Source organism: Kitasatospora sp. NPDC032757 (genome assembly GCF_055579305.1).
On sequence record NZ_JBVINN010000005.1, the window covers coordinates 112,807 to 228,149 of the forward strand.

Genomic DNA, 115,343 nt, shown 5'->3' on the forward strand with positions numbered 1-115,343 from the left:
CACGGCCGAGCCCGAAGCAACCCTTGCCGCGCTTCGGGCTGCCGGCTACGCCCCCGTGCTGGAGGCGGAGACCGGGACGACGGTCATCGAGAAGGCCCGCCAGGAGCGCGGTCCCAATCGCATGCCGTCGCTGTCCGGAGCGCGACCGCGCCGCGGCCAGGGACCGAGCACTGCCCAGGCGCTGGCGGGCGCGTTGCTGGCCGACCGGTGACCAGGGGGATCGCCCCAAGCGGTCGGGCAAAGTGCCGTCCAACACGCAGGGGCAGAACTCGTCCCCTGTGACGTCCAACCGGCCGCGGAGGATGTGCGCCCGCCTGCTCGCGCCGTGCATCGTCCGGTCCGCCGGGTGGGACACCCGGGTATGGAGGATTCGCCCGGCGAAGAGGCCGAGCTCGTACGTCACATGGTGAGTACCCGTTCGGCCACGAGCGTCGCGTACGCGTTCCCGGCTTTCGACTCCAACGACATAAAAATGCCCCCGAAGCGAGCTGCTTCGAGGGCATCATGCCTGGTCAGGCTATGTGGCCAGGGCCGGGGTCGAACCGGCGACCTTCCGCTTTTCAGGCCAAGCCGGGGCGGTGAGATGCCTAAGTTTGGGTGATTCTGCCGTCCGTGGAAGGCTGCCATCGGACGCCATCGCTTGGGGTGGTTGGCGTCACCGTTGGCGTCAACGGACCTGGGTGATCTGGAATGCCGCGGGTGGCTGTCGACGGTGCGGCCGCCCGCAGCCACACCGTTATTTGTCCGACGCAGCTTCGACGGGTGACCAGCGGTAGTCTTCGGCAACGGACGAGTAGGGCTGCAGTAGAAGGCGTAGCTCTTGCTGTAGCAGCTTGGCGTCCTCGGGCGGTAACGTCAGCAGCGGGCGGCGCATGAGGACGCTCCACGTAGCAGGGTCAGGGAAGACCGTGAGCTGAGGGACCAGATCGCGCAGTACGAGCCCGTGACGGAATGGGGCAAGGCTCTGGATATCCAAGCTGCAGCCGTCGACGAATGACCGTTGCCTGACCTGAACGGGTTCATCCATCGTTCGCACCGGGCTCGTTACCACAGCGAAGCCGAATATACGTCCAAGGTCCCGGGTCGGGTTCCTGAAACAGCCGCGGGTTGTGTAAAGCAGAACCTGGTCGCCTTGCTCCAAGGAGCGAGCCATCTTCGCCCTGCCAGCCGGGAATGCCATGTGCTGCTTGGTCACGACCCAGCTCAGCGCCGAGCGGTCGCCGAGGATTACCAGGTGCGTCGATGCCATGTGGATCACGATAGCCTCCCGGGCTCCGTCTGCAGCCAATGCAGCACCCCTGTGCCGGATGCGCACGACGCGAGAAGCCGACGGAGGCCCTTCTGCCGTCCACGGAAGGTCTTTGCCGACTGCCCGTCGTCGGCGTCGGTTGGCGACACTGTTGGCGTCAACCGGGGTGCGACCGGCCAGCGTTCTGGCGAGGCCTGCAGCCCCGCCAGAACGCCGCCTGGAACGAGTGAGAGATCAGCGCCAGCGCTCCGGCTACTCGACGATGTCGAGTGGCGGGAGAGCGTCGACGATCTTCATCGTCTCCAGGCTGACCGTGACGATGCGCTTGAGCAGGTCGATGATGTAGCGGGGGTCACCGGACCAGTCATTGGGGTCGTTAACGATGCCTGATGCCTTGTCGGTCTTGATCTGGTAGCGGTCGATGATCCACTCGATCGCAGAGCGGGCACCGAGCTGATAGCGGTACGCCTCTTCCGGGATGTTGGTGAGGGCGACCCTGGGGTTGTAGACGATCGTTGTGCGGTCGGGCTCACCCTTGACCTTGGGGATCTTCATCTTCGCAACGCGGTACAGCTCGCTTGGAGGCGTGGCCGAGGTTGCACCAGAAACCTTCTCGATGATGCCAGCGTACGGCTCTACGAGCTCGTAGCTGAGATGCAGCTCGGACAACGCACGGCCCGCAGCGGCGAACTCGTGAAAGCCCTGCACCATGGGGATACGGGGTAGAGACTTCTTCAGATCGGCAGCGAACTGCTCTCGGTAGACCGGGGAGTGGAGCAGAGCGTAGATGTAGAAGAAGATGTCGTCCTCGGTGATGGCGAGGTCCTGATATGCCTTCCGGTAGCCGGCGAGGGCGGTCTCGGTGATGTTGTCGACCCGTTCGTACCCGCCTCCGGACTCTTCCTCAGCGGCGGCGAATAGATCATCGCCCTGACCGAGCTCGCGATAGGTATAGCGGGGGAAGAAGTGCCCGTTACTCGACCCCCAATAAGCGAGATCGGGAAGGAAGTTCATAGCATGCACTGAGAATGGCTTGTCCGACCCCACGCCCGTCACGTAGAAGCCGAAGTTCTCATGCTCCGATGTCGGGAACATCTGGCGGAGCTTTCCGGGACGGTGATTGAGATCAGCATCGAAGTAGACGGCCTGACGACTAAACGGCCGGTACACGCCGACGACTGCTCGATCTGCGGAGTAGATCACGGCCTTGCCCTGCGCAAGCTTGGAGATCAAGCTCGATGACCAGCTAATCTTCTGGTCATCCCGGTCGATGAATGATTCGGCATCTGCAGCCTTCGGCTTTGAGATGCCTGCAGCCTGGCAGTGCAGGGTAAAATCGGAGACCTGGCTGTTGTAGAAGTCGATCGTCGACTCGACATTCTCCTTGAGCTTTTGCTCAGAGGAGTTGTAGACCCACGAGTCGCGATTGGTCTGGAGTCCCGGCGAGTAGAGATTGAAGATTGCTTGCCCGCTCTTGTCCTTCTCCCCGATTGGCTGGAACTCCGTGAATTTCTCGTTGCGCTGGTTAATCCAGTCGCCCTCCGCATTCGGGACAAGTTGCTCCCACTCCACCGTATCCAGGCTCTGCGGGCTGATGATGCGCAGCTTGTCCTCGCGACTGAGGTAGTCGCCGATGTCTCGGTAGCGTAGCGTGCAGCCTGCGTCGGACGTTGACGTTGTGCTGCCCTTTACGAGGATGACGATGGCGACAGTGTTACGACTTCCGGAGTCGAAGATCTTGCCGCCTTCCTTGCGCGACAGCTCCCCTGCTGTGCGCTGGTTACCGCGCAGGTTGTAGCAGTAGATGGCGTCGAATTCCGCGATGAGTGACTTGCGCAGGCCGTCGGCCGTGTTGGCGTCGATGTAGCCGCCATTGGAGACGAAGGCTACGACACCCTCGTCCTTAATGCGGTCAGAGGCCCAGCGGAAGGCGCGGATATAGGAGTTGTAGAGCGACATCTTGTTCGTTGCCGTGGACAGAGCCGCGTAGGTCTGCTGGATACGAGTGTCGAGGGTCTCATACTTGACGTTCTGGTTATCGTCATTCTGGCTGTCTTGCCCCACCGAGTACGGTGGGTTGCCGATGACGACTGTGATCGGCTGATCCTTTTGCTTCTTTGCTCGCTCGCTGTTGCCGTCAAGCACGTCCATACCGTCGAGCTTTGCGGATCCACCTTCGGCGAGTTGAAAAGTGTCGGTCAGGACGATGCCCTCGAAGGGCTGATACTCGGTCTGCTCGCCCGCCAGCTCAGCGTAGGCCGCCTCGATGTTGACTGCGGCGATGTAATAGGCGAGAAGCACGATCTCGTTGGCGTGCAATTCACTCGTATACTTGCGCAGCAGGTCTTCGGGCTTGATGAGCCCAGACTGCAGAAGTCGTACCGGGAAAGTGCCGGTCCCCACAAACGGGTCGATAATATGGACCCCTTCGTCCGTAAGGGAGCGACCGAAGTGCTTGGTCAGCGCCTGCTCGGTGGAGCGGATGATGAAGTCGACCACCTCGACCGGGGTGTAAACAATGCCTAGGGCGTCTGCGGTCTTCGGCAGGGCGGTCTTGAAGAACTTGTCGTAGAGCTCAACGATGACCTGCTGTCGGCCGGCATGGTTGTCGATGCCCTCGGCGCGTACCCGCACTGAATCGTAGAAGCCTGCCAGGTCCTTGCTCTCCGCCTCCAGCCCCTGGTCTCCGAGCTGGCCGAGCATCTTCTGCATGGCCTGCGAGACGGGGTTGTGCTCAGTGAACGCGTAACTGCCGAACAATGCGTCGAATACGGGCTTGGTGACGATGTGCTGGGCAAGCATGTCGATCGCATCGGCCTCGGTGACACCGGGGTTTATCGTTGCCCGCAGTTCGTCGAGGAACTCCTCGAACGCCGCCCGCTTGTCGCTGAGCTTCAGCGCGGCCTTGACCCGAGTGACGTGCGCCTGCGCGATCGATGCGACGTCCTTTGCCCACTTCTCCCAGTACGTGCGCTCGCCAACCTTCTCGACAATGCGGGCGTAGATGGCTTGGCGCCAGTCTTCGACCTTGAGCAGGGCCTCCTGGATGTACTGAGCCGCCTGGGCTTCCTGCTGCTGCGCGTTCTGGGCGTCCGCTGGAGTGGTGGATCCATCTTGGTCGCCGATCTGCTCGTCGCCCGGGCCGACGTGGCCGATGCCGATGTTCTGCGGCGCCTCCTGGTTGAGCCTGATCTGGTTGACCGTCGCGTTGAACCGGTCATCGTGGGCGCGCAGAGCCTGGAGCACCTGCCACACGGTACGGAAGCGCTGGTTGTCCGCCAGAGCCTTCTCCGGGGACGTACCGGCAGGGACGGCGACCGGCAGAATGATGTAGCCGTACTTTTTGCCGTTGGCCCGACGCATGACGCGGCCAACCGACTGCACGACATCGACCACCGAGTTGCGCGGGTGCAGGAAGAGCACCGCATCGAGGTCGGGGACGTCGACTCCCTCGGAGAGACACCGCGCGTTGGACAGAATCCGGGCGTTGGCCGGCCCCGGGTCCTGCTTGAGCCAATCCAGCTTCTGGTTGCGGCGCAGCGTGTTGAAGGTGCCGTCGACGTGGTCCACCTCGCAGTGGAGCACCTCGTCGTCCGCATCGTCGTAGGCTTCGACGATCGCGTTGAAGTTCTCGGCGATGAGCTTCGAGTCGGCGATGGAGCGAGCGAACGCGACAGCACGCTTCATCGGGGCTTCATCGGTGCCGAAGCCGGTGCCGTCGGTGAAGGTACCGGTGCGCTTTGCCATGGCGTTCCAGCAGCCGATGATCTTCGCGGCATCGTCCAGGTCCAGCTCGGGGGCGCCACCCGCGAAGCCTTCCTGAAGGGTCTTGGCGACGACACCCTCGTCGACCGTGAGGATCAGGACCTTGTAGTCCGTGAGCAGGTTCTGCTCCACGGCCTTGCCGAAGCCGAGGCGGTGGAACTCTGGACCATAGAGGTCCTCGCGGTCCATGGAGACGACAGCAGCACTTGATTCCTTCGCCTGCTGCTGGGTTTCCTCGCTGTAGATGCGAGGTGTCGCTGTCATGTAGAGGCGGCGGTCGCTGCCCAGATATGTGTCGTCGTGGACGCGTACGAACGCCGACTCATCCGCGCCAGCGAGGGTGACTCCCGTCGTGCGGTGGGCTTCGTCGCAGAGGATCAGGTCGAACCTACCGAGACCGTTCTTCTGCGCTTCTGCGATCGTGTCAATCGACTGGTAGGTCGAGAACACGACGGTGAGCCCTGGACCGGTCGCCACGCTGGCCATCTGCTTGATCAGCTTGCCTGGGTCGGTCGTGGCTGGCAGCGCCAGGTCGTGGGTGGCCATGTCCACGTTGTCGTTGACGACCTGCTGCTTGCCGACCTTCGTGTCCGAGCAGACCGCGAAGGGACGCAGTGTGACCTCGCTCTCCGAGGACCACTCACGGAGGGTCTGCGACAGCAAGGCGATCGACGGAACCAGGAACAGTACCGTGCTGTGCTCGTGACCTGCTGCCGCCCGCTCGCGTTGCAGGCGCTCGGCGATCTTCAGACTGGTGAAGGTCTTCCCCGTGCCGCAGGCCATGATCAGCCTGCCGCGATCGTCGCCAGTGAAGCCGGCGAACACGGCGTCGATTGCCTCCCGCTGATGCGGTCTCGGCGACTTCTTGTCGTGCAGCTTCAGGTCCGCAACGAAGGTCGGCCCGGAAGACGGGAAGAACCAGTCGATCGGGCTCGCTGCAATATCGGACAGGCCGAGGCGAGTGACCGGAGGTTGCTGCCCCTTCATGGTTTCTTCTGCGTTGGGACCCCACTTCTCAGTCGTCGAGATGATCATCCGGCGGCTAAAGTCGCCCTTGCCGGAGGCCGAGAGGAACGAATCGATGTCCGGCTTCTGGACAGTGTGCTTGGGTTCGTAGAACTTGCACTGGATCGCACAGAAACCGCCGGTCTCCCGGTCTTGTGCGACGAGGTCGATGCCGAGGTCTTTCTTGTTCGACGCGGCTCCGGGCCAGTCCGCCCACAGCCAGACCTGGCTGAACTGCTCGTTCCACTGGGGATCGGTACGTAGGAACTTGACCATGAGCTGCTCGAAGCGACTACCGAGCTCGTGGTTGTCCTTCGAGGTCTCGCGGATCGTCTTCAGGACCTCGTGCACCGTCGTTGCCACTGCTCTCCGCTTCCTGCCGCTACCTGGAAGACGACTGTCCGGGCTATCGGCGCAGCCGTCCGTCTACTAGGAGAGGTTAGCCGGAGCGATCAACATGATCTTGGAAAACAGCCAAGGCGGTCTTACGAGGCACGGTCTGGCGCTGAGTACAGACATGAGCCACAAGGGGAAGCAGCGAGTCCAGTCCCGGCGCCCCCGCTCCGGCATAGATCCGGCAGACGCCGGAATCATGTGGGGTGGCCACGACTGGAGTCGCCCTGGAGATGTTTAGGGGTCCCCCAACGCAGACATGGCTGAGAGCGAGGCTGCTCGGTGCAGCCCAGTGGAGGGGGTCCGATGGGGATCAAGATCGTGTCGGTGTCCGCGGCGCAGGAAGAGCTGTTGGCCGCATCGATCGCGCTCGGTGACCGGTACACCAAGACGCTGGGGCTGATGACACCGCCCGCCTACACGAAGATGGCGGACGACGGCGGGCTCCTTGCGGCCATCGAGGGCGACGCGGTCGTCGGATACGCGCTGTTCGGCCTGCCGAAGCGAACGCCGCACGTCCGGCTGGCTCATCTGTGCGTGGCCCAGGAGCATCGCGGCAAGGGCATCGCCCGGCTGCTGGTCGATACCATTCGGGCCCGCCACGGTCAGCGTTTCGGCATCAAGGTGAAGTGCCGTCGCGACTACGGGCTCACCGGGATGTGGACGAAGCTCGGGTTCATTCCGCGCGGCGAGGTGAAGGGCCGCAGCAAACAGGGCCACGTGCTGGATGCCTGGTGGCTGGACTTCCGGCATCCGAGCCTCTTCGCCGAGGTGGACAGCGATGCGCAGTTGACCGTCGCGGTCGACCACGGTGTCTTCGCGGATCTTCGCGGGCAGAAGCCGTCCTCTGATGCGGCCGAGTCCCAGTCGCTCGAGGCCGGTTGGATGACCGATCTGGTCGAGCTGGTCTTCACGCCTCAGCTCTACCAGGACGTTCGGGCGATCGAGGACACCGCCGAGCGTGGTCAACAGCGTGCGGCTCTCGCTGGTCTGCGCGACATCAACCCTGATCCGGAAACCGTGGCATTGCGGGGCGGCCAGTTGCTGGACGCGGCGGCCAAGGCTGCTCCCGACCTTCCCGGACGGACGGAGCTGGAGCAGCGACTGCGGTACGTCGCCGAGGCCTCGGCCGCCGGAGTTCACGTGCTGGCCACCCGTGACCCGCTGCTGACACGGCTGGCGGACGTCGCATGGGATGTCGGCGGAGTCCGCGTAGTGGCTCCGGCGGGCGTGTCACTGCACGTCGATGAACTGCGGCAGGCCCAGGTGTACCGGCCGGCCGACCTCATGGGTACCGAGTTCCGGATCAGCGAGGTCGCACCGGATGGCGAGGCAGAGCTGGTTGCTTTCTTCGACCAGTCGAGCAGCGATACAGGCTCGGACTTCGCTGGCCGTCTCAAGGCCCTGGAACAGGAGCCGATGAGCTGGCGTCGTGAGCTCATCCGTGACGGCAGCGGGCACCCAGTCGCGTTGTACGCCTGGGTGGTCGATGGGCGAGCACTACTCGTCTCGGTTCTTCGTACCGCCACCCATCCGCTGGAGGAGACGCTCGCTCGCCAAGTGCTGTTCACACTGAAGCGGACCGCCCGCTCGTACGGCGCCCATGTCGTGCACATCACCGACCCGTTCCCGTCCGCTGCCGCCCGGGCTGCGGCCCGCGACGACGGGTTCCTCGATCACGAGCATGGGCAGGCAGCGCTCGTGGTGGATGTCTGCGGAACCGCAACGGCCGTCACCGAAGCCGCTGATGCTGCGGCACGCGAGCTGGGCACGGACGCGCTGGCCCTCCCGGCGGGGCTGCCGGCCGAGGTTGCCAGCGTCGTGGAGCGGTCGTGGTGGCCGGCGAAGGTCATGGACTCCGAGCTGCCGTCGTTTATCGTCCCGATCGACCCGGTCTGGTCGACAGAGCTGTTCAACGTGCCGGTGTCACTGCTGCCTCGACGGAACGAGCTGGGGATCAGCAGGGAGCATGCTTACTACCGCTCTCCAGGACACCGCGGCGAGAGCGTCCCGGCCCGCCTCCTCTGGTACGTCAGCCAGGGCCCTGCCAGCCAGGAAGGGCAGATGGTGATCGGCTGCTCTCGCCTCGAGCAGGTGGTCGTGGATACATCCGAGGCCCTGTTCGCTCAATTCGAACACTTGGGCGTATATGGTCTGGAGGAGATCCGCAGAGTCGCCAACCCTGCGTCAGGTACGGCCATGGCTCTGCGCTTCTCGGACACCGAGCTCTTCCCCAAACCAGTGACGTATCGACGCTTGACCTCCTTGGCAAAGGGTCTGGGGCTACCGTTGTCCGTGATGTCGCTGACGAAGATCGACAACAGGCTGTTCGAGGCCGTCTACCAGGAAGGGCACCGGCCGACGTGAACGAGGAACGCGCGCTCCTGCTCTCAGTCCACCCGCGATTTGCGACCGCGATCCTCGCGGGCAGCAAGACCGTCGAGGTGCGCCGGCAGCGAGTTGCCGTTCCCCCTGGAACCCCTGTCCTGATCTATGCCACGGCCCCGACGATGGCCTTGGTCGGCACCGCGCGCGTCGCCTCCGTCTATGTCGGCTCCCCGAGCGAGGTGTGGGCCGCCAGTCGCTCCCGCACCGGGATCACGCGCCGCGAGTACGACGAGTACATGAGCGGTGCCGCCCAGGCCAGTGGCCTCACGCTGGAGGAACCGGTCACCTTCGAGGAGCCTGTCACCCTCAGCGCTTTGAGGTCAGCCGGAACGTTCCACCCGCCGCAGAGCTACCGATATGTACGGGACGGCGCGCTCCGGCAAATGGCTGAGGCCTCCCCGGCAGCCGGGTCTGCTCTCCTCGGCATGCTGGGCGCTCCGGCGCTCGCTTAGCCAGTTCTCTCTGAGACTGAGCTAGCCAGCAGGCGAAGGCTATACATGCCCCACTCAGCCATGGCAGGGAAGACGTCCTACGGGTGAGTTCCGCCATGCTCCAGGTAGACGGTTGCGGACTGCGCTCTGGCGTCGCAGGCTGCGTGGACGCGGCGGGCGAGGCGCGGGATGAGGAGTGCGTCGAGCTGGTCGGTGGTGTGGAAGGCATAGCCGCCGATCTCCACCTGGTCAACAGTGATGCGGTCAAGCTCGTCGGCCGGGAGGACACCGCCGTCGAAGACGAAGAGGAGCTTGTCGCTCTCGGTGGGGTGGGGCGCCCAGTCGGCGACGAGTAGGCGGCCGATCGACGGGGTGATGCCGAGCTCCTCCTTGACCTCCCGGGCCGCACCCTCGCTCGGGGTCTCGCCGACGTGCAGATAGCCGCCGGGGATCTCCCAGCCGGGCTTGTAGGTCGGCTTCACGAGGAGGACGCGGTCGTCCTCGTCGAAGAAGAGCACCCCGGCGGCGGTGCGTGGCTGGGCAACGGCCTCGGGTGCGTCAAGGGTGCACGTGGGTCCGGCGCCACTCACGGATTCGGGTTCCCGCGCGTTGGGGCGCAGCCTTCGACGCGCTGCCGCAGGCTCCGGGCGGCCGGACGGCGTGAGCGGCTTGGAAGACCGGGCGGGCGGGCCCACTGACTCGGGTGGCAGAGGCGACGACAGCTTGGTGGGTCTCACGACGGCGCGAGGAGGGGGTGTCGCCGGATCACCCAGCACGCGGACCACCGGTTTCCGGTAGCGAACGGCTACACCGGACGCGGTGGTGAGTTCCACCAGCTCAAGTGCGAGGTCGCACGTCGTGGGGCCATCGGTCTCGGTCAGGGCACGCTGAAAGTCGGCGACCGTCTTGGCCAGCTCCCAGGAGCTGCTCACGAAGCGGAAGAGCCCGAGTGCCGGCTTCTCGGCGAGCTTGAAGTCGATGGCGATGTTGGGCAGGGGACCTCGACCGGACTTCGCTGCCAGCCTCCGTTCCTCGATGCTTTCCGGACACCCGCACGGCTTGCCGACATCCGCCTCCGGTGCGAGCAGCCGGGTGCCGTCGCAGTCGTGGAGTAACTTGCCCTTGTAGCCGAAGAGCAGCATGCGGGCCTGGACCGCGGATGGTCCTTCAACGATGATCCGCACCGTGTCGTAGTCGGTCAGCACCTCCAAGGAATCCTCGGCCGTGCTCTCCCACTTCATGGGCTCACCGCCAAGCAGGCTCGCGACACCTGCGGCAACGTCTGGGGAAGCCATCGTCACGCGCCAGGCGTCCAGCGACTGCGGGCGGTTGTCCACCAGCCGCCCCGCCCGAAAGCGGCCGACGTAGTCGGACTGACTTTCCGAGTCGCGGTCGGAATCCTGTTGTCTGCCTGCCACAGTCAGCAGCTCCTTCTCGCGTAAGTGACGACCCGTCAGGTTGGGCGCCGAACCTCCCAGCCCGTGATGAGCGTATGCCGGGAAAGGGCAGCCCTGGCGCGGTGCGCTGGCGAGCCTCGGCCGCGTGCCCCTCCTCACATGCATGCTGCTGCCCGTCTCGTAGCGTCAGCCCACGCACCGGCGAGCTGGGCGCGGAGGTGGGTCAGGCGGGCGTGGTGGTGCTGCCGCTCCAGCCGCCAGGCACAGAGGTGACAGGCCGCGAGGGTGACTGTCTCGCCTTCGACGGTGAGTGTGCCCAGCTCGGCGACTTGGGTGACTTCTTCGCACTTGAAGCAGAACCCGGTCGTCCAGGCGAAACGGAGTCGGAACTCGGCGGGCGGGTTCCGGTCACGTCGGGGTCTCACGTTCTGTCGCTCCAGCTCGACCGAGGTAGGGGGAGGGACATGGCGGAGGTGACGTCGCGGCGGTGGATCTCGCGCTCGATGACGAAGGCGACCTCGGGCCACGGCAGGGCCATCGGTGAGGTGAGGCTCCAGAATCCGTGGCTCGCCCGGACCAGGGCGCTGACTCCGAGCGGTGCGGCGTCGGCGGGGACGGCAGAAAGGGTGCGGCGGAGTACACCGCCGGCCCCTCGTGCCGCAGGGGCGATGCCGTTACCGACGAGCAGCGTCGCGGTTCGAACGGCGTCGAGCACGTCGGCGGCCACACCGGCCGTCGCGAAGCTGCCGAAGGCCAGCTCCCACCAGGGGCGACGCGTGCGGGCCCAGGCTAGACGTTCGAGGCCGGAGCCCAGGTCCACCGCCATGCGGCTGGGATCCGCAGCGTTCCAGAGCAGGACGATGTCACCGATGGGAAGGTCCAGGTGCCGGAAGTGCACCGTGAGGCCGCAGACTTCGCGGCGTTGCCAGACGGCGTCGCGGCCGTGGATGGTGAGGTGTCTGGCGTGGAGGCCGATGCCGGACAGCAGTGTGAGCCAGTGGTCGAGGATTCCGGTGAACTCGGTCGGCCGAGTGATGGGTTCGATGCGCGAGATGTTGACGAACGAGGTGAGGAATCCCTCCCTCAGGGTGCCTACGTGGTCCCGCTCGCCGGTCAGTCGGACGACCGGCTGGGGGAGGTAGCCACGGCGGAAGACGTACGGCTTTCCGTCCTTGAGGAGGGGATCGAGCGCCTGAACGGCGGAGATCGTCAACTCGGTGTCCCGGCCCCACCGCATGGGCAGCGGTCTCGCACGGGCTACGCCAGCCGCGCGGAAGCCGCTCTCCAACTGATGCAGCAGACCGGCCCACTGGAGCGGTCGACTGGCGGGCCGGTACGGCGTCCCCCGGTCGCGGTGGCGGATCTCGAAGCGGCCGTTGGCGTCGTGCTCGATCTCCCACTGCGTGCCGAGCCCAATGCGGTCGGTCAGGAGATCGAGCGGCCTCGACGGTGAGTCCGCGGTCAGCACGGCCCGGTCGCCAGAGCGCGGAAGTGCCGCTCAGGGTCGAACCGGCTCAGGCCGATGTCCTGTACGGTCGGCGCGTCCAGTTCCAGGCACCGCTCGATCGCAGTGGCAAGCGCCAGGGCCGCGTCCTCGTCGTCGTGCTCAGGATCGACTCTGGCAACGGCTCCGGTGGTGTCGCACAGAGCCGCCTCCGCGCAGGTGCCGTCTCGCCAGCAGAGCGCGGCGACGGGCGTGCCGGCACGCAGGGACTCCCCGAAAACAGCGGCGCCGGCCTCCACGTAGCTTCGTGAGCAGGTGTAGACGTAGACCGAGGCGTCGGAGAAGGCGGCCGTCTTGGCGGCCCCTCCGACTTCGCCGACCCAGCTGACGTGATCAGCCGCGAACAGTGCCTGGTGACGTCGCACGTAGTCGTCGTCGAAGACCGGTCCGACGATGTGTATCCGCCGGCCGAGCAGTTGGGCCGCGCGCACAGCGAGGTGCGGCGACTTCTCCTCGTCGATCCGGCCGAGCCAGACGAGGTCGCGGCCGGGCCGGGCGGGAGGTTCGGCTTCACCGATCCCGAGGTGGACCGCGTGCTCCAGCACTGGTGCGTGGGCGGCGTACAGCCCCGCCATCTCGGGCGAGTAGCAGTAAAGCCGGGAGCGCTTCGCGTCGAAGGCGTCGGCGGCGTGCCGGAAGACCGGCGAGTGCTGGAAGGTCGCGACGTCGCAGTCGAGATCGGCCCAGACCCGACGCCACCCGGGGAGCGACGGGTACTCGTGTCCGACCACGAGCAGGTCGTAGCCGGTGGAACGCAGGTCACGAGTCTGCCGGGTACCCGGCCGGAGGTCTTCGAGACGGATCGGACGAGTGGTCCAGTCCGATCCGAGGTCGGTCCTCCAGCCGGGGCCGAGGAGGTGTACGTCGGCGCCTGCGGCTCGGGCGCCTTCCGCCACTGCCCAGAGCCAGCGTTCGATCCCGCCGTAGCCGACGGGCGGGAAGGTGTAGCTGCTGGGGAAGTCGCAGATGCCGACTAACACTTATGCCTCCGTTGTTCCGTCCGCCGAGATCCGGCGGAATCCGAGGTAGGGCACCAGGGCCTCGGGCAGGACGATGGAGCCGTCCTGCTGCTGGCACTGTTCGAGAAGGGCGGCCAGGGTGCGGCCGATGGGCAGTCCGGAGCCGTTGAGGGTGGCGACGGGCTTGGTCTTACCGTGCTCGTCACGGGTGCGGATGCCCGCGCGGCGGGCCTGGAAGGAGCCGCAGTCCGAGACGGAGGAGATCTCGCGGTAGGTCTGCTGGCTGGGCAGCCAGACCTCGATGTCGTAGGTGATCTGGGCGGAGAAGCCGAGGTCGCCGGCGGCGAGCTGCACGACCCGGTAGGCCAGTCCCAGCTCCTTGAGGCAGGCTTCGGCGTGGCTGAGCATCTTCTCCAGCTCGGCCTGGGAGTCCTCGGGGTCGCAGATGCGGACCATCTCGACCTTGGAGAACTGGTGCTGGCGCAGGATGCCGCGGGTATCCCGGCCGTAGGAGCCGGCCTCAGAGCGGAAGCACGGGGTGTGCGCGGTGAGGGCCAGGGGGAGTTCGGCGGGCGGGATGATCTCGTCCGCGTAGAGGTTGGTGAGCGGGACCTCGGCGGTCGGGATCAGGAAGAGCTCGCGCTCGCCCATGCCGGTGGCGAAGAGGTCCTCCTCGAACTTCGGGAGCTGGCCGGTGCCGGTCATGGTCTGCCGGGTGACGAGGTACGGGACCGCGTGCTCGACGTAGCCGTGCCGCTTGGTGTGCAGGTCCAGGAAGAGCGTCGCCAGGGCGCGCTCGATGGCGGCGCCGGCACCGCGCGAGACGCTGAACCGGGAGCCGGAGAGCTTGCTGGCACGGGCGAAGTCGAGGATGCCGAGGGCCTCGCCGAGGTCTACATGGTCCTTCGGCTCGAAGGAGAAGGACGGCGGCGCGCCGACGCGACGGATCTCGACGGCGTGCTCGTCCGAGTCGCCCTCGGGGGTGCTGTCGAGCGGCAGGTTGGGAATGGTCAGCAGGAAGTCGCGCAACTCCTGCTGCACTTGCTCCTGCTCCGCCTCGGCCGACCGGATCTCTTCCTTGAGGTCGCGGGCCCGGTCCTTCAGCGTCTCGGTGTCGCCGCCCTGGCGGGCCGCCTGCTGGACCTCCTGGGCGACCCGCTTCGACTCGGCCCGCAGCTCGTCCACGCGAGTGATGAGCTGGGATCGGCTGGACTGAAGAGACTCCAACGCAGAGAGATCCAGGGTGTAGCCGCGGCGGGCGAGGCGGCGGACCGCCTCGGAGCCCATCTCGATGAGGGCGCGGGGATCATGCATGGGAGTTCGTCTCCTCCAGCTGGACAGATGGTCCATCGAAGGTAGCAAGCGTGCGCCGGTCCTCTGGCCGGGATGACCATCCGCCGGCTCCGGAGGTCTCCTGTTCCTCCGCATCCAGGACTTCGAGCAGGGACGCGGTGAGGTCTTCGAGTTCGCGGTCCTCGATCCTGACCAGGTACAGGCAGGGAACCTCGTCGAAGAAGATCGGCATGGCCCGCCCGGGGGCGTCGCGCGAGGTCTGTCTGTGCCACCGCAGCACGGAGACCAGCAGGCCGTGCGCGACGACCGTCCGAGGCGAGGGCAGCTGGAGTGCGCTCCGGAGGCCGGCAAGCATTCTGCGGATGGCCTCGCGCTGGGACTCGGCGGCCCCGGGCGGGTTCTCCCATGGTCCGGCGGCGACGAGCCAGCGCGCGTACTCCGTGAAGGGCCCGCCTTCGAACTGCCCGTAGTCGACTTCATTGAGCGCGGGCTCGACCCTGACGGGCTGATCGGCATCGCCCATCAGCAGGCGTGCCGTCTCACCCGTCCGGGCGAACGCCGAGGTGAGCCAGATCTTCGGTTGAACGGCAGTGATCACGCCGCTACCGGTCCGGCAGGCGACGCGTCCTGCCGGATCCAGCGGAAGATCGACAGTCGGGTCGCCGTTGACCCGGTGAGCCGCGCTGTAGTGGGTACTGGAATGGCGCAGGAGGTAGGTGGTCACGTCTGGCCGTCCTTCTCTGGCACCGCAGTGAGATCCAGGTCGCCGGCCAGCCCTGCGATTACCCGCTCCATCACGGAGGCGCGGTGGTCTCCCGCCTCGCGGTAGTAGAGGAGCCCGTCCACGCAGAGCGCGAGGCTCCAGTGGCGTAGCCGCCGCGGGTCGAGGCCGGCGGTGGTGACGGCGATCTCGAAGCGGTCCCGGGTGTGGGTGCCCAGGTTGTAGTAGACGGTCCAGAACGCCCAGTCGAAGACCTCGTCGCCGACCATCGGCAGGGGGTCCGCCAGGACTGGCTTCCGTCGGTCGTCGAAGAGGACGTTCTCGCGGTAGACGTCCGCGTGAAGAACCGATGCCCGTGCCGCGTCCGGGCGCAGTCCGGTGACCAAGCGCTCGCCGAGTCTCGCCCAGTCGACCTCCAGCTGGGGGCGTTGCGTCGCCAGGCGTCGGTGGACTCGCGGGACCAACTCGCATTCGAGGAAGTCGTGGAGGCTGGGAAGTGCTGCGGCTGTGGTGTTCGCGCCCCGGCCGAGGCGATGCAGTTGCCGCAGGGCGGTAGCCACCGCCTCGTACTCGTGCGTCTCCGGTCTGACGGAACCGCCGGGTACGGCTGCCACCATCTCCAGGGCGGCGACGCCGAGGTCGTCCGCGTTTTCGAGCACCCTGACGGCCGGCCCGGCCGCCCAGATTCCCAGCGCGATCATCTCGTTGCGGTAGCGGCTGTGGTCGGGCCATGCCTTCAACAGGACCTCGCGCCCGCTGGTTCGCTCGCGCGCCACCATCAACAGGGAGGCGTGGCCGGCGTCGTGGTAGCCGTCGGGGGTCAACTGCCAGCGGCGTGCGGCTTCGTTGAGGAGCTCGGGGGCTCGGGCCAGCCACCCGTGCACCTCCGGACCGTAGTGCTCCCGGAGCCGCTGCCAGGCGCTGCGCGGGGGCAGGAGCGTGGGCGATTCGGTGTGCATCAGCTGAGCCGGACGCCGTGGTGGACCAGCTCTGCGGTGAGCTCCGGGAAGCCCCCGAGGGCCAGGGCGACCTGGGCCTGTACCTTCTCGATCTCCGGGTCCTCGGCCGCGAGCCGGACCAGGACCTTCCAGGGCTGGTCGAGCCGGTGGCCGGTCGCGCTGACGAGGTGGACCTCGGCGTAGCTGCCGGTCTCGTCGTACAGGCGCTGGGCGAGGCGGGTGGCTGCGAGGTTGTAGAGCTTCCCGACGTGGTAGACGGGGTTCTTGCCGCTGGCCCCTTCCAGGTTCATCGGGCGGAGCGGGGTGATGAGACCGTTGACCCGGTTGCCGCGGCCGACGACGCCCTCGTCGCCCGACTCGATGGAGCTGCCGGTGTAGGTCAGGTAGAGCTCGTCCTTCTCGGGGACGTCACGAGCGTTGAGGAGGAAGGTGATCTCGATACCGGGGAGGTGCTGGTCGGCGAACCGGGCGCACTCGGCCAGGACCTCCTCCTTGTTGGCGAGGTACGAGGCCCGGTCGGGCACGTGCTCGGACTTCTGCGGGACGCACAGGATGGCCTCGGCCTTGGCACCGTCGAAGTGCCCCATCACCTTCACGTCGGATCCGCACCAGGGGTTCGCCCGGGTGAACTCGCTGACTCCGGACAGGTGGTTGACGAGCGCGTGGGCGAACTGCTCGAACGGGGCCATCGGGGCCCAGCCGGTGCCGAGCGAGGTGTCGTTGGCGATCAGGGTGTGGCGCTCGCGCAGGTCGTCCACCGAGCGGGGCGCGAACCAGCGCGACCGGTCGGTGCCGCTCTCGTCGGTGACCACCGCGCCGGGGCTGGGGTTGCTGGTGATGTTGAAGACCAGGTCGAGGTGACCGGCGAGCTCGGGCAGCCGGTCGTGGAAGAAGGCCAGGACGGCCTGCTCGACCAGCTCCTGCACCGGGATGTCCTCGCCGCCGCAGGCGTACGCGGCCCGGCCGTTGACCAGAACCTTCACCGGGGCCGTCATCCGGCCCGCGCCGTAGCGGACCTCGCAGGAGCCGCCGAGCAGGGCGAGCTTGTCGAAGTTGTGGTGGAGCACGGCGCCGAAGCGGTCGAGCGTGTAGCGGCTGTACGCGCGGGAGAGCTCCTCAGCCAGGTGGTCGGCGAGGGTGTCGGGGTGGCCGAGTCCCTTGCGTTCCAGCAGGACGAGGTCGGTGGGGAGCGGACGCCCGGTCTCGATGGTGATGCTGCTGTGCTCCACGGTCGTGCTGACTCGCTGCATGGCGATCTCCTCTTCCGTCGGTCAGGCTACGGCGGCAGCCCGCGGGGGCGTTCGGCGCGTAGTTGTGCCGAACACCTGCACGTCAGGCTCGTAGCGGTGTGTAATGAGCGCTTAGCGCTCGGAAACATTCAGCCCTGCCGGTGAACCGCTCGACCAGTACCGGCATTCGGACAGCGACCGCTGTCCACAAGAGACGCCCTGGGGGATCAAGTGCCGCGACCACTCAAGCCTCTGGACCCCACCCGATCCGCGGCCCACTGGTTCGGCGCGGAGCTTCAGTACTGGCGGAAGCTCAGGGGGCTGAGCCAGGACAGACTCGGGCAGTTGGTCCACCTGAGTGGGGACCTGATCAGCAAGATCGAGCGGGCGGAACGGCCCTGCAAGCTCCTCCACGCTCAGGCGTTAGACGCGGTCTTGGACACCGGCGGAGTGCTCGCGCGAAGCGTCGTGTTGGCCGCGGCTGAATTGGACAACCGCTCAGAGGTAATGGACAAACGGCGCAACGGGCCCGCCAAGCCTCCCCGAAGGGAGGTGCTCGGGGGCACGCTGGAAATGCCACCGCCAGCCCCCGAGTGGAATGAGTCCGACCCCGTGGAACGACGCAACTTCCTTGCCGTGACGAGTGCAGCTCTCACCGCTGGCCCTCTGGCCCAGCTCCTGACCTCCACCCCAGCCGCCGCCGTACCCGCAGTGGTCCGGCCCGCCGACGTCGAGCAGATCCGCACCGCAGCGACCACACTGCGCAGCTGGGACAACCTCTACGGCGGCGCCGGCGTCGTCCGTGACACGGCACTCGCCCAACTGCGCTGGGCGGCCGGTCTCCTGAAGAGTCGCTGCCCCGCTCCGCTGCGGGCCGAACTGTTCGGAGCCGTCAGCCGCCTGGCGACCGTGGTCGGCGCCTCGGCCTTCGACGCCTTCGCCCACGAAGACGCCCACCGGCTCTTCGCCTTCGCCACATCGTGCGCCGAGGAAGTGGACAACTGGCCTCTTCGCGCCATCTCCTACAACCTCCGCTCCCGCCAGGCCATCTGGTGTGGAGATCCCGATACCGGTCTCACCTTCGCTGAACTCGGCCTGGCCCGCGCCGACCGACTTTCCCCCGCGGAGCAGTCCATGCTCCACAACGCTCGCGCGCGGGCCCTGGCCAAGATGGGGCGTGCCCAGCAGACCCTGGCCGCGATCGGCGCGTCCGACGACTCGTTCACCTCGATCACCCCGGCCGTCGAGGGACCGTGGATGGCGTATTACGACGGCGCCCAGCACCTCGGCGACACCGGCCACGCCCTGTTCGACCTCGCCCTCGCCGGCCATCCGCCGCAGGAAGCCCTCCGGCGACTCCAGGCAGCGGTCGACGGCCACGGCGACGGATTCGCCAGATCCCGCGCGTTCTCCCGCACCAAGCTCGCCACGCTCCGGATGGCTGCCGGTGACGCTGAGCAGGCGTTGGCCGAGGGCCGGAGCGCCCTCGCGGAGGTCAGCGACCTCCGCTCGCTGCGTGCCAACCACGAGCTAGCTGAACTCGGTCGGGTCGCCCATCGCCACCGCAACCTCGGCGACATCCGGGACCTGCGGGAACAGATCGCCGCTACGGTGGCAGCGTGAGCAATATCGAGGACTCCCACTCCCTACTGCTCAAGGCATGCGCGACGGTCGGCCTGTCTGCAGCGGGAGCCGAACCGATCCGGATCGGGGAGAACGCGCTGTGGCGATTGCCGCTGGGGATCGTGGCTCGCATCAGTCGCCCCGGGCAGTCGGCTGCCGCCGGGCGCGAACTGGCGGTCGCACGCTGGCTGCGCGACTGCGGGGTTCCTGCGGTTCGCCCGCTCGAGCACCTGCGTGAGCCAGTGGATGTCGACAACAACCCCGTGACCTTCTGGCACGAGCTGCCCCCGCACCGGCCAGGAACCGCTGCCGACATCGCGCCGCTCCTGCGGCGTGTCCACGAACTTGCCGTTCCTGAATTCCTGTTGGGCCAGCTTGACCCGTTCGTTCGGCTGGCCGTCAGGATCGACGGGGCCGCCACCCTCGACAACACGCAGCGGCAGTGGCTGCGCGACCGCTTGGCAGATCTTCAAGCGGCGTGGCTGAGCCTCCCGCCCGGCCTGCCTGCGAGCGTCATTCACGGTGATGCGTGGGGCGGCAACGCGGCGGTCACACCGACCACCACCTACCTGCTCGACTTCGAACGAACCTCCCTCGGGCCTCCCGAGTGGGACCTGACGGCTACCGCCGTCGGCTACGGCACCTTCGGCACCGTTTCGGACAGCGAGTACACCGCCTTCTGCGAGGCGTACGGTGCCGACGTGATGACCTGGGCTGGCTACCCGGTGCTGCGGAGTATCCGTGAGCTCCGGGTCACCTGCTTCGCTCTCCAGCACGCGGCGGCCGATCCGGCTCGACACCGGGCGGAAGCTCACTACCGTCTCTCGTGCCTGCAAGGGCAGAACGGTCCACGCCCCTGGGGCTGGACAGCTGTCAGCTGAGATGTCGATCAGAGAGACGAGCCCGACCGTGATGACTGCACCCGGGATCCGCAGCGATGTCCCCGGATCCTTCGCTTGGGTGTCTTCCACGACCGTCACCCCAAGCTCATCCAGCATGTCCTCGATGCGCTGCCGCGACTAACGGATCGGCAAGGGCCTGACCACCGCTCAGGCCAAGCTCGTGCTCAAGGAGCTGAGCGGCCACCGCCTGCACCCCTCTATGTCCTCGCGCTGATGCTCGGCATGCGCCGGGGCGAGCTGCTTGGCCTTCGCTGGGGGCTCCGTCGAGCTGGAGCGCGGCACCGTCACGGTGAGCACCAACCTCCAGTGAGTCGACGGCGAGCTGTGGCTCGTCCTGCCCAAGACGCTGTCCTCCGAGCGCACCCTGCCGCTGCCCGCGCCGGTCCGCGCCGCCCTTGCGGACCACCGGGAGCGTCAGGCGTCGAGCGGGCCACCGCCGGCATGGACTGGCAGGAGAACGACCTCGTCTTCCCGTCCCGGATCGGCACCCCGTACGAGCCGGACAACCTGCGCCGCAGCTGGCACGCGGTCCGCGGTCGCCTCGGCCTGGACGACCTCCGCTTCCACGACCTCCGCCACACCTGCATCACCCTGCTGCTCGACCTGGGTGTGCCCCCGCACATCGTCCGGGAGATCGCCGGCCACAGCGACGTCGGCGTGACCATGAAGGTCTACGCGCACGCCTCCCTCGCCGAGCGCCTCAAGGCCCTGAGCCACCTCGGGGAGGCGCTCTCCTAGCCTCGCGCCCTGGCTCATCAGTTCGTCCGGTGCCCGGCAAGACCCAGGTCTTGCCGGGCACCGGTGTCTTACGCGGTTGGTAGTTTGCGGCCTGCCCTCGGAACGGGGGTGCTCATCGCTCTGGAGAGGGGTCGACACGTGGGAGCCAAGACCGGGCTGCTGGTCTACAGGGATACGGCTTCGGCCGACCCGCTGCGGTTGCCGGCGGAAGCGGATCCGGAGCGGACGGCGGAGCTGGTCGGCCGTCTTTACCCCGGGTGGGAGCTCGCGGAGTCGGCCGGGTGCGAGCTCGGCGATGCGACATACCCGCCCGACGGGACTGCGTATCTCGGCAGCTTCCCCGGGGTCGACATCGTCTGCGATCAGCACTGGGTGGGCGACTACCCCTCGCGGCTGCCGCAGCACCTGATCGACGCGAGCGCGGGACGCCGCCTGGTCGTGCACTGGATGCACAGCGTGGTGGACTTCCTGGCCTTCGCGGTCTGGGAGGACGGGCAGCTGGTCCGCTCGCTCAGCGTCTCGCCGGACAGCGGGGTGATGGAGAACATCGGCGAGCCGCTGCCGTTCGAGGCGCCCTTCTGGGCCGGTGAGCACCCGGTGGAGCCGGTTCCCGGCTGGCCGGCCAAGGGGCCGTACCCGCTGCCGTTCCACCCCCTCGACCTGGGAGAGGAGGCCCTGCGGTTCTTCTTCGGCTTCGTGCTGGAGGGCATGCCGGAGCCAGAGGACATGGATCCCTACGAGGTGGTCCTCCAGGGCTTCCGTCTCGCCGATCCCGACGGGCCGACTCCGGAGGAGAAGGAAGCCGCGATGCGGGCCGTCACCAGCCGGATGGGGCCACCCCGGATCTTCACGTACGGCCCTGATGGCACCATGGTCGAAGTCGAGGGACTGTGATGGGCGTCACGCCGCCTCGATCTCCGGGCAGTCCGGTCGGGCTGCCCGGATTCGCCGCGATTCGGAGCCGATTGGCCTCGGTGCCGGCGTCAGCGGGCACGAAAATGCCCCCGAAGCGAGCTGCTTCGGGGGCATCGTGCCTTTTCAGGCGGCTGTGGCCAGGGCCGGGGTCGAACCGGCGACCTTCCGCTTTTCAGGCGGACGCTCGTACCAACTGAGCTACCTGGCCGTACTACACCGTCTCTTGCGAGACGAGCGATCCCGACGGGACTTGAACCCGCGACCTCCACCTTGACAGGGTGGCGAGCTAACCAACTGCTCCACGGGACCTGGTGTGGAATTTCTCCACAGTAGGTCTTGCGGCACTGCACTTTACTACGGGTACTACGGTACTGCGTGCCCCCAACGGGATTCGAACCCGTGCTACCGCCTTGAAAGGGCGGCGTCCTGGGCCACTAGACGATGAGGGCTTGCGGCCTGTCCCGCCGTTTCCGGCGTTCGGGGACGTCGAGAAGCATATGGGATGGCGAGCCGAACGCCAAAACGGGTTTCGGCCGACCGGGCGGGTGCCGGTGGGTGGTGGTCTTCAGGAGGTGTTCAGGACCAGCCGAGCTCGTCGAGTTCGTGGTCGTCGAACCCGAAGTGGTGGGCGACCTCGTGGATGACGGTGGTGCGGACCTCGGCCACCACCTGCTCGCGGGTCTCGCAGTGCCGCAGGGTCGGACCCAGGTAGACGATGATCCGGTCGGGGAGGACGCCGGCGTACCACTCACCGCGTTCCGTGAGGGGGGTGCCCTCGTAGAGCCCGAGGAGTTCGGGGTCGGCGGGGTCGGGTTCGTCCTCGACGAAGACGGCGACGTTGTCCATCATGGCCGCGAGCTGCGGGGGAATCTGGTCGAGGGCGTCGCTGACCAGCGTCTCGAACTCTTCCCGGGTCATCTCCACCGGATCATTGTCGGGTCTGGGGTGACGGTGTGCCAGGCGGTCGGGGCCGGTGTTTCATGGGCCTATGACGACATCGGACGGCGCGGCGAGCGGCGCGGCGGGGAGCGCGGTGGGCGGCACGCTGCGGGTGGAGCCCGCGCCGGCCGTGCCGCGGCGGCCACCGGTGCTGCGGGGGCAGGGCCCGGCCGTGGCGGTGGTGGCGCTGGGCGGGGCGATCGGGGCGTCGGCCCGGTACGGGGCCGGGCTGCTCCGGCCGGACGCGCCGACGGCGTTTCCGTGGACCACGCTGGTGGTGAACGTGGTGGGCTGCGCGGTGATCGGGGTCTTCCTGGTGGCGATCACCGAGGGGCGGCCGGCGCATCCGCTGCTGCGGCCGTTCTTCGGGACGGGCGTGCTGGGCGGGTTCACCACGTTCTCGACGTACGCGGTGGACACCCGGCGGCTGCTGGTGGAGGGCCGGCCCGGGGTCGGGCTGGCCTGTCTGGGGCTGACACCGGTGGCGGCGCTGGCCGCGGTCTGGGCGGCGGCCGGGCTGACGCGGCGTCTGATCCTGCGTGGGGCGAGGGAGAAGCGATGACCAGGCTGACCGGGCCCGCGCTGCGGCTGACCGTGCTGGTCGGCGAGAACGACCGCTGGCGCCACCGCCCGCTGTACAGCGAGATCGTGCACCGAGCCCGGGCCGCAGGGTTGGCGGGGGCGAGCGTTTTCCGGGGGATCGAGGGGTTCGGGGCGTCGTCGCTGGTGCACACGGCGCGGCTGCTGTCGATGAGCGAGGACCTGCCGGTGGCGGTGGTGGTCGTGGACACCGAGGAGCGGGTGCGGGCCTTCCTGCCGGAGCTGGACGAGCTGGTGGCGGAGGGGCTGGTGGTGCTCGATCCGTGCGAGGTGATCCGGTACGTGGGGCGGGGCCGGTCCGACGAGGGCACGGCGTCAGGGGCGGAGGCCGCGGAGTGAACTGGCTGCTGGTGCTGGCCGGGGCGGTGGTCGGCGCGCCGCTGCGCTACCTGACCGACCGGGCGGTGCAGTCCCGGCACGACTCGGTCTTCCCGTGGGGGACCTTCGCCGTGAACGCGGTCGGCTGCGTGGTGCTCGGGCTGGTGACCGGGGCGGTGGCGGCCGGCGCGGCGTCCTCGCAGGTCCAACTGCTGCTCGGGACGGGGTTCTGCGGGGCGCTGACCACGTACTCGACCTTCTCGTACGAGACGTTGCGGCTGGCCGAGAGCGGGGCCGGGCGGTACGCGATGGCCAATGCGGCGGGCAGCGTTGCGGTGGGGCTGGCGGCGGTCTACGCGGGGGCGGGGCTGGCCTCGGCGCTCTGGGGCTGAGTGGCGCCGCCCGGTTCCGGGCCGGGAGGGTGCGGGGGGTCTGCGGGGCGCCCCGCCCGGCGGTTCCGTGCCCGGCGCGGTGCCGGTTCCGGCGGGTCCGGGGGTCTGCGGGTCCGGGCGGCGTGGAGGGCTTCGTGCCGCCGGAATGGCGTCGGCCGGATGGCCCCCGGGTGCTTCCCGGCGGGGTGCCCGTGTCCCGCTGCCTCGGGCGCGCGTTGGGCACCGGAAGTGCCGGGCGCGGTAGGGCGGCCGGCGGGTGGCCCGGGTGGGGCGGCGGGAGAGGGATCGCGGTGGCGGCAATGCGTGCGGTGCGTGCGGTGGCTTCGGTGCGTTCGGTCCGTGCGGTGCGCAAGGTGGGTGCGGTGCGTGCGGTGCGTGCGGTGCGCGAGGTGGGCGCCCGGGAGGACCGTCCCGCGGTGGTGCGGGCGGTCGCGGTCCGGGAGGCCGAGCCGCGGCCGGTGGCCGTGCGCAACGGTGTGGTCCGGGCGGCGGCGGTGCTGGCGGTGGCCGGTCTCGGCCTGACCGGCTGCATGTCGGTGGGGCCTGCGGCGGACGAGAAGCACGGCGCAGTGCCGGTCGGCCAGGCCGGGACGCCGGGCAAGTCCGCGGGCGGCGGGTCGGCCGCGCCGAGCGGCGGCGCCCACCAGGGTGGTGCGTCCGGGCGACCGGAGCGCACGGGGGGCGCGCAGACGGAGAGCGCGCCGGGGACGGGCCTGACCTCCGCGCCGGGTGCGGCGTCCCCCGGCGCGAACGGCGTGAACGGCGCGCCCGACGGCGCGGGGGCACTGCCGGACGCGGCACTCGGTGAGGTCGCCCCCGGCGCGAACGGGGCTGCTGGGGGCGTGAGCGACGGCACCGCACCCCAACCGCGTGGCGGCTCGTCGGGCGGCGGGGCGGCCGGTGGCGCCGGTGCCAGTGGCGGCACCGGCGGCGCCGGCGGGTCCGGGGGGTCCGGCGGGTCCGGCTCGAGTGCCGGCACGGCCGGCGGTGCGGGCGCGGGGCACTCCGGCGGTGGCGCGGCCACCAGCCCGGCGGCGAGCCCGACCGGGCTGCCGTCCGGCACTCCCGATCCCGGTCACACCACGCCCGCCGCGACCGTCCCGCCGACCACGGAACCCTCCCCCACAAGCTCCGGATCTTCGGCCCCGAGCCCGGGCGCGGGCGGGCATTAGCAGCCTGGCCAGCGCATTTGCCTCCGATCCCTAGGCTCGTCTATGGTGGTAGATCGTTCGTTTGATTCATTTGACTGGCGCCCTATTCCCATCTGGCGCCCTTGGCGCGTTCCGGCGATCCGTGGCTGACCGCATAGAGGCGGTTGTGAAACAGAACCCCGGACTTTGGCGCGTGCCACTTCCGGAAGGTTTTGCATGTCTCTCGTTGACGACGCCCGCTTCGCCATGCCCGCGAGCGAGTCCGCCGCCGATGTCACCACCCTCGACGCCGAGCTGATCGAGGTCACCACCGACGCCGCCGAGGCCGTCGCCGAGGCCGCCGACTCCGCCGAGATCGCCGCCGACGACGTCGCGGACGAGGCCGAGCACGTCGAGCCCACCATCACCTTCGGCGACCTGGGCCTGCACGACGACGTCGTGCGCGCCCTCGCCAAGCGTGGCGTCACCACCCCGTTCCCGATCCAGGCCGCGACCATCCCGGACGCCCTGGCCGGCAAGGACGTGCTGGGCCGTGGGCGCACCGGCTCCGGCAAGACCCTCAGCTTCGGCCTGCCGCTGCTGACCCGCCTCGCCGACGGCGAGCGCACCAAGCCCAAGCACCCGCGCGGCCTGATCCTGGTCCCGACCCGCGAGCTGGCCATGCAGGTGGCCGACGCCCTGGAGCCGTTCGGCTCGGTGCTCGGCCTCAAGCTCAAGGTCGTCTGCGGCGGCACCTCGATGTCGAACCAGATCTACGCGCTGGAGCGCGGCGTCGACGTCCTGGTCGCCACCCCCGGCCGTCTGCGTGACCTGCTGAACCGCGGGAGCGCCAAGCTGGCCGACGTCCAGACCGTCGTGCTCGACGAGGCCGACCAGATGGCCGACATGGGCTTCCTGCCCGAGGTCACCGAGATCCTCGACCAGGTGCCGGCCGGCGGCCAGCGCCTGCTGTTCTCCGCCACCCTGGAGAACGAGATCGACACCCTGGTCAAGCGCTACCTGAAGAACCCGGTCACCCACGAGGTCGACCCGTCGGCCGGCGCGGTCACCACCATGACCCACCACATCCTCGTGGTGAAGCCCAAGGACAAGGCGCCGATCACCAACGCGATCGCCGCCCGCAAGGGCCGCACGATCATCTTCGTCCGCACCCAGATGGGCGCCGACCGCGTCGCCGAGCAGCTCATCGAGGCCGGCGTGAAGGCCGACGCGCTGCACGGCGGTATGACCCAGGGCGCCCGCACCCGCGTCCTCGGCGACTTCAAGGACGGCTACGTCAACGTCGTGGTCGCCACCGACGTCGCCGCCCGTGGCATCCACGTCGACGGCATCGACCTGGTCCTGAACGTGGACCCGGCCGGTGACCACAAGGACTACCTGCACCGCTCCGGCCGCACCGCGCGTGCCGGCCGCTCCGGCGCCGTTGTCACCCTGGTGCTGCCGCACCAGCGCCGTGGCGTGTTCCGTCTGATGGAGGACGCGGGCGTGGACGCCTCGCGCCACATCCTCGACCACGCCTTCGACGCCGAGGTCGCCAAGATCACCGGCGCCCGCTCGCTGATCGAGGTCCAGGCCGAGAGCGCGGCCGGCATCGCCGGTGCCGCCGAGCGCGAGCTCGCCGACATGACCCGCCAGCTGGAGCGCGCGCAGCGCCGCGCCACCGAGCTGCGCGAGGAGGCCGACCGCCTGGCCGCCCGGGCCGCTCGCGAGCGGGCCGAGCTGGGCATCGAGGACGAGGCGCCGGCCGCCGAGGCCGACTCCGCCGAGGCTTCGGAGACCGCCGTCGAGACCGCCGCCCCGGTGGCCGAGGAGCGCACCCCGTCGTACCGCGAGGCGCGCACCGAGCGTCCCGAGCGCACCGAGCGCCCGGCGTTCGGCCGTGACCGTGACGACCGCGGTGGCCGTTCGGGTGGCTTCAACCGTGACCGTGACGACCGCGGTGGCCGCTCCGGTGGCTTCAACCGTGACGACCGCGGCGGCCGTTCCGGTGGCTTCGGTGACCGTGACAACCGTGGCGGCGGCTTCAACCGTGACCGTGACGACCGCGGTGGCCGCTCCGGTGGCTTCAACCGTGACGACCGCGGTGGCCGTTCGGGTGGCTTCGGTGACCGTGACAACCGCGGCGGTGGCTTCAACCGTGACCGCGACGACCGTGGCGGCCGTTCCTTCGGTGACCGTGACAACCGCGGCGGTGGCTTCAACCGTGACCGCGACGACCGCGGTGGCCGTTCCTTCGGTGACCGTGACAACCGCGGCGGTGGCTTCAACCGTGACCGCGACGACCGCGGCGGCCGCTCCGGTGGCTTCGGCGACCGTCCGGCCCGCTCCTTCGGTGACCGTCCGGCCTTCGGCCGTGACCGTGACGAGCGCGGCAGCAGCAGCCGTCCGTTCTCGCGCCGCGACGACCACCGCTCCGGTGGCCGCCCGCAGGCCTCCGGTGGCTTCAACCGTGACCGTGACGACCGCGGCGGCCGCTCCGGTGGCTTCAACTCCGGTGGCTTCAACCGCGACGACCGCAAGCCGCGCTGGAAGAACTGACACCGGCTGATGCCGGTTGACGCCGGCTGACGTCACTTCGGGCCCGCTCCACTTCGGTGGGGCGGGCCCGTTGTCGTTCTCCCGCGGGCTGTTGTTCTGCTGGTGAGAATAACCTGTGGCGCGTGGGCGGCCGGGTCCCGTACGGTCGCGGACATGAGCAGCAGACTGCATCACGTGGCGGCGGTGAACGAGGAGATCGCCGAACGGGGGAGCTACCGGGCAGCCGGGGGCGAGCTCGTACAGGTGTCGGAGCGACTGGCCGTGGCCAGGGAGGGGACGGTGTCGTACACGCCGGAGGCGCTGGACGCGCTGGTGCGGGCCGGCGCGCCCGGGCCGGGTCCGGGCACCGGGGCGATCGAGGTGACGGCCGAGGGCAGCATCCAGGCGGCCCGGCGGCTGGTCGGGGCCGGGGGTGGCCGGGTGGGGGTGCTCAACTTCGCCTCCGCACGTAACCCGGGCGGCGGCTACCTGCGTGGCGCCCGCGCCCAGGAGGAGGACCTCTGCCGCAGCGCCCTGCTGTACACCTGCCTGCTGGAAGCACCGGACTACTACGAGGCGCACCGCGCCTCCAGTGACCTGCGCTACAGCCACCGGGTGATCGTCTCGCCCGACGTGCCGGTGATCCGGGGCGCGCAGGGGGAGCTGCTGGCACAGCCGTACCCGGTGACGTTCCTGACCTCGCCGGCGCCCAACGCGGGCCAGTTGGAGCGGCGTTCGGCCGGCACGGACGTCCGGGGCGTGCTCGCCGAGCGGGCCGTCCGGGTCCTCGCAGCGGCGGCCCGGCACGAGATACGCACGCTGGTGCTGGGGGCGTGGGGCTGCGGAGTGTTCGGCAACGACCCGGCCCAGGTGGCCGAGGCCTTCGAGGGGGCGCTGGCGCAGTACGGCGCGGCGTTCGAGCGGGTGGTGTTCGCGGTCTGGGACCGCACGCCCGTCTCGGCGAACCGGGCCGCTTTCGAGGCCCGGTTCGGCGCGGCCGTCGGCTGACGGCGGCGGCCTGCAGCAGCGGCCGTCAGCCCTCGGGTGGTGGGGGCGAGGTCACGTGGGGCCTCGCGTGCGGTCGGCTCGTGCGTGCCGTCGGCCGCTGCGCACTGCCGGCCCTCCGCGCTGCCGGCTCTTGTGTGCCGTCAGCTCTTGCGTGCTGCCAAGGTGGTCGCGGCGGTCGAGGCGGCGGCGACCACGCCGGTGACGGCGAAGACGGACGGCCAGGCGCCGATCTTCTTCGCCAGCGGGTGCGAGCCGCCGAAAGCCGCCACGTACAGGCCGGTCAGCGCGGCCGCGGTGGCCGTGCCCGAGCGGCGGTGCCACTGCGTGGCGGCGCCGGCCCCGGCGACCGCCAGCACCGCGCCGCCCAGCTCGCGCCGGCCGGTCCAGCGGGCGACGCCGTAGCCGCCGACCAGGCCGCTCGCCGCGGTGAGCGCCGCGGGCGCCGCGGCCGAGAGCACGTTCGGGATCTTCGCCATCGTCGACTCCACTCTGCAGACCTCCGGAGGTTCCGGACCTCGCGGGCCCCGCCGAACTCCACGGACGCCCTGAACTCCTCCGACCTTCCAACCTCCCGACCATAACCCGGCCGTCGAAACGGCTCGCCGGGCGGTCCTGCGTGCGATCCGGCGGCCGGGCCTGGTGGGGCCGGCGGTTCAGCGGAACGCCTCCTCGAAGGGGCGCGCCGCGGCAGTCCGGGAGAGGTGGTGCGCGGCCTCGGCCGGGGTGAGCACCCGCTCCAGCCGGAGCTCCCCCGGGACCTGCTGGATGAACCGGCCGGCCGCCCAGCTCCGCTCGTACGGCTGCGGGTCCAGCACCAGGGTGCGGACGCCGTCCACCACCGGGATGTCGCTGGGAGTGCCCTCGTTCCAGATCCACGAACCGTCCGGCGCGACCAGGTTGAACGCGCCCAGTGCGGTGACCCGGCGGCCGTCCACCTCCTCGGTCCGGGTGAGCGCGACCACCTCCGGGTCGGGCCGGGTGCCGGGCAGGTGGCCGCCGCCGATCAGCAGGTCGGCGAGGAGCGTGTGCAGCTGGAAGTTGTCGGTCAGGCCGTCCATCCGGACCAGATAGCCGGTGCCGGTCGGGCGGTCCAGCACCAGCAGCGGCTCGTCGTCGAACGTCTTCATCAGGTACAGCAGGCCCTTGAGGTCGTGCTGCCCCTCGCCGTACCGCTCGATCAGCTCGACCAGCACGTCGGTCACGCCGGAGGCCCGGGCCGAGGTGCGGACGGCGGCGTGCGTGTACACCGCGAACGAGGCCATCTGCCACAGGTGCAGCGTCCACCAGCCGATGACCGCCCGGTGGGCGGGCCAGGCGTCCGGGTCCTCCGGGTCGGCGATCCGGGCATGCGCCTGCCCCGGGTCGTCCGCGTCCGGATCGGGCAGCTCGCCGCCGCCCGTCTCCTTCCAGCGCTCGATCAGCAGCAGCGCCCCGCTCAACGCCCCGCGCAGACCGGCCAGCACCTGGCCGGCACAGGCCACCGGATCGGAGCCGCGCTCCACGCAGGCGCCCACCATCATCGCCAGGTGGGACCGCTCGAACGGCGGGAAGTCCGGCAGCAGGGCGGCCAGCCGCGGGCCCACCGCGGCGGACTCGCGCTCCCCGGCCGGGCCGAGCAGCCCGCGCACCGCGCGGAACGCGGCGTCGATGTGCTCGATGTCGGTTGCCTGGACTGCCGCCTCCAGATCGGCGATCGCGCCGAGGAGGGCCGGCGGCTGACGGTCTGACGGATCCGCGGACCCGCCGTGCGAGGGAATTCGGTCGGACACCATTCGCCGCAGCATAGGCGGCCGCCCTGACGGTCCGTCCGGCCGGGGTGCGGCGGGCGGGCCGTCGGTCGGGCCGTCGGTCGGGTCGTCGGGGTGGGGTGTGCGGACGGGATGCGCGTCGGGTGAAGGGGGAAGAGGTGGAGGGCGAGGGGGAAGGGGAGCGGCTTTCCGCGTCCGAGTGTCGGAAATCGCCCGCACGGGCCCGCCAGTGTCCCGCATACTCGCGCGGGTGACCGCGACCCGTACCCTGCCGGCCCCCTCCGTGGCCGTGGCGGAACCCGCTCTGCGGGTGTCCCCGCTCGAACTCTTCCTCGATCTCGTCTTCGTCTTCACCGTCACCCAGCTCACCGGGAGCCTGGCCCACCACCTCACCGTCGGGGGGCTCGCCCAGGTGGTGGTGATGCTGGCGGTCATCTGGTGGATGTACGACGCGTTCATCTGGCTGACCAACGCGATGCCGCCCAGCAGTCACGGCCGCCGCGGCCTGCTGCTGCTCGCCATGGCCGGCTTCCTGCTGATCTCGCTCTCCGTCCCGCACGCCTTCGAGGGCAGCGGCGTCGTCTTCGGCTGGGCGTACCTGCTGGTGGTCGCCGTGCACACCGGCATGTTCGCCGTCTCCGGCGTGGCGCTCGGCCCGGTACTGCGGATGGGCGGGCTCAACCTGGTGAACACCGGCCTGGTGGTGGCCGGTGGCTACTTCACCGGTACCGCCCAACTCGCCTTCTGGGCCGCCGCCTTCGCCCTGCAGTTCGCGATACCGCGGCTGGTCGACCTGCCGCAGTTCCTGCTCCGCTCCGACCACTTCGTCGAACGCCACGGGCTGGTCGTGATCATCGCGTTCGGGGAGTCGGTGATCGCCATCGGCGTCGGCGCCGGCACCGCCGACCTCAGCGCCGCCGTGATCGCCGTGGCCGTGCTCAGCCTCAGCGTCTGCGTGGGCCTCTGGTGGGCCTACTTCGGCCACGACGACGACGCCCGCGCCGACCACCACATGGCCGCGCTCCCCTCGGACCGCCGCAACCGGCTCGCGGTCAGCGTCTACAATCTCGGCCACTACGGCCTGCTGCTCGGCGTCCTGCTCTTCGCCGCCGGCGTGAAGTCCGCCGTCGCCCACCCCGGCGCGCCGATCACCCTGGGCCAGGCCGCCGCGCTGGCCGGCGGCGTCGCGCTCTTCCTCGCCGTCAACACCGCCGTCCGCCGCACCTTCGCGCTCACCCCGAACCTGCCCCGGCTCGCCGCGGCCGCCCTGCTGGTGGCGGTCGTCCCGCTGGGCACCGGCGTCTCCGCCCTGGCCGAGGTGGCGGCCACGGCGGGCGTGCTCGCGGCGGCCTTCGGGTACGAGGCCGTGCGGGCCGGCCGTACCGCGCAGGTCGCGACGACCGGGAGGCCTGTCGGCCCCCGGTGAGAGACTCGAACCGTGACTGACCACGTGATCACGGACGGCCTCTACCGGGTGCGCAACGTCGGCAGCGGCCTGCTGCTGGAGGTCGCCGACGGGAGCCGCCGCAGCGGCGCCAAGGTCCGGCTGGGCGCCGACGACGGCTCGGACGCCCAGCTCTGGCGCCTCACCGCCGTCCACCCCGGCGGCGCCCTCCACCACTTCGAGAACGTCGCCAGCGGCAAGCGCCTCGACGTCACCGGCGCCTCCCCCGACGACGGCGTACCGATCCAGCAGTGGTCCGCCAACGCCTTCGGCGCCCAGGAGTGGCTCCTCGAACACCACCTCGACGCCCCCGGCACCTACACCCTCACCAGCTTCATCAGCGGCAAGCCCCTCACCGCCACGACCCCCGGCAACCCCGTCGAACAGCGCGAGGAGACCGACTCCCCGACCCAGTGGTGGCGCCTGGAGCGGCAGGAGTAGGCCGGGGCCGCCGGCTAACCGGAGGTGACCGCAGTGAAGTGTTGGACATCCGCCGGCAGCGGGACGTGTAGGCGCCAGGTCACCGCCATGGGGCGGTTGCCCTCGTGGGAGACGTAATCGGCTGGACCGAGCAGGACATAGGGGGACGGGCGGCCGATCTCATTCTCGTTGTCCTGCCGAACAAACAGCAGCACGTTGCTTCCCTCTTGTCGGTGGTTCTGGTAGCGAAGTCCTGCCTTTGAGTTTGCCGAGGTGTGGTTCTGAGATTCCCAGTGGAACAGCTCCTCGCTCAGAGCAAAGTCCCGGTACCGGGTGTTCTGAGAGAATTTCTTCTCGTCCTTCCTGATGGTGACCATCAGTGCATCCGTCCGAGAGGCCGAACTCCAAGCAACTCCGCCTTGGGATGTCGACGGCTTGTTCTTGTCGAGCGTCGCCCATTTCAGGGCAGCGAGGAGCTCGGGCCTGCTGTAGTGCGCGTGGATAGCCAGGGGCTGTTGGGAGAGCAGGCCAAGATCTGGGCTGAGTGGCCTGGGAGCGTGCGCCGCGTTGGCGAGGCCGTACGCGAAGACCTGGCGGAGCTCACTTCGTACGGCGTGGTGGGACCGAAGCGCCGCCAATCCCTGCGGGATGGAGCGAAAACCACCGCCACGTGGCCAGAGCGCGAAGAACAGCATCGTGGCGTACGTCTTCATTCGATCATTAAGGCTATCGAATGCGGGTGCATCATCGGCGACTAGTGCGGTGTATGCCTGAACGCGCTCCGGGTCGTCTACCTGCAGCAGGGTGGCTATCCGGTTGAGCAGGGCCTCGTCGCCCGGTAGCTCATCCCAGGTGGCGAGACCGGCTCGACGCAATACGCCGGTCCAGGAGTTCTGGCCGCGGTAGATCTCGTTGATGTGGCGGTGGCTCTCGGTGAGGTAGCTGCTCAGGGATGGCTCGCCTTGAGTCCGTACCTCCTGGGCAATGGTGTTGACATTTCCCTTGAGTTGCACCCTGATGTTTGTTAGGACGATGTCCTTCGACACCCGGTCGAGAACGATCTGGCAGCCCTCGGGAAGCAACGGGAAGTCATCGGCTAGGTTCTGAGTGAGGCTGTGCCGGGTGTATCCGGTGAGTGCGCGGAACCTATCCTCGAAACGAAACTCCTTGCGCTGATAGCCGATGAAGTCCAGTACGGTCAGGACGGGCTTGCCCTCAGCTCGGCGAAGGCCGCGTCCAAGCTGTTGAAGAAAGATGGTCGCGCTGGACGTCGGACGGAGGAGGAGAAGCGTGTCGACGTGGGGGATGTCCAAGCCTTCGTTGAACAGGTCAACCGAAAATAGCGCTTGAACCTCGCCGTTCTTTAGCTTGGCGAGTGCCGCCTCCCGCTCCTTGGTCGGGGTTTCTCCGGACAGTGCCAGCCCCTTGAGGCCGGCTTCACTGAAGACCTTGGCCATGTGCTCGGCATGGCGCACGGAGACACAGAATCCAAGCGCCCGCATGGCAAAGGGGTCATTTATCTTGTCGTGGACTGCGCTGAGGACCTGGACGGCCTGGGTATTGGTAGCGACCAGGGTGTCGGTCAGATCAGCACTGTCGTAGGCGCCCTGGCGCCATCGGACGTTGCGCAGGTCGGTGTTGTCGTGCACGCCGAAGTAGTGAAAGGGGCAGAGGAGGCCGTCCTCCAGCGCCTGCCAGAGCCGCAGCTCGGCGGCGATCCGGCCGTCAAAGTATTCGTCCTGCACTCGCTTGCCGTCCGCTCGCTCTGGTGTGGCGGTCAGGCCCAGCAACTCGCGAGGGGTGAAGTAATCGATGATCCTGCGATAGGTCTCGGCGGTCGCGTGGTGGAACTCGTCGATCACAATGATGTCAAAGTGGTCGGGCGCGAATGCGTCGAGACTGGCCTGCGAGGAGAGCGATTGAATGCTGGCGAAAACATGACGCCGCTGCTCGGGGCGCTCACCGCCGAGCAAGAGCTCGCCGAAGTTTCCGTCGGCTAGGACGTCGCGATAGGCCGCCATCGCCTGCTCAAGGATTTCACGCCGATGGGCAACGAAGAGGAGGGTCGGCGCGTCACTTCGCGCCGCGCTGAGCTGCTTGTGGTCGAACGCCGCGATGATCGTCTTCCCAGTGCCCGTAGCCGACACCAAAAGGTTGTGATGGTGGTCGTGAAGCTCGCGGGCGAGAGTCAGGCTCTCCAGCATCTCGCGTTGGTGAGGACGTGGCCGAAGCTCGACTTTGGCCAAGGAGAGTGTTCGGTCGCGGCCAGGAGCCCACGGGGCACCCGCGCCGGCGAGCGCGCGGTCGAGCTCGTCGGCGTCGCGATCGGGGTCGTAGCTCTTGAACTCCGGGTTGTTCCAGTAGGAATCGAAGGTCGCCTCGAACTTCCGCAGGAGGGCTGGTGTAGCGACGCTGGAGAGTCGGACGTTCCACTCCAGACCGTCGAGGAGAGCGGCCTTGGAGAGATTTGAGCTGCCGACGTAGGCCGTATCGAATCCGGTGGCTCGCCGGAACAGCCATGCCTTGGCGTGGAGACGGGTGCTGTGGAGCTCGTAGTTGATCTTCACTTCGGCGCCGAACTCGCGGACCAGCCGGTCGAGCGCCCGGCGTTCGGTGGCCCCCATGTAGGTGGTGGTGATGACCCGAAGTGGAACGCAGCGAAGTTTGGCCTGGCGAAGCCGCTCCTCGAGGACTCGCAGGCCGTGCCACTTCACAAAGGCGCACAGCAGGTCGACTCGGTCGGCGGTAGCGAGCTCGGCCCGGAGTTCGCTGCCGAGGTTCGGTTCTTCGGGGGCGTTGGTCAGCAACGCGCTTTCGGAAAGCGGAGCAAGCGGTCGGACCTGGTAGACACCAGGAGCCTCCTGCTCGACCACAGCAATCAGCTCACGGGGGCCGGGCTGGACGATGTCGGGCGGGGTGGGTCGGCCTGCAGTGGTGAGTGATGCCAGTACCCGGTTTGCCAAATCGACCCGCTGATCGGGTTTTGTGGCCTGCAGAGCATGCTCCACCTGAGCGCTGATGTACCTCGCGAGTACGAAAGGGGCGGACTCACGGTCAACGTCGCGATCGATGACACGGAGACCGGCCTTCTCAACGCTGGCGAGCCGCTTGACCAACTCGGTGGTCAGCACGGACTCGTAGAGGCCCGGGACGGTGTCAGGCTGGCGATCGGTTGAGTCGGACACTGACATCTCCTGACGCCCACGAAGCAGTTAGAGATCGTTCTAGCAGCATCCAGTGATAGAGCGCAGCTGAGTTCGCGGATCCAGGAATGGCATGTGGGGCGTGCGGATGCCAGGCGCGCCTGCCCTCCAGGGCACAGGCGTGGGCACGTGCGGCTGCGGGTGCAGAACTGAACCGGCTATGCCTCCGCTCCGCCCACCCCACGCACCTCAGTTATCGGCCCGAGGCCTTGAATCAGGCGGCGAGGTTGGCCCGGAGGGCGGTGAGGTCGGCTTCGGTGAGGCCGTGGGCCTGGAGGTAGGCGGGGACGGATCCGTGGTGGGTGCGGATCCAGGCGAGGGAGGAGGCGAGGAGCGGCGCGGAGATGGGGCGGGAGATGCGCTCGGTGCCGGTCTCGTCGAGGTAGGGGGTGGGGCCGTCGAGGAGGCCGAGGCCGGCGTTGGAGAGCAGGAAGTCGGCGGTGATCTCGGCGTCGGAGGCGCCCAGGAGGGACTGCACGACGGCGATGGTCAGGCCGGTGCGGTCCTTGCCGACGGCGCAGTGGACGACGGCCGGGACGCCTCCGGGGCTACCGAGCCGGCGGATGGCGGCGACCAGGGACGGGCCGGCGGTCTCGGCCATGAAGGGGTAGAGCTCGGCCTGGCCCTCGGGCCACGGGCGGTCGGTGTCCTCGCGGTTGGCCGGGAGGGTGGGGAGGTTGACCGCCTCGTGGTCGAGGCCGTGCCGCAGGTCGGGCCAGACCTCCAGCTCGAAGGGGCTGCGCAGGTCGATCACCAGGCGCAGGCCGAGCGCCTTGAGGCGCTGGGCGCCCTCGGGGGCGAGGGTGTGGAAGGAGCCGGAGCGGTAGAGCACCCCGGTGCGCAGGGTGCCGACGCCGCCGGCGTCGCGGAAGTTGCGCACGCCGGGGATGGCGAGGAAGGCGGACGGCAGGTCGGGTTCACGGTCCGGCAGGTCGTCGGTCATGGGCTCCACCGTACGGACAAACGGTCTGCCGGGGGAGGGAATCGGACCACCGGCGCGGGGAGGGCGGCCGGGTTCAGCGGCCGCCGGCGACGTCGAGGAACGCGCCCGTCATGTAGGAGGAGGCCGGCGAGAGCAGGAAGAGGATCGACTCGGCGACCTCCTCCGGCTGCCCGCCGCGCCGCATCGGCAGGCCGGGGGCGACCCGGTCGACCCGGCCGGGCTCGCCGCCCAGGGCGTGGATGTCGGTGTGGATCAGGCCCGGGCGGACGGCGTTGACCCGGATGCCCTCGGCGGCGACCTCCAGGGCCAGCCCGCGGGTCATCGAGTCGACGGCGCCCTTGGCGGCCGCGTAGTCCACGTACTCGTTCGGCGAGCCGAGCCGGGAGGCGGCGGAGGAGACGTTGACGATCGCGCCGCCCGCCCCGCCGTGCCGGGTGGACATCCGGCGGACGGCCCGGCCGGCGCAGAGGAACGAGGAGGTGATGTTGGAGGCCCAGATCCGGTTCAGCCGGTCCTCGTCGATCTCCTCCAGCCGGCACTGCCGCTCCAGCGTGCCCGCGTTGTTCACCAGGGCGGTGAGCGGGCCGAGTTCGGCGTCCACGGTGGCGAACAGCCGATCCACCTCGGCGGTTCGGGTGACGTCCGCCCGGACGGCGACGGCCGTGCCGCCCTCGTCCCGGATCGCCGCGACCACGCCGGCCGCCGCGGCCTCGTCGGTCCGGTAGTTGACGCAGACGCGGTAGCCGCGCCGGCCGGCGAGCAGTGCGGTGGCGGCGCCGATGCCGCGACCGGCACCGGTGACGAGGACGACTTCGTTGCGGGCGGGGCCGGTCGAGTTGGTCATGGTCCGAACGGTATCTCCCGGGCCGGGGCGGGTCACCGGCCGGAGGCCGCCGCGCGCAGGGCCGCGATCTTCGGCGCCCGGCTCCTCGGCGAGTCCAGGCTGAACCCGCGTGCGTCGCCCAGCTGGTCGCGGACGAACGCCTCCGTCCGGGCCACCGCCTCGCGCAGCGCGTCGTCCGGCGGCACGAAGGACTGGAGGACGATCTCGCCCCGCTCGGTGTCGTACTCCCAGAAGCCGGTGATCCGGCCGCGGTCCAGCACGATGTGGGTCTGCGGGTCGGCCTCGCCGCCGAAGCTGCGCCCGGCCTTCCCGGCGGGCAGCGGCCGGGCCGCGTCGGCCGGGTCGACCAGCCGGGACAGGTCGCGGTGGAGCAGGTGGATGCCGTCGATGCCGGCCAGCAGCGTGTAGTGCGGCTCGGCCGGGACGGTGAACTCGGCGAACTCGTCGAGGAGTTCGGGCGGCATCAGCAGGCCCGGACCGGACGGGCCGGACGGCGCGCCGGGCAGCGCGACCAGCCCGGCCTCGGCGACCGCCCGCCTGGCGGTCGCGGCGGTGAACCCGGAGAACCAGCGGAAGTGCTGCAGGCCGGCCGGGCCGGCCCAGGAGAAGTAGCGCCGGGCCAGCTCCGCCGCGTCGCCGGCGACCGGCTGGTCCCAGCCGACGTAGCCGTAACGCTGCTGGTCCAGGCGGCCGTTGACCGGTACCCGGCGGATCCGGCCGCGCGACTGCATCAGCCCCAGCGCCAGCGGCAGGGTGGTCGACAGCCCGCGCTTCTTCCCGGCGTCGCCCAGCGGGCGGACGGCGTCGCCGACCGCCGCCCGGATCGCGGCCGGGTCCTGCGGCGTGCCGGGGGCGTCGGCCAGCGCGCGGCCGACGGCGAGGCAGAGCTTCTCCACCTCGTCCCGGCCCACCCCGAGATGCTTCCCGGCGGCGGCCAACTCGCCCTCGGGGGCGGCCGCCCCGGCCGCCAGGGCGAGCGCGAAGTCGGTGGCCGGCACCACGTAGGTGCAGCCGCGCGCCGACGGCAGCTCGTGCACGTCCAGCCGGGCGACGGCCGCGTCCACCGCCTCCCGGTCCAGCCCGGCCCGCGCGAACAGGCCCAGGTACGGCGCCGCGCCGCCCACCGAACGGGCCCAGCCGGTGGCGGTCAGGACCTCGGCGGCGGAGGCGCCGCGGTGCGCGCCGTCCAGCCACTGCCGGTGCGCCCACCAGGCCCGCAGCTTCTCGGTACCCGGGCCGGGGGACTGCTCGTCGTCGGGCTTCGCCATGGCGCCAGTATCGTGCCCGGGCCGCCGCCCCGGCCGGAATTCGCTCGCCCGGCGCGGCCCCCGCACGGCAGACTCCTCTGACAGCACCGAGACCAGGCCGCAGGGAGGCCCGCCCATGACCACCGCCCCCGGCACCGTCCTGCTCGCGGGCGTCGTCGGCTCGACCGCGTACGGCTTCGCCCACGCCGGCTCCGACATCGACCGGCTCGGCCTCTACGCGGCCCCCACCGAGGAGTTCCACGGCCTGCACCGCCCGGCGGAGTCGCACGTCACCACCGGGCCCGACGTGACGCTGCACGAGGCCGCCAAGTGGTGCCGCCTCGCCCTCACCTGCAACCCGACCGCCTCCGAACTGGCCTGGCTGCCGGACGGCCTGTACGAGGCACGCAGCCCGCTGGGCGAGGAGCTCATCGCGATCCGGGCGTCCTTCCTGAGCGCGAAGGCCGTCCGCAGCTCCTATCTCGGCTACGCCGACCAGCAGTTCCGCAAACTGCTCACCCGCGACACCACCGACCCGGCCACCCGCCGCCGGGCCGCCAAGCACGCCCGGCACCTGGTCCGCCTGGTCGAACAGGGCGTCCGGCTCCACGAGACCGGCGAGAACGTCGTCCGCCTCCCCGACCCCGAGCGCGTCCGCGAACTCGGCGAACGCATCGCCGACCACCCCGCCACCGCCGAACCCCTGCTCGCGGCCGCCGCCGAGCGCCTCGCCCGCCCCGGCGTCCTCCCCGCCGCCCCCGACCCCCGCCCCGCCGAGGCCTGGCTCCGCCGCGTCCGCGCCGCCCACTACACCCCGCCCGCCCCGCCCGCCCCTTGAGCCCCGGCGCGCCCCTGCAATCCACTGGCGGAGCCCTGGGCCACACCGGGTAGGATCGCGGTGGCCGGCTCCGCACGGGCGGGCCACGGGCCGCTAGCTCAATTGGCAGAGCTGCGGACTTTTAATCCGTAGGTTCAGGGTTCGAGCCCCTGGCGGCCCACGTGTGACGAGGGGGCTAAACCCCCTCTGACCAGCAGCGCAGCACCCCGGCTAATTCGAGTAGTCGGGGTGCTGCTGCGTTTGTGGGCCGTCTGCGTGAGCGGACTGCGAGTCAGTACCGGGTGCGGCAGCGGACGGGGCGTCCTTCGGTGACCGTGCCCGGGGGACCAGCGCTGCGGCGGCCTCAGCATGGGCGAGCGCGAGCTCCGGTAGGACGCCGGCGTAGATGTCGGCCGTGATGGTGATGGAGGAGTGGTGGCTGGACCCCGACGGATTCCTCATCCAGATCCGGCACTTCCTGATCCTGCGGATCCTCGGTGTGATCCCTAGCTCCTGCCTCACCGGCGCCGACCTGCTCCTGCCGCTGGCCAAGCTCGCGGAGGTCCGACACCCCGATGCGGCCAAGGCGTTTGCTCGCACCCACCCGCTGCCCGCCACCGGGCCCGACGATCGGGTGGACGATGACCGCACCCGCGCAGCTTGACCTTCTCATCACCGCCCTCCCGCTCCAGGGCCGCGTCGCTCTGGTCACTGGCGGAGCCACCGGGAGCGGTGCGGCGATCAGCCGAGCGCTGGCCGCTGCCGGAGCCTCCGTCGCCGTCAATCACCTCGCACGGATCGCCCAGGCCCGCGCCGTCCTCGGCGTCGTCCGCCGCGAAGGACGCCCCAGGATTGAGGTCAGCGCCGACCTTACCGAACCGAACGCGGTCGCCGCGCTCACCAACCAGGTCGAATCGGAGCTCGGCCCGATCGACATCCTGGTCAACAACGCCGGCGCCTACCCCCGCACGGCGTGGGACGAGCTCGGCGAGGAGGAGCGGGCCAGCGCGATCGAGTCGAACCTCACCATCCACTACCGCACGTGCCGCGCCGTCACTCCCGGAATGGCCGAGCGCCGCTGGGGCCGGATCATCAACATCGGCAGCGTCAACGCCCGCGCCGGACGCCCCGGCCTCACTGCCTACAGCACCGCCGAGGCCGGACTGATCGGCTTCACCAGGTCGCTGGCCAGGGAACTTGGCCCGGTCGGAATCTGCGTGAACACTGTCCTGCCCGGGGCCATCCAGGTCGAGGCGGAGAACGACCTGCCCGCTCATCACCGCGCCCGACCCGAGGACCAGATCCGCCGCCAGTGCGTTCAGCGCCGGGGCCGTCCCGAGGACGTCGCCCGCCGCAGCGACCTTCCTCGCCGGCCCGAGCGCGTCCTTCATCACCGGCCAGTCGTTGCACGTCGACGGCGGCTGGATCCTCCACTGACCGCCGGCACCGTCGAGACAGGAAGAGACCACATGCAGCACCGCGTCCGCGCCGTCCTCCTCACCCCGAACAACACCACGTTGCTGATCAAGCGCATCCGCCCCGGCATCGACCCGTACTGGGTGATCGTCGGCGGCAAGATCGAACCGACAGACGCCAGCCCCGAGGATGCCCTCCAGCGCGAGATCCGCGAGGAGATCGCCGGCGAGGCCCAGATCGTCAGCCTCCTCCACACCCTGGAGACCGACGAGGAGCGCCAGGACTTCTACCTCGCCACCATCGACAAGTGGAGCTTCGAGGACCGCACCGGCCCCGAGTTCAGCCAGGAAGGCCGAGGCGAGTACCTCCTGGAGGAGATCGCCCTCACCACTGAGGCCCTCGACGCGATCAACCTCCTGCCCCAGGCGTTCGCCACCGTTCTCCGTGGGGCTGTCGAGCGCGGCGAGGTACTCGCGACCAGGTAGCCCCAAAGCGACTGCGAGTGGGCCGGACGCCCGGTGGGTCCGACCTACTCGCAGCTCGGTCGCCGAGGCCAAACCGGCTGACAGGCTCGATAGGGTGCCTGGTAGGTGCGGGCGACGGCGCCCGTGGTCTGTGGCCGGGGTGGTGCGCGTGGGGTTCTCGTTCGGCGTCGAGGAACTGCAGCTGGTCGACGGGACGGTGGTTAATCCACCGGCGGACGGTATGACGGTGTTCATCGGTCCCAACAACAGCGGCAAGTCGGTGCTGCTGAGGGAGCTTGCCAACCTGATCGGTCACTACCCTGGGACGGCCAGCCCAGTGCGTTGGGTGAGCCGGGTGAGTCCCAGGGCCGAGGGGACGGCCGACGACGCGCCGCAACCCGTGGGATCGCGATCCGTGTCGATCTTTTAATCCGTAGGTTCAGGGTTCGAGCCCCTGGCGGCCCACCTGGAACGAGGGGCTTCACCCCTTGTGACCTGTAGCGCACCGCAGGGCCGTTCACCCACCGGGTGGACGGCCCTGCGCATGTCTCCCGCCGGCACGTCACATCCCTCGGCCGCTCCTGCCCCTCGCCCGGCCGGCCGGCGCGGCGCAGCGGAAGGCCCAGGCCGGAGGAGCCCGGCCTGGGCCTTGTGCGCTTCCCGCTCGGGCATCGGCGGGGGACCCGGTGCGCGACCACGGGGGCGGGTCGCGCACCGGGAGTCTGTCAGCCGGCGGCGCGGATCGGCTCGCCGGTGCGGTGCAGGTGGGTGAGGATCTCGCGGTAGGAGCGGACGATGCCGGTCTCGTAGTACGGGATGTCCTTCTCCTCGCAGAATTCCTTGGTGATCTGCGCGGCGCGGCCGAGCGCGGGGGTCGGCATGTTGGGGAAGAGGTGGTGCTCGATCTGGTAGTTGAGACCGCCCATGAGGACGTCGACGAGCACCCCGCCCCGGACGTTGCGGGAGGTCAGCACCTGGCGGCGGAGGAAGTCGAGCTTCATCTCGGGCGTCACCATCAGCATGCCCTTGTGGTTGGGGGCGAAGACGCAGCCGAGGCAGATCCCGAGCAGCGCCTGGTGGACGCCGAGGAAGGCGAGCGCCTTGCCGGCCGGGAGGGCGGCGAAGACCAGCCCGAAGTAGGCCGCGAAGTGGGCGACCAGCAGGGTGCCCTCCAGGTACGGGCGCTTCATCGTGGGGCTGCGGAGTGCGCGGAAGCTGTTGTAGCTGAGGTTCAGGCCCTCCAGCAGCAGCAGCGGGAAGAAGAGGTAGGCCTGCCGCGCCCCGATGAACCTGGCGAGCCCGCCGGCCTGGCTCGCCTGCCGCTTGGACCAGACCACGATGTCGGGGGCGACGTCCGGGTCGCGCTCCTCGTGGTTGGGGTTGGCGTGGTGGCGGGTGTGCTTGTTCATCCACCAGCCGTAGCTCATCCCCATCAGGAGGTTGGCGGCGAGGCGGCCGCCGATCTCGCTGTGGAGGCGCTGGTTGAACACCTGGCGGTGGGCCAGGTCGTGCGAGATGAGGCCGATCTGGGCGAAGACGAGGGACATCGCCGCGGCGAGCAGCAGTTGCAGCCAGGTGTCGCCCAGTGCGAACAGGGCCCACCAGCCGCCGAAGAACGCGGCAAGCACGAGACCGAAGCGCACGGTGTAGTAGACCGGGCGCCGGTCGAGCAGTCCCTCGGCGGCTATCCGGCGGCTCAGCTGGGCGAAATCGCTGCCGCCGGTCTCGGACCGGGGCGCGTTGCGCCGGAGGTCGGGGGCATCCGGCATCGTCGCGAACTCAGTGCTCATGACGAAGAGTCTGGTCGCCGGGGCGCACCGGGAGAACCGGTGAAACCCCACTTCTCAGGGGGGAGGAAACTCCCCCCTCCCCCATCCGGAACGCCCCGGCTCACGTACGCTGCGTAGCAGGAGACGTGGACCGACGAGGCGGGAGCGGGGAGCCGATGTGCCCGTGAGCAGTGCCCGATGGCCTCCGTGGCTGCGCTCCGAACTCGTTCCCTGGTTGTGCGCCGCCCTGGTGTCCGCGCGGCGCGGTGTGGCCGTCGCCCTGCTCTCCCAGCTCGCGGCCGTTCCGCTGCTCGCGCTCTCGCTCGCCTCGCTGCTGGTGCTCCCGCTGGGCATCGGCGTCCTCACCCTGCCGATCGTGCTGTTCGCCGTCCGGGGCGTGGCCGACCTGCACCGGCGGCTGCTCAGCACCTGGTGGGGGGTGGACATACCCAGCCCCTACCGGCCGCAGGAGGGGGAGGACTTCGAGCCGCTGGACGTGCCGAGCAGCGTGCGTTACTGCCGGCTGCTGCTGACCGACCTGTCGACCTGGCGGGACCTCCTCTGGCTCCTGATCGACGCCCCGGTCGGCCTGCTCTTCGGGCTGCTGCCCGGGTGGCTGATGATCTACGGGCTGCACGGCGTGGTGGCCACCCCGCTGTTCTGGCCACTGATGGACCCCACCTACGGGTACGGGCTGATCTGGCCCGTGCACAGCACCACGACGGCGGTACTCTCGTTCTTCCAGGGCCTGGGCATCATGTACCTCGGGTTCTGGTGCGCGGGACGCCTGCTGCGGGTGCACACCCGGATCAGCCAGAAGCTGCTCTCCCCGACGGCCAAGGCCTACCTCGCCCGGCGGGTGGCCGAGCTGACCGAGACCCGGTCGGCCGCGGTGGACGCGCAGGCCGCCGAGCTGCGGCGGATCGAACGCGACCTGCACGACGGCGCCCAGGCCCGGCTGGTGGCGATCGGGCTCAAACTCGGGCTGGCGGAGCAGCTGTTCCGCAAGAGCCCCGACACCGCGTACCGGATGCTGACCGACGCCCGTGAGGCCAGTGCCCAGGCCCTGGCCGACCTGCGCAACCTCGTCCGGGGGATCCACCCGCCGGTCCTGGCCGAACGCGGCCTCGACGGGGCCGTCCGGGCCCTCGCCCTCGACCTGCCCATCCCCGTCCAGGTCGACATCGACCTGCCCGGCCGGCCCGAGCCGCCGGTCGAGTCGGCCGGCTACTTCGCGCTCGCCGAGGCGCTCGCCAACGTGGCGAAGCACAGCGCCGCCACCTCGGCCTGGGTGCGGCTCGGCTATGCCGACGGGCGGCTGCGGCTGGTCGTCGGCGACGACGGGGGCGGTGGCGCGACCGTCCGCGAGGGCGGCGGGCTGCACGGCCTGCGCCGGCGTCTCGCCCCCTTCGACGGGACGCTCGACCTGGAGAGTCCGGTGGGTGGCCCCACCACAGTGACGATGGAGTTGCCATGCGTGTTGTGATCGCCGAGGACCTGGCGCTGCTGCGGGAGGGGATCACCCAGCTGCTCACCCTCAACGACTTCGAGGTGGTCGCGGCCGTGGACAACGGCCCGAGCCTGCTGGAGGCCCTGCTGGAGCACCGCCCCGACGTGGCGGTGGTCGACGTCCGGCTGCCGCCGACCTTCACCGACGAGGGGCTGCACGCGGTGGCCGAGGCCCGCCGGGAGCTGCCCGGGCTGCCCGTGCTGGTGCTGTCGCAGCACGTGGAGCACCTCTACGCCAAGGAGCTGCTCACCGACCAGCGGGGCGGCATCGGCTACCTGCTCAAGGACCGGGTCTTCGAGGTGAGCGAGTTCGTCGACGCGGTGCGGCGGGTGGCCGCGGGCGGGACGGCGATGGACACGTCGGTGATCTCGCAGCTGCTGGAGCGGAGCTCGGCGAAGGGGTCGATGCAGGCCCTCACCACCAGGGAGCGGGAGGTGCTGGCGCTGATGGCCGAGGGGCGCAGCAATGCGGCGGTGGCGCGGCAGCTCTGCATCACGGAGAAGTCCGTGAGCAAGCACACCAACAACATCTTCGGGAAGCTGGGGCTGGCGCAGTCGGGGGACGACAACCGGCGGGTGCTGGCGGTGCTCGCCCATCTCAACCTCTGAGACCGGGGGCCCGGGGCCTCGGACGGGGCCGGGAGGCCTGGGCTCCAGGGCGGGCGTCGGGGCGGGCGTCGGGGCGGGGCCGCGGAAGGCCCACGGCCCCCGCGGTCCGGGCCTCACGGGGGGAAGGCCGGGGCCGCGGAGGCCATGGGGGTTCGGGGGCTGGCGGTTCGGGGGCCGGCGGTTCGGGGGCCGGCGGTTCGGTGGTGCCGGCCGTTCGGTGGTGCCGGTGGTTCCGTGCCGACGGCGCCTCAGTGGTGCCGGCGGGCGGCTGCGGGCCGGGGCTTGCGGAGCCCGGGCGGGTCGGCGGGAGCCGGGAGGCGGGCGCGGAGCCGGTGGCCGGCGTCGCCACCGGTGCCGGGCGGCCCGGCGTGGTCCTGGAGGCGGTGCGCGGCGCGGGCGAGGCCCTGCTGGAGGGCGTCGGCGAACCCCGAGCCGATGAGGGCGTCCCAGACGAATGCGTCCTCGGGCAGGGCCGGGGGGTGGGGTGACGTCATGACGGCCTCCTGACCGATGGCCCATCGCTGGGAACGTCGTTGTCGTGGTCTCCGGGTTCGTTGCCGTGCTGCGGCCGCGGGCGGAGCGCCGGCGGCTTCATGCCTCGGGGAAGTCGTGCGGGGGGCGTACTGCGGGGGGCCGTACGGGCGGGGAAGGCGGTGCGGGGAAGGCGGTGCGGGGAAGGCGGTGCGGCGCGAGCGGTGCGGGGAGAGCGGTGCGACGGGCGGGATGACCGGCCCGGTGCGGCCGCCACACGGGGGATGATGGCGGAGGGCACCGGGCCGGAGTCTGTGGTGTCGCCCCCGGTCAGAACTCCAGCCGGATCGGCTCGCCGATGGCGCGCATGTGGCGCAGCGCCTCCCGGTGGGACGCGAGGAGCCCGGTCTGGTGGTAGGAGACTCCAAGCTCGGCGCAGTACCGCTCGGTGATGAGCTGCGCCTTGCGGAGGGCGGGGGTCGGCATGCTGGGGAAGAGGTGGTGCTCGATCTGGTAGTTGAGACCGCCCATGAGGACGTCGACGAACGGGCCGCCCCTGACGTTGCGGGAGGTCAGCACCTGCCGGCGGAGGAAGTCGAGCCGGTCCTCGCCGGTGACCATCGCCATGCCCTTGTGGTTGGGGGCGAAGACGGAGCCGAGGTAGATGCCGAACAGCGCCTGGTGGACGGCGATGAAGGCGACGGCCAGGCCCGGGGGCAGAAGCAGGAAGAGCCCGCCCAGGTAGAGCACGAAGTGGGCGACGAGCAGGGTGCCTTCGAGGACGGGCCGCTTCATGGTCGGCTTGTTGAGGGCACGGAAGCTGTTGAAGCTGAGGTTCGGGCCCTCCAGCATGAGCAGCGGGAAGAACAGCCGGGACTGGTGCCTGCCGACGAACCTGGGGAGCCCCTTGGCCGCGCGGGCCTGGCGCTCGGACCAGATCAGGATGTCGGGGGAGACGTCCGGGTCCTTCTCCTCGTGGTTGGGGTTGGCGTGGTGGCGGTTGTGCTTGTTCATCCACCAGCCGTAGCTCATGCCCATCAGGAAGTCGGCGACGAAGATGCCCCAGCCCTCACTCGCCCGGCGCGAGGTGAAGACCTGCTTGTGCGCCAGGTCGTGGGCCAGCAGGGCTATCTGGCCGAAGACCACGGACATGGCCGCGGCGACCAGCAGCTGCGCCCAGGAGTCGCCCACGGCGATCACCGCCGCGACACCGGCGACGAGGGAGAGTCCCACCAGCGTGAACCGCACCGAGTAGTAGAGCGGTCGCCGGTCCAGCAGTCCCGCTTCCGTGATCTGGCGGGACAGGCCGGCGAAGTCGCTGCCCGCCTCTCGGACTTCCGGCACGGGCGCTGGTGAGACCAGGGCTTCGAACGTCATGAACGCCAGTCTGCTCATGGGGAAGAGCTGCCGTAATCCCGTTAACGCCCCTATTCGGGGTGGGGAGGACCCCACTGTCGCGGCCGTCGGCGAATAGGGGTTGGGGGGTGGGGTGGCCCTGCCTAGGCTCGCGGAACGGGGGGATCGCGAAGCGGAGGAGTTGGCGTGAATCGCTTGCAGGACAAGGTAGTTGCCATCACGGGGGCCGCCCGGGGGCAGGGTCGCGGCCATGCGGTGCGCTGCGCCGAGGAGGGGGCCGACGTCATCGCCGTCGACCTGTGCGAGGACGTGGCGGCCACCGGCTACCCCGGCGCGACGCCGGAGGACCTGGCGGAGACGGTCCGGCTGGTGGAGAAGACGGGCCGCCGGGTGTTCGCCCGCCGGGCCGACGTGCGCGACGGCGCCGCCGTCCGGGCGGCGTTCGCCGACGGGGTGGCGGAGCTCGGCCGGCTCGATGCCGTGGTCGCGAACGCGGGCATCATCGCGATCGGCGCCGACCTCGGGGTGGACGCCTTCACGGAGAGCGTGGACATCGACCTCTCCGGGGCGCTCAACACGGTGCACGCCGCCCTGCCGCACCTCGGTGCCGGCGGTTCGGTGGTCGTGATCGGCTCGGTGGCGGGGCTGCTGCCCGGGCAGGGCGAGAACCCGGGGGGCCCGGGGATGGCGGGCTACATGTTCGCCAAGCGCTGTCTGGTGGACTACGTGAACACGCTGGCCGTGCAGCTCGGCCCGTCCGGCCGCCGGATCAACGCGGTGCACTCGTCCCTGGTCTCCACGCCGATGATCATGAACGAGCGGATGCACCGGGTGTTCCGCCCGGACCTCGACGCCCCGGGCCCGGAGGACGCCGTCCCGGTGTACGAGAGCCTGACCGCGCTGCCGGTCGGGTGCGTGGAGCCTTCCGACGTGACGCACGCGGTCGTCTATCTGCTCTCCGACGAGTCCCGCTATGTCACCGGGCTCCAGCTCAAGGTGGACGGCGGGCAGATCGTGAAGGCGGGCGCGGGCGCCTGAACGGGGGCCGGTGCGGGTGGGGCAGTTCCATCACTCCCCCCCCCCCCGCGGACGTGCCGGACCGGGCCGGGGCGCGGACGGGAAGCGGTGGGAATCGGGGTGCCCGAAAGGGCAGCCGCGCGGGGCCTTTCGGTGAGCGAAGGACATCCGTCCGCGAGGGTGGCCGGCCGGCGGCAGAACGGGCCGGCGGAAGGCGTTGTTCCCGCTTCGCCCGGTGCCGGGCGGGCGGATTCCGCACTGGCCGGATTGCCGACGGCGCGTCGTCCGGAATCCGGCCTGCCGACCCGCCCGGTCCGGCGCGACGGCAGGCCGGAACGGGTGGCGGCGGGCGGACCGTACGGCGGCGGTGGGCCGCGACGGTACCCCCGGGGCCCCCGGGCCGGGCCCGGTCGTTCCGGTCGTACGGGTGCGGTGACCGCGCCGCCCGTCGCGCCGGGCGCCGGGCGGCCAACCCGGACATATCGTCGGACGAGGGCCCCCGACCCCAGGCGCTCGGGTTCCGGAGCGACTTGCCAGGGCGTCGCGGCGGGAGGCAATCTGATGACGACGCACCGCAGTTGCCGGAGTCCCGGCTGCTGTCCGGCCCTGGACGCCTCTCCCCGGCGCCGGTGAACGGGCGTCGGCCTCACTGCTCTCCCGCCGGCCCGGTTCCGGGCGGGCGGTGGCGGCGGGCGAGGCGGGAGGGACCGCCGGCGTACTCGCGCCGGTGGCGTCGGAAGAGCAGAGCGACGCCCGGTGCACGCCGGTGCGAATGTGATCCGGACCTCGGCGTCGGCGGAGCGCCGCGGTACCGGTCGGCCCAGTGCCGAGCCTGCGCGGGGAAGACGGCCGGCGGGTCGGCGGCCCCGGTGGCGGGCCGCGTCGACCTTGTCGCATACCCGCTGTGGTCTAGGCCTCCTTGTGAGGCGGGTCACAGCATCTCCTCGCTGATCGGTGTAGAAACAATCACTGAGCGTGGCGGGGTGCGGGGTTCGGGTGGTGCCTGTCCGGGAGTGGCCGGGCGGGCGCGACCGAGTGGGTTTGGCGGGCGTGTTGCGCTGTGCCGGTGATCCTGGCCGCGAACCTGCGGGGAATGCGTGATTCGCTTAGGGGGAAAGCAATGTTTCTGGCCGATCGCTTAAAAGCGTTGGACACCCTGGATACCCTTCTCGCCGAAAGTGCCGAGGGAAACGGGACCGTGGCGTGGGTCAGCGGGGCGCTCGGCAGTGGGAAGACCGAGCTGCTGAACGTCTTCGCGGACCGGGCCGCCGATCGTGGCGCCCTGGTCCTGCGGGCGACCGGCGCCAAGGCGGAACAGGCTCTCCCGATGGGGGCGATGAGCCAGATCTTCCAGGACCCCGCGCTGCCCGACGAGATGGCCGACCGGGCTGCCGGCCTGCTCCAGGCGGCGTCCAGGCCCACCGGGGCCGACGAGCAGGCGGACGACCTGAGCCGCCGGCCGGTGCCGGGGACGCGTGAGCTGTGCGCGCTGATCCTGGAGCTGGCCGCGGACCGTCCGGTGGTCATCGGCATCGACGACGTGCACTTCGTCGACGCCGCCTCGCTCCAGGTCGTGCTCTACCTCCGGCGCCGGATCCACTCCGCCCGCGTCCTGCTGGTGCTGAACGAGTGGTCGCGGCCCAGGCCGGCCCGCCCGTTCTTCCAGGCCGAGATCACCAGGCTGCCGCACCACCGCATCCGCCTGGACCCGCTCTCCCGCGACGGTGTCCGGGAGCTGATCGCCCACTGGCTGGGCCAGGAGACCGCCGACCGGGTCGCCGGCTGGGTCTACCGGCTCAGCGGCGGCAACCCGATGCTGGCCGGCGCGCTGATCGAGGAATGCCGCGACCGCCAGGACGAGCTGGACGAGGACGGCTTCCGGGACGGGCCGCCGGGCTTCGGCTTCGACCAGGCCGTCCGCGCCATCCTGCACCGCTGGGAGCCCGCGCTCCTCGAAGTGGCCCAGGGGCAGGCCGTGTTGGGTGCCCACGCGTCGCCGGCGCTGATCGCCCGGCTGCTCGGGGTGATGCCGGAACGCGCCGCCGAGATGCTGGACATCCTCGGCCGCGCCGGGCTGCTCGGCCCCTCGGGCTTCCCGGCCCCGGTCGCCTCCGCCGTGCTCGGCAGCCTGGAGGCGGAGGACCGTTCCCAGCTGCACTCGCTCTGCGCCGAACTGCTCCACAAGCTGGGCTCCACCACCGCGGAGATCGCCCGCCACCTGCTCGCCGCCGACCGCGCGGCCGGCCGCTGGGCGATGGAGGTCCTGCGCGACGCCGCCGCCCAGGCACTCGCGGGCAACGACGCCGAGCACGCCACGGCCTGCCTCGAACTCGCCCTGGAGGCCTGCACCAACGACGACGAGCGGCTCGCCATCACGGCGATGCTGGCCCGGGCCGCCTGGCGGATCAACCCCGCGACGATCCTGCCCCACCTCGACACGCTCCGCAGCGCGGTGCGGGCCGGGTTCCTCACCGGGCGCGACGCCGTCAACGTGATCCGCTACCTGCTCTGGCAGGGCGACATCGAGGGCGCGGGCGAGGTCTTCCAGACCCTCAGCGCCGTCGGCGACCTGGACGACGCCCAGCTCGCGGCCGAACTCAGCCTCATCTTCATGGCGATGTGCGGTCCCTCGCAGGGCAGCCCGGTGCAGGAGCGGGGCGATACCACCGGCGACCCCGAACTCGGCGGATCCTTCGGCAACCCCTGGGCGCGCGCCACCTCGACCCTCACCGACGTGCTCCAGCGGGAGTCCTCCGACGCGGCCGTCGTCAGCGCCGAGTACATCCTGCAGAGCTGCCTGCTCAGCGACAGCACCCTGGAGATCATCGCCTTCGCCCTGCTCGCGCTGCAGTTCGCGGGGCGCCCCGACCTCGCCACCACCTGGTGCGACGGGCTGATCGACGAGGCGGTGCGCCGCCGGGCCAACACCTGGCAGGCGGTGCTCTGCAGCGTCCGGGCCGAGATCGCCTTCCGGCAGGGGGACCTGGCGATCGCCGAGGTCAAGGCGGAGGCGGCGTTCAGCCGGCTTCAGCCCAAGGGGTGGGGCGTCCTCATCGGGCTGCCCATCTCCACGATGGTGATGGTCAACACGGCGCTCAACCGCCACGAGAAGGCGGCGGAGCTGCTGAACCAGCTCGTGCCCGACGCCATGTTCGACACCGCCTTCGGAATGCTCTACCTCAGGGCCCGCGGCCACCACCACCTCGCGGTCGACCGGGCGCTCGCCGCGCTCAGCGACTTCCAGACCTGCGGGGAGAAGATGCAGCAGTGGAAGGCCGACGTGCCCTCGCTGCTGCCCTGGCGCAGCGACCTCGCCGAGGCCTACCTGCGTCTGGCCAGGCCCGAGGTGGCACGCGAGTTGATCGAGCGTCAGCTCGAACTGCCGGACGCCCAGGGGGCGGCCGTCCGCGGCAGCTCGCTGCGGGTCAGGGCCGCCGCCGAGGACGTCGGCCAGCGGCCCAGGACCCTGAAGAAGGCGGTCGACCTGCTCCAGAGCTCCGGCAACCGGCTCGAACTCGTCCGGGCGCTGGCCGACCTGAGCTCCGCCTACCACCGCCTCGGCGACTTCGGGCGGGCCCGGGCCACCGGGCGGCGCGCCGTCCAGGAGGCCAAGCTCTGCCACGTCGACGCCGTGCCGCCGCAGCTCCTCGGGGACCTGCCGGGCGACACCTTCGTGGCGGAGAAGGAGGAGTCGGAGGGCGTCAAGGACGCGGGGTCCACCGCGCTGAGCGACGCCGAGCGCCGGGTCGCGACGCTGGCCGCCGTCGGCCACAGCAACCGGGAGATCGCCCGCAAGCTCTACATCACCGTGAGCACGGTGGAGCAGCACCTCACCAGGATCTACCGAAAGCTCCAGGTGAGCCGGCGCGACGAACTCCTGGAAGGCCTCCAGCTGCGGCGGGAGCCGGACGAGCTGCTCGACGGCCGGGACGGGGCGCTGGGGCCGAACGGCCTGGCGGAGCGCGAGGCGTGAGAGGGAGAGGAGCCGTGCCGGGGGCCGCCTGACGGTGGCGGCCCCGGCACGGAGCACGGAGCCCGTCCCGGCACGGGCGAGACGGCCGGGAGGGCGGGCCGTCGTCAGGCGCCGGCGGTGCTGCGCGCGTGGGCGCGGGCACGGTCGGCGAGGATGCGGTTGACCTCGGCGGCGTGCGGGGCGAGGAAGAAGTGGCCGCCGTCGAAGACCGTCAGCTCGAACGGGCCGCTGGTGTGGTCGGCCCAGGAACGGGTCTCGTCCACGGTGACCTTCGGGTCCCTGTCCCCGACCAGGGCGTGGACCGGGCAGCTGAGGTCGGAGCCCGGGCGGTACTTGTACGTCTCCGCGGCGCGGTAGTCGCTGCGGATCGCGGGGAGGATCATCCGGAGCAGCTCCTCGTCCCCGAGCACTCCCGGCTCCGTGCCGCTGAGCTCCTTCAACTCCCGGACCAGGCCCTCGTCGTCACGCTGGTGCACGTACTCGTCGCGGTGCCGGGACGGCGCGCGGCGGCCGGACGCGACCAGCGCGGCCGGCGCGATCCCCTCCCGCTCCAGCCGGCGGCCGACCTCGAAGGCCAGCGAGGCGCCCATGCTGTGCCCGAAGAGCACCAGCGGCAGATCGGTCCACGGGCGCAGCTCCTCCACCAGGACGTCCGCCAGCTCGTGCAGATCGCCGATGCCCGGCTCGTGGCGCCGGTCCTGGCGGCCCGGGTACTGCAGCGTGATCACGTCGACGGCCGGAGCCAGCGCCTGCGACAGCGGGAAATAGAACGAGGCCGAACCGCCCGCGTGCGGAAAACAGGCCAGCCGAACGGGGGCGTCGGCGGACGGGTGGAACCTGCGAATCCACGGACTGGTCACTCCCGCTGCCTCTGCCATGATTCCTGATGCCCTTTCGCTGAGGTCGGGGTGTTCCCGAGAAGCCGCGCGGTGAATTACGCTGCGGCGGACGGCGCCGGTGACCGTCTCCCGTTGCAGGCTATTGGCGTCTCCCCTGCGCGGCAAGGGACTTGGGAATCCACAGTGGTCGGCCTGCATCGCACGGCCCTGGACGCCCCTCGCCATAGGGGCGGGTAGGGGCGGGGTTAGGGGTGGGCGGGCCGGGGTCGCCCTGCGTAGCGTACGAATATATGCGCCGCTGGGTGTTATTCGTCATGTCCCGATTCCGGCGCCGCAGGTGAATCGACATTCCAGCACCGTGAATTCCTGGCCGGACCAGTGAGGGAGACGTTGGGTGGACAACGAGGAGAAGCTTCTCGACTACCTCAAGCGAGCGACAGCCGATCTTCGTGAAGCTCGACGGCGCCTGCGGGAAAACGAGCGCCGGGAGAATGAGCCGATTGCGATCGTCGGGATGAGCTGCCGCTTCCCGGGGGACGTCCGTTCGCCGGACGACCTCTGGCGGCTGGTCGACGCGGGCGGGGACGGTGTCTCCGGGTTCCCGTCGGACCGCGGCTGGGACACCCAGGGCATCTACGACCCCGAACCCGGCAAGCCCGGCCACACCTATGCGAAGAGCGGCGGCTTCCTGCACGACGCGGCCGACTTCGACGCCGAGTTCTTCAGCATGGGCCCGCGCGAGGCGCTGGCCACCGACCCGCAGCAGCGCCTGCTGCTGGAGGTCTCCTGGGAGGCGATCGAGCGGGCCGGCATCGACCCGTCCTCGCTCAAGGGCAGTCAGACCGGCGTCTTCGCCGGCGTGATGTACCACGACTACGCCTCGCGCCTGAGCACCATCCCCGACGAGCTCCAGGGCTACATCGGCAACGGCAACACCGGCAGTGTCGTGTCGGGCCGGGTCGCCTACAGCCTCGGTCTGGAGGGCCCGGCGGTGTCGGTGGACACGGCCTGCTCGTCCTCGCTGGTGGCGCTGCACTGGGCGATCCAGGCGCTGCGCAAGGGCGAGTGCACGCTGGCCCTGGCGGGCGGCGTCACGGTGATGCCCACGCCGGAGACCTTCGTGGAGTTCAGCCGGCAGCGCGGTCTGGCCCCGGACGGCCGGATCAAGGCGTTCGCGGAGGCCGCGGACGGCACCGGCTGGGGCGAGGGCGTGGGCATGCTGCTCGTCGAGCGGTTGTCGGACGCGCGCCGGCTCGGGCACGAGGTGCTGGCCGTGGTGCGGGGCTCCGCGGTGAACCAGGACGGTGCGAGCAACGGGCTGACGGCGCCGAACGGTCCGTCGCAGCAGCGGGTGATCCGGGCTGCGCTGGCCGCCGCGGGGCTGTCGACGTCCGATGTGGACGTGGTGGAGGCGCACGGCACGGGTACGACGCTGGGTGACCCGATCGAGGCGCAGGCGCTGCTGGCGACGTACGGCCAGGACCGTCCGGAGGGCAGCCCGTTGTGGCTGGGTTCGGTGAAGTCGAACCTGGGTCACACCCAGGCCGCGGCGGGTGTCGCGGGCATCATCAAGATGGTCCAGGCGATGCGACACGGCGTGCTGCCGAAGACGTTGCACGTGGATGCGCCGTCCTCGCACGTGGACTGGTCGGCCGGCGATGTCGAGCTGCTGGCCGAGGCCCGCGCCTGGGAGAAGGCGGAGGGTGCGCCGCGTCGCGCGGGTGTGTCCTCGTTCGGGATCTCCGGCACCAACGCGCACGTGATCCTGGAGGAGGCCCCGGCGGCCGAGCCGGATGAGTCGGCCGTCGAGGAGCCCGGCGCGGGTTGGCCGGTGGGTGTGCCGGTGCCGTGGGTGGTGTCGGGCCGGACGGAGGCCGCGCTGCGGGCCCAGGCCAGGCGGCTGCGGGAGTTCGTGGCGGGAACCGACCGGTCGCCGCTCGACGTCGGCTTCTCGCTGGCGTCCTCGCGTGCCGTCCTGGACCGCCGGGCCGTGGTGCTCGGGGCCAACCGGACCGAGCTGATGGTGGGTCTGGAGAAGCTCGCCGCGAGCGACGGCGCCGAGAGCGGTGCGGGCCGCTCCGAGGGCCGGACGGCGTTCCTGTTCACGGGCCAGGGTTCGCAGCGGGTCGGGATGGGCGCCGGGCTGGCGTCGGTGTTCCCGGTGTTCGCGGCTGCGCTGGACGAGGTGTGTGGGCTGCTGGACGGTGAGTTGGGTGTGTCGCTGCGCGAGGTGATCGCGGGTGCGTCGGGTTCGCTGGACGACACGGTTCACACGCAGGCGGCGCTGTTCGCCGTCGAGGTGGCGCTCTACCGGCTGGTGGAGTCGCTGGGTGTGCGGGCGGATTTCCTGGCCGGGCATTCGGTGGGTGAGATCGCGGCTGCTCACGTGGCCGGGGTCCTGTCGCTGGCGGACGCGTGCACACTGGTCGCCGCGCGTGGCCGGCTGATGCAGGCGCTGCCGGCCGGTGGCGTGATGGTGGCGGTCCGGGCGGCCGAGGCGGACGTGCTGCCGCTGCTGAAGGGCCGCGAGGCCGAGGTCGGGGTGGCGGCGGTCAACGGGCCTTCGTCCGTGGTGATCTCCGGTGCCGAGGCCGCGGTGGACGAGGTGGTCGCCCAGTTGAAGGAGCGTGGCATCGCCTCGGTCCGGCTGACGGTCTCGCACGCGTTCCACTCGCCGCTGATGGAGCCGATGCTGGAGGACTTCCGCGCCGTCGTGAGCGGCCTGGACTTCGCCGAGCCCAGGCTCGCCGTCGTCTCCAACGTCACCGGAGAGCTCGCCACCGGCGACGAGCTGCGCGACCCGGAGTACTGGGTCCGCCACGTCCGCCAGGCCGTCCGTTTCGCCGACGGCATCCGGGCGCTGGAGGCCGCGGGCGTCACCCGCTTCCTGGAACTGGGCCCCGACGGCGTGCTGACCGGCATGGCGCTGGGCTCCCTGGAGCGGCCCGACGACGCCGTTCTCGTGCCCGCGCTGCGCAAGGGCCGCGACGAGGTCCCGGTCCTGCTGGCCGCGCTGGCGGGCGTGTTCGAGGCGGGCGCGGACGTCGACTGGGCGGCCGTGTTCCGGGGCAGTGGCGCGCGCCGCGTCGACCTGCCGACCTACGCCTTCCAGCACGAGCGCTTCTGGCTCGACGCCGGCCCCGCGAGCGCCGGGGACGCGGCGGCCCACGGCCTGGCGGCGACCACGCACCCGCTGCTCAGCGCCGTGGTCGAACTCCCGGACTCCGACGGCGTGGTGCTCACCGGCCGGCTCGGTCTGGACAGCCACCCCTGGCTCGCCGACCACGCGGTGTTCGGCACCGTCCTGCTGCCCGGCTCGGCCTTCGTCGAGATGGCCCTGCGGGGCGCCGACGAGGTCGGCTGCACGGTCGTCGAGGAGCTGACGATCGGCGCGCCGCTGGTGATCCCGGAGCGTGGCGGGATGCGGGTCCGGGTCGTCGTCGGCGGGTCGGACGAGGCCGGCAAGCACAGCCTGTCGGTGTACTCGCAGGCCGAGGGCGTCGGTCCGGACGCCCCGTGGACCCGGCACGCCGAGGGCATCGTCGGGGACGAGGTCGAGGAGGGCGAGCTCTACGACCTGACGGTCTGGCCGCCGGAGGGCGCCGAGGAGGTGCCCGTGGCGGGCGCCTACGAGGGCCTGGTCGGCAGGGGCTACGGCTACGGCCCGGTCTTCCAGGGTCTGAAGCGCGCCTGGACCCGTAACGGCCGCGAGGTGTTCGCCGAGATCACGCTGCCCCGGGAGTCCCGCGCGGACGGTGAAGCCTTCGGGCTCCACCCGGCGCTGCTGGACGCGTCGTTCCACGCCTCCCTGTTCATCGAGCCGGGCGGCCCGAGCGTGCCCCGGCTGCCGTTCTCCTGGCACGGCATCCGGGTGTTCTCCCCCGGTGTCACCACGATCCGGGTGCGCTGCGACTCGAACGGGCCGGACACGGCCCAGGTCGACATCGCCGACGCGACCGGCGCGCCGATCGCCGCGGTGCACCACCTGCTGGCGCCGCCGATCTCGGACGAGCAGCTGCGGGTCGCCCAGGCCGAGAACGTGGAGAACCTCTTCCGGCTCCGCTGGCAGTCCGCCGTGTTCGGCGGCGCCGTCGACACGGGGCAGCGCTGGGCGGTCGCCGGCCGGGTCGGCGACGCCTGGGCGGCGGTGGCCGGGCGGGCCGCCGCCGGGTACGAGTCGGTGGCCGCGCTGGCCGCCGCGGTCGAGGCGGGCGCGCCCGTCCCGGACGTGGTGCTGCTGCCCTGCCTGCCCGACCCGGCCGCCGAGGCCGGGGACGTGCCGGCCGAGCTGCGGGCGGTGGCCGGGCGGGTCCTGGCCGAGGTGCAGACCTGGCTGGCCGACGAGCGGTTCGCCGCCTCCCGCCTGGTCGTGCTGACCTCGGGCGCGGTGAGCGCGGGCGACACCGCCGTGGACGTGGTGACCGGGCCGGTCTGGGGACTGGTGCGGTCGGTGCAGGCGGAGAGCCCGGACCGGCTGACCCTGGTCGACTGGGACGGCCGTCGTGGCACGCTGGCCGCCCTGCGGTCCGCCGTCGACTCGGGCGAGCCGGAGTCGGCCGTGCGGGCCGGCACCGTCCTGCTGCCACGGCTCGGGCGCAGCCCGGTGCCGGACGAGGAGGCCGGGGCCGGCACGTTCGGGCCCGACGGCACGGTGCTCGTCACCGGCGGCACCGGCGGGCTCGGCGCCCTGGTGGCCCGTCACCTCGTGGTGCGGCACGGGGTGCGGCACCTGCTGCTGCTCAGCCGGCGCGGCGCCGCGGCCCCCGGTGCGGAGGAGCTGCGGGCGGCGCTGGTCGAGGCGGGCGCCGAGACCGTCGCCATCGAGGCCTGTGACGTCTCGGACCGGGACGCCCTGGCGGCGGTGCTCGCCGCGGCCCCGGCCGGACGGCCGCCGCTGACCGGGGTCGTCCACACCGCGGGCATCGCGGACAACGGGACGATCGGCACCCAGACCCCGGAGCGGTTCGACGCCGTGCTGCGGCCGAAGGCCGACGCCGCGTGGCACCTGCACGAGCTGACCCGGGACCTCGGGCTGACCGCCTTCGTCCTGTTCTCCTCCTCGGCCGGGCTGCTGGTCGGCGGCGGGCAGGCCAACTACGCCACGGCCAACGTCTTCCTGGACGCGCTCGCCGAGCACCGGCGTGCGGCCGGGCTGCCCGCCGTGTCGCTGGCCTGGGGGCTGTGGGCGTCCACGGACGGCATGGCCGGCCAGATGGGCGACGCCGACCTCCAGCGGATGAACCGGCTGGGCATGCCGCCCCTGGAGACCGAGGACGCGCTCGGCCTGTTCGACGCGGCGATCGCCTCCGGGGATCCGACCCTGGTGCCGATCCGGCTGGACTTCGCGACCCTGGCGAGCCGGACCGACGACCTGCCGACCGCCCTGCGCGGCATGGGCCGGGCCCCGGCCCGGCGCCGCAACCGGCGGGCCGTCACGGCGGCGGCCGCCCCCGACCGGGGCTTCGCCGCCCGGCTGGCCGAGCTCTCCGAGGCCGACCGGACCCGCCAGATCTCGGCGCTCGTCCGCGAGCACGTCGCCGGGGTGCTGGGGCACGCGTCCGCCGACTCGGTGGACCCGGACCGGGCGTTCAAGGACATGGGCTTCGACTCGCTGGCCGCGGTCGAGCTGCGGAACCTGCTGAACAAGGCCACCGGCCTGCGGCTGCCGACCACCCTGGTGTTCGACTTCCCCACGCCCACCACCCTGGTCCAGCACCTGGGCACCGCGCTGGCCCCGGCCGACGCCGCCCCGAAGTCGCTGGAGGCGCAGCTCGAACTCCTGGAGGTCGCCCTCGCGCAGGCCGGTCCGGAGGAGGACCACGCCGCCGTCACCGCCCGGCTCAAGGGCCTGCTGCGCCGGTGGACGGAGCAGCAGCCCGACGGGGACGGCTCGGCCCAGCGGTTCGACGAGGCCACCGACGACGAGCTGTTCGACTTCCTGGACAACGAGCTCGGCATCGGCTGAGCGGCTCCCACCCCCCTCCGGGCGTCCCCGGCCGCCGCCCCCGGCGGCCGGGGACCCGGTCCGCCTCCCGCGTGCCGGGGGCCAGAACGGGACCCAACCCCCCCCACTCTCCCCCCCCACACCCCCCAAAAAGGATGAGAAAAAGATGGCGCACGACGAAAAGCTCCGCGAGTACCTCAGGCGGGCGACGGCAGACCTCCAGGAGACCCGCCGCCGGCTGCGGGAGGCGGAGGACGCCCGGCACGAACCGATCGCGATCATCGGCATGAGCGGCCGCTACCCCGGCGGGGTGACCTCCCCCGAGGACCTCTGGCAGCTGGTGTCCGACGGCGCCGACGTGGTGTCCGACTTCCCCACCGACCGCGGCTGGAACACCGACGCGGTGTACGACCCCGAGCCGGGCAAGCCCGGCCGCACGTACGTCCGCCGCGGCGGCTTCCTGCACGACGCGGCCGAGTTCGACGCCGGCTTCTTCGGGCTCAGCCCGCGTGAGGCGCCGGAGGCCGACCCGCAGCAGCGGCTGCTGCTGGAGGTGTCCTGGGAGGCGCTCGAACGGGCCGGGATCGACCCGCTGTTGCTGCGCGGCAGCCGGACGGGCGTCTTCGCCGGCCTGATGCACCACGACTACCCGCGCAGCACCACGGCGGGCAGCATCGTCTCCGGCATCGTCTCCTACACCTTCGGGCTGGAGGGGCCCGCCGTCACCACGGACACCGCCTGCTCGTCCTCGCTGGTGGCGCTGCACCTGGCCTGCCAGTCGCTGCGGGCCGGGGACTCCGCGCTCGCCCTCGCCGGCGGCGTCTGCGTGATGGCGACCCCCCAGCTGTTCGTCGAGTTCAGCCGGCAGCGGGCGCTCTCCCCGGACGGCCGCTGCCGGTCCTTCGCCGCCGACGCCGACGGCGCCGGCTGGTCGGAGGGCGCCGGGATGCTCGTCCTGGAGCGGCTGTCGGACGCGCGCCGCCTCGGCCACCCCGTCCTCGCGGTGGTGCGCGGCTCGGCGGTGAACCAGGACGGCGCCAGCAACGGCCTGATGGCGCCGAACGGGCCCGCGCAGCAGCGGGTGATCCGGGCCGCGCTGAAGAACGCCGGGCTGGTCGCCGCCGACGTGGACGCGGTGGAGGCGCACGGCACGGGCACCAGGCTCGGCGACCCGATCGAGGCGCAGGCACTGCTGGCGACGTACGGGCAGGACCGGTCGGAGGACCGGCCGCTCTGGCTCGGCTCGATCAAGTCCAACATGGGGCACCCGCAGGCCGCGGCAGGGGTGGCGGGCGTGATGAAGATGGTCCTCGCGCTCCAGCACGAGACGCTGCCGCGGACCATCCACGCCGGCGAGCCGACCCCGCACGTCGACTGGTCGGCCGGCCGGGTGCAGCTGCTGAACGACGAGGTGCCGTGGCCCAGGGGCGAGCGGCCCAGGAGGTTCGGCATCTCCTCCTTCGGGATCAGCGGCACCAACGCGCACGCCGTCATCGAGGAGGCGCTCCCCGACCCCGAGGAGGCCGCCGACGAGCAGCCGCCCGCGCCCGCCCCCGTCCCGTACCTGGCCTGGCCGCTCTCCGCCCGCGGCGAGGACGCGCTGCGGGCCCAGGCCGCCCGCCTCCACGCCGACCTGCTCGACCGGGCCGGGCTGGACGCCGGCGACGTCGCGTACTCCCTCGCCACCACCCGCTCGCTGTTCGAGAACCGGGCCGTGGCCGCGGGTGCGGACCGGGGCGAACTCCTGGCCGCGCTCGACCGGATCGCCACCGGCGAGGACGCGGGCGGCGCGGTGCGCGGCGGCGGCCGGACGGCCTTCCTCTTCACCGGCCAGGGCGCCCAGCGCCCCGGCATGGGCCAGGAGGCGTACGCGGCCTACCCCGTCTACGCCCGGGCCTTCGACGCGGTCTGCGCCGAGCTGGACGCCCGGCTGCCCAGACCGCTGCGCGAGGTGGTGTTCGCCCCCGAGGGCTCGGCCGAGGCCGCCCTGCTCGACCGCACGGTCTTCACCCAGGCGGCGCTGTTCGCGACCGAGGTCGCCCTCTACCGGCTGGCCGAGTCCTTCGGCGTCCGCCCCGACGTCCTCATCGGCCACTCCGTGGGCGAGATCGCCGCGGCCCACGTCGCCGGGGTGCTCTCGCTGGCCGACGCGGCGGCCCTGGTCGCCGCCCGCGGCCGGCTGATGGAGGCCCTGCCCGAGGGCGGCGCGATGACCGCCGTCCAGGCCACCGAGCAGGACGTGCTGCCGCTGCTGGAGGGCCGGGCGGCGCAGCTCGGCATCGCCGCGGTCAACGGGCCGTCCGCCGTCGTCCTCTCCGGCGACGAGGACGCCGTCGCCGAGGTCGCCGGGCTGCTGGCCGGCCGCGGCGCCCGCACCCGGGAGCTGCGGGTCAGCCACGCCTTCCACTCGCCGCGGATGGACGCCATGCTGGCCGACTTCGCCGGGGTGCTCGCCGGGCTGACCTTCCGGGAGCCCGCCGTCCCGGTCGTCTCCAACGTGACCGGCGCGCTCGCCGGGGGCGACGACCTGCGCACCCCCGAGTACTGGGTGCGCCACGTCCGCGGCACCGTCCGCTTCCACGACGGGCTGCGCGCGCTGGCCGCCCTGGGCGTCTCCACCTGCCTGGAGATCGGCCCGGGCGCCACCCTCACCGCGATGGCGGGCGAGACCCTCGGCGAGGACGTCCTCGCCGTCCCGCTGCTGCGCGCCGGCACCCCCGAGCCGCGCGCCCTGACGGCCGCGCTCACCGCCCTGCACCTGCGCGGCGTCGACGTGGACTGGGCCGCGCCGCTCGCCGGCACCGGGCGGCGCCGGGTCGGCCTGCCCACCTACCCGTTCCAGCGCCGGCGCTACTGGGCCGAGCCCGAGGACGGCGCCGAGGGCGCCCGCCCGGGCCGGGGAGCCGGGGACGGCGCCTTCTGGTCCGCCGTCGAGCAGCGTGACCTCGACCACCTCGCCGCCGTCCTCGACGCGGACGGCGACAGCCGCTCCTCCCTGGAGTCGGTGCTCCCGCTGCTCGCCGACTGGCGCACCCGCAGCGTCGAGCACGCCACCGTCGAGGGCTGGCGCTACCGGATCGGCTGGCTGCCCCGCACCGGCGGCACCGGCGGCGCGCTCACCGGCAGCTGGCTGCTGGCCCTGCCCGCCGAGGGCGTGGACGAGGCGTGGGCCGAGGCCGTCGAACGGACCCTCGCCGACCGCGGCGCGAAGGTCCTGACGCTTCGCCTTCCCGGCGCCGGCGCCGACCGGCCGGCGCTGACCGCGCGGATCACCGCGGCCCTCGCCGGGGCCGCGCCGCTGAACGGCGTGGTGTCGCTGCTCGGCCAGGACGGGGAACCCGACGCCGGGGCCCCCGCCGCCCCGCGCGGCCTCACCGCCACCGTGGCGCTCGTCCAGGCCCTCGCCGACCTGGACGCGACGGCACCGGTGTGGAGCGTGACGCGCGGCGCCGTCGCCGCGGGCCGCTCCGAGACCCTGCCCAACCCCGGCCAGGCCCTGGTCTGGGGCCTCGGCCGGGTGGTCGCCCTGGAGAACCCCGGGCTCTGGGGCGGTCTGGTCGACCTCCCCGCCACCGGCACCCCCGACGCCGCGCTGCTGGCCCGCCTCGCCGACGTCCTCGCCGACCCGGCGGGCGAGGACCAGCTCGCCGTCCGGGCGTCCGGCACCTTCGTCCGCCGCCTGGAGCGGGCGACCGCCGACACCAGCCCGCCGCGGGTCGCCTGGCGGCCCACCGGCACGGTGCTCGTGACCGGCGGCACCGGCGCCGTCGGCGCCCACGTCGCCCGCTGGCTGGCCCGGGCCGGCGCCGAGCACCTGCTGCTCACCAGCCGGCGCGGCATCGAGGCCCCCGGCGCCGCGGAGCTCGCACAGGAGCTCACCGGCCTCGGCGCCCGCGTCACCGTCGCGGCCTGCGACGCCGCCGACCGCGACTCCCTCGCCGTGCTGCTGAAGGAGCTGCCCGCCGACGCCCCGCTGACCGCCGTGATGCACGCGGCCGGGGTGCTCGACGACGGGACGGTCGGCTCGCTCACCCCGGAGCGGATCGCCGGGGTGCTCCGCCCCAAGACCGAGGCCGCCCGCAACCTGCACGAGCTCACGCGGGACCTCGGACTGACCGCCTTCGTGACGTTCTCCTCGATCGCGGGCCTGCTCGGCGGCGCCGGCCAGGCCTCGTACGCGGCGGCCAACGCCTACCTCGACGCACTGGCCGAGCACCGCAGGGCGCAGGGCCTGCCGTCGGCCTCGGTCGCCTGGGGCCCGTGGGGCGGCGGCGGCATGGCCACCCAGCAGGAGATCCAGGAGCGCGCCTGGTGGCGCGGCCTGTCCGAGCTGGACCCGGAGCTCGCCGTGAACGCCCTGCACGAGGTGCTGGAGCGCGGCGAGGCCGTCGTCGGCGTGGTCGACGCCGACTGGGCCGAGCTGGCACCCGCCTTCACGGCCGGCCGGCCCAGCCCGCTGATCGGCGCCCTGCCCGAGGTGAAGGCCGCGACCGGCGGTCCGGCGGGCGGCCCGGCGGCGGGCGCCCCGGCCGACGCCTCCGCGCTGGCCCGGGAGCTGGCCGCGCTCACCGGCGGCGAGCAGCGCAGCACCATCCTCGGGCTCGTCCGCGGCCAGGTGGCCACGGTGCTCGGCCACGACGGCCCCGACGCCGTGCAGCCGGGCCGCGCCTTCAAGGACATGGGATTCGACTCGCTGACCGCCGTCGAGTTCCGCAACCGCATGAACGCGGCCACCGGGCTGAAGCTCCCGGCGACCCTGCTCTTCGACTACGCCAACCCCACCACCCTGGCCGAGCACCTGCACGGCGAGCTGGCGCCGACGGGCGCCGGCGGTGCCGGCGTGGCGGCCGAACTCGACCGGCTGGAGGCCGTGGTGGCCTCCCTCGCCCCGGAGGAGATCGAGCGGACGCAGGTCGTCTCCCGCCTCCAGGCCCTGGTGGCCCGCGTGAACGAGGCCCAAGGCACCCGGGGGGCCGGCACGGTCGCCGACCAGCTGGAGGACGCCTCGGCCGACGAACTCTTCGACTTCATCGACAAAGAACTCGGGATCGCGTGACCACGTTCCTGGACTCTTTCTCAACAGAATTGGTGAGGCCCTGATGGGGAACGAAAAGAAGCTGCTCGACTACCTCAAGCGGACGACCGCCGACCTCGCACAGACGAAGGAGCGGCTGCGCGACATCGAGGCGGAGCCGATCGCGATCGTGGGGATGGCCTGCCGCTTCCCGGGTGACACGCGTTCCCCGGAAGACCTCTGGGACCTGGTCCTCAACGAGACGGACGCCATCGGCGGATTCCCCCGGGACCGCGGCTGGGACGTCGGCGGCATGTACGACGCGGACGCCGAACAGGCGGCCAGCGGCTACACCCGCAGCGGCGGGTTCCTGCACGGCGCCGCCCGGTTCGACGCCGAGTTCTTCGGCATCAGCCCGCGGGAGGCCATCGCGATGGACCCGCAGCAGCGGCTGCTGCTGGAGGCGTCCTGGGAGGCGTTCGAGCGGGCCGGGATCTCCCCCGACTCCCTCAAGGGCGGCCCCGTCGGCGTCTACGTCGGGACCAACGGCCAGTCCTACTTCGGCATGAAGCTGCCCGAGGAGTCGGCGGCCTACATGACCACCGGCACCAACGGCGCCGTGCTCTCCGGCCGGGTCTCCTACGCGTTCGGCTTCGAGGGCCCTGCGGTGTCGGTGGACACGGCCTGCTCGTCCTCGCTGGTGGCCCTGCACCTGGCGGTGCAGGCGCTGCGCCGGGGCGAGTGCACGATCGCCCTGGCCGGCGGTGTCACGGTGATGGCGACGCCCGACCCGTTCATCGCCTTCGGCAAGGCGCGCGGGCTGGCGGCCGACGGCCGCTGCAAGGCGTTCGCCGACGCCGCCGACGGCACCGGCTGGAGCGAGGGCGCCGGCGTCCTCCTGGTGGAGCGGCTCTCGGCCGCCCGCCGAAACGGCCACCCCGTCCTCGCCGTGGTGCGGGGCTCCGCCGTCAACCAGGACGGTGCGAGCAACGGCATCACCGCGCCGAACGGCCCCTCGCAGCAGCGGGTGATCCGGGCGGCGCTGGCCAACGCGGGGCTGTCGACCGCCGACGTGGACGTGGTGGAGGCGCACGGCACGGGTACGACGCTGGGTGACCCGATCGAGGCGCAGGCACTGCTGGCCACCTACGGCCAGGGCCGGACCGCCGAACACCCGCTCCGGCTGGGCTCGATCAAGTCGAACCTGGGCCACACCCAGGCCGCCGCCGGTGTCGCGGGCATCATCAAGATGGTGCAGGCGATGCGGCACGAGGTGCTGCCGAAGACCCTGCACGTCGACACCCCGTCCACGCACGTGGACTGGGAGGCCGGCCATGTGGAGCTGCTGCTGGCCCGCACCCCCTGGGAGCGCGGTGAGCGGCCGCGCCGGGCGGGTATCTCCTCGTTCGGCCTGAGCGGCACCAACGCGCACGTGATCATCGAGGAGGCTCCGGCGGTCGAGGAGGCCGTCGGGGAACCGGGTGCGGGGTGGCCGTCGGGTGTGCCGGTGCCGTGGGTGGTGTCGGGTCGGACGGAGGCCGCGCTGCGGGCGCAGGCCGGGCGGCTGCGGGAGTTCGCGGCCGGTGGTTCGGCGGGTGGTTCGGTGTCGGTGCTCGATGTCGGGTTCTCGTTGGCGTCGTCGCGGGCGGTGTTCGACCGGCGTGCGGTGGTGCTGGGTTCGGACCTGGCGGAGCTGACGGCTGCGCTGGAGGGTGTGCAGGCGGGGCGCCGGCTGGAGGGCAAGACGGCGTTCCTGTTCACGGGCCAGGGTTCGCAGCGGGTCGGGATGGGCGCCGGGCTGGCGTCGGTGTTCCCGGTGTTCGCGGCTGCGCTGGACGGGGTGTGCTCGCTGCTGGACGGTGAGTTGGGCGTTTCGCTGCGCGAGGTGATCGCAGGTGCGTCGGGTTCGCTGGACGACACGGTTCACACGCAGGCGGCGCTGTTCGCGGTCGAGGTGGCGCTGTACCGGCTGGTGGAGTCGCTGGGTGTGCGGGCGGATTTCCTGGCCGGGCATTCGGTGGGCGAGATCGCGGCTGCGCACGTGGCCGGGGTCCTGTCGCTGGCGGATGCGTGCACGCTGGTCGCCGCGCGTGGCCGGCTGATGCAGGCGCTGCCCGCCGGTGGCGTCATGGTCGCTGTCCGGGCGGCCGAGGCGGACGTGCTGCCGCTGCTGAAGGGCCGCGAGGCCGAGGTCGGGGTGGCGGCGGTCAACGGGCCCGCCTCCGTGGTGATCTCCGGTGCCGAGGCCGCGGTGGACGAGGTGGTCGCCCAGTTGAAGGAGCGCGGCATCGCCTCCGTCCGGCTGACCGTCTCGCACGCGTTCCACTCGCCGTTGATGGAGCCGATGCTGGAGGAGTTCCGGACCGTCGTCCGGGGCCTCTCCTTCGCCGAGCCCCAGCTCGCCGTGGTGTCGAACGTGACGGGTCGCATCGCGGCCGGTGACGAGCTGCGCGACCCGGAGTACTGGGTGCGCCACGTCCGCCAGGCCGTCCGTTTCGCCGACGGCATCCGGGCGCTGGAGGACGCGGGCGTCACCCGCTTCCTGGAGCTGGGCCCCGACGGCGTGCTGACCGGCATGGCCCAGGCCTGTCTGGCCAAGCCCGACGACGCCGTCCTCGCCTCGTCGCTGCGCAAGGGCCGCGACGAGTTCCCCGCCCTGCTGGCCGCGCTGGCCGGTGTGTTCGAGGCGGGCGCGGACGTCGACTGGACGGCCGTCTTCCGGGGCACCGGCGCCCGCCGCGTCGACCTGCCGACCTACGCCTTCCAGCACGAGCACTACTGGCTCAGCCCCTCGAACGACACGGGCGACGTGTCGGCGTTCGGCCTCGTGGCGACCGAGCACCCGCTGCTCGGCGCGGCCGTCGACCTGCCCGACTCCGGCGGCACCGTGCTGAGCGGCCGGCTCTCCCTCGACACCCACGCCTGGCTGGCCGACCACGTGGTGTCCGGCTCCGTCGTGGTGCCGGGGACGGCGCTGATCGAGATGGTGCTCCGCGCCGGCCGGCAGGTCGGCTGCGACCGGGTGGAGGAGCTGGTCCTCGAAGCGCCGCTGGTGCTCGCGGAGCGCGGCGCCGTCCAGGTGCTCGTCCTGCTCGCGGCGGCGGGCGACGGCGGCACCCGGAGCGTGCGGATCCATTCGCGCGACGCCGACGCCGACACCGAGACCGCCTGGACCGGACACGCCACCGGCGTCCTCGCCCCGGGCCGGGGCGCCGCCTCCTTCGACTTCGCGGCCTGGCCGCCCAAGGGCGCCGAGCCGGTCGCCGTCGACTCCGTCTACGACGACTTCGTCGCCGGCGGCCTGGCGTACGGGCCGCTGTTCCGGGGGCTGACGGCCGCCTGGAGCCGGGACAGCGAGGTGTTCGCCGAGGTCGTCCTCCCGGACGGCGCGCACGCCGACGCCGAGCTGTTCGCCCTCCACCCGGCCGCCTTCGACGCCGCCCTGCACGCGGTGAGCGTCTCCGACGCGGTGTCGGAGGGCGGCCTGCCGTTCGCCTGGTCCGACGTCGAGGTCCACGCCACCGGCGCGACACACCTGCGGGTGCGGGTCCGGCGGGTGCCGGGCCGGGACGCGGCGGCCCTGGACCTCGCGGACGCCACCGGCAGCCCCGTCGCCTCCGTGGGGGCGCTGGCCGTCCGGCCGGTCTCCGCCGCGCAGATCAAGGCCGCGGCCACCGCGCACCACGACTCGCTGTTCCGGGTCTCCTGGACGCCCGTCCCGGGCGGCACCGCGCAGGGCACCTGGGCGGTGCTCGGGGCCGACGCCGCGGGTTGGGCCGGCCGGCTGGGCGTCGCCCCGGTGCCGGCCGGTGAAGCGGCCGACCACGTGCTCCTCCCGGCCGGCTGGGCCGTCACGTCCGACGACGACCCCGTGAGCGCCGTGCACGCCGAGACGGAGCGGGTGCTCACCGCCGTCCAGAGCCGGCTCGCGCAGAGTGCTCCCGAGGGCTCGCGGCTGGTCGTGGTGGTCCCCGGGGCCGCCGCGTCGGGCGGGGTCTCCCCGCTGGTCGGCGCCGCCGTCAGCGGGATGATCCGCTCGGCCCAGGCGGAGAACCCGGGCCGGATCGTCCTCGTCGAGCTCGACGAAACCGCGGCGTCCGCCCGGGCCCTGCCGACCGCGGTGGCCACCGGGGAGGACCACCTGGCGATCCGCGGCGGCGAGGTCCGCACCGCCCGGCTCGCCCGCGTCGCCGTCCCCGCGGCCGGCACCGAAGGGTCCGCCGAGGCCGCGGAGCAGGGCTGGGACGCCGCGGGCACCGTGCTGCTCACGGGCGCGACCGGCGGGCTCGGCGCCCTCCTCGCCCGTCACCTGGTCAGCGAGCACGGCGTCCGGCACCTGCTGCTGGTCAGCCGCCGCGGCACCGCGGCGCCCGGGGCTGAGGAGCTGAGCGCGGCCCTCACCGAGGCCGGTGCCGAGAGCGTCACCATCGAATCCTGCGACGTCTCCGACCGGGCCGCACTGGCGGCGCTGATCAGCGGCATCCCGGCCGGCCGGCCGCTGCGCGCGGTCGTGCACGCGGCGGGCTTCCTGGACGACGGCACCATCGCGTCACTGACCCCCGAGCGGGTGCACGCCGTGCTCCGCCCGAAGGTCGACGCCGCCTGGCACCTGCACGAACTGACCGCCGGGCTCGACCTGACGGCGTTCGTCCTCTTCTCCTCGGCGGCCGGCGTCCTCGGCGTCCCCGGCCAGGGCAACTACGCGGCGGCCAACGCCTTCCTGGACGCCCTCGCCCAGCACCGTGCGGCGGCCGGACTGCCCGCCACCTCCCTCGCCTGGGGCCCCTGGGCCGAGGGCGGCGGCATGGTCGGCACCCTCAGCGAGGCCGACCGCGCCCGCATGGCGCGCGGCGGCATCGTGCCGCTCGGCGCGGAGGAGGGCCTCGCGCTCTTCGACGCCGCCCGCGCGGCCGGCGCGCCCGCGCTCGCCCCGATCCGGATCGACACGGCGGCCCTGCGCGCCCAGGGCGAGGAACTCGACGCGCTGTTCCGGGGCATCGTCCCGGTGGCCCGGCGCACGGCCGCGCGCGGAGTGCCGGCGGGCGGCGCCGACTCGCTGGCCGGCCGGCTCGCCGGGCTCGACCGGGAGGAGCGCGAGCGGCTGCTGCTCCAGGTCGTCCGCGCGCAGGTCGCCGCCGTGCTCGGCCACAGTTCGCCGGACGCGATCGAACCCGACCGCGCCTTCAGCGAGCTGGGCTTCGACTCGCTCTCCGCGGTCGAGCTGCGCAACGGCCTCAACACCGCCACCGGTCTGCGGCTGCCGGCGACCCTGGTCTTCGACTACCCGTCGTCCTCGGCGCTCGCGGGCCACCTCTACGAGTCGCTGGTCGGCGCCGCCGACGAGGCCTCGGACCGGGGCCGGTCGGCCGTCGCGACGGTCGCATCGTCCGACGACCCGATCGTCATCGTCGGCATGTCCGCCCGCTACCCCGGCGGTGTCACCACGCCCGACGAGCTCTGGGAGCTGGTCGTGGAGGGCCGGGAGGCGGTGTCCGAGTTCCCCGAGGACCGGGGCTGGGACACCGGCCGCCTGTACGACCCGACGCGGGAGCGCGCCGACACCACCTACGTCAACCAGGGCGGGTTCCTGCACGACGCGGCGGAGTTCGACGCGGCGTTCTTCCGGGTCAGCCCGAACGAGGCGCTGGCGCTCGACCCGCAGCAGCGGCTGCTGCTGGAGGCGTCCTGGGAGGCGATGGAGCGGGCCGGCATCGACCCGGCCTCGCTCAAGGGCAGCCGGACCGGCGTCTTCACGGGCGTGATGTACCACGACTACCCGACCAGCCACGCGATGGGCAGCGCGATCTCCGGCCGGGTCTCCTACACCTTCGGGCTGGAGGGCCCGGCGGTGTCGGTGGACACGGCCTGCTCGTCCTCGCTGGTCGCCCTGCACTGGGCGATCCAGGCCCTCCAGCGGAACGAGTGCGAACTCGCCCTGGTCGGCGGCGTGGCGGTGATGGCGACCCCCGAGGTGTTCGTGGAGTTCAGCCGCCAGCGGGGCCTGGCCCCGGACGGCCGGATCAAGGCCTTCTCGGAGGAGGCCGACGGCACGGCCTGGGGCGAGGGCGCCGGCGTGCTGCTCGTCGAGCGGCTGTCGGACGCGCGTCGGCTCGGGCACGAGGTGCTGGCCGTGGTCCGCGGTTCGGCGATCAACCAGGACGGTGCGAGCAACGGCATCACCGCGCCGAACGGTCCGTCGCAGCAGCGGGTGATCCGGGCGGCGCTGGCCAACGCGGGGCTGTCGACGTCCGACGTGGACGTGGTGGAGGCGCACGGCACGGGTACGACGCTGGGTGACCCGATCGAGGCGCAGGCGCTGCTGGCGACGTACGGCCAGGGCCGTCCGGAGGGCAGCCCGTTGTGGCTGGGCTCGATCAAGTCGAACCTGGGCCACACCCAGGCCGCCGCCGGTGTCGCGGGCATCATCAAGATGGTGCAGGCGATGCGGCACGAGGTGCTGCCGAAGACCCTGCACGTCGACACTCCGTCCACGCACGTGGACTGGGAGGCCGGAGACGTCGAGCTGCTGGCGGAGTCCCGGCCGTGGGAGAAGGCGGACGGCACACCGCGCCGGGCGGGTATCTCCTCGTTCGGCATCAGCGGCACCAACGCGCACGTGATTCTGGAGGAGCCTCCGGCAGCCTCGGCGGTCGAGGAGGCCGTCGGGGAGCCGGGTGCGGGGTGGCCGGTGGGTGTTCCGGTGCCGTGGGTGGTGTCGGGTCGGACGGAGGGTGCGCTGCGGGCGCAGGCCGGGCGGCTGCGGGAGTTCGCGGCCGGTGGTTCGGCGGGTGGTTCGGCGGGTGGTTCGGTGTCGGCGCTCGATGTCGGGTTCTCGCTGGCGTCGTCGCGGGCGGTGTTCGACCGGCGTGCGGTGGTGCTGGGTTCGGATCTGGCGGAGCTGACGGCTGCGCTGGAGGGTGTGCAGGCGGGGCGCCGGCTGGAGGGCCGGACGGCGTTCCTGTTCACCGGTCAGGGTTCGCAGCGGGTCGGGATGGGCGCCGGGCTGGCGTCGGTGTTCCCGGTGTTCGCGGCTGCGCTGGACGAGGTGTGTGGGCTGCTGGACGGTGAGTTGGGTGTGTCGCTGCGCGAGGTGATCGCGGGTGCGTCGGGTTCGCTGGACGACACGGTTCACACGCAGGCGGCGCTGTTCGCGGTCGAGGTGGCGCTCTACCGGCTGGTGGAGTCGCTGGGTGTGCGGGCGGATTTCCTGGCCGGGCATTCGGTGGGCGAGATCGCGGCCGCTCACGTGGCCGGGGTCCTGTCGCTGGCGGATGCGTGCACATTGGTCGCCGCCCGCGGCCGGCTGATGCAGGCCCTGCCGGCCGGTGGCGTCATGGTGGCGGTCCGGGCCGCCGAGGCGGACGTGCTCCCGCTGCTCAAGGGCCGTGACACCCAGGTCGGGGTGGCGGCCGTCAACGGCCCCGCCTCCGTAGTGATCTCCGGTGCCGAGGACGCGGTGGACGAGGTGGTCGCCCAGCTGAAGGAGCGTGGCATCGCCTCGGTCCGGCTGACGGTCTCGCACGCGTTCCACTCGCCACTGATGGAGCCGATGCTGGAGGACTTCCGCGCCGTCGTGAGCGGCCTCTCCTTCGCCGAGCCCAGGCTCGCCGTGGTGTCGAACGTGACGGGTCGCATCGCGGCCGGTGACGAGCTGCGTGACCCGGAGTACTGGGTCCGCCACGTCCGCCAGGCCGTCCGCTTCGCCGACGGCATCCGGGCCCTCGAAGCCGCCGGTGTGACCCGCTTCCTGGAGCTGGGCCCCGACGGCGTGCTGACCGGCATGGCCCAGGCCTGCCTGGCCGACCCCGACGACGCGCTGCTCGTCCCGGCGCTGCGCAAGGGCCGCGACGAGTTCCCCGCCCTGCTGGCCGCGCTGGCCGGTGTGTTCGAGGCGGGGGCGGACGTCGACTGGACGGCCGTCTTCCGGGGCACCGGCGCGCGCCGCGTCGACCTGCCGACCTACGCATTCCAGCACGAGCACTACTGGCTCGACGCCGGCCCCGCGACCGCCGGATTCGTCTCCCCGGAGCATCCGTTCCTGGTCTCCTCGGTCGAACTGGCCGGCGACGAAGGCGGGTTGTTCACCGGCCGGCTGTCCGCGCAGACCACGCCATGGCTGGCCGATCACGCCTTCGGCGGGGCGACGCTCTTCCCCGGCACGGGCTTCGTCGACCTCGCCCTGCACGCCGGCGACCGCGTCGGCTGCGGGCGCGTCGCCGACCTCGTGCTGGAGGCGCCGCTGGTCCTGCCGGAGAAGGGTGCGGCGGACGTTCAGCTGTCTGTTGCCGGCCCGGACGCGGACGGCTCGCGCCGCTTCACCGTGCACGCACGCCAGGTGGGTGCGCCATCGGAGGTGCCGTGGACGCGGCACGCGACGGGTGTCCTCGCGGCGGCGGCCGCCCGGCCGTCCTCCGACCTGGCGGTGTGGCCCCCGGCCGGTGCCGAGCCGATCGAACTGGCCGGCATGTACGAGACGTTCGCCGACGGCGGGCTGGTCTACGGCCCGGCCTTCCAGGGCCTCACCAGGGCTTGGCGGCACGGGGACGACGTCCTCTCCGAGGTGGCGCTGCCGCAGGAGCTGGTGGCGGGCGCGGACGGGTTCGGCCTTCACCCGGCGGCGCTCGACGCGGCCCTGCACGCCCTCGGGCTGGCACGGGAGTCGGACCGTGCGGAGCTGCCGTTCGCCTGGTCCGACGTGGAGCTGTTCGCCACCGGGGCGACCCTGCTGCGGGTGCGGCTGCGCCCGACGGCGGGTCAGGGTGCGGTGGCCCTCGACGTCGCCGACGCCCAGGGTCTGCCGGTGGCGTCGGTCGGCTCGCTGGCTCTGCGGCCGGTGTCCGCCGGCGAGGTCGGCGCGGGGGCGGGGGCGTTCCACGACTCCCTCTACCGCGTCGCCTGGACCGAGGCCCCGGCCGGACCGGTGCAGCGGACGGGCTCGTGGGCCCTGCTGGCCGCACGGCCGGACGACCTGGCGGGCCGGCTGGACGCCGTCCCCGCGAAGGAGCTGGACGGGGTGGGCGGCGCCGACGTGGTGCTGCTGCCGGCCGGCGCTCCGGCCGCGGGCCCGGGCGACCCGGCGGCGGCCTCGCCGGAGGCCGTGCGCGCCGAGACGCACCGCGTCCTGGAGGTGCTCCAGGGCTGGCTGGCGGACGAGCGCTTCGCCGCGGCGAAGCTCGTCGTGCTGACCGGCGGGGCGGTCGCGACGGACACCGGCGACCCCCAGGGTGTCGACCCGTCGGGTGCGGCGGTCGGAGGCCTGGTACGTTCCGCGCAGGCGGAGAACCCGGGCCGGATCGTCCTGGTCGACCTGGACGGGGACGAGGCGTCGCTGCGGGCGCTGCCCGCCGTGCTGGCGTCCGGCGAGGAGCAGGCGGCCGTCCGGGCGGGCGGCGTCCTGGTGCCGCGCCTGGTCCGGGTGGCGAAGGAGGCGGCCGGTGCGGAGCCGGCGTCCCCGTGGGACGGTGAGGGCACCGTGCTGATCACCGGGGCGACCGGCGGGCTCGGGCCCGTCTTCGCCCGGCACCTGGTCGCCGAGCACGGCGTCCGGCACCTGCTCCTGCTCAGCCGCAGGGGCGCGGACGCGCCGTCCGCGCCGGAGCTCCGGCGCGAGCTGGAGGAGCTGGGCGCCGCGTCGGTCCGCTTCGCGGCCGCCGACGTCGCCGACCGGGCCGCCCTGGCGGGCGTGCTCGACGGCCTGCCCGCCGAGCACCCGCTCACCGGGGTCGTGCACGCGGCCGGTGTGCTCGACGACGCGACCGTGGGGTCCCTGACCCCGGAGCGCCTGGACGCCGTCCTGCGCCCCAAGGCGGACGCGGCCTGGCACCTGCACGAGCTGACCCGGGACCGCGGCCTGAAGGCCTTCGTCCTCTTCTCGTCGGTCGGCGGGGTCCTCGGCGGCCCCGGCCAGGGCAACTACGCGGCGGCCAACGCCTTCCTGGACGCCCTCGCCCAGCACCGTGCGGCGGCCGGACTGCCCGCCACCTCGCTCGCCTGGGGCCTGTGGGGCACCGGCGGCATGGGCGGCGGGCTCTCCGACGCCGACGTGCAGCGGGCCGCCCGCTCCGGCGTCGCGGCGCTGACCGGGGAGCAGGGAACGCGCCTGTTCGACGCGGCGCTCGGGACCGGCCTGCCGGCCCTCGTCCCGGTGGCCCTGGACCTCAGGACGCTCGGCCGCCTGGGCGCCGGCCGGCTGCCGTCCCTGTTCCAGGGGCTGGTGCGCCCGGCCGTCGCCCGGCGCACGGCGGGAACGACCGCCTCCGGTGCCGACGCCCTGCGGGGCCGGCTCGCCGCGGCCTCCTCCGACGACGAGCGCGAGGCGGTCCTCGTCGAGCTGGTGCGCGGCCGGGCCGCGCTGGTGCTCGGCCACAAGGACACGGACGCCATCGAGGTCGAGCGGGCCTTCGGCGAGCTCGGCTTCGACTCGCTGACCTCGGTGGAGTTCCGCAACCGCATGGGGGAGGAGACCGGCCTGCGGCTGCCCGCCGGCCTGATCTTCGACTACCCGAGCATCCGGGTCCTCGCCCGGCACCTGCGGGAGCAGCTCGCCCCGCAGCTCCCGGTGTCCGCCGCCGACGGGCTGCCCGCCGACCCGGAGGCCCGGGTGCGGCTCGCCCTGCAGACGATCCCGCTGGCGCGGCTGCGGGAGACCGGGCTCATGGACAGCCTCCTCGAACTGGCCGGGCTCGGCGAGCCCGCCGGGGCCGCGGCGGACGACCGGGGCAGCGACGTCGAGGACATCGACGACATGGACGCCGAGAGCCTCATCTCGATGGCGCTCAACGACACGACGCGGGAGGCGTGAGGCCGTCATGGTCCAGAACGATTCGAAGCTGGTCGAGGCACTGCGGTCCTCGCTGAAGGAGACCGAGCGCCTGCGGGAGCAGAACCGCAAGCTCGTGGCGGCCACCCGTGAGCCGATCGCCGTCGTCGGCATGGCCTGCCGCTTCCCCGGCGGCGCCGCCGGCCCGGACGAGCTCTGGGAGTTCGTCCGGGACGGTCGGGACGGCATCAGCCGCTTCCCCGCCGACCGCGGCTGGGACCTCGAACGGCTCTACGACCCGCAGAGCGAGCGGGCCAACACCAGCTACAGCGACCGGGGCGGCTTCCTGCACGACGCGGGGGAGTTCGACGCCAAGTTCTTCGGCATCGGCCTGCGCGAGGTGGCGGGCCTGGACCCGCAGCAGCGGCTGATGCTGGAGACCTCCTGGGAGGCGATGGAGCACGCGCGGATCCGGCCGGCCACCCTGCAGGGCACCCGGACGGGCGTCTTCACGGGCGTGATGTACCACGACTACCCGAACAGCTTCGGCAGCGGGAACATCGTCTCCGGCCGGGTCGCCTACACCTTCGGCCTGGAGGGCCCGGCGGTGTCGGTGGACACGGCGTGCTCGTCCTCGCTGGTGGCCCTGCACCTGGCGGTGCAGGCGCTGCGCCGGGGCGAGTGCGACCTCGCGCTGGCGGGTGGGGTCACCGTCATGGCGACCCCGGGCACCTTCGTGGAGTTCAGCCGCCAGCGCGGGCTGGCGCCCGACGGCCGCTGCAAGGCGTTCGCCGAGGCGGCGGACGGTACCGGCTTCGCCGAGGGTGTCGGCGTCGTCCTGGTGGAGCGGCTCTCGGACGCCCGGCGCAACGGGCACCGGATCCTGGCGGTGGTGCGGGGTTCGGCGGTGAACCAGGACGGTGCGAGCAACGGGCTGACGGCGCCGAACGGTCCGTCGCAGCAGCGGGTGATCCGGGCGGCGCTGGCCGACGCCGGTGTGGCGCCGGCCGACGTCGACGTGGTGGAGGCGCACGGGACGGGCACCACGCTGGGTGACCCGATCGAGGCCGATGCGCTGCTGGCGACGTACGGCCAGGGCCGGCCGGAGGGCCGTCCGCTCTGGCTGGGTTCGGTGAAGTCGAACCTGGGCCACACCCAGGCCGCGGCCGGTGTCGCCGGTGTCATCAAGATGGTCCAGGCGATGCGGCACGAGGTGCTGCCGAAGACGTTGCACGTGGACGCTCCGTCCTCGCACGTGGACTGGGAGGCCGGCGCCGTCGAGGTGCTGGCGGAGTCCCGGCCGTGGGAGAAGGCGGAGGGTGCGCCGCGCCGGGCGGGTGTGTCCTCGTTCGGGATCTCCGGCACCAACGCGCACGTGATCCTGGAGGAGGCCCCGGCGGACGAGTCGGCCGAGTCGGTCGAGGAGCCGGGCGCCGGCCGGCCGGCGGGTCTGCCGGTGCCGTTCGCGGTCTCCGGCCGTACGGAGGAGGCGCTGCGGGCGCAGGCCGAGCGGCTGCACGCGTTCGTCGCCGCTGACGACTCCCCCCGGCTGTCCGACGTCGGCTTCTCGCTGGCGTCCTCGCGGACGGTGTTCGACCGGCGTGCGGTGGTGCTGGGTGCGACGCGTGAGGAGGTGCTGGCCGGGCTGGCCGCGGTGGCCGGCGGCGGCTCATCGGAGCCGCGGATCGGCGGCCGGACGGCGTTCCTGTTCACCGGTCAGGGTTCGCAGCGGGTCGGGATGGGTCGTGAACTGTACGAGGCCTTCCCGGTGTTCGCGGCTGCGCTGGACGAGGTGTGCTCGCTGCTGGACGGTGAGTTGGGCGTTTCGCTGCGCGAGGTCATCGCAGGTGCGTCGGGTTCGCTGGACGACACGGTTCACACGCAGGCGGCGCTGTTCGCGGTCGAGGTGGCGCTGTACCGGCTGGTGGAGTCGCTGGGTGTGCGGGCGGATTTCCTGGCCGGGCATTCGGTGGGCGAGATCGCGGCTGCGCACGTGGCCGGGGTCCTGTCGCTGGCGGATGCGTGCACGCTGGTCGCCGCGCGTGGCCGGCTGATGCAGGCGCTGCCCGCCGGTGGCGTCATGGTGGCCGTTCGGGCGGCCGAGGCGGACGTGCTCCCGCTGCTGAAGGGCCACGAGGCCGAGGTCGGGGTGGCGGCGGTCAACGGGCCTTCGTCCGTGGTGATTTCCGGTGCGGAGAAGGCGGTACGCGAGATCGCGGACCGGCTGGCGGCGGCCGGCACCGCCGTCAAGCAGCTGACCGTCTCGCACGCCTTCCACTCGCCGCTGATGGAGCCGATGCTGGAGGACTTCCGGGCCGTCGTGAGCGGCCTGGCTTTCGCCGAGCCCAGGCTCGCCGTCGTCTCCAACGTCACCGGAGAGCTCGCCACCGGCGACGAGCTGCGCGACCCGGAGTACTGGGTCCGCCACGTCCGCCAGGCCGTCCGCTTCGCCGACGGCATCCGGGCGCTGGAGGACGCCGGTGTGACCCGCTTCCTGGAGCTGGGCCCCGACGGCGTGCTGACCGGCATGGCCCAGGCCTGCCTGGCCGACCCCGACGACGCCGTCCTCGCCCCGGCCCTGCGCAAGGGCCGCGACGAGTTCCCCGCCCTGCTGGCCGCGCTGGCCGGTGTGTTCGAGGCGGGCGCGGACGTCGACTGGGCGGCCGTGTTCCGGGGCAGTGGCGCCTGCCGCGTCGACCTGCCGACCTACGCCTTCCAGCACGAGCGCCACTGGCTCGACGCCGCGGCCGACCTGAGCGACGCGGCCGCCTTCGGGCAGGTCGATCCCGAGCACCCGTTCCTGCGGGCCGGTGTCGAACTCCCGGACTCCGGCGGGTTCGTGCTGACCGGGCGGATCGGGCTGGACACCCACCGCTGGCTCGCCGACCACACGGTGGCGGGCACCGTCCTGCTGCCGGGGGCGGCCCTGGCCGACCTGGTGCTCAGGGCGGGCCGGCAGGTCGGCTGCGAGCGGATCCGCGAACTGACCCTGACCGCCCCGCTGGTGCTGCCCGAGAGCGGCGCCGTCGTGCTGCAGGTGGTGCTCACCGACGCGGACGAGGACGGCGAGCGCGAGGCCCGGGTGTACGCGCGGGCCGGTGACGCCGAGGAGGGCGCCGCGTGGACGCGGCACGCCACCGGCGTGGTGGGGGCGGGCCGCGGCGCGCCGGCCGCCGACGCCGCCGCGTGGCCGCCGCCGGGCGCGCAGCCGGCCGACGTGGCGGAGCTGTACGCGAACCTGGAGGAGGGCGGCCTGGTCTACGGGCCGGTGTTCCGCGGGCTGACGGCCGCCTGGACGCTGGACGGCGAGGTGTTCGCCGAGGTCGTCCTCCCGGACGGCGCGCACGCCGACGCCGAGCTGTTCGCCCTCCACCCGGCCGCCTTCGACGCGGCCCTGCACGCGGTGGGCCTCTCCGCGGCCGTGGGCGACGGCGGCCTGCCGTTCGCCTGGTCCGACGTCGAGGTCTTCGCCACCGGCGCGACGGCGCTGCGCGTCCGCGTTCGGGCGGCAGGCCCGGAGTCGGGCGGAGAGCCGGGCGCCGTGACGATCGACCTGGCCGACGGCGAGGGCCGCCCGGTGGCCTCGGTCGGCTCCCTGGCCGTCCGTCAGGTGCCGGCCGCCGGGCTCGGGCCGGCCGGCGGGGCCGGCGACGCGCTGTTCCAGCTCGACTGGGTGGCCGTACCCGCGCCCAAGTCCGTGCCCGTTCCCGCCGGTTGGGCCGTGCTGGGCGGCGGCGGGGCGGCCTTCGGGCCGGGCACGCCGGTCCACCCCGGGTTCGACGGGCTGGCCGCGGCGCTGGACGCGGGCGAGGCCGTGCCCGAGGTGGTCGTCCTGCGCCAGCCGCCGGCCGCCGGGCAGGGCCTGGTCGAGCGGGCCCACGAGACGGCCCGGTACACCCTGGACGTGCTCCGGCGCTGGGTCGCCGAACCGCGCCTCGACGGCTCCCGCCTGCTGGTCCTCACCGAGGGCGCGGTGGCGGTCTCCGCCGAGGAGGCGGTGCCCGGGCTCGCCGAGACCCCGGTCTGGGGCCTGCTGCGCTCCGCGCACGAGGAGTACCCGGGCCGGTTCACCACGCTGGACACCGACGGCGCCGACGTCGCGCCGCGGCTGCTGGCCGCGGCGGTGGCCCTGGACGAGCCCGAGCTCGCGGTCCGCGGGGGCCGGCTGCTGGCCCCCCGCCTGCGCCGCGCGGGGCGGTCCGGGGCGGACGCCGGGACGCCCGTGTTCGACCCCGACGGCACCGTGCTGGTCACCGGCGGCACCGGCGGGCTCGGCCGGGTCGTCGCCCGGCACCTGGTGGCGGCGCACGGCGTGCGGCACCTGCTGCTGGTCAGCCGCAGCGGCGAACAGGCGCCCGGGGTGGCGCAGCTGCGCGAGGAGCTGGCCGGTGCGGGCGCCGACGGCGTCACCGTCGCCGCCTGCGACGTCGCCGACCGTACGGCCCTGGCCGGGCTGCTCGCCGCCGTGCCGGCCGAGCACCCGCTGACCGGCGTCGTGCACACGGCCGGCGTGCTGGACGACGGCACCGTCGCCGCGCTGACGCCCGAACGCCTGGAGCGGGTGCTGCGTCCGAAGGTGGACGCGGCCGTGCACCTGGACGAGCTGACCCGCGGCGCCGGCCTGGCCGCGTTCGTCCTGTTCTCCTCCCTCGCCGGCACCATGGGCAGCGCCGGGCAGGCCAACTACGCCGCGGCCAACGCCTTCCTGGACGCCCTGGCGCAGCGGCGCCGCGCCGCCGGCCTGGCCGCCGTCTCGCTCGGCTGGGGCCTGTGGACGGCGACCGACGGCATGGCCGAGTCCCTCGGCGAGGCCGACCGGCAGCGCCTCGCGGCCTCCGGCATCCTGGCGCTCTCCGGTGACGAGGGTCTGGAGCTCTTCGACACCGCGCTGCGCGCCGACCGGGCCGCTCTCGTCCCGGTGCGGCTCGACACGGCGCCGATCAGGGCCCGGGCGGCCGTGGTCGAGGTGCCCGCCCTGCTGCGCGAGCTGGTGCGGGTGCCGGTGCGCCGGGCCCGGGAGGCCGGCGCGGCGGGCGGTCTGCCCGCCGGATTCGCCGGGCTGGCCGCCGCCGAGCAGGAGCGGATCCTGCTGGGCATCGTCCTGAGCCGGACGGCCGTGGTCCTCGGCTACGCCTCGGCGGACGAGGCGGAGCCCGAGCGGGACTTCCTGGAGGCCGGCGTGGACTCGCTGTCGGCGACGGAGATCCGCAACCTGGTGAACAAGGCGACCGGTGCGGACCTCACCACCAGCGCCCTGTTCGACCACCGCAACCCGGTGGCGCTCGCCGCCCACCTGCGCGAGCGGCTGGCCGACGCCGCCGTTCGGGGCGGCCGGCCCGGCCCGGCCGCCGAGGCGGCGGACCGCCCGGGGGAGAACCCGGAGTCGTTCCGCGGCCTGTTCCGGCAGGCGATCCTCGGCGAGAACCTGCCGGGCGGCATCCGGCTGCTGAAGGCGGCCGGGCACGTCCGGCCCTGGTTCCACTCGCTGGCGGACCTGCGGGAGAAGACGGCCGCCGAGGGCGGTCCGGAGGCGGCGGTGTTCCCCGAGCCGGTCCGGCTGGCGCGGGGGCCGCAGGGCCCGGCGCTGGTCTGCCTGCCGTCGCCGATGGCGATGGGCGGCGCCCAGCAGTACGCGCGGTTCGCGGCCGGCTTCCGCGACGTGCGGGACGTGATCGCCCTGCCCGTCATCGGGTTCCACCCCGCCGACCGGCTGCCGGCGACCGTCCCGGCGGCCGTGGAGGCCTTCGCCGCGCACATCCTCCAGGCGGCCGCCGGGCAGCCGTTCGTGATCGTCGGCTACTCGTCCGGCGGGCAGTTCGCGCACGCGGCCGCCGAACACCTGGAGCGCGCGGGGACTCCCGCGGCCGGCGTGGTGCTGCTCGACTCCTACCTGCCGGACACCGGCGACGACGACAACCAGTCGCACGGGTTCTGGGGCCAGATGATGGTCGGCATGTTCGACCGGGAGGACGACTTCGGCGGGTTCAACGTGACCCGCCTCGGCGCCATGGGCCGCTACGTCGAACTGATCGGCAGTGTGCGGCCGGCCGAGATGGAGACCCCGGTGCTGTTCGTGCGGCCCACGGAGTCCTTCGTGGCCGTCCCCAAGGCCGGCGAGGAGGAGTGGCGGGCGGTCTGGCCGACCGCGCACACCCTCGCGGAGGTTCCGGGCACGCATTTCACCATCATCGAGACCTACGCGGCGGACGCCGCCGCGGCCGTCGAGGAGTGGGTCCAGATGGCGTGCCGTCAGTTTGCGTCCGGCCGTTGAGGAACAGCCTGGCTCTGGGGTTCGTAGGGGCCGCTTAGGGGTCTGTCCGGGGAAGGCGGCTCGTATAGCGTGCGTCCACAGGATCAGCTCCCGCGGCGCCGTCAGTACGGGCACGTCCTCCCCGGTGGACCCAGGCAGTTCAACCCGGAGGTGGGTAAATTCGCCGGACAATTCGGAGAGGAATAGAACGATGTCAAGACCAGCGAGTGCCAAGGGTGTTGTCTCTTTCGGGAAATACAAGACCTGGTACCGCGTGACCGGGGATCTGGCTTCGGGCAAGCCGCCGGTCGTGGTGCTGCACGGAGGCCCCGGCAGCACCCACGACTACCTGCTGGCGCTCACCGAACTCGCCGACTCCGGCTGGCCGGTGATCCACTACGACCAGCTCGGCAACGGCGGCTCCAGCCATCTCCCGGACCGGGGCAAGGACTTCTGGACCGTCCAGCTCTTCAAGGACGAACTGAACAACCTGCTCGACGCGTTGAACGTGGCCGACGACTACATCCTGTTCGGCCAGTCCTGGGGCGGCATCCTCGGAGCCTCGCACGCGGCCGGGCGTCCGGCCGGCCTGCGCGGCCTGGTGATCGCCAACTCCCCGGCCTCCTATGTCCTGTGGCTCCAGGAGATGGAGGTGCTGCGCGCCGGGCTGCCGGCCGACGTCCAGGAGACGCTGCGCCACCACGAGGCGGCCGGCACGACGGACAACGAGGAGTACTTCACGGCGATGCGGGTCTTCTACGACCGGCACGTCTGCCGGGTCGTGCCCTGGCCGCGGGACTTCGTCGCCTCCTTCATGGAGATCTACGACGACCCGACCGTGTACTACACCATGAACGGCCCGAACGAGTTCCACGTGATCGGGACGCTCAAGGACTGGTCGGTCATCGACGAGGTGGACCGCATCAAGGTGCCCACCCTGCTGCTCACCGGCCGGTACGACGAGGCCACGCCGGCCACCGTGCAGCCGTACTTCGACCGGATCCCCGAGGTGCGGTGGGAGATCCTGGAGAACTCCAGCCACGTGCCGCACCTGGAGGAGCCCGAGCGGTTCAAGGAGATCCTGCTCGGCTACCTCGAAGGACTTCTCCCCGGTGCCGGGCTGCCCCCCGACGCCGTAGCGGCGCCCGGAGGACGCGGATGACGGCGAGCACACCACGGGTACGCGCGTACCCGTTCAGTCCGGCCCGGGCCCTGGAGCTCGACCCCGCCTACGCGCGGCTGCGCGCGGAGGAGCCGCTGAGCCGGGTGCGGATGCCGTTCGGCGAGAACGGCTGGCTCGTCACCCGGGCCGCGGACGTGCGCCTGGTGATGAGCGACCCCCGGTTCAGCCGGGAGCGCGCGGTCGCCGGCGACCCGCCCCGGCTGCGGGAGGTCGACGCGTCGGGGACCGGCCTGCTCGCCATGGACCCGCCCGACCACGCCCGCGTCCGCAAGATCATGGCGAGGGTGTTCACCGCCCGCCGGGTCGAGACGATGCGCGAGGACACCCGGCGGACCGTCGACGGGCTGCTCGACGAGCTGGTGGCGCGGCCCGGGGACCGGGTGATCGACGTGGTCGAGTCGCTGGCCTTCCAGATCCCCTCGGCGGTCATCGGCAAGCTGATGGGCCTGGAGGACAAGGACCAGGAGAACATCAAGGAGTGGTCCCAGGCCCTGATGTCGACGGCCGAGGGCAGCGAGGAGTCGGTCCGGCAGGCCTTCGAGGCGCTGTTCGGGTACGTCGCCGAGCTGGTGGCGACCCGCCGGGCCCACCCCACCGACGACCTGGTCGGCATCATGGTCGGGGCCCGGGACGAGGGACAGCGTCTCAGCGAGGAGGAACTCGCCACCCACATCGTCGGGTTGATCACCACCGGCGCCGAGACCACCTCCTCGCAGATCCCGAACTTCCTGTACGCGATCCTCACCCACCCCGACCAGCTCGCCCTGCTGCGCCGGGACCCTGCGCTGGTGCCGCGGGCGGTCGAGGAGCTGCTGCGCTGGATCCCGTTCAACTCGGCCGCGCTGTTCCCCCGGTACGCCACGGAGGACGTGCAGTTCCGGGACACGACGGTCCGCGCGGGCGAGTTCGTGCTGCCGTCGCTCTCGGCGGCCAACCGCGACCCGGAGGTCTTCGCCGACCCGGACCGGCTGGACATCACCCGTGAGCACAACCCGCACATCGCCTTCGGGCACGGCGCGCACCACTGCGTCGGCGCCCAGCTCGCCCGGATGGAACTCCAGGTGATGCTCGGAACGATGGTGCGGCGCTTCCCGGAGCTGGCCCTGGCCGGCGATCCGGCCGCCATTTCCTGGAAGCAGGGCCTGGTGCGCGGCCCGCTTGCTCTGCGGGTGACGTGGTGAGCGAACGTCCCGGAGAACGCTGGAACATCACCGTCGACACGGCCGCCTGCATCGGCTCGTCGATGTGCGCGGCCGCGGCGCCGCGCCACTTCGTCATGAAGGCCGGCAAGGCCGAATCGCCGGCCGGGACGGTCGGGCCCGACCAGACGGTGCTCGACGCGGCCGAGACCTGCCCGGCACTCGCCATCACGGTCACCGACGCAGACACGGGCCGCCAACTGGCCCCCGAGGCCTGAGAGGTACCTCCATGAACACCGCGATCAGGGCGCAGACCGCGATCGTCTTCCCCGGCATGAGCGCCTCCCCCTTCACCGAGGTGGGCAAGTTCATGCTGATCAACCCGGCCGCCCGCGAGTTCGTCGCGCGGGCGGACGAGGCGCTCGGCTACAACCTGCTCGACCGGTTCCGGGACGACCAGGACGGCGGCGACTACTCGGAGGCCTCGCAGGTGGCCTTCCTGGTGAACTGCCTGGCCTCCGCGGAGTGGGCGGCCGGACAGCTCGGCTTCGTGCCCGAGGTGTGCACCGGCCCCAGCTTCGGCGAGAAGGTGCTCGCCGCGTACTCGGGCGCGCTCTGCTTCGAGGAGGCCGTTCTGATGACGGCGGAGGTCGCCCGCTGCATGGAGGACTGGTTCCGCACCGAGCACCAGGACGTCGTGACGCACTCCTTCCTGCGCACCCCGCAGGAGCAACTGGCAGAGCTCTTCGCCGAGTTCGACGAGCGCGGCGAGTTCCGCGAGGTGTCGTGCCACGTCGACCACGACTTCCACATGGTGTCGATGCGCGAGCCGAGCCTGGAGTGGTTCCTGCCGAGGCTGCGCTCGCTGGGCGGCATGTCGCTCTACACCATGCGCCCCCCGGTGCACTGCACGGCCTTCGGCGGGCTCCGGGACCGGGTCGAGCGGGAGGTCTTCGGCTCGCTCACCTTCCACGACCCGAAGCTGCCCGTGGTCGCGGACCAGGACGGCCGCGTCCTGACGACCGCGGCCGAGGTGCGCACCATGCTCCTCGACAGCTTCGTCACGCCGATGCGGTGGCCCTCGGTCGTCGCCTCGCTGAAGGAGCTGGGCGTGCGCCGGGTGTGCGTGTCGGGGCCGGACTCGCTGTTCGGCCGCGTCCCGGTGACCCGCGACAACTTCGAGGTCGTCGCGGCCTCGCCGGCCCTCGCCATGCGGCCCCGCGCCCGTGCCCGCCGGGCGGCGGCGACCGCGGCCTGAGCCCGTACCGCCGCACCGCCCGGCACCCCACCCGCCTCACCCCGCATCCGCCTCACCCCGCCTCCGCGTCCACCTTCACCGAACAGGGAGACCACCCATGTGGGACGACACCTTCGAAGAGATCCTGCTCACCTACCTGCCCTTCCTCGACGAGGACGAGAAGCTGGAGGCCGACACGCCGCTGCGTGACCTCGGCCTCGACTCGCTCGGTACCGTCGAGCTGCTGGCCGCCCTCGAGAACGCCTACGACGTGCGCTTCCAGGACGACGCGCTGAGCCTGGAGACCTTCCGGTCGCCCGGCGTCCTGTGGGCCGCCCTCTCCTCGTTGCTCCAGCCGGCCGCGTGATGGGCGGGCCGTCTGCGCACACACTCGCCGGGCGGTTCCTGCGCGGTCTGGCGCTCTCGCCGCAGCGCGCGGCGTTCCGGGCCGGGGCCGAGACGCGTACGTACGAGCAGACCCACGACCTCGCCCTGCGCTGGGCGGGCTCCCTGCTCGCCGCGGCGGACGGGCGGCCGGCGGCCGTCGGCGTGCTCGCGGGCAAGGGCGTCACCGCCTACACCGGCATCCTGGCGGCGCTCTACGCGGGCGCCGCCGTGGTGCCGCTGCGGCCCGACTTCCCGCAGGCCCGGACGAGGGCGATGCTGGACGCGGCGCCGCTGTCGGCGGTCATCGCGGACGGTCCGGGCAGCGCCGCGCTGCCCGGCCTGCTCGGCCCCGGCGGTGACGTCCCGGTGCTCGTCCCCGACGACGCGGTGCTGGGCACCGGGCTGCGCCGGGTCGACGTCCGGGACCGGCACGCGCTCGACGCGCCCGCCGCCGTCCGGCCGGAGGACCGCGCCTACCTGCTGTTCACCTCGGGCTCGACCGGGCGGCCCAAGGGCGTGCCGCTCACCCACGGCAACACGAGCCACTACTTCGACCTGCTCGACCGGCGCTACGACTTCAGCCCGGACGACGTGTTCTCCCAGACCTTCGACCTGAACTTCGACTGCTCGCTGTTCGACCTGTTCTGCGCGTGGGGCGCCGGGGCGACCGCCCAGTGGATTCCGCCCCAGGGCTACCGCGACCTGCCCGGCTACCTGGCCGAGCACCGGATGACGGTGTGGTTCTCCACCCCCAGCGGCATCTCGCTGGCCCGCCGCACCGGCGCCCTCGCCCCGGGCGCCCTGCCCGGGCTGCGCTGGAGCTTCTTCGCCGGCGAGGCGCTCAAGTGCCAGGACACGGCCGACTGGCAGCAGGCGGCCCCGCGCTCGGTCGTCGAGAACCTGTACGGCCCCACCGAGTTCACCGTCACCATCGCCGCCCACCGCTGGGACCCGGAGCTCTCGCCGGGCCTGGCCGTCAACGGCGTCGTGCCGATCGGGGCCGTCCACGAGGGCCACGCGTACGAGTTGCTGGACGCCGACGGCCGGGTGGTGCCCGACGAGGGCGAACTCTGCGTCTCCGGCCCGCAGATGGCGCCCGGCTACCTCGACCCGGCCGACGCCTCCGGCCGCTTCGTCGAACGCGACGGCCGGACGTGGTACCTCACCGGTGACCGGGTGCGGCGGGTCGGCGATCCGGCCGGCGGCCAGCTCGCCTACCTCGGGCGGATGGACGCCCAGGTCCAGCTCCAGGGCTGGCGGGTCGAACTCGCCGAGATCGACCACGCGCTGAGCACCGTCGAGGGCGTCACCGAGGCCGTCACCGTGGACGCGGTGACGGACGACGGCATCCGGCTCGTCGTCTTCTACACCGGCCCCGAGGCGGTCCGCCCCGCCGCGTTCGCGAAACAACTGGGAGAGGTGCTTCCGCAAGGACTCCTGCCCAAGCGCTATGTACTGCTCGGTGAAATGCCCCTGAACGCCAACCGGAAAGTCGACCGCAAGGAACTGCGGAATCGCGCCGGCGCCCTGATTGCCGCAGGTAAAGAAGGCGGCGGCAGTAGGGGGAACTAGGGGTGGTGTGTCCGGCCCTCCGCTAAGTAGCGTCGTTGGGGATTGAATCCCCCATTCGGGGTCCGCGTCGGTCGTTTCCCGGCCGGCGCGGACCCCGGATTCGGCGACAGGAGAATGGCGTTGGACACCCTTTCCTACGGGGATCGAATAACTGCGGAAATAACCGCAGCAGGGAATTCCGGCCGGGCCGCACTCGTTCATGAACTGCTGGCCGAAGCGGTGGCCGACTCCGCCGGGTCCAAGGCGGTCAGCGACACCGCCGGCACCTGGACGTACGAGCAGCTCGACGGCTACGCCCAGGCATTCTCCGCCTGGCTGGCCGACCAGGGCCTGCGCCGCGGCGACCGGCTCGTCGTGCAGATCCCCACCACCCGGGAACTGGTCGCCATGTTCTTCGGCGCCGCCATGCGCGGCGTCGTCTTCGTCCCGCTCAACCCGGGGATGAAGAACTTCCACCTCAGGCCCGTCCTGGCGAATGCGGAACCGGCCCTGGTGCTGGTGACCGAGGCCGCCGCGGAGAACGTCTCCACCCTCACCGGGGCGGCCGTCCGCGACCGGGACTCCGTCTGGGGCGAGGTCGAGAAGTACGCCGAGACCGGCGCCCGGACGCAGAACGCCGCGGTCGAACCGGACGACGTGGCCGTCCTCGTCTACACCTCGGGTTCGACCGCCGCCCCCAAGGCGGTGATCTGCCCGCACGCCCAGATCACCTTCGCGTCCGCGGCCATCGAGAACGTCATCGGCTACCGCCCGGACGACGTCGTCTTCTGCCGCTTCCCGATCTCCTGGGACTACGGCCTCTACAAGGTCCTGCTCTCCGTCCTCGGTCGCTCCGAGATCGTCCTCGCCGACGGCGCCTCCGACCTGGTGCTGCTGCGCCGCATCCGCGAGTCCGGGGCCACCATCGTGCCGATCGTGCCCTCGCTGGCCGCGATGATCGTGCGCCTCGCCGAGCGCGAGGAGGACCCGGCGCCGAACGTCCGGCTCTTCACCAACACCGGTGCCGCGCTGCCGCAGGCGACCATCGACGCGCTGCGGGCCAAGTTCCCCGGCTGCCGGGTGGTCCGCCAGTACGGGCAGACGGAGTGCAAGCGCATCACCGTCATGCCGCCCGCGCAGGAGCGCGAGCGCCCCGACGCGGTCGGCCTGCCGCTGCCCGGTACCGAGGTGCTCATCCTGGACGAGGACGGCCGCGCGCTGCCCCCAGGCGAGACCGGCGAGATCGTCGCCGTCGGCCCCCACGTCATGCCCGGCTACTGGCGCAACCCCGAGCAGACCGCCCGGGCGTTCCGCACCGACCCCGTCACCGGCGCGCGCCGCCTGCACACCGGCGACTACGGACGGCTCGACGAGGACGGCTACCTGTACTTCGACGGCCGGCGCGACGACATGTTCAAGCGCAAGGGCGTGCGGATGAGCACCGTCGAGATCGAGTCCGCCGCCACCGACATCGACGGCGTGCGCGCCGCCGCCGTGCTGCCCCCCGAAGGGGAGCGCGACCTGGTCCTGTTCGTCGAGACGCAGCGCGGCCGGGCCGAGGTCCTGCGCGAGCTCAACGCCCGCCTGGAGGCCCAGAAGGTGCCCTCCGCCTGCTACGTCGTCGACGCGATACCGCTCACCCAGAACGGCAAGAACGACAAGAAGAAGCTCGTCGAGCTTCTCGAGGGGACCTCCAAGTGACCCGTTACGCCGACCTCGCGGAGCGCTACGGCACCCCGCTGTACGTCTACGACCTCGACCGGGTCCAGGCGGCCCGGGACGACCTCTTCGCGGCGCTCCCGGAGGGCTTCGAGCTCTTCGCCGCCGTCAAGGCCAACCCGCACCCGGAGGTCCTCCGGGCGCTGCGGGAGGGCTCCGACCACGCCTGCCGCGCCGAGATCAGCTCCACCGGCGAGCTCGCCGCCGCCCTGACCGCCGGGTTCGACCCGGCGGGGATCCTCTACACCGGCCCCGGCAAGACCGACGGCGAGCTGGACGAGGCGATCGCCAAGGGCGTGCGGATGTTCTCCGTGGAGTCGGCCACCGACCTGGAGCACATCGGCGCCGTCGCCCTGCGCCACGGCGTCGTCGCCGACGCCCTGCTGCGCATCAACAGCGTCTCGGCGAGCGCCACCACCAGCATCCGGATGACCGGCGCCCCCTCGCAGTTCGGCATCGACAGCGAGAAGCTCGTCGAGCTGATGCCGCGGCTGCGCGCGGTGCAGGGCGTCCGCCTCGCCGGCGCGCACTTCTTCCCGCTGAGCAACGCCCGCGACGAGGACGCCCTGATCGGGGAGTTCCGCAACACCGTCGCGGTCGCCGCCCAGACCTTCGCCGACACCGGCATCGAACCGCGGTTCCTGGACATCGGCGGCGGCTTCTCGGCCCCGTACGCGGTGCCCGGCAAGCGCCCCGTCTACACGCGGCTGCGCGCCGCCCTCACCGAGATCCTCGACGAGCACTTCCCGCGCTGGCGCGCAGGGTTCCCCACGGTGGCCTGCGAGTCCGGGCGCTACCTCGTCGGTGACGGCGGCACGCTGCTCGCCGGGGTGGTCAACATCAAGGAGAGCCGCGGCCGCACCTTCGTCATCCTCGACGCGGGCATCAACACCTTCGGCGGCATGTCCGGCCTCGGCCGGCTGCTCCCGGTCGCGGTCAGCCCCGACCCGGAGGGCGCGGACACCGCCGAGTGGACCAAGGCCAGCCTGGTCGGCCCGCTCTGCACCCCCGGCGACGTCCTGGGCCGCGACGTGAAGCTGCCGCCGCTGGACGGCGGCGACGTCATCGAGATCCCCAACGCCGGCGCGTACGGGCCCACGTCGAGCCTGCTGATGTTCCTCGGCCGCCCGGCCCCGACCGAGGTCGTGGTGCGCGGCACCGAGGTCGTCTCCATCTCCCGCATCGAACACGTCAGGACGTACGCATGAGCGAGCTCACCCTGACCGGTACCACCGCGGTCGCCGCCGGCCCCACCGCGACCGCCCTGCCCGACGCCCCCGGGCCCGGCGGCGGGACGGTCATCGTCAGCGGGCTCTCCTCGGACGCCCACACCTGGAACCTCGTCTTCCTCCAGCTCCTGATCGAGGAGCTCGGCTACGACGTCGTCAACCTCGGCCCGACCGTCCCGGACGAGCTGCTGGAGTCGGAGATCCGGGCGCACGACCCGGCCCTCGTGGTGATCAGCAGCGTCAACGGCCACGGCTACCAGGACGGGGTGCGGGTCATCCGCAAGCTCCGCGCCGTCCCCGCCCTCGCCCGCACCCCGATGGTGATCGGCGGGAAGCTGGGCATCGCCGGCGGCAGCGACGAGGCCCACCTCCGGGAGCTGGTCGAGGCCGGCTTCAACGCCGTCTTCGAGGACGGCCGCACGGAACAGGGCTCCTTCGAGCGCTTCCTCGTCTCGCTGCCGCAGAAAGCGCTCAGGTGACCGAGGAGAACGCCCAGTCCCCCGCCGTCCCGGCGGGATCCCCCGAGGCCCGGGCGGGCACCGTGCCCGCCGACTTCGGCCGCTTCGTGCGCGCCGCGCACGAGGCCGGCCGGCTGGTGGTGCAGCCGCGCATGGGGTTCAGCGACCCCGCGCGGATGCGCCGCGGCCTCACCGCCACCCGGAACGCCCGCGCGACCACCGTCGGCACCCTCACCCTCGACAGCTACACCCGGGTCGGGGACATGGCGGCCGTCGAGGAGGCGCTGCGCCTGGGCACCGGCATCAACGGCTACCCGATCGTCAACTACAGCCCGGAGCAGACCCGGGAGGTCCTCGACGGGCTGCACGGGCCCGCCTTCCCGGTGCAGGTCCGGCACGGCTCCGCCAAGCCGTTCCACATCTTCGAGGCGCTGGTGCGGGCCGGCCTGAGCGCCACCGAGGGCGGCCCCGTCTCCTACTGCCTGCCGTACGGGCGGACCCCGCTCGACCAGTCGGTGCGGGAGTGGGACCGCTCCACCAAGCTCTTCTCCCGGCTGCGCGAGAGCGGCGTCGAACCGCACCTGGAGTCCTTCGGCGGCTGCATGCTCGGGCAGCTCTGCCCGCCCAGCCTGCTGGTGGCGATCAGCGCCCTGGAGGCGCTCTTCTTCCACCGCAACGGCATCCGCAGCATCTCCGTCAGCTACGCCCAGCAGACCCACCCGGAGCAGGACGCCGAGGCGGTCGCCGCCCTGCGCGCCCTGTGCGCGCGGCTGCTGCCGGACACCGTCTGGCACGTGGTGATCTACACCTACATGGGGGTGTACCCGACCACCGACACCGGGTCCTACCGGCTGCTCGGCGAGGCGGCCCGGCTGGCGGCGCGGTCCGGATCGGAACGCATCATCGTGAAGACGGTCGCGGAGTCCCGGCGCATCCCCACCATCGAGGAGAACGTCGCGGCGCTGGAGTACGCCTCGGACGTCGCGGCCGACGAGGCCGCCGTCCCGGCCCTCGCGGCCGGGGCCGACGGCCGGTCGCCGGCCACCGAGGTCCTCGCCCGCACCGACTCCCAGACCTACACCGAGGCCACCGCCCTCGTCGACGCGGTGCTGAACCTCCACGACGACGTGGGCCAGGCACTGCTGCTCGCCTTCAAGCGCGGGTACCTCGACGTCCCCTACTGCGTGCACCCCGACAACATGGGGCGCACCCGCAGCTTCATCGACGGCACCGGGCGGCTGCGCTGGGCGACCACCGGGGCCCTGCCGATCGGCCGCGTCGCGGACGCCTCGGGGAACCGGCGGGTGACGTCCCGTGAACTTCTCGAAGCACTCACCTACATACAGCGCACCTTCGATGACGAGGCCTTCCGCAGTCCGCTGCCCGGATAGCGGAGCCGCAGGTCCGGCCCCGGCATAGGGGCCGTTAGGGGTGTGGCCCGCCCGATTCCTGTCGTTAGTTTTGGGGCGTATTGCCGTCCGGAGCGTCGAGGGCGTACCGCCCGACGCCCCGGGGCGCCTGCCGCCCGACCTTTCGCCTGCCAGCAACTGGATGAGTAGTGGAGTGCGCGGAATGAGCGAGTCCGAAAACTTGGTTCACCAGACGGGTGGCGCGCCGGTGCAGGACAGCAGCGCGCTGGCCCGCCGTCTGTCGGGGCTGAAGCCGGCCGAGCAGCTGCGCGCCGCGGTGGCACTGGTCGGCGAGCAGGTCGTCGCGACCCTGCGGCACGCCGGCGCCGAGGTGCCGCGCACCGTCGACGAGAACCGCCCCTTCCTGGAACTGGGCTTCGACTCGCTCGCCGCGGTCGACCTCCACGCGCGGCTGGCCGCGGCGACCGGGCTCGACCTCCCGGTCACCCTCGCCTACGACCACCCGTCGACCGCCGCGCTCGCCGCCTTCCTGCGCGGCACCGCGCTCGGCCTGGCCGAGGAGACCGTGGTCGCCGAGCGGGTCGGCGCCGACGACGACCCGATCGCGATCGTCGGCATCGGCTGCCGCTACCCCGGCGGCCTCTCCTCCCCCGACGACCTCTGGCGCCTGCTGATGGACGAGGCCGAGGTGCTCGGCCCGTTCCCCACCGACCGCGGCTGGGACGTCGAGGGCATGTACGACCCCGAGCCCGGCGTGCCCGGCAGGAGCTACGTGCGCGAAGGCGGCTTCCTCTCCGAGGCCACCCTCTTCGACGCCGAGTTCTTCGGGATCAGCCCGCGCGAGGCGGTCGGCATGGAGCCGCAGCAGCGGCTCGTCCTGGAGACCGCCTGGGAGGCGCTGGAGCGCGCCGGCATCGCCCCGGACACCCTGCGCGGCGCCCGCACCGGCGTCTTCGTCGGCGCCGAGGTGCACGACTACGGCACCCGCATCCAGGACGCCCCCGACGGCCTCGCCGGCTACCTGATGACCGGCAACACCCCGAGCGTCATCTCCGGCCGGCTCTCCTACCTGCTCGGCCTCGAAGGCCCGGCCATCACCCTGGACACCGCCTGCTCCGGCTCCCTGGTGGCCCTGCACCTGGCCGCCAACTCGCTCCGCCAGGGCGAGAGTTCGCTCGCCCTGGCCGGTGGCGTCACGGTCATGGGCAGCCCCGGGATGTTCAGCGCCTTCAGCCAGCAGCGCGGCCTCGCCCCCGACGGCCGCTGCAAGGCCTTCGCGGCCTCCGCGGACGGCACCGGCTTCGCCGAGGGCGTCGGCATCTTCGTCCTGGAACGGCTCTCCGACGCCCGCCGCAACGGCCGCCGGGTGCTCGCGGTGATCCGCTCCTCCGCGATCAACCAGGACGGCGCCAGCAACGGGCTCACCGCCCCCAGCGGCCCCTCGCAGCAGCGCCTCATCCAGCAGGCCCTGGCCAACGCGGGCCTCACCGCCGCCGACATCGACGCGATGGAGGCGCACGGCACCGGCACCACCCTGGGCGACCCGATCGAGGCCCAGGCCGTCCTCGCCACCTACGGCCAGGGGCGTCCGGCCGGCCGACCGCTGCTCCTCGGCTCCATCAAGTCCAACCTGGGCCACACCCAGGCCGCCGGCGGCGTCGCCAGCGTCATCAAGCTGGTGATGGGCATGCGGCACGGCGTGCTGCCCAAGACCCTCCACATCGACGAGCCGACCCCGCACGTCGACTGGTCGACGGGCCGGGTCGAGCTGCTCACCGAGGCCAGGCCGTGGGAGGCCGCCGAGGGGCAGCCCCGCCGGGCCGCCGTCTCCGCGTTCGGCATCAGCGGCACCAACGCCCACCTGATCATCGAGGAGGTCCCGGCGACCGAGGACGCCGGGCCCGCGGGGGACGCCGGCACCGAGCGGCCCGGCACGCTCACCCCGTGGCTCGTCTCCGGCCGCGGCGCCGAGGCGCTGCGCGGCCAGGCCGCCCGCCTCGCCGCGTTCGCCGCCGGCTCCGACGCCTCGCCCGCCGAGCTCGGCCACGCGCTGGCCACCACCCGCAACCAGCACGCCGACCGTGCCGTCGTCCTCGCCGCCGACCGCGAGTCCTTCGTGGCGGGCCTGACCGCGCTCGCCGAGGGCGTCTCCGTGCCCGCCGTGGTGTCCGGCCACGCCGGCCCCGGCCTGCTCGCCTTCCTCTTCACCGGCCAGGGTTCGCAGCGCCTCGGCATGGGCCGCGAACTGTACGACACCTTCCCGGTGTTCGCCGACGCGCTGGACGACGCCGCCGACCTCCTGGACCTCCAGCTGGAGACCCCCCTCCTCGACGTGCTGTTCGCCGAGCCCGGCAGCCCGGAGGCCGCGCTCCTGGACCGGACCGCCTACACCCAGACCGCGCTCTTCGCCGTTGAGGTGGCGCTGTTCCGCCTGCTCGAGTCCTTCGGCGTGCGCCCCGACCACCTGGCCGGCCACTCCGTCGGCGAGATCGCCGCCGCCCACGTCGCCGGCGTGTTCTCGCTGGAGGACGCCTGCGTGCTGGTGGCCGCCCGCGGCCGGCTGATGCAGCAGCTGCCGGCCGGCGGCGTGATGGCGGCGGTCCGCGCCGCCGAGGCGGACGTGCTCCCGCTGCTGGCGGGCCGCGAGCACGAGGCGGGCATCGCCGCGGTCAACGGCCCGGCCTCCGTGGTGATCTCGGGTGCCGGGGGCGCCGTGGACGAGATCCTCGCCGCGCTGGCGGACCGCGGCATCAACGGAAAGCGGCTGACCGTCTCGCACGCCTTCCACTCGCCGCTGATGGAGCCGATGCTCGACGAGTTCCGGCGCGTGGTCCGGGCCGTCCGCTTCGACGAGCCGCTCATCTCCGTCGTCTCCAACGTCACCGGCCGCCTCGCCACCGGCGACGAGCTGCGCGACCCCGAGTACTGGGTGCGCCACGTCCGCGAGGCCGTCCGCTTCGCCGACGGTGTCCGCGCCCTCGAAGAGGCCGGTGTCACCACCTACCTCGAACTCGGCCCCGACGGCGTCCTCACCGCCATGGCGCAGCCCTGCCTCCAGGATCCGGACGAGGCCCTCCTCGCCCCGGTCCTGCGCCGGGAGCGCCCCGAGGAGCGCGAGCTGCTCACCGCGCTCGCCCACGCCCACACCCGCGGCCACGCCGTGGACTGGACACCGCTCTTCCCCGGCGTCGCCTCCCCGGGCGTCGAGCTGCCGACCTACGCCTTCCAGCGCCGCCGCTACTGGCTCGACGCGGGCACCTCGCAGAACGACCCGGCCGCCGTCGGCCAGTTCGCCGTCGACCACCCGCTGCTCGGCGCGGGCGTCCAGTTGCCCGGCTCCGACGGTGTCGTGCTCACTGGCCGCCTCGACCTGCGCACCACCGCCTGGCTCACCGACCACGCCATCCGCGGGCAGGTCCTGCTCCCGGGCACGGCCTTCGTGGAGCTGGCCGTCCGGGCAGGCGACCAGGTCGGCTGCGAGGCCCTGGAGGAGCTGACGCTGCAGGCCCCGCTCGTCCTCCCCGAGGGCGGCGGGGTGGCGGTCAGCATCCTGGTCGGGCCGGCCGACGAGACGGGCCGCCGCAGCCTGGCGGTCTACTCCCGCGCCGACGACGTCTCGTTCGACGACCCGTGGACCCAGCACGCCGCGGGCGTCCTCGCCCCCGAGGCCGGCCCGGCCGCGCCGGCGGAGCTCACCGCCTGGCCGCCGCAGGACGCCACCGCGCTCGACCTCTCCGGCGCCTACGCCCGGATGGCCGAGCAGGGCTACGGCTACGGCCCGGTCTTCCAGGGGCTGCGCGCCGCCTGGCAGCGCGGTGACGAGATCTTCGCCGAGATCGCGCTGCCCGAGGGCGAGCAGGGCGTCGCGGCCGCGTTCGGCCTGCACCCGGCCCTGCTCGACGCCGCCCTTCAGGCCGCCGACCTGGCGTTCCCCGATGCCGGGGCCGGCGACGACGCCACCCTGCTGCCGTTCGCCTGGAACGACGTCACCCTGCACGCGGTGGGCGCGGACACGCTCCGGGTGCGCATCGCGGTCGACGGCCGGGAGAAGTCCTCGCTGCTGATCGCCGACGGCACGGGCCGGCCGGTCATGTCGGTCGGCTCGGTACTGGCCCGCCCGGTCTCCTCCGCCCAGCTCTCCTCGACCGGCGCCGGCCCGCTCTACCGCTTCACCCTCAGGGAACTCCCGGTGGATGCGGGTGTGGTGCGGGAGGGTCGTTGGGTGGCGTTGGGTGCGGGGGTGTCCGGTGTGGATGCGGTCGCGGATCTGGGGTCGGCTGCGGGTGCGGCCGTGGTGGTGCTGCCGGTGGGTGGTGGTGAGCCGCGGGACGCCGTTTCCGGTGTGCTGACTGTTCTTCAGGAATGGTTGGGGGACGGGCGGTTCGCGTCGTCGCGGTTGGTGGTGGTGGCGGAGGCCGGGTCCTTGGCCGGTGGTGCGGTGGCCGGTCTGGTGCGGTCGGCGCAGGCGGAGGAGCCGGGGCGGTTCGTGCTGGTGGAGCTGGCCGGTGGTGATGCGTCGCTGCTGGGGGCTGCGGTGGCTTCGGGTGAGCCCGAACTCGTGCTGCGGGACGGTGCGGTGTTCGTGCCGCGGGTGGCCCGCGACGAGTCCGTGCGTGCCGAGACCGGGTCCGGTTCGCCGTTCGACGGTGCCGGGACGGTGCTGGTGACCGGTGGCACGGGTGGTCTGGGTGCGGTGGTGGCCCGGCATCTGGTGACCGGGCACGGGGTGCGGAGCCTGGTGCTGGTGAGCCGCCGTGGTGAGGCGGCGCCGGGCGCCGCGGAGCTTCGGGACGAACTCGTGTCCCTGGGTGCGGAGTCGGTGCTGGTGGAGGCGGCGGACGTCGCCGACCGTGAGGCGCTGGCCGGTGTGCTGGGCCGGGTGCCGCAGGACCGTCCGCTGGCGGGTGTGGTGCACACGGCCGGTGTGGTGGACGACGGGACGATCGGCTCGCTGACCCCGGAGCGGGTGGACGCGGTGCTGCGTCCGAAGGCGGATGCCGCCTGGCACCTGCACGAGCTGACCCGGGACCTCCCGCTGCGCGCCTTCGTCCTCTTCTCGTCGGCCTCGGGCACGCTGGACGGCGCCGGCCAGGGCAACTACGCCGCGGCCAACGCCTACCTGGACGCGCTGGCCCGCCGGCGCCGGTCGGAGGGCCTGCCCGCACTCTCGCTGGCCTGGGGCCTCTGGGACACCGGCACCGGCATGGGCGGCAACCTCAGCCGCGCCGACGTCCAGCGCATCAACTCCTCGGGCATGGTGGGCCTTTCGGCCGAGGAGAGCCTCGCCCTCCTCGACGCCGCGCTCACGAGCGACGAGCCCGTCCTCCTCCCCGTCCGCCTCGACCAGGCCGATCTGCGGGCCCGCGCCGACGGCGTCCCCGCCGTCCTGCGCGACCTCGTCCGTACGACGACCCGGCGCGCCGCCGAGAAGGCCGGCGCCGGCCAGGCCGCGTCCCCGATCGCCCAGCGCCTCGCCGGGCTCTCCGCGGACGAGCGCACCCGGACCCTGCTCGACCTGGTGCGCACCCACGTCGCCGCCGTCCTGCACCACGACAGCAGCGCGGCCATCGACAGCAAGCGCGCCTTCACCGAGATCGGCTTCGACTCCCTCTCGGCCGTCGAGCTGCGCAACCGGCTCAACCAGGAGACCGGCCTGCGGCTGCCCGCCACGCTCGTCTTCGACTACCCGACCCCCCAGGCGCTCGCCGACCACATCAAGGAGACCGTGGTCGGGGCCGACACCCCGGCCGTCGAGGCCGCCCCCGCCGTGGTGCTCACCGACGACGAGCCGATCGCCATCGTCGGGATGAGCTGCCGCTTCCCCGGCGACGTCCGCTCGCCCGAGGAGCTGTGGGAGCTGCTGGCCGCCGGTCGCGACGGCATCACCCGGTTCCCCGAGAACCGGGGCTGGGACACCAAGGGCATCTACGACCCCGAGCCGGGCAAGCCGGGCAAGACCTACTCCAACGAGGGCGGCTTCCTGCACGACGCGGCCGACTTCGACGCCGAGTTCTTCGGTATCAGCCCGCGCGAGGCGATGGCCACCGACCCCCAGCAGCGCCTGCTGCTGGAGGCCTCCTGGGAGGCCATCGAGCGGGCCGGCATCGACCCGTCCACGCTCAAGGGCAGCCAGACCGGCGTCTTCGCCGGCGTGATGTACCACGACTACGCCTCGCGCCTCGGCGCCGTCCCGGAGGACCTGGAGACGTACCTGGGCAACGGCAGCCTGGGCAGCGTGGTCTCCGGCCGCGTCGCCTACAGCCTGGGCCTGGAGGGTCCGGCGGTGTCGGTGGACACGGCCTGCTCGTCCTCGCTGGTCGCCCTGCACTGGGCGATCCAGGCGCTGCGCCGCGGCGAGTGCGACCTCGCACTGGCCGGCGGTGTCACCGTCATGGCCACCCCCGAGACCTTCACCGACTTCAGCCGGCAGCGGGGCCTCGCCAAGGACGGCCGCTGCAAGGCGTTCGCCGAGGCGGCGGACGGCACCGGCTGGGGCGAGGGCGTGGGCGTGCTCCTGGTGGAGCGGTTGTCGGACGCGCGCCGGCTCGGGCACGAGGTACTGGCCGTGGTCCGCGGTTCGGCGATCAACCAGGACGGTGCGAGCAACGGGCTGACGGCGCCGAACGGTCCGTCGCAGCAGCGAGTGATCCGGGCTGCGCTGGCCGCCGCGGGGCTGTCGACGTCCGATGTGGACGTGGTGGAGGCGCACGGCACGGGTACGACGCTGGGTGACCCGATCGAGGCGCAGGCGCTGCTGGCCACGTACGGCCAGGGCCGCCCGGAGGGCCGGCCGCTCTGGCTGGGCTCGATCAAGTCGAACCTGGGCCACACCCAGGCCGCCGCCGGTGTCGCGGGCATCATCAAGATGGTGCAGGCGATGCGTCACGAGGTGCTGCCCAAGACCCTGCATGTGGACGCCCCGTCCTCGCACGTGGACTGGTCCGCCGGTGACGTCGAGCTGCTGGCCGAGGCCCGCGCCTGGGAGAAGGCGGAGGGTGCACCGCGTCGCGCGGGTGTCTCCTCGTTCGGCATCAGCGGCACCAACGCGCACGTCATCCTGGAGGAGGCCCCGGCGGCCGAGCCGGATGAGTCGGCCGTCGAGGAGCCCGGCGCGGGTTGGCCGGTGGGTGTTCCGGTGCCGTGGGTGGTGTCGGGCCGGACGGAGGCCGCGCTGCGGGCGCAGGCCGGGCGGCTGCGGGAGTTCGTGGCGGGAACCGACCGGTCGCCGCTCGACGTCGGCTTCTCGCTGGCGTCCTCGCGTGCCGTCCTGGACCGCCGGGCCGTGGTGCTCGGGGCCAACCGGACCGAGCTGATGGTGGGTCTGGAGAAGCTCGCCGCGAGCGACGGCGCCGAGAGCGGTGCGGGCCGCTCCGAGGGCCGGACGGCGTTCCTGTTCACCGGTCAGGGTTCGCAGCGGGTCGGGATGGGGCGTGAACTGTACGAGGCCTTCCCGGTGTTCGCGGCTGCGCTGGACGAGGTGTGCTCGCTGCTGGACGGTGAGTTGGGTGTGTCGCTGCGCGAGGTGATCGCCGGGACGTCGGGTTCGCTGGACGACACGGTTCACACGCAGGCGGCGCTGTTCGCGGTCGAGGTGGCGCTCTACCGGCTGGTGGAGTCGCTGGGTGTGCGCGCCGACTTCCTGGCCGGGCACTCGGTGGGCGAGATTGCGGCTGCGCACGTGGCCGGGGTTCTGTCGTTGGCGGATGCGTGCACGCTGGTCGCCGCCCGCGGCCGGCTGATGCAGGCGCTGCCCGCCGGTGGCGTCATGGTCGCTGTCCGGGCCGCCGAGGCGGACGTGCTCCCGCTGCTGAAGGGCCACGAGAAGCAGGTCGGTGTCGCGGCGGTCAACGGGCCCGCCTCGGTGGTGATCTCGGGTGCCGAGGCGTCGGTGGGCAAGGTGGTGAAGAAGCTGGAGGAGCGCGGCATCGCCTCGGTCCGGCTGACCGTCTCGCACGCGTTCCACTCGCCGCTGATGGAGCCGATGCTGGAGGACTTCCGCGCCGTCGTGAGCGGCCTGACTTTCGCCGAGCCCAGGCTCGCCGTCGTCTCCAACGTCACCGGAGAGCTCGCCGACGGCGACGAGCTGCGCGACCCGGAGTACTGGGTCCGCCACGTCCGCCAGGCCGTCCGCTTCGCCGACGGCATCCGGGCCCTCGAAGCCGCCGGTGTGACCCGCTACCTCGAGCTGGGCCCCGACGGCGTGCTGACCGGCATGGCCCGGGCCTGCCTGGCCGACCCCGACGACGCCCTCCTCGTCCCGGCCCTGCGCAAGGGCCGCGACGAGGCCCCCGCCCTGCTGGCCGCCCTGGCCGCCGTGTTCGAGGCGGGCGCAGACGTCGACTGGGCGGCCGTGTTCCAGGGCAGTGGCGCGCGCCGCGTCGACCTGCCGACCTACGCCTTCCAGCACGAGCACTACTGGCTCGACGCCGTGGCGGCGGCCGGTGATGCGGCCTCCCTGGGCCAGGCCGCGACGGAGCACCCCTTCCTGGGGGCGGCCGTCGAACTTCCCGACTCCGACGGCTACCTGTTCACGGGCCGGGTCGGTCTCGACTCGCACCCCTGGCTGGCCGACCACACTGTCGCCGGGTCCGTCCTGCTGCCGGGCACGGCCTTCGTCGACCTGGCGATCCACGCGGGCCTGCACACCGGTCACGGCTTCCTGGAGGAGCTGACCCTTCAGGCGCCGCTGGTCTTCCCCGAGCGCGCCGGCTGCCAGCTGCGGGTCGTCGTCGGCGAGCCGGAGGAGGCGGGCCGGCGCCCGTTCTCGGTCTACTCCCGGCTGGAGGACGCGCCGGGTGAGCGCCTGTGGCTGAAGCACGCCACGGGCACGCTGACCGACGCCGCACCGGAGGCGGCCGCGGGCCTGAGCGTCTGGCCGCCGAAGGGCGCCGAGGCGATCGCCCTGGACGGCCTCTACGCCGAACTGGCCGCCGACGGGCTGGGCTACGGCCCGGTCTTCCAGGGGCTGCGGGCCGCCTGGAAGCGCAACGGCGAGATCTTCGCGGAGATCGCCCTCCCGGAGGAGGCGCACGTGGACGCGGCCGCCTTCGGCCTGCACCCGGCGCTGCTCGACTCCGCGCTGCACGCCACGGAGCTGCTCGACAACTCCCCGCGCGGCACCGAGGGGGCCTCGCTGCCCTTCGCCTGGTCCGACGTCTCCCTGCTCACGCCGGGCGTCACCGGGCTGCGGGTGAAGGTCTCCTCCTCTTCGCCGGACGAGTCGTCGCTGGTCATCGCCGACAGCGCGGGCCTGCCCGTGATGACGGTGGGGTCGATGGTGGCGCGGCCGGTGTCGGTCGACCAGATCGAGGCGGCGCGCAGCGGCGGCGCCACCCGCACGGTCTACCGGATGGAGTGGGTGGCCGAGCCGCTGGACCCCGCGGTGCCGATGGAGGGCCGCTGGGCCGTGGTCGGCCCGCAGTCGGACGCCTGGGCGGCCCAGTGGGGCGTCGAGGCGGCCCCGGAGCTCGACGCGGTGGCCGGTTCGAAGGTCGTGCTGCTGCCGGCCGGCGGGCCGGACGACAGCCCCGCCGGGGTGCGGGCGGAGACGGCCCGCGTGCTGGAGGTGCTCCGGTCCTGGCTGGCGGACGAGCGGTTCGAGTCCTCGCGCCTGGTCGTCCTGACGGAGGCCCCGTCACTGGCCGGCGGTGCGGTGGCCGGCCTGGTGCGGTCGGCTCAGGCGGAGAACCCGGAGCGGTTCGTGCTGGTGGAGCTGGCCGGCGGCGACGCGTCGCTGCGGCTGCTGCCCGCGGCCGTCGCCTCGGGCGAGCCCGAACTGGCCCTGCGGGACGGCACGGTGTTCGTTCCGCGGGTGGTGCGGGCCGAGACCGGGTCCGGTTCGCCGTTCGGCGGCACCGGGACGGTGCTGGTGACCGGTGGCACGGGTGGTCTGGGCGCGGTCGTGGCCCGGCACCTGGTGACCGGCCACGGGGTGCGGAGCCTGGTGCTGGTGAGCCGCCGTGGTGAGGCGGCGCCGGGTGCGGTGGAGCTGCGGGACGAACTCGTGTCCCTGGGCGCGGAGTCGGTGCTGCTGGAGGCGGCGGACGTCGCCGACCGCGAGGCCCTGGCGGCCGTCCTGGACCGGGTGGAGAAGGAGCGCCCGCTGGCCGGTGTGGTGCACACGGCCGGTGTGGTGGACGACGGGACGATCGGCTCGCTGACCCCGGAGCGGGTGGACGCGGTGCTGCGTCCGAAGGCGGATGCGGCCTGGCACCTGCACGAGCTGACCCGGGACCTCCCGCTGCGCGCCTTCGTCCTGTTCTCGTCCGTGGCGGGCACGCTGGACGGCGCCGGCCAGGGCAACTACGCCGCGGCCAACGCCTACCTGGACGCGCTGGCCCGCCAGCGCTGGCTGGACGGCCTGCCCGCACTCTCGCTGGCCTGGGGCCTCTGGGACACCGGCACCGGCATGGGCGGCAACCTCAGCCGCGCCGACGTCCAGCGCATCAACTCCTCCGGTGTGGTGGGACTGTCGGCCGAGGAGAGCCTCGCCCTGTTCGATGCCTCGCTGAGTGCCGACGAGGCGGTGCTGCTGCCCGTCAAGCTCGACCCGGCGGGCCTGCGCGCCCGTACCGGCGGCGTCCCCGCCATGCTGCGGACCCTGGTCCCGGCGGCCGAACCCCGCGCGCCCCGGGCGCCCAAGGCCGCTCCGGCCGCCGCGCCCGCGGCGGACGAGAGCCTGGAGTCGCAGCTCGCGGGCCTGTCGCAGGACGAGCAGCTCCACCTGCTCCAGAACCTGATCTGCGCGCACGTGGCCGCCGTCCTGGGCCACACCTCCGCCGCCACGGTGGACCCGGCGCGCTCCTTCCAGGAGGTCGGCTTCGACTCGCTCACCGCCGTCGAACTGCGCAACCGGCTCAACAAGGCCACCGGGCAGCGCCTGCCCGCGACGCTGATCTTCGACTACCCGAGCCCGGTGGCGCTCTCCAAGTACCTGCTCACCGAAATGCTCCCGGACATCCCCGAGGTGGCCGCCGCCTCCGGCGGCGAGCTGGACGAGGAGGCGTTCCGTCAGACGCTCGGCACCCTCTCGCTCGCCCGCGTCCGCGAGGCCGGGCTGCTCGACCAGCTGCTCGCGCTCGCCGCACCCGGCGGGCCCGCACAGCAGGACGACACCGCGCAGGCGGACCAGAGCGAATCGATCATGGCGATGGACCTCGAGGCCCTGTTGGCCGAGGCGGCCCGGCGCAGCGACTCCGAGTGACCGAGGAAGGCGTAGGAACTGTGAGTACTTCTGTCGAGCAGATAGCGGACGCGCTGCGCAAGTCGCTGCTGGAGAACGAGCGGCTGCGCCGGCGGCACGACCAGGTCACCGCCGCGGCCCAGGAGCCGATCGCGATCGTCGGGATGAGCTGCCGCTTCCCCGGCGGGGTCGAGAACGCGGACGACCTGTGGCGGCTGGTCGCCGAGGGCCGGGACGCCGTCACCGGGTTCCCCGAGGACCGGGGCTGGGACCTCGAAGGCGTCTTCGACACCGACGCCTCGCGGTCCGGCAAGACCTACGCCAAGGAGGGCGGGTTCCTGCACGACGCCCCGCTGTTCGACGCGCCGTTCTTCAGCATGAGCCCGCACGAGGCCTCCGCCACGGACCCGCAGCAGCGGATTGTCCTGGAGGCGTCCTGGGAGGCGTTCGAGCACGCCGGCATCGACGTGCACACGCTGCGCGGCAGCCAGACCTCGGTGTTCGTCGGCGTCATGGCCGCCGACTACCACGCGCGGCCCGGCACGGTCGCCGAGGGCGCGGAGGGGTTCCTGGTCGTCGGCACGGACAGCAGTGTCGTGTCGGGGCGCGTGTCGTACAGCCTGGGCCTGGAGGGTCAGGCCATCTCGATCGACACCGCCTGCTCGTCCTCGCTGGTGGCGGTGCACCTGGCGGCCCAGTCGCTGCGCCAGGGCACCTCCACGCTGGCGCTGGCCGGCGGTGTGACGGTGATGTCGACGCCGCGCACCTTCGTCGAGTTCAGCCGTCAGCGCGGCCTCGCCCCCGACGGCCGCTGCAAGTCCTTCGCCGAGGCCGCCGACGGCACCGGCTGGTCGGAGGGCGTGGGCATGCTCGTTCTGGAGCGCCTCTCCGACGCGCGCCGGAACGGGCACCGGGTGCTGGCTGTCGTCCGGGGCTCCGCCCTCAACCAGGACGGCGCCAGCAACGGGCTCACCGCACCCAACGGCCCGTCCCAGCAGCGCGTCATCCGCGCCGCGCTCGCCAACGCCCGGCTCTCCGCCGCCGAGGTCGACGCGGTGGAGGCGCACGGCACCGGTACCCGCCTCGGCGACCCCATCGAGGCGCAGGCGTTGCTCGCCACGTACGGCCGGGAACGGCCGGAGGGCCGGCCGCTCTGGCTCGGCTCGATCAAGTCCAACATGGGCCACACCCAGGCCGCGGCGGGCGCCGCGGGCATCATCAAGATGGTCCAGGCGATGCGCCACGGGGTGCTGCCCCGGACCCTGCACGTGGACGCGCCGACCTCCCAGGTGGAGTGGGAGGCGGGCGCCGTCGAGCTGCTCGCCGAGGCCCGGCCGTGGGAGCAGGCGGACGGCGCGCCGCGCCGGGCCGGCATCTCCTCGTTCGGCATCAGCGGCACCAACGCGCACGTGATCATCGAGGAGGCCCCGGCCGAGGAGGACGGCGCCGCCCAGGAGGCCCCGGCCCGCGGCGACGCGGCGCCCGCCGGCACCGACGGGCCCCGGGTCTGGACGGGGGGCACCGCCGCGCTGCCGTTCGTGCTCTCAGCCCGGGACGAACCCGCCCTCCGCGCCCAGGCCGAGCGCCTCCTGCACCGCCTGGAGGAGGCAGGCGCCCCCGGCCTGCCGGACGTCGCGTACTCCCTGGCGCTGTCCCGTGCGGCCCTGGAGCACCGGGCCGCGCTGACCGTCGCCGACGCCGAGGCGCTGAGCGCCGGCCTGCGCGCCCTCGCCCGCGGCGAGGAGTCCGCCGGGCTGGCCCGCGGTGTGGCCGGGCGCGAGCCCCGCACCGTCCTCGTCCTGCCCGACCACGGCGGCGCCGCCGGCGCCGGGCCCGCCGACTGGGCACCGCTCGCCCGCGGCCTGGCCGCCGCCTCCCCGCTCTTCGCCGAGCAGCTGCGGACGGTGGCCGCCGAGCTGCGCACCCACACCGGCTGGGACCTCACCGCGGTGGTCGAGGGAGCGCCGACGGCGCCGGCCCCGGACCGCCCGGACGTCGCCCGGCCCGGCGCCTACGCCGTCCAGGTCGCGCTCGCCGCCCTGTGGCGCGCGCACGGCCTGCGCCCCACCGCCGTGCTCGGCCACGGCAGCGGCGCGATCGCCGCCGCCCGGCTGGCCGGGGCCGTCGCCCCGGAGGAGGCGGCCCGGCTCGCCGCCGACGCCACCGCCGAGCTGCCGGCCGGCACCGGCACCGGCTCGGCGGCGGTCCAGCTCCACCTCAGCCGGACGGACGAGGAGTACGCCCGGGCGGTGCATGCCCTGGTCGGGAACGGCCACACGCTCTTCGTCGGCGCCGGCCCGGCCGCCCTGCCCGCCGCCACCGTCCTGGAGGCGGCCACCGCCGACGTCCCCACCGCCGTGATCGCCCCGCCGGGTCCGGACGCCCCCGCCGAGAGCTTCACCGAGGCGCTCGGCCGGGCGCACACCCTGGGCGTCGCGGTGGACTGGCAGGCCTTCCACGCGGGCCGCGGCGCCCACCGGGTGGACCTGCCGACCTACGCCTTCCAGCACGAGCGCTACTGGCCCGAGTCCGTCGCCGACACCGGCGACCCGGCCGCGCTCGGCCTGGCCGCGGCCGGCCACCCGCTGCTCGGCGCCGCCATCGCCATCGCCGACGCGGACGAGGCACTGCTCACCGGGCTGCTCAGCCTGGAGACCCAGCCGTGGCTCGCCGACCACGCCGCGGGCGGCACGGTGCTGCTGCCCGGCACCGCCTTCGTCGAGATGGCGATCCGGGCCGGTGACCAGGTCGGCTACGGCCTGCTGGACGAACTGACCCTGACCGCGCCGCTGGTCCTGCCCGCGCAGGGCGGCGTGCAGATCCAGGTCTCCGTCGGCGCCCCCGGCGACGGCGGCGGCCGCCCCGTCCGCATCCACGCCCGCCCCGACGACCGGTCGGTCTCCGCCGGCGCGGGGGAGCGGTCGTGGACCGTCCACGCCACCGGCACGCTGCTGCCGGGGCAGAGCGGGCCGTCCTTCGACCTGACCGCCTGGCCGCCGAAGGGCGCGGCCGAGGTCGACGTGTCGGACGCCTACGCGCGGATGGCCGAGCAGGGCTACGGCTACGGGCCCGCCTTCCAGGGGCTGCGCGCCGTCTGGCGGCGCGGTGACGACGTCTTCGCCGAGGTCGTCCTGCCCGAGGAGGTCCGGGACCAGGCCACCCGCTTCGGCCTGCACCCGGCGCTGCTCGACGCCGCCCTGCACGCCGCCGGCCAGGGCGCCCAGGCGGCGGACACCGCGCTGCGGCTGCCCTTCGCGTGGAGCGGCGTGCGCCTGCACGCCACCGGGGCGTCCGCACTGCGGGTCCGGCTCACGGCCCGGGGCGCCGGGGCGATCTCCCTGGAGCTCGCCGACCCGAGCGGCGCGCCCGTCGCCTCCGTCGACTCGCTCGCCCTGCGCACCGTCACCCCCGAGCAGCTCTCGGCCGCTCCGGCCGCCACGCACGACGCGCTGTTCCGGCTGGACTGGACTCGGCTCCCGGTGGATGCGGGTGTGGTGCGGGAGGGCCGTTGGGTGGCGTTGGGTGCCGGGGTGTCCGGTGTGGAGGCGGTCGCGGATCTGGGGTCGGCTGCGGGTGCGGCCGTGGTGGTGCTGCCGGTGGGTGGTGGTGAGCCGCGGGACGCCGTCTCCGGTGTGCTGACTGTTCTTCAGGAATGGTTGGGGGATGGGCGGTTCGCGTCGTCGCGGTTGGTGGTGGTGGCGGAGGCCGGGTCCTTGGCCGGTGGTGCGGTGGCGGGTCTGGTGCGGTCGGCGCAGGCGGAGGAGCCGGGGCGGTTCGTGCTGGTGGAGCTGGCCGGCGGCGACGCGTCGCTGCGGCTGCTGCCCGCGGCCGTCGCCTCGGGTGAGCCCGAACTCGTGCTGCGGGACGGTGCGGTGTTCGTTCCGCGGGTGGTGCGGGCCGATGCCGGGTCCGGTTCGCCGTTCGGCGGTGCCGGGACGGTGCTGGTGACCGGTGGCACGGGTGGTCTGGGTGCGGTGGTGGCCCGGCATCTGGTGACCGGGCACGGGGTGCGGAGCCTGGTGCTGGTGAGCCGCCGTGGTGAGGCGGCGCCGGGTGCGGTGGAGCTGCGGGACGAACTCGTGTCCCTGGGTGCGGAGTCGGTGCTGGTGGAGGCGGCGGACGTCGCCGACCGTGAGGCGCTGGCCGGTGTGCTGGGCCGGGTGCCGCAGGACCGTCCGCTGGCGGGTGTGGTGCACACGGCCGGTGTGGTGGACGACGGGACGATCGGCTCGCTGACCCCGGAGCGGGTGGACGCGGTGCTGCGTCCGAAGGCGGATGCGGCCTGGCACCTGCACGAGCTGACCCGGGACCTGCCGGTCAAGGCGTTCGTCCTGTTCTCGTCCGTGGCGGGCACGCTGGACGGCGCCGGCCAGGGCAACTACGCCGCGGCCAACGCCTACCTGGACGCGCTGGCCCGCCGGCGCCGGGAGGAGGGCCTGCCCGCACTCTCGCTGGCCTGGGGCCTCTGGGACACCGGCACCGGCATGGGCGGCAACCTCTCCCAGGCCGACATCGACCGCATCGCCGCCGGCGGCGTCCTCGCGCTCACGGCGGAGAAGGGCGTGGAGCTCTTCGACGCGGCGCTCGCCTCCGAGGAGCCGGTGCTGCTGCCGGTCCACTGGGACTTCGCCGCCGTCTGGCGCTCGGCCGAGCCCGTGCCGGCGATGCTCCGCGGTCTGGTCCCCGTGGCCGCCCGCCGGGCCGCAGCCGGAGCCGGCGCGTCCGACAGCCTGCGCGACCGTCTCGTCCGCATGGCGGCGGACGAGCGCGACACCTTCCTGCTCGACCTGGTCCGCGCCGAGGTCGCGGGCGTCCTGGGCCACGGCGGCAAGGACGCCGTGGAGCCGCAGCGCGCCTTCAAGGAGCTCGGCTTCGACTCCCTCGCGGCGGTGAGCCTGCGCAACCGGCTCAACCAGGAGACCGGCCTGCGGCTGCCCGCCACGCTCGTCTTCGACTACCCGGCCTCCGACGTGCTGGCCCGCTTCCTGCGGGACGAACTCGTCGGCGCCGAGGAGGAGTCCGGCGCCGAGGCAGGCCCCGCCGTCGTGTTCTCGGACGACGAGCCGATCGCGATCGTCGGGATGAGCTGCCGCTTCCCCGGCGACGTCCGCTCGCCCGAGGAACTGTGGGAGCTGCTGGCCGCCGGCCGTGACGGCATCGGCGGATTCCCCGAGAACCGTGGCTGGGACACCGACGCCATCTACGACCCGGAGCCGGGCAAGCCGGGCCGGACCATCAGCCGCGAGGGCGGGTTCCTGTACGACGCGGCCGACTTCGACGCCGAGTTCTTCGGCATCTCCCCGCGCGAGGCGCTGGCCCTGGACCCGCAGCAGCGGCTGCTGCTGGAGGCGTCCTGGGAGGCCATCGAGCGGGCCGGCATCGACCCGTCCTCGCTCAAGGGCAGCCAGACCGGCGTCTTCGCCGGCGTGATGTACCACGACTACGCCACCAGGCTCGGCGCCGTTCCCGAGGACGTCAGCGGCTACCTGGGCAACGGCAGCCTGGGCAGCGTGGTCTCCGGCCGGGTCTCCTACAGCCTCGGTCTGGAGGGCCCGGCGGTGTCCGTCGACACCGCGTGCTCGTCCTCGCTGGTCGCCCTGCACTGGGCGATCCAGGCGCTGCGCCGCGGCGAGTGCGACCTCGCTCTGGCCGGCGGTGTCACCGTCATGGCCACCCCGGACACGTTCATCGACTTCACCCGCCAGCGCGGTCTGGCCGCGGACGGTCGCTGCAAGCCGTTCGCGGAGGCAGCGGACGGCACCGGCTGGGGCGAGGGCGTGGGTGTGCTCCTGGTGGAGCGGCTCTCGGAGGCCCGCCGCAAGGGCCACCAGGTCCTCGCGGTGGTGCGGGGTTCGGCGGTGAACCAGGACGGTGCGAGCAACGGGCTGACGGCGCCGAACGGTCCGTCGCAGCAGCGGGTGATCCGGGCGGCGCTGGCCGACGCGGGGCTGTCCACGGCCGACGTGGACGCCGTCGAGGCGCACGGCACGGGCACCACGCTGGGTGACCCGATCGAGGCGCAGGCGCTGCTGGCGACGTACGGCCGGGACCGTCCGGAGGGCCGGCCGCTCTGGCTGGGCTCCGTGAAGTCGAACCTCGGCCACACCCAGGCTGCCGCCGGTGTCGCGGGCATCATCAAGATGGTCCAGGCGATGCGCCACGAGGTGCTGCCGAAGACCCTGCACGTGGACGCTCCGTCCTCGCACGTGGACTGGTCGGCGGGCGACGTCGAGCTGTTGACGCGGGCACAGCCGTGGGAGAGGACGGACGGCACACCGCGCCGGGCCGGTATCTCCTCGTTCGGCATCAGCGGCACCAACGCGCACGTCATCTTGGAGGAGGCCCCGGCGGCCGAGCCCGTCGAGGAGGCCTTGCGGACCGCCGAGGGGCAGTGGCCCGACGGCGCCCTGGTCCCGCTCGCGGTCTCCGGCCGGACGGAGGAGGCGCTGCGGGCGCAGGCCGAGCGGCTGCGCGCGTTCGTCGCCGCCGACCGCTCCCGCCTGCTGGACCTCGGCTACTCGTCGCTGACCACGCGCACCACGCACCCCCACCGCGCGGTGGTGCTGGGTGCGACGCGTGAGGAGGTGCTGGCCGAGCTGGCCGCGGTGGCCGAGGGCCGCCCTTCGGACCTGGCGGTCACCGGCCGGGCGGGCGCAGGCCGGACGGCGTTCCTGTTCACCGGTCAGGGCTCGCAGCGGGTCGGGATGGGCGCCGGGCTGGCGTCGGTGTTCCCGGTCTTCTCTGCCGCCCTGGACGAGGTGTGCTCGCTGCTGGACGGTGAGTTGGGCGTGTCGCTGCGCGAGGTCATCGTCGGCACGTCGGGTTCGCTGGACGACACGGTCTTCACGCAGTCGGCGCTGTTCGCCGTCGAGGTGGCGCTGTACCGGCTGGTCGAATCGCTGGGTGTGCGCGCGGACTTCCTCGCCGGGCACTCGGTGGGCGAGATCGCGGCCGCTCACGTGGCCGGGGTCCTGTCGCTGGCGGACGCGTGCACACTGGTCGCCGCCCGCGGCCGGCTGATGCAGGCGCTGCCGGCCGGCGGGGTCATGGTGGCCGTTCGGGCCGCCGAGGCGGACGTGCTGCCGCTGCTGAAGGGCCGCGAGGCCGAGGTCGGTGTGGCGGCCGTCAACGGGCCTTCGTCGGTGGTGATTTCGGGTGCCGAGGCCGCGGTGGGCGAGGTGGTCGCCCAGTTGAAGGAGCGTGGCATCGCCTCCGTCCGGCTGACCGTCTCGCACGCGTTCCACTCGCCGCTGATGGAGCCGATGCTGGAGGAGTTCCGGACCGTTGTCCGGGGTCTCACCTTCGGCGAGCCCAAGGTCGCCGTCGTCTCCAACGTCACCGGAAGGCTCGCCGACGGCGACGACCTGCGCGACCCCGAGTACTGGGTCCGCCACGTCCGCCAGGCCGTCCGCTTCGCCGACGGCATCCGGGCCCTCGAAGCCGCCGGCGTCACCCGCTACCTCGAACTCGGCCCCGACGGCGTGCTGACCGGCATGGCCCAGGCCTGCCTGGCCGACCCCGACGACGCCCTCCTCGTCCCGGCCCTGCGCAAGGGCCGCGACGAGGCCCGGACCTTCCTCGCCGCCGTCGCGGATGCCTACATCAGCGGCTGGGCGCTCGACGGCGAAGGCCTCTTCCACGGGTCCGGCGCCCGCCGGGTGGACCTGCCGACCTACGCCTTCCAGCACGAGCGCTACTGGCTCGACGCGGCGCCCGCCGCCGTGGACGCCTCCGCCCTGGGCCTGCGGCCGACCGCGCACCCGCTGCTCGGCGCGGCCGTCGAACTCCCCGACTCCGACGGCGTGGTGCTCACCGGCCGGATCTCCGTGGCCGCCCAGCCCTGGCTGGCCGACCACGCGGTGGCCGGCACCGTCCTGCTGCCCGGTTCCGCGTTCGTGGAGCTGGCCGTCCGGGCCGGTGACCAGGTCGGATCCGGCCGGCTGGACGAGCTGACGCTGACCGCCCCGCTGGCCCTGCCCGAACACGGCGCGGTCCAGATCCAGGTGGCGGTCGGCGCACCGGACGAGGAGGGGCAGCGGCCGGTCCGCGTCCACGCACGCCCCGAGGGCGCGGAGCCCGACCACGAGTGGACGGTCCACGCGAGCGGCATCCTGCTGCCCGGCGACCAGCCCGCCGAGGAGGGCGCCGAGGAGGGCGCCGACCTGACGGTCTGGCCGCCCGAGGGGGCCGAGGAGCTGCCCGTCCTGGACGCGTACGACGAACTGGCCGGTCAGGGCTACGGCTACGGCCCGGCCTTCCAGGGCCTGCGCAAGGCCTGGCGGAGCGGCGACGACGTGTTCGCGGAGGTGGCGCTGCCCGAGGAGGCCCACGCGGACGGCGAGGCCTTCGGTCTGCACCCGGCCCTGCTCGACGCGGCGCTGCACGCGACGCTGCTGCCGGGCGCCGCCGTGGACGACGACCCGGCGGCCGGGCCGCGGCTCCCGTTCTCGTGGAACGGCGTGACGCTGTTCTCGGCGGGGGCCACCGCCCTGCGCGTCCGGCTCCGGGTCTCCGGGCCCGAGGTGGTCGCCGTCGAAGCCGCCGACCCGTCGGGTGCACCGGTCCTCTCGGTGCGCTCCCTGGTGGCACGCGCCGTGCCGGCCGAGCAGCTCGCTCCGGCCGGAGGCGCCGCCGCCGGTGCGATGTACCGGATCTCCTGGCGGACGGCGGCCGCGCCCGCCACCGTCCCGGACGTCCGCTGGGCCGTCCTCGGGGCCGGCCCGGCCGCCGACGAGCTCGGCGCGGGCGTCGACACCTGGGGCGAACTCGCCGATCTCACCCGGGCGTTGGACGAGGGTGACACCGCGCCCGAGGTGATCGTCCTGCACGACCCGGCCGGTGGCGAGGCACGGGCGGTCGTCCGCCGCACGGCCGAGACGCTCGCCCGGCTGCTCGCCGACGACCGGCTGGAGGGCGCCCGCCTGGTCGTCCTCACCGCGGGCGCGGTGGCGGCCACGGCCGGGGACGCCGTGCCGGATCTCGTCCACGCACCGCTGTGGGGCCTCCTGCGCTCCGTCCAGGAGGAGTACCCGCAGCGGCTGACCCTGGTCGACGCGGACCCGGCGGACGGCTTCGGGCTGCTGTCCGCGGCCGTGGCCCTCGGCGCGCCGGAGGTGGCGGTCCGCGACGGCGCGCTGCTGGTCCCGCGCCTGGTCCGGGCCGAGCCGCCGGTGACCGGCGGTGCGACCGACGACTCCGAGCCCGCCTTCGACCTGGACGGAACGGTGCTGGTCACCGGCGGGACCGGCGGCCTGGGCACCGCGGTGGCCCGCCACCTGGTCTCCGGGCACGGCGTGCGGCACCTGCTGCTGCTCAGCCGGCGCGGGGAGCGGGCGGCCGGAGCACCGGAGCTCCGTGACGAACTGCTGGAGCTGGGTGCCAAGAGCGTCACCGTCCGGGCCTGCGACGTCACCGACCGGGCGGCCCTGGCCGAGGCGCTGGACGCGGTCCCGGGTGCGCACCCGCTCACCGGGGTGCTGCACACGGCGGGCGTCCTGGACGACGGGACCTTCGCGTCCCTGACCCCGGAACGCTACGACGCGGTGCTGCGGCCCAAGCTCGACGCCGCCGCCCACCTGGATGCCCTGACGGCCGGTCACCCGGTCCGCACGTTCGTCCTCTTCTCCTCTCTGGCCGGCACCATGGGCAGCGCCGGCCAGGCCAACTACGCCGCCGCCAACGCCTATCTGGACGCCCTGGCGCAGCACCGCAGGGCGGCCGGCCGGCCCGCGGTCTCGCTGGCCTGGGGTCTGTGGGAGTCGGGCGACGGCATGGGCGAGGGGCTCGCCGAGACCGACCGGGCGCGGATGTCGCGTTCGGGGGTCACCGCGCTCCCCGTGACGGAGGGCCTCGCGCTCTTCGACGCGGCCCTGCACTCCGACGACGCCGTACTCCTTCCGGTCCGCCTCGACATCGCACCGATCCGGGCACGGGCCGCGGCGGAGGGTGTTCCGCACCTGCTGCGCGAACTGGTCCGGGTGCCGGTGCGGCGCGACCGCCGGGCGGCCGGCAGCGGGCAGCAGGCCGGGGCCGACGGCCTCGTCCAGCGGCTGTCGGCGCTCGCCGAGGAGGAGCAGCTCGCCCTGCTGCTGACCCTGGTCCGGACGCACGTCGCCGCGGTCCTCGGCCACGCGGGCCCGGAGGCGGTCGACGCCGAACGGGGCTTCTCCGAGCTGGGATTCGACTCGCTGGCCGCGGTCGAGCTGCGCAACCGCCTCGGGGTGGCCTGCGGGGTGCGGCTCCCGTCCACGCTGATCTACGACCAGCCGACGTCGGCCGCCGTCGCCGCGTACCTGCGGGGCGAACTGGTCGGGACGGCCGGCGCGCCCAGCCTGGAGGACGAACTGGCCCGCCTGGAGGCCGTCCTGGGCGCCGCCAGCCCCGACGGGGCCGAGCACGCCCGGATCGCGGCCCGGCTGCGGGCGCTCAGCGCCCGTTGGGCCGACGGACCGGGCGCCGAGGAGAACGGAACGGAGCCCGCCGCCGAGGCCGCGCTCGAAGCAGCCTCCGCCGAGGACCTGTTCGACATCCTCGACAACGAACTGGGCGTCTGACCGGACGCCTCGCAGGACCTGCCTCCCCGAGGCCGGGTCGGACCGCCGCCCCCACCGACGGCCCGACCCGGCCGAGCCCGTGCCACCGGAGCCCTTCCCCGTGTCTCCGGTGGCACGGGCCTTTTCGTGTGTCGGGGCCGGCCGTCCGCGCCGGGGGAGCGGGGTGTCCGTCTCCTCTCCTCTCCTCTCCTCTCCTCTCCGCCCGCGGCGGGCCCGGACCGCCCCGGCGGGCCCGGACCGCGCGAGCCCCCCTCGCCGTCCCGACCCCCGGGTTCGTCCCGGCCCCCGTCCGCGCCGAGCCCTTCGGTGACCCCGGACCGCCCCCGCCACGCAAAGAAGCGTGTGCCGGACCGGTTGCCCGGTCCGGCACACGCTTCGGTTGCCGCTGTCCTGCCGTTCACTCACTGCCGTTCGAAGGGGTTCTCCTCACCTCCCCGGCGGTGCCGCGCCCGGCCCTGGCCCGCGGTGCCGTAGCTGCCCGGGTCGCCGTACTGCTCGGAACCACCCTGCGGGCCGTAGAAGTTGGCCTCCGTCGACCCTCCGTAGCCGGCGGACCGGTCCTGGGAGGTGCCGTAGCCGTCGTGGCCGTACTGGCCCGGCGCCCCCTGGAAGGCGTGGACCGGCCGCGGCTCGGGCTGGTGCAGCACCGGGGCCACGGGGGCCTCGGGGGCGGCCGGCTCCGCCGACTTGGTCGGGATGCTGACCTTGCGCAGCAGCGTGACGGCCAGCAGCGCCATCAGGACCAGCAGGCCGGCGGCGGTGAACATCGCCATCTGGAGGCCGTGGGTGAAGGAGGTCCGGGCCGCGTCGGCGAGCGCCTGGCCGAGGTCCTTCGGCATCCGGCTGGTGACGTCGAGGGCGGTGCCGAGCGTGTCGCGGGCCGATTCGAGCGTCGCCGGGGCGACCCCCTGCGGTGCCTTGTCGGCGAGGTCCGAGCGGTACACCGCGGTGCCGACGCTGCCCAGGATGGAGATGCCGAGCGCTCCGCCGAACTCGGTGGCGATCTGGGAGAGGCCGGAGACCGTGCCCGCCTTCTCCGGCGGCGCGGTGGAGATGATCATGTCGGAGGAGATGGTCAGGACGAGCGTGATGCCGCCGGCCATGGTCGCGGTGCCGGCGACCAGCGCGGCGATCCCGGTGCCGCCGTCGACCTGGCCGAGGATGACGAAGCCGACCGCACCGATCAGCAGGCCGGTGCCGACGACGAAGGCGGGGCGCACCCGGCGGACGACGATCGGCGCCAGCGAGGCGGCGGTCATCGCGGCGCCGGCCGCGGGGAGTGCGTACAGACCGGCGACGAACGGCCGGACGCCCGCCACCATCTGGAGGTACTGGGTGGTGAAGAGGCTGGAGCCGACCATCGAGAAGACACCGAGCGTGTTGGCGGTGATCGACGCGGTGAAGGCCCGGCTGCGGAAGAGCTTGATGTCCAGCATGGGCTGGGCGAGCATCCGCTGGCGGCGCAGGAAGACGTAGCCGACGGTCAGACCGATCACGATGGTGGCGATCGGCAGGGCGCTGACGCCCTCCCCGGCCATGTGCTGCACGCCGTAGATGGTGGGGAGCAGCGCGGCCAGCGAGAGGAACGAGCTGAGGAAGTCGAACCGGCCGGGGTTCGAGTCCTTGGACTCGGGGAGCAGCAGCGGCGCGAGCACCACGAGCACCGCCATGACCGGGAGGTTCACCAGGAAGACGGCGCCCCACCAGAACTTCTCCAGGATCGCGCCGCCCATGAGCGGTCCGAGCATGGCACCGCCGGCGAACGCGCCGGTCCAGACGGCGATGGCGGCCCGGCGCTGCTCCGCGTTGTGGAACATGTTGCGGATGAGCGAGAGCGTCGACGGCATCAGGGTCGCGCCACCGACGCCGAGCAGTGCGCGGGTCAGGATGAGCATTTCCGCGCTGCTGGAGTAGGCGCCGAGCGCGGACGCGGTGCCGAAGGCGACCGCACCGAACATCAGCAGCTTCCGCCGGCCGATCCGGTCACCGAGCGTGCCCATCGTGAGCAGCAGTCCGGCCAGCATGAACGGATAGATGTCGATGATCCACAGCAGCTCCGAGCTGCTCGGTTCCAACGAGCTGCTGATCATGGGCAGCGCGTAGGACAGGACGTGCATGTCGAGGGAGACCAGCAGGACGGGAAGGACCAGGACGGCAAGACCGATCCACGCCTTCCGGTCGGCACGTTGCGTGTCTGCGTTCATGGTTGAAGCATACGTACGTCCTAGATGCTTGTCTAGTACGTCCGTCTAAGATGTACGAGCGTCTCTGACGAACGTATGTCGCAAACGGCCTTCCGTGGCTACGATGGGCAACGTGGGAAATCGTGAAGATCTGCTGGTTGGTGCCAAGAAATGCCTGTATGAGCGGGGCTATGCCCGGACCACCGCGCGCGACATCGTCGCCGCGTCCGGGGCCAACCTCGCCTCGATCGGGTACCACTTCGGCTCGAAGGAGGCGTTGCTCAGCGAGGCGGTGATCGAATCGTTCGAGGACTGGGGTACCGAACTCCGCAGAATCCTCGATGAGGCCACCGATCCTTCGATCGACACGGCCTGGCGGAGCGTCACGGAGTTCTTCGACTCCCAGCGACCCCTGCTGCTCGCCAGTATCGAGGCGTTCGCCCAGGCCGACCGGGTGCCGGGCCTGCGCGAACAGCTCGCCCGCGCCTACGAGCGCGCCCGGCTCGCCCTGGCGGCCCCGCTCGGCCTGGACGAGATCGGCGAGGGGGACGAGAAGACGGTGCGGCTGGTGGGCTCGTTCCACCTGGCCCTGGTCTCGGGTCTCGGCCTGCAGTGGCTGCTCGACCCGGAGGGGGCGCCGAACGGGGACGAAATCGCCCAGGCCATGCGGGTGTTCGTCGACGCGGTCAACCGCGCCGGC

60 protein-coding genes, 4 tRNA genes and 3 pseudogenes (2 of these 67 only partly in view) are annotated in these 115,343 nt (G+C 72.7%); 42 read left to right on the forward strand and 25 right to left on the reverse strand.

From position 1 onward, the window contains the following. Nucleotides 1-211, forward strand: the end of a protein-coding gene (locus ACZ5WK_RS10225) for a helicase-associated domain-containing protein (RefSeq protein ID WP_465546789.1). It extends 2,213 nt beyond the left edge of the window; 211 of the gene's 2,424 nt are visible here — the last part of the coding sequence; the start codon falls outside the window, past its left edge; it ends in the stop codon at nt 209-211. A 525-nt stretch (nt 212-736) separates the two neighbouring features. On the opposite strand, the gene ACZ5WK_RS10230 is transcribed toward ACZ5WK_RS10225, so the two are convergent. Both ACZ5WK_RS10230 and ACZ5WK_RS10235 read right to left on the reverse strand, forming a co-directional pair. Beyond that, the gene (locus tag ACZ5WK_RS10230) at nt 737-1,249 is read right to left on the reverse strand and encodes a hypothetical protein (protein ID WP_465546791.1); all 513 of its coding nucleotides are present in this window, start codon (nt 1,247-1,249) and stop codon (nt 737-739) included. 252 nt (nt 1,250-1,501) lie between these two features. After that, nucleotides 1,502-6,382, reverse strand: coding sequence for a DEAD/DEAH box helicase (locus tag ACZ5WK_RS10235; protein WP_465546793.1), 4,881 nt, complete (start codon nt 6,380-6,382; stop codon nt 1,502-1,504). Nucleotides 6,383-6,718: 336 nt separating this feature from the next. Here ACZ5WK_RS10235 and ACZ5WK_RS10240 point away from each other — a divergent pair, with 336 nt between their 5' ends. Together ACZ5WK_RS10240 and ACZ5WK_RS10245 are read left to right on the forward strand one after the other, a co-directional pair. Further along, nucleotides 6,719-8,779 carry a GNAT family N-acetyltransferase gene (locus tag ACZ5WK_RS10240; protein ID WP_465546795.1) on the forward strand — a complete coding sequence of 687 codons (2,061 nt, stop codon included), beginning with the start codon at nt 6,719-6,721 and terminating at the stop codon, nt 8,777-8,779. After that, on the forward strand, nt 8,776-9,252 hold the full coding sequence (locus ACZ5WK_RS10245; protein WP_465546797.1) for an ASCH domain-containing protein: 477 nt from the start codon (nt 8,776-8,778) through the stop codon (nt 9,250-9,252). The genes ACZ5WK_RS10240 and ACZ5WK_RS10245 overlap by 4 nt, the downstream gene beginning before the upstream one ends. 77 nt (nt 9,253-9,329) lie before the next feature. Here ACZ5WK_RS10245 and ACZ5WK_RS10250 read toward each other — a convergent pair whose 3' ends face one another. The 8 genes and pseudogenes from ACZ5WK_RS10250 to ACZ5WK_RS10285 form a co-directional block, all read right to left on the reverse strand. After that, nucleotides 9,330-9,821 carry an NUDIX domain-containing protein gene (locus ACZ5WK_RS10250; RefSeq protein ID WP_465546964.1) on the reverse strand — a complete coding sequence of 164 codons (492 nt, stop codon included), beginning with the start codon at nt 9,819-9,821 and terminating at the stop codon, nt 9,330-9,332. Nucleotides 9,822-10,073: 252 nt separating this feature from the next. Then, a pseudogene (locus tag ACZ5WK_RS10255) lies at nt 10,074-10,793 on the reverse strand (recombination directionality factor); the annotation flags it as partial. 256 nt (nt 10,794-11,049) lie between these two features. Further along, nucleotides 11,050-12,096, reverse strand: a complete 1,047-nt coding sequence (locus tag ACZ5WK_RS10260) for a hypothetical protein (RefSeq protein ID WP_465546799.1) — start codon at nt 12,094-12,096, stop codon at nt 11,050-11,052. Further along, nucleotides 12,090-13,112, reverse strand: a complete 1,023-nt coding sequence (locus ACZ5WK_RS10265; RefSeq protein ID WP_465546801.1) for a glycosyltransferase — start codon at nt 13,110-13,112, stop codon at nt 12,090-12,092. The genes ACZ5WK_RS10260 and ACZ5WK_RS10265 overlap by 7 nt, the downstream gene beginning before the upstream one ends. Continuing rightward, nucleotides 13,113-14,405 (reverse strand): serine--tRNA ligase, encoded by a 1,293-nt coding sequence (gene serS / locus ACZ5WK_RS10270; protein WP_402808035.1) that lies wholly within the window; start codon nt 14,403-14,405, stop codon nt 13,113-13,115. Further along, on the reverse strand, nt 14,398-15,108 hold the full coding sequence (locus ACZ5WK_RS10275; RefSeq protein WP_465546804.1) for a histidine phosphatase family protein: 711 nt from the start codon (nt 15,106-15,108) through the stop codon (nt 14,398-14,400). Before ACZ5WK_RS10275 ends, serS begins: the two co-directional genes overlap by 8 nt. After that, the gene (locus ACZ5WK_RS10280) at nt 15,105-16,064 is read right to left on the reverse strand and encodes an aminoglycoside phosphotransferase family protein (protein ID WP_465546806.1); all 960 of its coding nucleotides are present in this window, start codon (nt 16,062-16,064) and stop codon (nt 15,105-15,107) included. Before ACZ5WK_RS10280 ends, ACZ5WK_RS10275 begins: the two co-directional genes overlap by 4 nt. Beyond that, nucleotides 16,064-17,314: a methionine adenosyltransferase gene (locus tag ACZ5WK_RS10285; RefSeq protein WP_465546808.1), complete on the reverse strand. Its 1,251-nt coding sequence runs from the start codon at nt 17,312-17,314 to the stop codon at nt 16,064-16,066. The genes ACZ5WK_RS10280 and ACZ5WK_RS10285 overlap by 1 nt, the downstream gene beginning before the upstream one ends. A gap of 210 nt (nt 17,315-17,524) precedes the next feature. Between ACZ5WK_RS10285 and ACZ5WK_RS10290 the strand changes: the two are divergent. From ACZ5WK_RS10290 to ACZ5WK_RS10310, 5 genes and pseudogenes are all read left to right on the forward strand, one after another. After that, nucleotides 17,525-17,740, forward strand: a pseudogene (locus tag ACZ5WK_RS10290) (helix-turn-helix domain-containing protein); the annotation flags it as partial. A 189-nt stretch (nt 17,741-17,929) separates the two neighbouring features. Next, complete coding sequence (locus ACZ5WK_RS10295) at nt 17,930-18,916, forward strand: hypothetical protein (RefSeq protein WP_465546966.1); 987 nt, start codon at nt 17,930-17,932, stop codon at nt 18,914-18,916. Further along, the gene (locus tag ACZ5WK_RS10300) at nt 18,913-19,797 is read left to right on the forward strand and encodes a phosphotransferase family protein (RefSeq protein ID WP_465546810.1); all 885 of its coding nucleotides are present in this window, start codon (nt 18,913-18,915) and stop codon (nt 19,795-19,797) included. The genes ACZ5WK_RS10295 and ACZ5WK_RS10300 overlap by 4 nt, the downstream gene beginning before the upstream one ends. A gap of 462 nt (nt 19,798-20,259) precedes the next feature. Further along, complete coding sequence (locus tag ACZ5WK_RS10305; RefSeq protein WP_465546812.1) at nt 20,260-20,556, forward strand: tyrosine-type recombinase/integrase; 297 nt, start codon at nt 20,260-20,262, stop codon at nt 20,554-20,556. A gap of 138 nt (nt 20,557-20,694) precedes the next feature. Beyond that, nucleotides 20,695-21,450 (forward strand): DUF6928 family protein, encoded by a 756-nt coding sequence (locus ACZ5WK_RS10310; RefSeq protein WP_465546814.1) that lies wholly within the window; start codon nt 20,695-20,697, stop codon nt 21,448-21,450. Between the two features lie 155 nt (nt 21,451-21,605). On the opposite strand, the gene ACZ5WK_RS10315 is transcribed toward ACZ5WK_RS10310, so the two are convergent. From ACZ5WK_RS10315 to ACZ5WK_RS10330, 4 genes are all read right to left on the reverse strand, one after another. Then, a tRNA-Phe gene (locus ACZ5WK_RS10315) sits at nt 21,606-21,679 on the reverse strand. Between the two features lie 27 nt (nt 21,680-21,706). Further along, nucleotides 21,707-21,780, reverse strand: a tRNA-Asp gene (locus tag ACZ5WK_RS10320). A 67-nt stretch (nt 21,781-21,847) separates the two neighbouring features. Then, nucleotides 21,848-21,920 (reverse strand) — tRNA-Glu (locus tag ACZ5WK_RS10325). A 127-nt stretch (nt 21,921-22,047) separates the two neighbouring features. Beyond that, nucleotides 22,048-22,389 (reverse strand): metallopeptidase family protein, encoded by a 342-nt coding sequence (locus tag ACZ5WK_RS10330; RefSeq protein WP_396324753.1) that lies wholly within the window; start codon nt 22,387-22,389, stop codon nt 22,048-22,050. A 70-nt stretch (nt 22,390-22,459) separates the two neighbouring features. Between ACZ5WK_RS10330 and crcB (ACZ5WK_RS10335) the strand changes: the two genes are divergently transcribed. From crcB (ACZ5WK_RS10335) to ACZ5WK_RS10360, 6 genes are all read left to right on the forward strand, one after another. Further along, complete coding sequence (crcB, locus tag ACZ5WK_RS10335; protein ID WP_465546816.1) at nt 22,460-22,972, forward strand: fluoride efflux transporter CrcB; 513 nt, start codon at nt 22,460-22,462, stop codon at nt 22,970-22,972. Continuing rightward, nucleotides 22,969-23,349 (forward strand): DUF190 domain-containing protein, encoded by a 381-nt coding sequence (locus ACZ5WK_RS10340; RefSeq protein WP_465546818.1) that lies wholly within the window; start codon nt 22,969-22,971, stop codon nt 23,347-23,349. Before crcB (ACZ5WK_RS10335) ends, ACZ5WK_RS10340 begins: the two co-directional genes overlap by 4 nt. Next, nucleotides 23,346-23,720, forward strand: coding sequence for a fluoride efflux transporter CrcB (gene crcB, locus ACZ5WK_RS10345; protein WP_465546820.1), 375 nt, complete (start codon nt 23,346-23,348; stop codon nt 23,718-23,720). The genes ACZ5WK_RS10340 and crcB (ACZ5WK_RS10345) overlap by 4 nt, the downstream gene beginning before the upstream one ends. A 362-nt stretch (nt 23,721-24,082) precedes the next feature. Then, entirely contained in the window at nt 24,083-24,892 is an 810-nt protein-coding gene (locus ACZ5WK_RS10350) for a hypothetical protein (RefSeq protein ID WP_465546822.1), read from the forward strand. Nucleotides 24,893-25,087: 195 nt separating this feature from the next. Next, on the forward strand, nt 25,088-27,409 hold the full coding sequence (locus tag ACZ5WK_RS10355) for a DEAD/DEAH box helicase (protein ID WP_465546824.1): 2,322 nt from the start codon (nt 25,088-25,090) through the stop codon (nt 27,407-27,409). A 153-nt stretch (nt 27,410-27,562) separates the two neighbouring features. Then, nucleotides 27,563-28,396: a TIGR02452 family protein gene (locus ACZ5WK_RS10360; protein WP_465546826.1), complete on the forward strand. Its 834-nt coding sequence runs from the start codon at nt 27,563-27,565 to the stop codon at nt 28,394-28,396. A gap of 140 nt (nt 28,397-28,536) precedes the next feature. On the opposite strand, the gene ACZ5WK_RS10365 is transcribed toward ACZ5WK_RS10360, so the two are convergent. Continuing rightward, the gene (locus tag ACZ5WK_RS10365; protein WP_465546829.1) at nt 28,537-28,872 is read right to left on the reverse strand and encodes a hypothetical protein; all 336 of its coding nucleotides are present in this window, start codon (nt 28,870-28,872) and stop codon (nt 28,537-28,539) included. A gap of 177 nt (nt 28,873-29,049) precedes the next feature. After that, nucleotides 29,050-30,168, reverse strand: a complete 1,119-nt coding sequence (locus ACZ5WK_RS10370; RefSeq protein ID WP_465546831.1) for a hypothetical protein — start codon at nt 30,166-30,168, stop codon at nt 29,050-29,052. A gap of 226 nt (nt 30,169-30,394) precedes the next feature. Between ACZ5WK_RS10370 and ACZ5WK_RS10375 the strand changes: the two genes are divergently transcribed. Further along, entirely contained in the window at nt 30,395-31,570 is a 1,176-nt protein-coding gene (locus tag ACZ5WK_RS10375) for a low temperature requirement protein A (protein ID WP_465546833.1), read from the forward strand. 12 nt (nt 31,571-31,582) lie between these two features. Continuing rightward, entirely contained in the window at nt 31,583-32,029 is a 447-nt protein-coding gene (locus tag ACZ5WK_RS10380; RefSeq protein WP_405360881.1) for an RICIN domain-containing protein, read from the forward strand. A 14-nt stretch (nt 32,030-32,043) separates the two neighbouring features. Here ACZ5WK_RS10380 and ACZ5WK_RS10385 read toward each other — a convergent pair whose 3' ends face one another. The 4 genes from ACZ5WK_RS10385 to ACZ5WK_RS10400 form a co-directional block, all read right to left on the reverse strand. Next, nucleotides 32,044-35,199: a DEAD/DEAH box helicase gene (locus ACZ5WK_RS10385; protein WP_465546835.1), complete on the reverse strand. Its 3,156-nt coding sequence runs from the start codon at nt 35,197-35,199 to the stop codon at nt 32,044-32,046. Between the two features lie 226 nt (nt 35,200-35,425). Beyond that, the gene (locus ACZ5WK_RS10390; RefSeq protein ID WP_465546837.1) at nt 35,426-36,154 is read right to left on the reverse strand and encodes a tyrosine-protein phosphatase; all 729 of its coding nucleotides are present in this window, start codon (nt 36,152-36,154) and stop codon (nt 35,426-35,428) included. A gap of 73 nt (nt 36,155-36,227) precedes the next feature. Beyond that, nucleotides 36,228-36,998, reverse strand: a complete 771-nt coding sequence (locus ACZ5WK_RS10395; protein ID WP_465546839.1) for an SDR family oxidoreductase — start codon at nt 36,996-36,998, stop codon at nt 36,228-36,230. 32 nt (nt 36,999-37,030) lie between these two features. Beyond that, nucleotides 37,031-38,266 carry a DNA glycosylase AlkZ-like family protein gene (locus ACZ5WK_RS10400; protein WP_465546841.1) on the reverse strand — a complete coding sequence of 412 codons (1,236 nt, stop codon included), beginning with the start codon at nt 38,264-38,266 and terminating at the stop codon, nt 37,031-37,033. A gap of 115 nt (nt 38,267-38,381) precedes the next feature. On the opposite strand from ACZ5WK_RS10400, the gene ACZ5WK_RS10405 reads away from it, so the two are divergent. From ACZ5WK_RS10405 to ACZ5WK_RS10425, 5 genes are all read left to right on the forward strand, one after another. After that, a complete protein-coding gene (locus ACZ5WK_RS10405) occupies nt 38,382-39,083 on the forward strand; it encodes a nucleotidyltransferase domain-containing protein (protein WP_465546843.1) in 702 nt (233 codons plus the stop codon). An 87-nt stretch (nt 39,084-39,170) separates the two neighbouring features. After that, nucleotides 39,171-39,243, forward strand: a tRNA-Lys gene (locus ACZ5WK_RS10410). A gap of 225 nt (nt 39,244-39,468) precedes the next feature. Then, a complete protein-coding gene (locus ACZ5WK_RS10415) occupies nt 39,469-39,726 on the forward strand; it encodes a hypothetical protein (protein WP_465546845.1) in 258 nt (85 codons plus the stop codon). Further along, nucleotides 39,704-40,963 (forward strand): SDR family NAD(P)-dependent oxidoreductase, encoded by a 1,260-nt coding sequence (locus ACZ5WK_RS10420; RefSeq protein WP_465546847.1) that lies wholly within the window; start codon nt 39,704-39,706, stop codon nt 40,961-40,963. Before ACZ5WK_RS10415 ends, ACZ5WK_RS10420 begins: the two co-directional genes overlap by 23 nt. A gap of 148 nt (nt 40,964-41,111) precedes the next feature. Beyond that, complete coding sequence (locus ACZ5WK_RS10425; protein ID WP_465546849.1) at nt 41,112-41,372, forward strand: hypothetical protein; 261 nt, start codon at nt 41,112-41,114, stop codon at nt 41,370-41,372. Between the two features lie 295 nt (nt 41,373-41,667). Here ACZ5WK_RS10425 and ACZ5WK_RS10430 read toward each other — a convergent pair whose 3' ends face one another. Beyond that, nucleotides 41,668-42,711 (reverse strand): fatty acid desaturase family protein, encoded by a 1,044-nt coding sequence (locus ACZ5WK_RS10430; RefSeq protein ID WP_396324750.1) that lies wholly within the window; start codon nt 42,709-42,711, stop codon nt 41,668-41,670. A gap of 184 nt (nt 42,712-42,895) precedes the next feature. Between ACZ5WK_RS10430 and ACZ5WK_RS10435 the strand changes: the two genes are divergently transcribed. Both ACZ5WK_RS10435 and ACZ5WK_RS10440 read left to right on the forward strand, forming a co-directional pair. Beyond that, nucleotides 42,896-44,197: a sensor histidine kinase gene (locus tag ACZ5WK_RS10435; protein WP_465546850.1), complete on the forward strand. Its 1,302-nt coding sequence runs from the start codon at nt 42,896-42,898 to the stop codon at nt 44,195-44,197. Further along, on the forward strand, nt 44,185-44,829 hold the full coding sequence (locus tag ACZ5WK_RS10440; RefSeq protein ID WP_465546851.1) for a response regulator transcription factor: 645 nt from the start codon (nt 44,185-44,187) through the stop codon (nt 44,827-44,829). Before ACZ5WK_RS10435 ends, ACZ5WK_RS10440 begins: the two co-directional genes overlap by 13 nt. A gap of 248 nt (nt 44,830-45,077) precedes the next feature. Here the strand turns inward: ACZ5WK_RS10440 and ACZ5WK_RS10445 are convergent, their stop codons facing one another. Together ACZ5WK_RS10445 and ACZ5WK_RS10450 are read right to left on the reverse strand one after the other, a co-directional pair. Then, a complete protein-coding gene (locus ACZ5WK_RS10445; RefSeq protein WP_465546853.1) occupies nt 45,078-45,323 on the reverse strand; it encodes a hypothetical protein in 246 nt (81 codons plus the stop codon). 307 nt (nt 45,324-45,630) lie between these two features. Then, entirely contained in the window at nt 45,631-46,677 is a 1,047-nt protein-coding gene (locus tag ACZ5WK_RS10450) for a fatty acid desaturase family protein (protein ID WP_465546854.1), read from the reverse strand. Between the two features lie 165 nt (nt 46,678-46,842). Here ACZ5WK_RS10450 and ACZ5WK_RS10455 point away from each other — a divergent pair, with 165 nt between their 5' ends. Both ACZ5WK_RS10455 and ACZ5WK_RS10460 read left to right on the forward strand, forming a co-directional pair. Continuing rightward, the gene (locus ACZ5WK_RS10455; RefSeq protein WP_465546855.1) at nt 46,843-47,694 is read left to right on the forward strand and encodes a mycofactocin-coupled SDR family oxidoreductase; all 852 of its coding nucleotides are present in this window, start codon (nt 46,843-46,845) and stop codon (nt 47,692-47,694) included. 1,099 nt (nt 47,695-48,793) lie between these two features. Beyond that, nucleotides 48,794-51,646: a helix-turn-helix transcriptional regulator gene (locus ACZ5WK_RS10460; protein WP_465546856.1), complete on the forward strand. Its 2,853-nt coding sequence runs from the start codon at nt 48,794-48,796 to the stop codon at nt 51,644-51,646. A gap of 104 nt (nt 51,647-51,750) precedes the next feature. Here the strand turns inward: ACZ5WK_RS10460 and ACZ5WK_RS10465 are convergent, their stop codons facing one another. After that, nucleotides 51,751-52,524 (reverse strand): thioesterase II family protein, encoded by a 774-nt coding sequence (locus ACZ5WK_RS10465; protein ID WP_465546857.1) that lies wholly within the window; start codon nt 52,522-52,524, stop codon nt 51,751-51,753. 376 nt (nt 52,525-52,900) lie between these two features. Between ACZ5WK_RS10465 and ACZ5WK_RS10470 the strand changes: the two are divergent. From ACZ5WK_RS10470 to ACZ5WK_RS10545, 16 genes and pseudogenes are all read left to right on the forward strand, one after another. After that, nucleotides 52,901-58,450, forward strand: a pseudogene (locus ACZ5WK_RS10470) (type I polyketide synthase); the annotation flags it as partial. Nucleotides 58,451-58,595: 145 nt separating this feature from the next. After that, entirely contained in the window at nt 58,596-63,485 is a 4,890-nt protein-coding gene (locus ACZ5WK_RS10475; RefSeq protein WP_465546859.1) for a type I polyketide synthase, read from the forward strand. 61 nt (nt 63,486-63,546) lie between these two features. After that, nucleotides 63,547-74,244, forward strand: coding sequence for a type I polyketide synthase (locus tag ACZ5WK_RS10480; protein WP_465546967.1), 10,698 nt, complete (start codon nt 63,547-63,549; stop codon nt 74,242-74,244). Nucleotides 74,245-74,251: 7 nt separating this feature from the next. Next, entirely contained in the window at nt 74,252-80,473 is a 6,222-nt protein-coding gene (locus ACZ5WK_RS10485) for a type I polyketide synthase (RefSeq protein ID WP_465546861.1), read from the forward strand. A gap of 190 nt (nt 80,474-80,663) precedes the next feature. Then, nucleotides 80,664-81,614, forward strand: coding sequence for a proline iminopeptidase-family hydrolase (locus ACZ5WK_RS10490; protein ID WP_465546863.1), 951 nt, complete (start codon nt 80,664-80,666; stop codon nt 81,612-81,614). Then, on the forward strand, nt 81,611-82,816 hold the full coding sequence (locus tag ACZ5WK_RS10495; protein ID WP_465546864.1) for a cytochrome P450: 1,206 nt from the start codon (nt 81,611-81,613) through the stop codon (nt 82,814-82,816). The genes ACZ5WK_RS10490 and ACZ5WK_RS10495 overlap by 4 nt, the downstream gene beginning before the upstream one ends. Then, a complete protein-coding gene (locus ACZ5WK_RS10500; RefSeq protein WP_465546866.1) occupies nt 82,813-83,052 on the forward strand; it encodes a ferredoxin in 240 nt (79 codons plus the stop codon). The genes ACZ5WK_RS10495 and ACZ5WK_RS10500 overlap by 4 nt, the downstream gene beginning before the upstream one ends. An 11-nt stretch (nt 83,053-83,063) precedes the next feature. Next, nucleotides 83,064-84,032: an ACP S-malonyltransferase gene (locus tag ACZ5WK_RS10505; RefSeq protein ID WP_465546867.1), complete on the forward strand. Its 969-nt coding sequence runs from the start codon at nt 83,064-83,066 to the stop codon at nt 84,030-84,032. A 97-nt stretch (nt 84,033-84,129) separates the two neighbouring features. After that, entirely contained in the window at nt 84,130-84,378 is a 249-nt protein-coding gene (locus tag ACZ5WK_RS10510) for a phosphopantetheine-binding protein (protein WP_396325923.1), read from the forward strand. Then, complete coding sequence (locus ACZ5WK_RS10515; protein WP_465546869.1) at nt 84,378-85,970, forward strand: AMP-binding protein; 1,593 nt, start codon at nt 84,378-84,380, stop codon at nt 85,968-85,970. The genes ACZ5WK_RS10510 and ACZ5WK_RS10515 overlap by 1 nt, the downstream gene beginning before the upstream one ends. Before the next feature lie 159 nt (nt 85,971-86,129). Next, nucleotides 86,130-87,650, forward strand: a complete 1,521-nt coding sequence (locus ACZ5WK_RS10520; RefSeq protein WP_465546968.1) for an AMP-binding protein — start codon at nt 86,130-86,132, stop codon at nt 87,648-87,650. Beyond that, nucleotides 87,647-88,876 (forward strand): type III PLP-dependent enzyme domain-containing protein, encoded by a 1,230-nt coding sequence (locus ACZ5WK_RS10525; protein WP_465546871.1) that lies wholly within the window; start codon nt 87,647-87,649, stop codon nt 88,874-88,876. Before ACZ5WK_RS10520 ends, ACZ5WK_RS10525 begins: the two co-directional genes overlap by 4 nt. After that, on the forward strand, nt 88,873-89,376 hold the full coding sequence (locus ACZ5WK_RS10530; RefSeq protein WP_465546872.1) for a cobalamin B12-binding domain-containing protein: 504 nt from the start codon (nt 88,873-88,875) through the stop codon (nt 89,374-89,376). The genes ACZ5WK_RS10525 and ACZ5WK_RS10530 overlap by 4 nt, the downstream gene beginning before the upstream one ends. 62 nt (nt 89,377-89,438) lie before the next feature. Next, nucleotides 89,439-90,746, forward strand: coding sequence for a methylaspartate mutase (locus ACZ5WK_RS10535; protein ID WP_465546970.1), 1,308 nt, complete (start codon nt 89,439-89,441; stop codon nt 90,744-90,746). A 349-nt stretch (nt 90,747-91,095) separates the two neighbouring features. Further along, entirely contained in the window at nt 91,096-101,928 is a 10,833-nt protein-coding gene (locus ACZ5WK_RS10540) for an SDR family NAD(P)-dependent oxidoreductase (RefSeq protein ID WP_465546972.1), read from the forward strand. A 20-nt stretch (nt 101,929-101,948) separates the two neighbouring features. Further along, nucleotides 101,949-112,460, forward strand: a complete 10,512-nt coding sequence (locus ACZ5WK_RS10545; protein WP_465546873.1) for a type I polyketide synthase — start codon at nt 101,949-101,951, stop codon at nt 112,458-112,460. A 401-nt stretch (nt 112,461-112,861) separates the two neighbouring features. On the opposite strand, the gene ACZ5WK_RS10550 is transcribed toward ACZ5WK_RS10545, so the two are convergent. Further along, a complete protein-coding gene (locus ACZ5WK_RS10550) occupies nt 112,862-114,664 on the reverse strand; it encodes an MFS transporter (RefSeq protein ID WP_465546874.1) in 1,803 nt (600 codons plus the stop codon). Between the two features lie 112 nt (nt 114,665-114,776). Between ACZ5WK_RS10550 and ACZ5WK_RS10555 the strand changes: the two genes are divergently transcribed. Further along, on the forward strand, nt 114,777-115,343 hold the 5' portion of the coding sequence (locus ACZ5WK_RS10555; protein WP_465546876.1) for a TetR/AcrR family transcriptional regulator. The gene runs 78 nt beyond the window's last position; the window shows 567 of its 645 coding nt (coding positions 1-567); it begins with the start codon at nt 114,777-114,779; its stop codon lies beyond the right edge, outside the window.

Excerpts from the sequence above, each read along its gene's own strand:
- ACZ5WK_RS10230 (WP_465546791.1), bottom strand. The coding sequence starts at position 1,249 with ATGGCATCGACGCACCTGGTAATCCTCGGCGACCGCTCGGCGCTGAGC.
- ACZ5WK_RS10240 (WP_465546795.1), top strand. The coding sequence starts at position 6,719 with ATGGGGATCAAGATCGTGTCGGTGTCCGCGGCGCAGGAAGAGCTGTTG.
- serS (WP_402808035.1), bottom strand. The coding sequence starts at position 14,405 with ATGCATGATCCCCGCGCCCTCATCGAGATGGGCTCCGAGGCGGTCCGC.
- ACZ5WK_RS10280 (WP_465546806.1), bottom strand. The coding sequence starts at position 16,064 with ATGCACACCGAATCGCCCACGCTCCTGCCCCCGCGCAGCGCCTGGCAG.
- ACZ5WK_RS10285 (WP_465546808.1), bottom strand. The coding sequence starts at position 17,314 with ATGCAGCGAGTCAGCACGACCGTGGAGCACAGCAGCATCACCATCGAG.
- ACZ5WK_RS10305 (WP_465546812.1), top strand. The coding sequence starts at position 20,260 with ATGGACTGGCAGGAGAACGACCTCGTCTTCCCGTCCCGGATCGGCACC.
- ACZ5WK_RS10330 (WP_396324753.1), bottom strand. The coding sequence starts at position 22,389 with ATGACCCGGGAAGAGTTCGAGACGCTGGTCAGCGACGCCCTCGACCAG.
- crcB (WP_465546816.1), top strand. The coding sequence starts at position 22,460 with ATGACGACATCGGACGGCGCGGCGAGCGGCGCGGCGGGGAGCGCGGTG.
- ACZ5WK_RS10340 (WP_465546818.1), top strand. The coding sequence starts at position 22,969 with ATGACCAGGCTGACCGGGCCCGCGCTGCGGCTGACCGTGCTGGTCGGC.
- ACZ5WK_RS10355 (WP_465546824.1), top strand. The coding sequence starts at position 25,088 with ATGTCTCTCGTTGACGACGCCCGCTTCGCCATGCCCGCGAGCGAGTCC.
- ACZ5WK_RS10360 (WP_465546826.1), top strand. The coding sequence starts at position 27,563 with ATGAGCAGCAGACTGCATCACGTGGCGGCGGTGAACGAGGAGATCGCC.
- ACZ5WK_RS10365 (WP_465546829.1), bottom strand. The coding sequence starts at position 28,872 with ATGGCGAAGATCCCGAACGTGCTCTCGGCCGCGGCGCCCGCGGCGCTC.
- ACZ5WK_RS10370 (WP_465546831.1), bottom strand. The coding sequence starts at position 30,168 with ATGGTGTCCGACCGAATTCCCTCGCACGGCGGGTCCGCGGATCCGTCA.
- ACZ5WK_RS10385 (WP_465546835.1), bottom strand. The coding sequence starts at position 35,199 with ATGTCAGTGTCCGACTCAACCGATCGCCAGCCTGACACCGTCCCGGGC.
- ACZ5WK_RS10390 (WP_465546837.1), bottom strand. The coding sequence starts at position 36,154 with ATGACCGACGACCTGCCGGACCGTGAACCCGACCTGCCGTCCGCCTTC.
- ACZ5WK_RS10395 (WP_465546839.1), bottom strand. The coding sequence starts at position 36,998 with ATGACCAACTCGACCGGCCCCGCCCGCAACGAAGTCGTCCTCGTCACC.
- ACZ5WK_RS10400 (WP_465546841.1), bottom strand. The coding sequence starts at position 38,266 with ATGGCGAAGCCCGACGACGAGCAGTCCCCCGGCCCGGGTACCGAGAAG.
- ACZ5WK_RS10405 (WP_465546843.1), top strand. The coding sequence starts at position 38,382 with ATGACCACCGCCCCCGGCACCGTCCTGCTCGCGGGCGTCGTCGGCTCG.
- ACZ5WK_RS10415 (WP_465546845.1), top strand. The coding sequence starts at position 39,469 with ATGTCGGCCGTGATGGTGATGGAGGAGTGGTGGCTGGACCCCGACGGA.
- ACZ5WK_RS10420 (WP_465546847.1), top strand. The coding sequence starts at position 39,704 with ATGACCGCACCCGCGCAGCTTGACCTTCTCATCACCGCCCTCCCGCTC.
- ACZ5WK_RS10430 (WP_396324750.1), bottom strand. The coding sequence starts at position 42,711 with ATGCCGGATGCCCCCGACCTCCGGCGCAACGCGCCCCGGTCCGAGACC.
- ACZ5WK_RS10440 (WP_465546851.1), top strand. The coding sequence starts at position 44,185 with ATGCGTGTTGTGATCGCCGAGGACCTGGCGCTGCTGCGGGAGGGGATC.
- ACZ5WK_RS10445 (WP_465546853.1), bottom strand. The coding sequence starts at position 45,323 with ATGACGTCACCCCACCCCCCGGCCCTGCCCGAGGACGCATTCGTCTGG.
- ACZ5WK_RS10450 (WP_465546854.1), bottom strand. The coding sequence starts at position 46,677 with ATGACGTTCGAAGCCCTGGTCTCACCAGCGCCCGTGCCGGAAGTCCGA.
- ACZ5WK_RS10460 (WP_465546856.1), top strand. The coding sequence starts at position 48,794 with ATGTTTCTGGCCGATCGCTTAAAAGCGTTGGACACCCTGGATACCCTT.
- ACZ5WK_RS10465 (WP_465546857.1), bottom strand. The coding sequence starts at position 52,524 with ATGGCAGAGGCAGCGGGAGTGACCAGTCCGTGGATTCGCAGGTTCCAC.
- ACZ5WK_RS10475 (WP_465546859.1), top strand. The coding sequence starts at position 58,596 with ATGGCGCACGACGAAAAGCTCCGCGAGTACCTCAGGCGGGCGACGGCA.
- ACZ5WK_RS10485 (WP_465546861.1), top strand. The coding sequence starts at position 74,252 with ATGGTCCAGAACGATTCGAAGCTGGTCGAGGCACTGCGGTCCTCGCTG.
- ACZ5WK_RS10490 (WP_465546863.1), top strand. The coding sequence starts at position 80,664 with ATGTCAAGACCAGCGAGTGCCAAGGGTGTTGTCTCTTTCGGGAAATAC.
- ACZ5WK_RS10495 (WP_465546864.1), top strand. The coding sequence starts at position 81,611 with ATGACGGCGAGCACACCACGGGTACGCGCGTACCCGTTCAGTCCGGCC.
- ACZ5WK_RS10505 (WP_465546867.1), top strand. The coding sequence starts at position 83,064 with ATGAACACCGCGATCAGGGCGCAGACCGCGATCGTCTTCCCCGGCATG.
- ACZ5WK_RS10510 (WP_396325923.1), top strand. The coding sequence starts at position 84,130 with ATGTGGGACGACACCTTCGAAGAGATCCTGCTCACCTACCTGCCCTTC.
- ACZ5WK_RS10515 (WP_465546869.1), top strand. The coding sequence starts at position 84,378 with ATGGGCGGGCCGTCTGCGCACACACTCGCCGGGCGGTTCCTGCGCGGT.
- ACZ5WK_RS10530 (WP_465546872.1), top strand. The coding sequence starts at position 88,873 with ATGAGCGAGCTCACCCTGACCGGTACCACCGCGGTCGCCGCCGGCCCC.
- ACZ5WK_RS10550 (WP_465546874.1), bottom strand. The coding sequence starts at position 114,664 with ATGAACGCAGACACGCAACGTGCCGACCGGAAGGCGTGGATCGGTCTT.